Raw genomic sequence first — 104,033 nt, 5'->3', positions numbered from 1 at the left:
GGTGGGCAGTCGCTCCAGCGTCCGAGAGTGGCTTGAACAGTTCATGCATTACTACAACCGCCACAGACCCCACCAAGCTCTCGATGGAAAAACGCCGATCGAGAAACTCCAGAACTAGACAGTGCCTGGTGGAGAATTGAGTAAGGGAATTGAGGATTATCTGTGGGGGGAATTGGAATCTCTTGAGGATCTCCATGAGCTCTGGAGAGTTCTGCTTACATTATCTACTAGTTCAGAACATCCGCTGAATGCTGAATACCTTGATGACGTTCACAGAGACAAGGAAGTGTTCAGACGCGATTTTAACTGGTCCAACTTTCTGCATGAAGAGTGGAGAGAAGACACATCAGAAGTATATCGATTAGTCAACTGGGGATTCTCTTTGGAAAACAGGCCAGTGGAGTCGTATGAATTGAAGCGCTTAATGTCGATAACCCTCTCCTGGTTCCTTTGCTGTCCAAATAGACATGTTAGAGACCAATCGACAAAGGCTATAGTCAATATCATAGACTCTGATATTGAAATTTACAGTGAATTGATCGAGCGTTTCCAGGATGTTACTGATCCTTACATCTTGGAACGGGTCTATGCAGCAGCCTACGGGGGAGTTCTCCGACATAAACAAGATGAATCGGTTGCTGAAGTTGCCGACACCGTTTACGAAATTGAGTTTGAGGATAACGATCCTACGCCTCACCAGCTTACAAGAGATTATGCCAGAGGGATTATCGAGCTGATTCACAATGTCGACGACAGTTACGATGTCAATTTGGAGGAAGTGAGGCCTCCCTATGACAGTTCGTTCTCAATCGATGTTCCCTCTCCAGATACGCTTCGTGAGCAAGTTGAGAGCATCCTAAAAGACTCTGATACGGATTTGAATACCCGGTTCTGGTGGGGGCTAGTTGGATCTGATTTTGAAGGACGTGGACACAGTGATTTCGCACGGTACATTGTTGGGACCAACCACAGTCCTTCTAATATCCACGGTTACGACTTTTCTGGGGACAAGGCCCTTCGTTGGATAACTAAGCGGGTGTTCGACCTGGGATGGAGGCCCGATCTATTTGGTTCGTTTGACGACTTTGTGAGTCGAACCTACACAGGGAGAATGTCGAATAGGAAGCCAGAGAGGTTCAGCAAAAAATACCAGTGGATTGCATATCACGAATTAGTGTCCTGGATAACCGATAACTGCGAATTCTCTGATTCAACTGTAGAAAGGTCTTATAGCGGCCCTTGGACGCAGTTTGATCGTGATATCGATCCTTCAGTACTAGATCCTAAGGCCCGTTCTGAGGTTTCATTAGATGAGCCTGTTGAGTATGATTGTTGCATAGATGAGGTTGGCTTAGAGGAATGGATCACAGACCATGAGGAATTCCCTGACTTGGTTTCGTTGTTGGATATCTCTGTAAATGGTGAGAGATGGCTGCCTCTGCATAGTGTCTATAAGTGGAGAGCAGATGAAGGAGAGGATTCCAGGCTTGAGAGGGATGTGTTTGCCCGGATTGACACTGTCGTTGTGGATTCTGAGATGAAAAAGAGGTTAGTGTCTTGGCTTCAGGAAAACTGGGTTATTAGTGACGAGCTTGAGAGTACTCCGTTCCATTTGGGTACATTCACTCAGACGTTTTGGGCGGAGTATCCGTGGCATCCTTCGGTGGATGATGGCTGGGAGGGAGATAGGAATCCGATTCGAGGTGCACCGATTTCTATGACCGATACGACTGTCGATTTGCTTTGGGAGTCAGAATATGACTGTACTGTAGATGAGAAATATGGAACCTATGCCCCCTCCCCACCACTTGCGAAATTACTCGACCTCGAATGGGTTGTTGATACTAAGGAATTTGCCCAAAAAGGCTCTGACTCGGTACGTATAGCAGATGTTTCGACTTCGGAAGGGTTGATTGACAGAGTGAACTCGCTCTCGATGTTAGCAGCGGATGAGAGAGTGATAGAAGAATTAGAGGAAGAAGGCCTTTCCTTAGTCTGGATTATACAAGGAGAAAAGCGATTACTTACCGACGCTGCTACAGGAACCGGGATGGGTCAAAGTCAAATCAGGGCAGTATACACCCTTGAGGGAGGGGAATGGAGTGGAGAGATGGACAGCGGTTACTATAATTGAAATATATCTTGGTTGATTTTTCGAGGTTGGCGTGGTTATTATCTTGAACTCGTAGTTCGTAATCACACCCAGTCAAGAAGCTGAGATTCCTACTGGAGTGCTTTCTATTTGCCCCTCAATGGGCGAGGGGCTCGCTGTACTGGCGAGTTCCCGAAACACGGTGAGAACGATGGCAACCAGAGACATCTACGAGAGCGGATTCGACGAAGACGTCCGAACGGAATCGAGTGCGAACCAGTGTCCTGAGTGCGACGGTCGAGTCACGACGAACGCGGTCGAAACGGTCTGCGAGGACTGTGGCCTGGTCATCGACGAACAGCGCATCGATCACGGGCCGGAGTGGCGTACGTACGACGACGAGGAGCGTGAGCGAACGGGTGCTCCACTCACTGCGGCCCGCCACGATCGCGGCCTGTCGACGGAGATCGGTCGCGGCACCGACGCGAAGGGGAACGAGATCTCTGGGCAGAAGCGACGGCGACTCGAGCGGATGCGCCGTGAGCAGACCCGCGGTCGCTGGCGGTCGAAAGCGGAACGGAACCTCGCACACGGACTGGGCGAAGTGCGCCGGCTGGCCAGCGCGCTCGACCTTTCCGATTCGGTCCGCGACCAGGCGTGCCAGCTCTTCCGGAGCGCCCAGAACGAAGATCTGCTTCGAGGCAGGTCCATCGAGGCCATCGCAGCGGCCAGCATCTACGGGGCATGTCGGTGCAACGGCCTCTCGCGGTTGGTAGATGACGTCAGCGAGATGGCCCGCGTCGCTGAGTCGAGAGTCACGAACGCGTACAAGACGCTGAACGAAGAGTTGGGCCTTCCCGCTGAGCCCGTCTCCCCCAGCATGTTCGTGCCGCGCCTCGCCTCGGACCTCGAGTGTCCGGACGAAATTCGACAGCGGGCCCGAGCCCTCGCGGAGCAGGCCGAGGAGCGCGGCGTCACGACGGGCGTCCATCCGGCCGGGTTCGCCGCAGCCTGCCTCTACAAGGCCGGTCGCGAAGAGGGGCGATGGCTGACACAATCCGAGGCCGCGGACGTGGCGACCGCCTCGAAGGCGACTGTTCGAGCGCACCGGGATACGTTGGAGGAGCAGGTCGCCTAAGGCTGATCACGGTCTCTCCGTCTGTACTGCACATCGTTCTATCCACGCTACGATTTAAACACGAAGACGAGCCATGTTCTCTGTAGACTGCTCTATGAACGGTCGTTACTCCGACTTTGAGGAACTGCGGCCGACCGGCGAGGCGTCCCACATTCCGGACACGAGGCTGGACGACGGCTGTGAGGGTGCCCCCCGGCGGCAGCGCGTCGCGACGAGCGCTGGTGGCTACCCTGATGCGCCGACGGCCGCCGACGGCGAGTGCCGGTCCTGTGGGGCGTCAGTCCCAGATGGCCAGACGAAATGCCGGTTCTGTCTCAGCAACCATCTCGGTGGTGACGTGACTGGCACGGACGAGGCAGCGTCGACGACGTGCCTCGGCATCGTCCACCTGGTCGTCGAGTCGACCACGTTCTACGGCGCCGTCGCGAAGGGCGGCGCCGCGGCGAACCTCCTCTCCGCCAACGAGGCGGAGCCGGCCGTCGACGACTACACGCTCATCTACGATCTCGACGAGGCGCCGGCGCGCCAGCTAGCCGAGCAATGGCCTTCACTCCCCGACGCGGTACAGGTGTCGTCAGAGGAAGGTGAGCGGCTTCTCAGTGCTACCCGTGACCGGAGTGGGTGGATCGGGCAGGGAACGTCGGAGCGCCAGGAGCAGGGCCCGACGCGGCTCTACGACCAGCGTGGGGACGGCATCCGCGACGCGTCACGTCTCGACGCGGTCCTCGACGACTCCGACGATGCGGTGTGGCTGGTTCCAGCGATGGCGCTGACCGAATCTACTGGCGAAGCTGCGGCTGACCGGCAGGAGTCGTCGGTACCGACGACTCAGGAACTCGGCTGTCAAACCTGTGAACGGGCGACCGACCATCGGTTCAAGACCCACGAATCGGTCCCAGATGCGGCGTGGACGGGGCAACCGATCTGGGAGTGCCGGGTGTGTGGCTCGGCTCGCTACGGACCCAGTCTCGAGTAGCGCGAGTGCTGGCATCGATTAACCAACAGCCTGCGAGTAGCGTCGAGGTTCGTTGGTTAAGGCCTCGAATTCCTGCAAACCCGACGCCAGTCTCGATGGGGAGTCTTTCCGCGCCGGCGAGCGGTGAGGCGCTTCCGATGAAGCAAGAGTTCAAACAGGGCTACCGGATGCATCGTATACTCAGCAATCTCAACCGACTCGACGTCGACCGATTGGACGACGCGGATCGAGAGCGAGTCGAGACCGCGAAAGACCTCCTGGAAGAGGTGAGCCTTCTCACGCGGCCGGGCGACGGAGCCGGGGCGGACGCCCACGCAGATTCCTAACTGGAGTCGCCGGCCACGCCTCGGGAGGCACCTCTCGCGTCGGTTTATCGCCCCCGACAGGGGTGCGGGGGGCGACCCCGTGAAGTCCAGACATGGCGACACTGCAAGCTGCGACGACGTCGACTGGTGCGATCGTATCGGATCCGCAGGCAGTCCGCGAGCTCTGTGAGAGCTACTGCTTCGGGACGCTCGACTGGGAGGTGACCGAAGACGGAGAGCTCACCATCTGGGGGTACGACGACTTCGAGGTGTACGAGGCGCGGGAGAACGGCCTGCCGGACTACGAAGGCGGGATCGTGACCCACGAATTCCTGCGAGAACTCGCCAATCACCTCGAAGCCGACGAAGAGTTCGATATCCAGGCGGCGGGGTTCACCAAGTGCCGCTTCCCAGTCCTGGCCAAGCGATACGTCGTTCGCGACGGCGAAGTCCTCCACGCGGACCTCAGTTCCCCCGACCCGATCGACGAGTAGCGTTGTTCGTCCCCCGAGAGGGGTGCGGGGCGATCCAGTCGCGGTCGCCCCGTGAGGTGATTGCTCGATGGGACACCGCGCACTCGTTGCGTACGAACGCACGGACGGACAGTACACGCTCCACTACAGCCATTGGGGCGCAGCGAACCTGAAGCTCAAGCGCCGAATCTCGGCTGAGTCGCCGTTCGGTGGCGACGACACCGACTCCAAGTGGGCGAAACAGCTGCTGGCGGAACTGGCCGATGGCCTCGAGGCAGATGCGGTCGACGGCTACCTCGCTGACGAGGACCGACCGTCGACGGTCGTCGAGCCGAAACCCCGCGCCACCGGGCTCACCCTCGACGAGATCGTCGCGGACCATCTCGACTACCTCCACCACGAGGCGTTCTTCGTGGTGTCGACGACGTTCGAGGTGACCGCCTATCGGACGCTGTGGTTCGGCCTGCAGTACGATTCGGAGACAGTCGAACAGGGAGAGACGGTCGGGAACGGTGCGCTCGCGACGGTGCGTTGGTACGACGGCGAGCCGGTCGGCGACGGCCACCTGCAGGGACAGTTCGCGGCCCTCAAAGACGTCATCGGCGATATACTCGACAAGGGCGTCTTCACGCCGTCGACGGCGAGACAGTACCTGAAACAGAAGCTGGCCGAGCGAGTCGGAGACCGACAGGAGCTCCTCATTCCGACCGGAGAATCACCCTTCGAGACAGCGAGTCTCGGCAAGCCGTAACACCAATCCCTTAGTGGATATCGGGGGATGTCTAAGTATGTCAAATCAGTCTGAAGATGACGTTCGTGTTTGGCTTGTCGAACGGACGTACTCCGATGACGAGCAGAACCTGATCATCCTCACCTACGCAACACCCGATGGAGAACAGTACTATCGGAAGGAACGCGCACTCACGTCCTTCACCGACGTCCGAGATACGACAGCAGCAGTCGATGCTGAACCCGGCAATCTTGGCATGGTCGATGACCCCGACCTCCAGGAGCAATACGCGGCCGAAGCACAGCGAATGCAGGAAGTTCACGACCCTGACGACGTAATCTGAGATCTACTGGTCGACAACGCTGCAGGCCATGGGTTATGTCGTAGCAGGCCTTAGACGGGGTATGCGCGAACTCGTCTTCGCTCTCGAATACGAGCCCGGCTGCAACAGGGTGGCGGACGCCCTCGCCGACCACCCCGACGCTCGCGTTCGCTCGCTCTCGCTGCACGCCACTGCCGAGCGTCTCTGGCGGGTCGACCATGCCACCGGTACGCCTGAGGCGCTCAACGCCATCGAGGACGCCTTTCTCAACGGCGACTACTACGCTGACTGTCTCGCCACCGAGGACTGCAACGCCACACAGACCACCCGCGTCCTCGACCGCACGGACGACGCGCTCATCCTCTACTCAGATTGGGAGCGCACTCCGACCTGCGCCTCAGTCCCCCACATCGCTCGCGACCACCTCGGCGACGGCGTGCTGTTCGAGACTCGTCACGAGGGCCGCCACTACACGTGGCGACTCATCCACTCCGGCGATGGCGACGTGGCGGCGTTCTTCGACGCTCTCAAAGTCGCCGTCGGGGAGTGCGCCCAGATGGAGATGCTCCGCACAGCGGACACAACATCAGCTAGGGGAAGCGACGGAACACCAAGTGGATTGCCTCCAGCCCAAGAGGCTGCTCTCCAGGCCGCCGTCGAACACGGCTACTACGAATCACCCCGCGAGGTCGATGTTGGAGAACTCGCAGAGCATCTCGACGTGCCACGGTCAACACTCACCTACCGACTCCGTCGGGCGGAAGAACATTTGGCGAAGCAACATGTCGCCGGCGAGCGGGTAGCGGAAGAACGGCTGGCATCCCACTGAGGGCCGTAGTTGGAATATTCCAACAAAGACATATCGAACTCCCGCTCCTACCGTGACGTGATGACAGAGAATCCGGACGCAGCAGGAGGAACGAGCGGCGGCGGACAGCGACGTGAGCTGACCGCCCGCCTCGCCGTTCCCGAGATGGACTGTCCCTCTTGCGCCCAAAAGGTGAACAAGAGCCTCCAGCGTGTCGACGGCATTACTGACGTCACGCTCCAGCCGACCACCGGCACGGCCAACGTCACGTACGACCCTGATCGAACTAGCGAAGCCGACGTAGTCAAGGCGATTGAAGGCGCCGGCTACGAGGTCGTCGGGGGCTCGGACGCCGAGGGCGATGATGAGGACAACCAGGCGGCCGATGGCGTCGACATCGCGCCACCATCGGAGGTCTGGACGAGTCCTCGCGCGAAGAAGACGTGGCTCGGCGCGGCGTTCGTCACGCTCGGCCTCCTCTTTGAGTTCCTCCTCACCGGACAGAACGCCACGGTGGCGAGCGTCCTCGAGTACCCGCTCCACATCGCAGATGTCCTGTTCCTCGGCGCCGTCGCCGCCAGCGGCATCCCCGTCGTCCGTAGCGGGTACTACTCCGCGAAGAACCGAAGCCTCGACATCGACCTGCTGATGGGAACGGCGATCATCGCGGCGACCGGTATCGGCTACTTCGTCGAGGCGGCGACGCTGGCCGTCCTATTCAGCATCGCCGAGCTGCTCGAGGACTACGCGATGGACAGGGCACGGGACTCCCTGCGCGAGCTGATGGAACTCTCGCCCGACGAGGCGACCGTCCTTCGCGACGGTGAGGAAGTGACCGTTCCCGCCGAGGAGGTCGACGTTGGCGAGACCGTCGTCGTCCGCCCCGGCGACAAGATTCCGCTCGACGGAACGGTTATCGAAGGCGGGAGTGCAGTCGACCAGTCGCCGATCACGGGCGAGAGCGTCCCCGTCGACAAGCAGACGGGCGATGAGGTCTACGCCGGCGCGATCAACGAAGAGGGGTACCTCGAGGTAGAGGTCACCTCAACCGCTGGCGATTCGACGCTCTCGCGCATCATCGAGATGGTCCAGGGCGCACAGGCGAAGAAGACCGAGTCTGAGCAGTTCGTCGACCGCTTCTCCGGCTACTACACACCCCTCGTCGTCGTGCTGGCAATCCTGACCGCCGCAATCCCGCCGCTGGTCATCGCCGACCCCATCTCGGTCGACCTGGCCGGGTACGGGTTCACCTTCGCGAGCGACTGGCAGACGTGGTTCATCCGGGGGCTCACCCTGCTGGTGATCGCCTGTCCCTGTGCGTTCGTCATCTCGACGCCCGTCTCGGTGGTGTCGGGAATTACGAGCGCCGCGAAGAACGGCGTCCTGATCAAGGGCGGCAACTACCTCGAGGCGATGGGCGAAGTCGATGCCGTCGCGCTCGACAAGACGGGGACGCTCACGAAGGGCGAACTCGCCGTCACCGATGTCGTCCCGGTCGGTGACACCACGGAGGACGATCTGCTCCGTCGCGCCGCCGGACTGGAGCGTCGCAGTGAGCACCCCATCGCTGCGGCCATTCTCGCCCGTGCTGAGGAGACGGGCGTGGGTAATCTGCCCGATGCGACGAGTTTCGAGAGCCTCACGGGGAAGGGCATCCGGGGCGAGATCGACGGCAAGACGTACTATGCGGGCAAGCCCGCGCTCTTCGAGGAGCTGGGCTTCGACCTCGCTCGAGCACGCCGCGAGACGGACGGCGGCGTCGTAGCGGAAGAGTCGTCAGAGTCCGACGACGGGGCGTTTGCCGAGAATGCACTCTCCGCGCTGGAGCGGGAGGGCAAGACGGTCGTCATCGTCGGGACGGAGTCGGAACTGCTGGGTGCGATCGCCATCGCCGACGAGGTTCGCCCGGCCTCGAAGCGGGCTGTCGAACGCCTACACGAGCTGGGCGTCGAGCGCGTGGTGATGCTGACCGGCGACAACGAGGGCACCGCCCGCGCCATCGCCGAGCAGGTCGGTGTCGATGAGTATCGCGCCGAACTCCTGCCCGACGAGAAGGTCGACGCAGTCGAAGAGTTACAGGCGGAGTACGGGGAGGTTGCGATGGTCGGCGACGGCATCAATGACGCCCCCGCGCTCGCCACTGCGGAGGTCGGCATCGCGATGGGCGCGGCGGGCACCGACACCGCCCTCGAAACGGCTGATATTGCGTTGATGGGCGACGACATCGGGAAACTCCCGTACCTGTACGATCTGTCGCATACGGCCAACGGTGTGATCCGGCAAAACATCTGGGCCAGCCTCGGCGTGAAGCTCCTACTCGCGCTAGGCGTGCCGCTGGGCCTGGTCAGCGTTGCGCTGGCAGTCGTTGTCGGAGATATGGGGATGAGCCTCGGCGTCACCGGGAACGCGATGCGGTTGTCCCGGATTGAGCCCGATCGAATCATCGACGCCTGATTCTGCGGCGGGAAGTGCGGGCAGGACGCTCTTTTTTCGGGACTTACCTCCGCTACATCGAGACAAGTTGTGGTTTGTCTGGGGCAGAAAGGACTGAGCCCCACCGTGGGCTCGTGATTTGATGCCCGAGAATCCAGACGACGATCCATTCCACGATTGCGAGTTAGGTCCTGACGCAGTCCTCGGGACGCGCACCTTCCACGATGTCCTGTTCACCGACGACACGGAGACGCCGATGAACGTGGTAACCGGTGAGACGCCCGCCCATTCGCAGGCGACCGTCAAGGAGGCAAAGGAGTTCGCTGCGAGTGTTGACACCGACACGCCACAGATCGCACTTCCGGCGTCAGTCGAAACGCAAATCGAGACGCAGAGTAAGCCCTACACGTCGGCTGCGTTCTTCCACTTCAAGGCGACAGGCTCGCTCGAACGCCACCGCGCCTACCACGCCGCCTACGAGGCGGACGCGTTCGCGGTCGACTTCGAGGCCGACTACGCGTCGGGCGATCTAACCATCACAGTCGACCGAGCGAACGAGTCCTAAAAATCGACCGCTAGATCAGGTTTTTCGAGCGCCGGCGATGGGTGCCGGCGCAGCTGGAGCGAGCGAGCAATCACTCCCGGTGCGTCGGCGTTTCGAGGTGTTCGAGATGCACATGGTAATTTACGCTCTGGTAGAAGAATCGACCCACGACGGCGCACTGGCCACCGGAAATTCGGTGTTCGACCGCCTGGTCGGCGCGGACCCACACGCCAGCGCCGTCTTCGATTACTATGTGACCTTCGACGAGGAGGACACGTCCGTTGCGGGGAAGGCACGTTGGGGGGAGTTGCCGACGGCAGCCCCCGTCGACTCCGATGACGGCCAGGACCTGCTCGAGCGCGGCTGGGAGGCGACGAAGGAGGAATTCGAGCGTAATCTCGACCGGGTGAAGGAGGCCATCGACGAGCTCTCCGACGAGGAGATCATGCGCGACGAGGACCTCGCCCGACACGCCTTCCACCAGGTCGGTGCGTACGACGGCCCGACGATCTTCCTGTACACCGAACACGGAACCGGCATTCGTCACCGTGGACAGCTGGATCGACTCCTCGAGGAGAGTGAGGAGCTCTGGATCGTACCCGCTGACGTCCACTTCTGAATAATGCCCAGGATCACCAACTGGCGACGCGAGAGCCGCTCGCCGACGCTTGCGTATCGGAACGCCGAGACCGGTGCGCGAGCCGTCCTGCATCGAGCCCCGGATTCCTACCGGTACAAGTGGCGCGGGGTGATTCTCGTCGACGGCTACCCGGTGTGGTCGCGGGGATACGAGACGAAGGACGCGACGTCGTTCCGTGACGAACTCCGGGAGCGGCCGGCCCCGGACCTCAGCTGCCCGGAGTGTCCGAACAACGACGTTCGCGTCGGCGAGAAGGCAGCAGACGGGGCGAAAATCCAGCGATGGTACGACTGCCCCGACTGTGGGTACGAAGCCCCCTCACGCATCGTCTACGGCGCCGAACGGTGAGTGAGTGAGCGGTGGGCGCTGTTTTTCGGCCGGGCACGAGGTGGTGGCCCGGTACGACCGGGTGAGTCAACCAATGAGTCTCGAAGTACTTGACCGACACAGCGAGGCACTGTTCGAGTTCCTCTGGTGTCCCGTCTGCGGGCAGGAGGTCTTCACCCACATCCCGTTCGAGGGGGTGTTCTGCAAGAACTGCAACACCCAGGTCGAACTCCAGGAATCCCGAGAGACGCGCGGCTACGAGGAGGCCGTGCTCGCCTGCTTCGATTCAACCACGACCTGGAACCTCCACGTCGACGAGAAACTGCGGCGCGACCTGCCTGATGGGTCGGCCCGCGTGAAAATCTTCGGCGCACCGGGCGCCTACAAGGTCGACTGGTGGAGTCCAGAGCCGGGTGAGGACTGGGACCCTGTCAAGCGCGGCGAGTTCGATGACGTCGAGGAACCAAACGAGGTGGCGCATCTCGCATAGCGAAGTTCGAATATCGACAACTCGTGATGTCGTTTCTGCGCCGGTGAGGGGTGCCGGCGAGCCAGTGCGGGTCCTGAATATTCATATACCAAGATGGGTGAATCCGTCCGCGATTGGTGACGCCACCGGTGAGAACATGAGTCCGAGTCGTATTCCCGCTGAGAAACTCATAGAGGAACTCCAATCCATTGCGGATCAACTCGGTCGGCCGCCCTCACTCCGTGAAATAGACGAATTGAGCTCCTATTCGAGATCAACATATCAAGACCGGTTCGGGAGCTGGAACGACGCAGTAGAGGAAGCAGGGCTGGAACCGATGCACAGTAGCACAGCGAATATCGAAGACCGAGAGCTACTGGAGGAACTTGATCGACTAACTGAAAAACTAGATAGGACACCGCGCCAGCAGGATATGAAGCAGCAAGGGAGGTACAGCGTAACGACGTATCAGAATCGATTCGGCAGCTGGAACGATGCTCTGCGAAAAGCGGGTCATCAGCCTACAAAACAGTGGAAAGTGAACTGTGACGAACTCCTTGCCGAGTTACGGCGTCTCGGAAGCCGACTTGGTTCGTCGCCGACCGCTGCCGAAATGGATGAGGAAGGGACGTTCAGTAGCTGGGTGTACCTATCGGAGTTCGGTAGCTGGAACGAGGCGCTGGAGGCCGCGGGATATGGCTCAAACCAGCCGGATGCGCTGTCCCGAGCCGAACTTCAGACGGAACTCGAACGCCTGATTGATGAGTTGGATCGAACCCCTCGCAAGCGGGATATGATCGAGCATGGGGAATACAGCCCCGAACCCTACAGGCGGAGATTTGGGTCGTGGAATGCTGCGCTTCAATCGGTTGGAGCCTCGCTAAACCAACCGGATCCCTTCACCGAGGAGGAAGCCTGTAAGGAGCTACGGACCCTCTACAAGCGGTTGGGTCGCCCACCGACGACAACAGACGTTCGAAAATATGGGTCCTGTTCGCCTGTTCCAATCCGGCGAATCTTCTCATCGTGGGAAGCGGCACTCCGGGCAAGTGATCAACAAATACTGGAGGAGTACCTGCTGCGAAAGACCCTCCGACCCACGCAGCGGTTCGGCGAGAATTGGCACATCAAGCGCGAAGAGGTCATCCGCCGGGACAATGAACAGTGCGTTTGGTGTGGAATGGCTCGCGAACGGCATCAGGACGAATACGGGATGGATCTTCACGTCCATCATCGAATCCCGCGGTCAGAGTTTGTCGGAGCTTCCGATCAAGGACTCGAGGATGCCGACGTGCGGCAGAACTTACTGACAGTCTGTGCGGGCTGTCACAGACAACTCGAACAGCTCCCGATTCAACCTCTTCCACCGCCCGAATGAACGGAGCGAGTTGTTTTTGCGCCGGTGAGGGGTGCCGGCGCACACGTGCCGGCGATGATCGATGTCGACACGGAGTCAACTCAGATTCGTCGAACGAGTGGACCAGGACGGCGAACCAACCGATAACGACCGCGTCGCGCAAGTGTACCGACATTCGGATGGCTACCCGGAGAGCGTGCTTCGCGATCTTGCGCAGTTGAAGGAACTTCTCGACGCGACCCGTGCCGAGCGAGGACCGGGTTACACGGCAGCGTCGTTCGTGTTCCTCGACAAGCTCTCGACGATCGACCTGTATCTGGATGGTGACCCAGATCGAACAATCGACGCAACACAGCCAGCGGATCTCCTCGAGCCGGACAATATGGAGCACCTCGACCAGCCGATGTTCCTGCTCGGACACGGCGTCGAGAACCCAGCCGACGGCATTCACGGCGACGAGGAGTACCTCTACGTCGTCGAGCTCCCGACCCGGAACCCGTTCGAGGAGCCGTCCGAGTGGACCGTCAAGGTGAGTGGTCACTCCGCCTTCCCGCGCTGGGATGGTCCGACCGAGGGAGCCTTCGAGCGGGCCAGCTGGCAGTTCCACGGCCCGCTTGAGCACGCGCTCGAAGAGGTGGTCGCTGAGCCGGCGTGAACGCTTAGCCCGCTCAGATGATGCCGCCGATGACGAGTAGTCCGACGACGAGCAGCAGCGTCGCGACCACGCTCCCCCCAGCCAGCCACTTGTTCTCCATCGCCTTCTCGTGAAGCGGCATCGCGGCGTACTCCTCGCGGAACGCCTCGAGATTCTGTTCGTCGTAGAAGTACTTCGTCTTCAGCGCGAACCGTTCCGTCACCGCACACCCCGTACAGATCGGCTCGCCTTCCAGCCGCTCCGTTTTGGTGTGGCTGGAGCAGGCGATGGCCCCGCAGTTCGGACAGTAGGTGTACGTCTCGGTTACGCCACTCGTGTCACAGTGGACGCACTGATGGATGCCGTCCTCGGCGGTCACTCTCGACGGGCCTGCCGCGTAGTACTCGTAGGGGTAGGTGTACTCCTGGATGTCGGTAGTGTGCCGAACCTCGGGGAGGTACACTGGTTCGATCGACTGGACAGAGATGTCCGAGCGGTTCGGCTCGCAGGTCTTGTTGTACGTGACGTTGTTGTCGCCGGTGTAGGTCACCGTCGTCGTGTGGTGCTGCTGGAGCCGCTCGACGGCCCACTCCTTGTACTCGGTTTGGGTCTGCCCGAACCGGCGCTCCTCGACGTCATCGAACACCTCCGCGAACTGCTCGGTATCGAGGTCGACCGTCGCGTGAAGGTTCTCGGTGACCAGCGTCGCGACGTCCTCGTCGACGACCTGCGGCTGCCCCCGCTCGGCGTGGGCGACGAACCGCGTGCGGTCGTTGATCCGGTGGATGACGCCCACCGACGTCTCGAAGACAGCGTTCGTGTCCGCGGTGACAGCGACCACCGGGCGGAACGTCACCGATGAGTGTGGGTCTGGGAGGTCGGCGGCCTCGATGTTCTCGATGTCGCGGAACGCCTCCGTGACTGGCGCATCGACGTCGGCGGCCGGGTCGTACGGGCGGAGCGTCTCGTCGCAGAGAATCTCGATGCGACCGTTGTAGAGGTCGAGGCCGATCTCGTTGGCAATCTCCCGGAGGTCCTCGCCGTCGAGCAGCTCGATTGGGTGCGGGTCGTCGTTCTGCTGGAGGCGGTCAGCGTACTCCTGAGCAGGGTTCGTGAACCGGCCGGTCGTGACGACCATTCCGCGTTTGGGGCCGTCGAAGTCGAACGTCGCGATCGCCGAGTGGAGCTTCTGGACGACCGGCCGCCCGACCGTCCCCGTGTGCTTGCACTCGACGATGATCGCACGCCGCGTGCCGTCGACGACCTCCTCCATGATGACGTCGCGACCCTCGTCAGCCGTGCGGTCGGCCTGGCGGACGTTCTCGTAGCCGAGGGTCCGGAACACGTCCTCCATTACGTCCTCAAACTCGAACCCCGAGAGATCGTCCAGTACAGCCATCCTCAATTATGTGGATAGTGTGAGGGGAATAACCATCTCTTTTGCGATGGGATAAACCGACATAGCGAACGAGGATTCACCGCCGATAATAAGCCCAAAGAGCCCACTGTTGACAAACATTAATATTTACAATTCAGACGAGTATAACCTGTTATAGAGACGTTCCACGGATGTTGGAAATCCACCGCACCCACCGAGCGCGAATCCGCAACCACTCACAGGTGGCAGAGCCACTCGACCGGCACGGGTGGAGTGCCAGCAAACTCTGGAACGTCGCCAACTACTACTCCCGCCAACAATGGGAAGACACCGGGGAGATCCCTGGTCACGAGGAACTCAAAAGCGAGCTGAAGGATCACGACAAGTACCGGGGGCTGCACAGTCAGTCCAGTCAGCGGGTTCTGGAGGAACTCGCTGAAGCCTTCAACTCGTGGTACTCCTCAGACGATGACCGGGACAACCCGCCCGGATACCGCAAACGCAACTACTACGACGACCAAGGCCGCTGCGTCCACGAAGAACACCCGCGCAGCACGGTTACGTGGAAGCAGAAGGGCATCCGACACGACCCGAAACACAATCGCGTCCGCCTCAGCAAAGGCGCGAATCACAAAGACCACCCACGGGACCGCGATTACATCCTCGTCGAATACGAGACGCGACCCGGCATCTCGGTCGAGAACCTGCAACAGGTTCGTGCCGTCTACGACAACGCGAAGGAACGCTGGGAACTCCACCTCGTCTGCAAAGACGATATTGAGACGCCAGACGCACCCGGAGAGGAGACCGCTGGCATCGACCTCGGTATCTCGAATTTCGCCGCTGTCGCCTACAGTATGGAAGAGGCCGACCTATACCCGGGTAATCAGTTGAAACAGGATGGCTACTACTTCCCGAAGGAGATTGCCAAGTGTGACGACAGTGGTGGCGAGCGGGCGACACGGCTGCACCGGAAGTGGTCTGAGCGCCGCCGGCATTTCTTCCACGCCCTCGCCAAGCACATCGTCCAGCGGTGTGTGGAGAAGGGCGTTGGCCGAGTCAACGTCGGAGATTTGAGTAGCGTGCGTGAGGATGAGAACGGTCAGGCAAAGAACTGGGGACAGCACGGCAACCTTGACCTGCACGGGTGGGCGTTCGACCGCTTCACCTCGATTCTCGAATATAAGGCGAAGGCCGAGGGGATCGAGGTCGTGGAAGTGGACGAGGGTGGGACATCGAAGACGTGTTCTGTGTGCGGGAAAGAAGACGATGGGCAGCGTGTTGAGCGCGGCTTGTACGTCTGTGAGGAGTGTGACGCAGCGTTCAACGCAGACGTAAATGGGGCGGAGAACATCCGTCTCGACATCAACGACAGCGCAAGTAACTCCGAGTCCACCTCTGGGGATAGGAGTACCGGCTGGTTGGCCCAGCCCGGAGTCTACCTGTACGACCTCTCCTGCGGATTCGAACCGCAGGCCGAGGTGGTGGACTCTAAACCTTAATATCCCAACGCTCGGGAATCCCATCTCTTCAGGGGTGGGAGGAGGTCAAGTGGACAGTACGTTGCCGAACGCTACGCCGTCCTGTTTGTTGAACCCCTGAGAGGGGTGCGGGGGTCACCGAACCGCCCGCGAGCAACGATGAACGGGAATGTACCTATGGCCAGTTCGGAATCGGTTCCAGTCGCATCGCCTGTACAGTCTCACCGAGACGCAGTCGAGTACGTCGGCTTCCGCGTCGACGGCCAAGCCGTCGTGCTGAATCTCTCGGAGCATCGGCGACTCTCCCTCGAGCGCAGTCTGGACCTCGTCAACCACAGTCCAAGCGGGTTCGAATGGGGGTACAGTGGTAGCGGGCCCGCCCAGCTCGCGTGCGCGCTCCTCCTCGACTACTACGACGATGAGCAGTTCGCCCGTGAGCACTACATCGCGTTCCGGAATCAGGTGGTTTCGCAGCTGGAGTGCGACGGTGCCGCGGCGTGCTGGCACCTCCCCGGCGAGGAGATCGACACCGCGATGGCGACCCTTACCGACGACGTCGTCGCCCTCGCCGACGGCGGACGGCCGTCACCGACGCTCCCCGAGAACTGGCGAGCCGTCTCTCGCCCGGACCGGCGGGTCTTCCAGCGCGCTGATTGCGACCACTACATCGTACTCGGGGATGGGAGCGACGAGTGGCTGGTCGTGCTCTGCAGCCAGGGCGACCGTGCATATCCTGCCCCGCTCGCACATCGGACGGTTGCCGAAGAGGCTGACGTGGAACAGGTAATCCGGGAACTCGCCGAAGAGAGCAACGACCTCATCGAACCCCCGGAGAGGAAGCACTGATGGAGACGCTTCGACTGGCGCGAGCCACCCACCAGCTCCTCGAACGAGGTGTCGAGGCGCTCGAGAATATCGGGCGCGAACTGGAGCGATACAACGACCGACAGGAGCGCACCGACGACACCGACTCGTGACCGAAACTCACTCTCTAGACCAAATACGGAGTACCGGCTTCCAGTATACGCCTACCCCCGATGGGTGTTCGTGTCCCATCCATCGGGAAGGCCAGCCGGTCACGGCGCCGCTCGGTTTGGGGTTCGCAGAGCGCGTCCATATCGAATCGATCCCGCGCCACGTCGCCGGCGCGATCTACGAAGCGCATCACTCCTATATGGACGATATCCCCCGGACGAATCTCGTCCATCACGGACTCTGTTACCAGGACCAGCTACTAGGTGCGATTACGTGGCGCTATCCGCTGATTCGCTCGCTGGAGTACGACGGGACGCGATTCGAGGGTGACGAAATCGTCGAGGCAGCACGGATTTGCATCGGCGTCGATTTCCCCAATCTCGCCTCTGCCGCCCTCGCCCGGTCGATGGAACGATTCGTGCGTCGGCACGGTCGGCGACGAGGCGTTCGGCTCCTGCTGACGTTCGTGCGAGCCGACTTCGACGGCTCGATGATCAAAGCGCTCAGAGACAAGGGCTGGCACTGTGCCGGTAAAACGGACCCCGGCCAAGCGGGAAATCGCCCCGATAAGCAGATCCGAGAGCAGCCAAAGTGGCGGTTTCTCTGCGAAGTTCCAGCTGAGTCCGACCGGGAACAGGCCTCACTCGGGAGGTGGTCCCCGTGACCACGAATGCCAGTCTCGATGAATTCGTAGCGGAGGCTGATTCGGACAGCCAGACAGATGACGGCCCATCGGTCGTCGACCAGCTTTTGAAACCGGTATCGCCGTCGCTCGGACTACGGCTCGTACCGGGCAGGGGTGACCCAATATACCTCCAAAACAGGGGGACCGAACGCTACCTATTCCGAGATGACCACGAGCGATGGTTCATCCTCCAGCCCTCAGCCAAGAAATCGGTCGACGACTTCGTTCGCTGGGTGTATCTCCCCGAGGACAAGCCAACCGAGATCGCCCGAACGGCTGGTGCGGTCAGCTATTCGTCGACGGACGACGATCGGGTACAACTACGTTCGGCGGGCGACCGCCCCAGACCCGGTCAGAACGACGGTGACCGCGATGTTCGTCACCGAACGCTGGCCCGAAACCACCTACGTGTGTGGGTCATGCGAGGCGCTGTTCGAAACACCACGAGAGCACGCCCTCCACTGCTGGGATGCCCATCCGTGGGTGCCGAATCCAGAGCAGGTACGCCGGCACCGGCAGGCCGATGGTTAATCTCAAGGATTGGCAGGAGTCGTATGCCTCAGTAGCGACTGGAAAGGACTTCTCAAGCATCCAGACACCGAGAAGGTGGCCTCAACGAGTGATTCGCGGCCGTGATGAGCGTCCCAGGTGAGACTCAGCAGCGACCGGGTCACGTCGTCGTAGCTGTGATTGTGCTCTCAGGTGTCGACCCCGTTCGATAGCGAAGTTTTTGCTACAAACGCGCTGGCTCAGGTGCTCGCCACGCGACTGCGATCCCGCAGAGAGCGAGAAGTCCAGCGAGGAGGAACGCCGTATCGAAGCCGGCCAGATCGACAACAACCCCGCCTGCAATCGGGGCAAGGAACGCGCCTGCCAACCCAATACTCGTCTGGAACGCGACCGCTGTCGCGGCGACCCGCGAATCAACCACCTCCCGGACGTACGTAAAGGACAGGCCGAGCGTCAACTGGACCGCAAATCCAGTGAGGAGGAGGAGCGCGACGAGTAGGGGCAGCGACCGAAACCGCGTAAAGACGAGCACGAGCGGAGCCGCAACTGCGAAGGATCCGAGGACGATGGGTTGGCGACGGCCACCGAAGACACGATCAGACAGGAGACCACTACTGATCCGGGAGACCACCCCGATTGCGGGGAATACTGCCACCAAGAGGCCACTCACTGCGAGTGACAGGCCAAGTTCGGCGGTGAGATACGACGCACCCCAGCTATTCACGAATAGGTATAATGAATAGCCGAGAAAGCCGAGCAGCCCGACCGACCAGACACTCCGGTTCCGGAGGACCGCACCGAACTCTTGAATTGAGGGAGCGTCCCCCTGGCTCGTTCCGAGTCCGCGACTGGCCGGCCAGAACAGGACGAGGCCGACGACCGTGAGGCCGGTGAATGCGACAAAGATGGCGGGCCACCCGAACCGATGCGCAATCAGTGGCCCGGTCCCCTGACCGAGCGCGAATCCGATCGGGCCACTCGCAGTGAAGATGCCGACAGCAGTCGCTCGATTCTCGCTGGTCGCTGCCCGACTCACGATGTCGATGCCAGCGTTCCAGACGACGACGTAGGCGACCCCACCAAGCGCTCGTGACGCGATCACAGATCGATAGTCCCCTCGCCGCCCAGCGATCCATCCCCACGTCCCGGCGACAACGAGTGTCAGCACTGCGAGTGCCATCGCAGTCCTGGAATCCGTCCGGTCGAGCACCGCTCCAGCTGGGAGGCTTGCGATCACCGCGGTGCCGAACATGACCCCGACCAGGAACCCTGCGATCGTCGGCCCAATATTCAGTGCGTCGCGAATGAGCGGGGTAACACTCGCCGGGACGATCTCATAGGCAGCGAGCCCCGTCGAGATGAGACTCGCTCCAGCGACGAGTCTCCACGCCGACTGGCGCTGCTGTTGCGGTTCCTTGCTCGTGGCGTCTTCGGGCTGGGTGGTGGGAGGTCGGGTAGTCATTCCTCGAGAGTCTGGTTGGATAGCGGAACGCTGAAATCGGGAAGAGTCGGTCGACCGCGAAAAGTCCCGATAATCGCGTTTTCATATTCCGTAGCGCGCCCCCTATCGCAAGGGGTTAAACAACAAACGTCTTTGGCGCGGGGCGGTTAGATAGTTAACTAGCAATGGACGTACATTCCGATCCGGGCCAGTACCGGAGCTGGAGGCGAGTTCGCATCGGCACCGAGAGGACCATTCGCCGTCCCTCAATGGTCGAATAATGACCGCTACCCCACCCATTCTGGATGCGTCGACGGTGTTGCTCGTCGGGACAGACGACTGGCTCACACAATTCGCCACGACGCTCGAGAAACGGACTGATGCCAGCGTACACCACGTTCGAACCAAGACGGAGGCAATCGACATCATCCGGACGCACCCTACGGACTGCCTCATTACCGAGTACGCACTCGAAGAGACAACCGGACTCGACCTCCTCCGAGAAATCCGCGAGGAATCGCCTGCGCTCCCGGTCCTCCTCGGGACTACTGCCGGGAGCGAAGCCATCGCCAGCGAGGCCATCAAAGCCGGTGTCACCGATTACATCGCGCTCTCGGACCCGCCAGCACAGATGACCGACGGACTCATCGAACGAACCGAGCGTGCGATCCGGGCCGCACAGCGGTCGGCCACGCGACGGGACCGGGCCAGACAGTTCGACGCGATCTTCAACGATTCGCGAACTGCGACGTGGGTGCTCGACCCGGATGGTGCACTTGCCCGTGTGAATGAAACAGCACGAGAGATGGTCGATGAAGCCATCGACACGCTCGTCGGCGAACCGTTCTGGACGCTTCCGTGGTGGTCACAAGCTGGTACAACGAACACGGATGTCCAAAAACTCGTGGAGAAAGCACTCGACGGGACGTTCGGCAACGCGGTCGTCCCACAGCTGCCAGACGTCGATGATCCGCGCGTTATCGATCTCTCCGTGCGCCCGGTCGAAAACGAGCGCGGCGATCTCGTCTCTATCGTCGTCGAAGGCGTCGACATCACCGAGCGCGTCGATCTCGAACGGAATCTCAGAGAGTCCGAAGAACTGCACCGGGTCACGCTCAACAACATGACCGATACCGTCCTCATCACGGACGAAGCCGGCGAGTACACCTACGTTTGTCCCAACGTCCACTTCATCTTCGGCTACACCGTCGACGAGATCCGGAATCTCGGAACGATCAATGACCTCCTCGGCGACGACCTCTTCGACCGGGAGGAACTCGCGGAAGACGGCGTCCTCAAGAACATTGAGACGACGGCGACCGATAAAGCCGGGCGCGAGCACACGCTCCTCGTCAACGTGCGCGAAGTCTCGATCCAGGACGGGACTCTCCTCTTCAGCTGTCGGGACATCACGAAACGCAAGCAACGCGAAGAGGCACTCGCCACGCTCCACGAGACGGCCCGCGATTTCCTCTACGCCGAAACTCACCAAGAAATCGCCCAGCACGTCGTCGACGACACACCTGGTGTGCTCACTCTCGATGCGAGTGCGGTCTACCTCTTCGACGGTGAGGCCAACAATCTTCGACCCGCAGCCCACTCGGCGACGATGACCGAGCTGAACGGCCCACTCCCGAACGTGCACGCCGACGGGGAAACGCTCCCGAGCTACAGTTTCGTTGAAGACGAAGCGTTGTTCTTCGACGACGTTCACGACGCAGATCGGCTCGAAAATCGAGCAACTGACCTCCGAACTGCGGCCTACATCCCGCTCGGCAACCACGGGGTGTTCGTTGCGGGCTCGAACCAGGTCGGTGCATTCGATGAGGTGACGCGAGAGTTGGCCGATCTGCTCGCGGCTACTGCCGAAGCAGCCCTCGACCGCGTCACACGGGAATCACGACTCCGGGAACAGGACCGAACACTCCAGACGCAAAACGAGCAATTGACCGCCCTGAACCGCATCAACGAGACGATACGGGAAATCGATCAGGCTCTCGTACAGGCGGAGACGCGCGAGGAAATCGATCACACGGTCTGTGAACTGCTGACCGCCGACGACCGGTTCCGGTTCGCCTGGATCGGGACGATCGATCCGACGACCGACACCTTGGAGCCTCGTGCCTGGGCCGGGACCGAACAGGGGTACTTGGATAGTCAGTCGTTCGCCGTCCAGGCATCGGGTGCAGAACCGGCCGGACAAACCGCAGCCACTGGCGACGTGACGATGGTGACGAACGTCGCTGCTGGTCTCCGTGACGAGGCGTGGCGGAAAGACGCCATCTCCCGGGACTACCTGTCCGTATTGAGCATCCCGCTCGTGTACAACGACCTTACCCACGGTGTGTTGACGGTGTACGCACCGACCCAGGATGCGTTCGACGAGACGGCGAAGGCCGTCCTGGGAGAACTCGGCGAAACCATCGCGTCCGCTCTCAGTGCGATCGAACGGAAGAATGCGTTGCTCACGACGTCGATGACACGTGTCGAGTTCACCATCGAGGACCCGAAGTTTGTCCTCTCACGGCTCGCAGCGGAGGCGGAGTGCACCCTCTCGTATCAGGGTGGCGTCCAGCAGTCCACGGAAGGCAGCTACGTGTTCGTGACCGTCGAAGACCGGGCGGTAACTGACGTGGCAGACGCGGCCTCGCAACTGGTCGGTATCGACGACGTGCAGCAGATCAGCGCGGACGGCGAGGGGGGTGTTCTACGGCTCCGGCTCACACAACCGTTCCTCGCCTTGGAGCTGGCCGATCACGGTGCCGTCTTCCGCGAAGCGACCGCTGATCCAACCACGACGACGCTCGTCATCGATATCCCGGACAGCATCGACGTCCGAACGATCACGCAGCTCGTCCGTGAGACGTTCGCTGGCGCTGAACTCCGTGCCAAGCAGACGCTCGATCAGACCGCAGAACACAATCTCTACTCGAAGTTCCTCGATTCAGTGACGGAGCGGCAACTGGAGGTGATCCAGACGGCGTACTACAGTGGGTTCTTCGAGTCGCCCCGTGAGAGCACGGGCGAAGACGTAGCGGAGACACTCGGCATCTCCCCACCCGCGTTCTATCAACACGCGCGGACCGTCCAACGGAAACTGTTTGCTGCACTCTTCGAAGAGAACAATCTCCCGGTGGCGGCCCAAGCGGAGGCAGTTCAATAACAAATCCACTGGTTGGAGTGCTGTTTGGTAATCAACTGCCGAGTATTTCCTTATACACTTATTACACCTTATAGAGTGCGCCACTCCGCCTGGCGGCACTCGTGAACTCACAATGAAAGATGTCGACCCTGAATCAGACGAAGAAACCCCCTACGAGTGCTTCGAATGTGGCAAAATCATCATCGCGGAGGATAGCCCGGGCCAGTGTCCCGACTGTAGCGGCCCGATGCGAAACCGTCGAATGCCGCTCGAATGACCATGGCATCGAAATCTGATAGCACCCACGACGAGTCAGGCGACGAGGCGGCAGATTCGACCGAACCCGAATCGGCACTCGAAACCGCCCGCCGCCAGTTGTACCATGCTGCCAGCTATCTCGATATCGACCAGAACATCGTCGAACGGCTCAAATATCCCAAAAAGGTCCACGAGGTGACGATCCCCATCGAACGGGATGACGGCACGGTCGAGGTGTTCACGGGCTACCGCGCGCAGCACGACAGCGTCAGAGGGCCATACAAGGGCGGGTTGCGATACCACCCCGACGTGACCAGAGACGAGTGTGTTGGCCTCGGCATGTGGATGACCTGGAAATGCGCCGTCATGGACCTCCCGTTCGGCGGAGCCAAGGGTGGTGTCGCGGTCAACCCGAAGGAGCTGAGTCCGGAAGAGAAGGAGCGGCTCACCCGTCGGTTCACACAAGAAATTCGCGACGTTATCGGGCCCAACCAAGATATCCCCGCTCCGGATATGGGGACGGATCCGCAGACGATGGCGTGGTTGATGGACGCGTACTCGATGCAGGAAGGCGAGACAACACCGGGCGTCGTCACCGGAAAACCGCCAGTGGTCGGCGGCAGCGAAGGGCGTGAAGAAGCCCCCGGACGGAGCGTTGCGATCATCACACAGTTGGTCTGCGAGTACTACGACCAGCCGCTCGATGAGACCACTGTGGCAGTTCAGGGGTACGGGAGCGTCGGAGCGAATGCGGCCCGACTCCTCGACAAGTGGGGCGCGACCATCGTCGCGATCAGCGATGTGAATGGAGCGATGTACGAGCCGGACGGAATCGATACAGCTTCAGTTCCGTCCCACGACGAAGAGCCGGAAGCCGTCACCACGTACGCGGACACCGTGATTTCGAACGAGGAGCTTCTCACCCTCGACGTCGATGTCCTCATTCCGGCCGCCCTGGGGAACGTGATCACGAAAGAGAACGCGGAAGCAATCGCCGCCGATCTCGTCGTCGAGGGCGCGAACGGCCCGACGACGTCTACGGCTGATTCGATTCTCGCCGACCGGGATGTCGCCGTGATTCCCGATATTCTCGCCAACGCAGGCGGTGTCACGGTGAGTTATTTCGAGTGGCTCCAGGACATTAATCGGCGAGCGTGGTCGCTCGAACGAGTCAACGATGAACTCGAAGCGGAGATGCAGGCTGCCTGGCGAGCAGTCAAAGACGAATACGAGAACCGCGACGTCACGTGGCGCGATGCTGCCTATATTGTCGCACTCTCACGAATCGCTGAAGCCCACGAGGCGCGGGGGCTCTGGCCGTAGGGAGATGGATCATCGACCATTCAGACGGATTCGACAGCCAACCACCCCGCTTGAACGAGGACTATTTCGACTGTATCAACTTGCTAGCCCCGGGGCTTTCCTCGTTACTATCTGCTTTGTTGGATACGTCGTCATCGGCTTTAGCTTATCCGTCGTCGGGATCTATGATCCAGCGTACTCCGTGATGGATTTCACTGACCCATTTTTCACGGGTTTGTCATTTCTGGCAGGATTCTTCATCAGTACGATGGCGGGAACGCTTGCTGTACTCACGCTCCTGCTTAGCCCCAACGATTCGAAGGCCAATTTCGTTGTCATTATGAGTTTCATCGCTCTTGGATTTGGGGCCGCTACTATGCGAGTCACATTTGGGGCTGTCCAAGTATATCTCGCTGATATAGTAAGCAGTCTTCTATAGGAATGAAAAATAATTTCGCACAATGAGAAAACCAGTTACTGTGTTTGATCTCGGGAACTGCTCAAGAGATTCAGACGCTGTGTCAGCCACCGATGACTGGTCAGTTCACCGTACAGGATACTGATCCATCCACGGTCGAACTCGTTCGAGTGCTGCAGCGACGCTCAGAATATCAGCTTCGGCAAATCGCCTGCCAATTATCTGTAACCCAACAGGGAGACCGTTGTCGGTAACCCCAGCAAACGCTACAGGATGGCCAGTCATATTGAACACCCATGTCAACATCACGTCTGTCGGGACACCAATCACGGATTGACCGTTGATTTCCGTTGGATAGCCGTCGGTGAGATGCTTGCTGAACGGTGGGACGGTAAGAGTGGGTGTCACGAGAACGTCGTAGTCAGTCAGCGCGTCCTGAATGCCATCGTATGCATCAGTCCGTGGCGCGTTCTGTAATCGATTGTCGGCAGCGTCGGTCTCTGTTCCTAATGCGATCGTCGATCGAACCGTGTCTTCGACATCTGCCGTCTCGAAGTCGATGCCGTACCGGTCTTCGATTCGTTGAGCGAATGCACTGAAGAAGACGCCAACCTGCGTGACGTACGCCATCGAGAGCTCTTCATACGACGGGAGCGAGACGTCCACAGTATCGACTGTCGCACCGCCGGCCGCTAGGTCCGTGACGGCAGCATCAACTGTTTCACGCACCGTCGATGCAACTGGTTGTAAATCCAGATTCGGACTGTACGCAACCGATAGCTCAGTAGTCGGCCGGTTAGTGGCCTCGACGTATTCCGTCTCTGGACGGGGCACACTAAATGGGTCTCGGTCGTCGTAGCCTGCGAGGACATCGAGTAAGAGAGCTGTGTCCTCAACTGTTCGTGCCATCGGCCCACCCACAAAAAACGGAGAGTGGGTGCCGAATCCGTCGAATGGGATACGTTCGGGAACGAGCCCGAACGTCGGTTTCAGCCCGATGACGTTACAACAGGAGGCTGGGACCCGGAGCGAGCCACCGATATCCGACCCGATGGCAAGCGGTATGGCACCCGCCGCAAGCGCCGCTGCCGAGCCGCCAGATGAGCCGCCCGCAGAATGATCGGAGTCGAACGGGGTCGGAGTCGCACCAACGAACCGATTCTCTGTCTTAATAGTGTGACCGAGTGCCGGTGTGTTAGTCGTACCGACGATGACGGCACCGGCAGCTTCCAGCCGCTCGACTGTGATGGAATCCTCGTCGGCCACGTTATCGGCCAATGGAGCGAGTCCCATCGTATTCTTGACACCCTCTTTCCGGCTCCGAAGATCTTTGATTGCGACTGGCACACCGTGGAGTGGGCCGAGGTCTTCTCCACGGGCCGCTGCAGCGTCGGCCGCGTGAGCACGCTCCCGTGCCGATTTCTCAGTGATCGTGATGAACGCGTTCAAATCATCGATTGCTCCGATACGCTCTAGGGTTGACTCGAGGAGGGTTAGCGCAGACACACATCCAGTACGGGCTTCAGACGCAAGTTCCCGTGCCGATCGCTGTATGAATTCGGGCATATCTAATGAACATTCGGGCTGTGTGTTCCTATTTATTCTCATCAGTGACCTTCGAAGTCACGGCCCGAACCGAAACCAACTACACAGGACGGGTGGTATAGTCTAATCTATGCTGGCTTTGCCAGCCGTGAGTATGATCTCGGCAGTCCTAGTACAACTGAGTGAGATCGGCATCGCGAGTGGCTACGGACTGGTGGTGTTTTTTCTGATTGGCCTCCTCGGCGGTGCACACTGTATTGGAATGTGCGGCCCGCTCGTTGCAACCTACGCCGAGCGTATGGAAACCGACGACCGCTGGTCTGGCGCACTCACTCTCTATGAAGTGCGACAGCACACGCTGTTCAACCTCGGCCGGACGATGAGCTACGCCCTCATCGGGGCTGTCTTCGGGGCTGCTGGCGCGCTGCTCTATGGGACGATCGGGCTCGCCGGGATTCTCGGGCCAGTCCAGGGTGTCGTCGGCATCTGCATCGGCGTGGCAATCCTCGGGATGGGAATCACCCGATTGGCCGGCTACCAACAAGGAGCCGTCGAAGGTGTGATTGCCGATACTGGTATCGGATCAATATTCGCGCGAACTTACACAGTGATCTCGACACGGATCGACCGCTGGGTCAACGGCATCGGCATCGTCGGGCTTGGCGCGCTTCATGGATTGTTGCCGTGTATGCTGCTCTATCCCGCATTCCTGTATGCGTTCGCACAGGGCTCGCCTGTATATGGTCTCCTCTCGCTCGCCGCGCTTGGGCTCGGGACGATTCCTAGCGTGTTCCTCTACGGAACGGTGATCCAGTCAGTGAGCGCCCGCCAGCGACAGGTGGTCCACTATGGACTCGGTGTGTTGTTCATTGGGCTCGGATACGTCCTGTTAGCGATGGGGCTCATGCGGTTTGGCGTCGTGCTCCCGTTGCCCGACATCCCGTACTATCAACCGATCTCCGGCTCGGAGGCGGTTGCGTAACATGTCCACCTGCACACTCTGTGACCTCCCTATCGAAGACCCAATCATCGACAAGGCCATCGACGGCGAGTTCTGCTGTCGGGGCTGTCTAGAGGTCGCACGCCTGGTTGACAACGGTGAGGACGTTGACCTCTCCATTACGGCCGTCCGTGACCGTGTCGCGGCCGAGGATTCCCAACCCGATGTCCCCGAGGGCGCCGAAACGGCCTACCTCTCGATCGACGGTATGCACTGTCAGACCTGCGAAGGATTCATCGAACTCCTTGCCGAGGAAGAGGACGGTGTTCACGAGGCGCGTGCGAGCTACGCCACTGAAATGGCGCAGGTGGTGTACGATCCTGCCCAGATCGACCGTAACGCGATCTCCGCTGCACTCAGTCGACTGGGCTATCAGGCCCACGGTCCCGACGAGGAAAACGACTCGCTGCGTTCGCGTGTCGAGTTCGGAAAATACCGTGCAGTGCTCGCGGCGGTACTGATGATGCCCGTGTTGATTCTCTACATCCTGTTCATCTATCCGGTATACCTCGGCATCTATCCCGAGAACTTTCTCTACGGGAGTACCGTTGAGGCGATGGTGTTCGGGCCGCTAGCGGTCTGGAGCACACTCATCGTTATCGGGCTCGGATATCCGATCTTCCGTGGGGCCTATGTGAGCCTGAAAGTCGGTCGCCCGAACATGGACGTGTTGATCGCCATCGCGGTGCTCGCAGCGTACCTCTACTCGCTGGCCACCTACCTCACGGGCGGGCGCGACCCGTACTTCGATGTCGCAGTAATGGTGCTAGCAATCGTCACTATCGGCAACCATCTCGAGTCACGGGTCAAACACGCTGCGCTCGGCAATCGCGCTGACCTCACTGATTCACGCGTCGATGACGCCCGCCGGCTCGACGACGACAGCGAGGCCACCGAAACCATCGACATTGAAGCGTGTGAGCCTGGCGATCACCTGTTAGTCAAACCTGGCGAACGGGTCCCAGTCGACGGCCAGATTGTCGACGGGACTGCCGCGATCGACGAGGCACTCGTCACAGGTGAATCTCTCCCGCAACGGAAATCCGTCGGGGACACTGTACTCGGCGGGTCGATCCCCACAGACAATGCGGTTGTCGTCGAAGTTGGTCCAGAAAACACCAGCACGATGGATCGCCTCGTCGAACTCCTCTGGAACGTCAAGAGTTCTGCGACGGGTGTCCAGCATATTGTCAACCGCTTTGCAGTACTGTTCGTTCCGTTCGTACTCGGGCTTGCCGTGCTAACTGCCACTGGCTGGTTCGTCCTCGGCAACGACCCGAATACAGCTATAATGGTCGGTGTCTCTGTGTTAGTGGTCTCGTGTCCGTGCTCGCTCGGGATCGCGACCCCGCTTGCTCTCGCGGCGGCCACCCGCGATGCCACCGATAATCGCATACTCGTTCTCAACGAGACAGTGCTCGAGCGGATCGACGACTCCGCGGTCGTCGTGTTCGACAAGACTGGGACGCTCACCACGGGGAAGATGGAGCTTGTGGACGTCGCTGGCGACGATCCTGACGAAGTGCTTGCGATGGCGGCCGCCGTCGAACGCCGGTCGAGCCACCCCATCGCCGCTGCGATCGACGATGCCGCCCCGCCGACCACACGCTCTGTGTCGCGTTTCGAGAGCGCCGACCGTACCGTGTCAGCCCTCGTCGACGATACCCGCGTGGTTATCGGCCATCCAGACTCCTTTGACGCCGACGAGTGGACGATACCTACAGAAATCGAGACAGCCGTCACGGACGCCTACGAATCGGGCAATCATCCGACGGCGATTGCCTGGGAGGGTGTCGTCCAGGGGATCGTCTCGGTCCGAGATACGCCGCGTGAGAACTGGGAACACGTGGTTTCCGATCTCACGGATGCGGACCGGGAAATCGTCGTGCTGACAGGCGACGACGAACGGATGACCGAAACATTTGCAAACCATCCAGCGATCGATCACGTATTTGCAGGCGTGCGCCCCGAGTCCAAGGAAGCGATCGTCCAGGGTCTCCGGGAGCGCGGGACGACGACAATGATCGGCGATGGAACGAACGACGCGCCCGCCCTCGCGAGCGCAGACCTCGGGATCGCGGTCTCGAGCGGCACCGATCTGGCGATCGAGGCGGCCGACGCGGTAGTACTGGACGACCGTCTCGACGCCGTTCCCGAGGTCTTCGAGCTGGCGAGTGAAACACGAGGCCGAATCAAACAGAACCTGCTCTGGGCGGCTGGCTACAACGCGATCGCGCTTCCACTGGCAATGACTGGCGTGATCACGCCGTTGATCGCCGCCGTTATGATGGCGGTCAGTAGTCTCATCGTCGTCTTCAACTCGAAGCGCCGCCTGCTCTCGGCGAACGGAGATCAGGTGGCTGCGACCGACTCTAGCGAAGGCAACGATCAACTTGGATCTCCCGCACACTCGGACTGAACGGTCGACCGCCAAGCATCAACTGTAACCATCCTGCTACGCTTTCTAGCTACAGTCTGCTACAGCACCAGTTTAACCAGCAGATCACACTCACTCGCTGAAAGCACCCGCTACAAGCAGTGGGAAGACGAGCGTTGCTTCTGCTTCAATCTGCGTGTAATTCGTCCGCTCATCGTCTTTGATCTTCCCCCACGATACTGCCTCGTTCGGGGGCGCTCCAGAGAGTGAGCCATCCCCTTCCATACCAGTCGAGATGTAGACGACGTAATCCGCCCCGCCACGGAACAGATTTGTCATAATCGCGTGGTGTTTCGGGACGCCCCCTCCAACTGCGATCAGACCTGTCGTGTCAGCAAGCATCCCGTCCTCGATAAGCGAGTCATAATCGTCGAGGATTTCGATGCCGACCTCCGAGTCGTATCCCTGTCTGTAATAGTAGAGAAAGTTCCCAACTTCGGCGTCCGTCAGCGCCGGACAGTACACGGGAACGTCGTTGTCCGCCGCTTGCTTCAGGACCGAATCGGGATCGTCGAGTGTCTCCCCTAACTCGCGGGCAAACGCCGTCGGCGTCCGGACCTTTTCGTCGGCGAAGAACTCCTCGAAGAAGTCGTACAGGTACTCCTCCAACCAGACGTATCGGTCGGAAGGAACAAAGAGATTCCCAAGACGGTTGATTCCCTGTTCCCGGAGCGCGGCCTCGTCCGCATCCCACTCTCCCATTTTGAACGGCTTCGCCGTTTTGATAACATCCTCCGCCAGCGATCCCGCGGTCGTGATAAGCACGTCGACGTACCCTTCACGAACGAGGTAGGCGACGACTTCACGCAATCCCGACGAAATGATATTCGACGTGCATGTGAGATAGATCGTGGCATCGGCGTCTTGCATTTGCTCGGCGATGTCGATGGCCTCTGCGAGTTGCGTCGCCTGAAAGCCCGTCGTTGCATACGCTTCCAGCATCTCCTGAAAATCGAATTCGCCACGGAAGTCGTAGCCCTGCACGTCTGGCGTGGTCAACTCTTCATCACTTCCGGGAACAACGTGGTTATGAGACTCCTCGTCCATACCGGCAATTAGCAGGATGCCGGTTTGAATCGTTCGAGACTGGTCGCCGATTCTCGATACACACAAGTCCAGCATCGGCTAACTGTTCAATATGTCCCAGCCGACGGTGGCTGTTCTCCGACCCGACGACAGCCGTATCGTTGAGGCGGTCGAGTATCTCCAGTCACTCGATGTATCCCCGATTCCAGACCCGATGCTGGCAATCACACCGACCGGTCAGGTTCCCCAACATGCGGATTACTGTATCTTCACAAGCGAGACCGGTGTCGATCTAGCTGCGACAGCAGGATGGAAACAACGAGGAACCACTGTTTGTGCTGTCGGAGATCAGACTGCAACCGCATTATGCAATCGGGGCTATTCAGTCGATATCGTTCCATCGACGTTCACATCCACAGGACTCGTCGACGAGTTATCTACTGATGTCGAGGGCCAAACCGTTGAACTTGCTCGGAGTGCACACGGCAGCGAAGTACTTGTTGAAGGACTGGAAGCAGCTGGTGCAATTGTCAGCGAAACATCCTTATATCGCTTGGAACGACCGGAGACTGCGGGACAGTCGGTTTCACTTGCGGTAGACGGTAAGCTGGACGGTATACTGTTCACCTCGCCAAAGACGGTAGAGTACTTCGTTCAAATTGCGACTGAACGTGACGCTGTCGCTGCACTCCAACGCGAGCTAGAGGAGACGATTGTTGGAGCGATAGGAGCACCAACAAAACGTGCTGTCGACAAGCATGGGATCGCTGTCGATGTTATGCCGGATACAGTGGGTTTCACACAGCTTGCCGAGGTCACCGTACGTCGAATTCTGGATACCCACCAATGAACACATTCCGTCTCCAATCTGTTAGCTGACTTTGAGTGTTCACTGACGTCTCACCGTAAACCACGTTACTCCGATCAAGAAGGCAGCGGCACCAGACACTAACAGGGTTTGACGATAGCCGAACAGTGCTGCAGCCCCGACACTAAGCGGCGGACCGACCGTCGTGCCGAGTCTGAGAACACTCGTCCGAATACTCATAATGCTCCCGCGGAATTCGTCCGGTGCTCGTTCGTTGAGTGCCGTATCCGTAATCGGCTCTGCAAGTCCTTGACCAAGTCCGAATAGAAGGAGTGCACCAGCAACTACGTATATGGAGTCCGCGACGGCGACAATGACGAGTCCGATCCCGTAACTCACGAATCCGAGCGCGATCGATTGGAAGCTCGTGAGCGACCGAAGCACGCGATCACCTTGCATTGCTGTCGCTCCCATTGAAATTGCTGGTAATCCCACGAGAAGGCCGATACCGGCTGAAGAGAGCTGATATTCGTTGGCGAGTAGGAACGGAACGGCGGTGAGCTGCGCACCATAGAGGATGACAAAAATACCGAAGATTGCGAGATAGAGCACGACGAAGGGGGTCATCGATGTGGGCCCGGTGAGGAATGCACGGATACTCGAATTCGTATTGTTCTCGTCGCGCTGTGGCTCCTCGAGCAAGGTTATGCCGGGTACAGCGACGAGCAGCGCGAGGAGAAAACACGCGAAGGGCGCCGACCAAGCGACTGTCGCGAGCGCACCGCCGAGTAACGGATAGCCAGCAGCACCCACCGCGAGAATCGCCGCGTTGGTCCCAATTAGCACTCGTCGTTGTTCACCGGAATAGAGGTCGCCGAGGAGCGTGACCGTGAGCATCGCAATCGCACTACTCGCCGCCCCTTGGATGGCTCGCAGGACCAAGATCAGGGTGAAGTCGGAAATGAAGATGATACCGCCACCACTGAGTCCGAAGACAACGAGCGCCGGGATTAGAATCGGTTTTCGACCGATGCGGTCGGTTAGCAGTCCAATCGGGAGAGTGAGAAAGATTCCGGGGAGCGTGAACGCCGACAGCAAGAGGCTGGCCTGTGCCTCCGAAATGTTCCATGCCTCCTGGACCGCTGGGAGTACAGGGCTGATGAGTGAGACACCCATGACAGCGACGAGGGTACTCGCGAAAATCACGGCCGCTGCTGGCGAATTCCGGAGTTTCCGTATCCATTCCATCCGTTCTATTACTCTCTCGGTAAGTGCTCCCCGTAAGTCATCCGCTACAGGGCGGTGGCCACGCTAATCCGTGTTGGAGAAATAGTTCTAATTCTATTGTCACAAGAATTGGAGTGGGAGATCCACTCGATACTGACTGTGGATCTCAATTCAATGTACGACACGTCGAATCACGCTACGCTGAGAACGAGTTTCCCTTGTACGTGTTCTGTCTCACCTACTTCGTGTGCCTGAGCTGTATTTTCGAGTGGGAATTCGGCACTGATCGTGGGGCGCACTTCTCCGGCGTCAATCAGTTCGCTAATCGTTGTTAGGAGCGATGGGGAATTCGACCGCCCACTTACCACCTGTACATCAATGTCGTGGTTGGTGGTGAGCGCTCCGGATGGTTGTCCAACGACTGAAACGAGCACCCCCTTTTTCCTGAGCACGTCAACTGAGCGTGCTGGGGTTTCACCCCCGACTGTATCTACCACGATATCGACCTCATCAATCACTGACTCGAAGCGCTCCTCGCGGTAGTTCACGAACTCATCGACGCCTAACTCCCGGAGATAGTCTTCGCTGTATCCCGACGCTGTGGCGATTACGTCGGCCCCCTTCCATTTCGCCAGCTGGACGGCCATATGTCCGACACCACCTGCTGCACCGTGGATGAGAACTCGCTGGTCGGCCGTGCAATCAGCATACTCGAATAACGCTTGCCAAGCGGTCTGCGTGACGACCGGCACGCCAGCTGCCCCCTCGTGATCGAGCGATTTGGGCTTCGGGGCTAGTTGCTCGGCAGGTGTGGCCGAATACTCCGCATAGGAACCTAACTCCGGGAACCCATTGACACCGAACACTGCATCGCCCGTCTCAAATTCGGTAACTGACGCGCCGGTCTCCTCGACGACGCCTGAAACGTCCATCCCGAGAATGAGGGGAAACGGATTCTCGGGCAGCATCGACACCAGCTGCATTCCCTGACGAATCCGCCAGTCGACTGGGTTGACACCCGCTGCGTGAACCCGAACGAGCACGTCATCATCAAGCGGATCCGGACGGGGCGCATCCTCGTATCTGAGGACATCCGGCGAGCCGAACTCGTGCATGCGAACAGCCTTCATTCTATCCGTCACTTAGAATCATTCCTCGGTCGGTAGGTCCGCGTTGCAGACTCTTAACCACTCTACATCTAGAATACTGGAGGTCAGAGGGTAGGCTGGCAGCGGGGTGAAAAATCACCGTCATCACCTCCCGAAGGATAGACCAACCGACAGGGACCGTCACAGGCCAAACGAAGCCTGAGTCGCCGTTCCAACCAAGTACTTCACCCAGAGAGACTACCATACAGCTATGGCAGCTCCCAATTTCGACGAGTTCGACCACGACGCACATATGCGCGAGACCTTCGAGCTAGCGCGCGAGGCTACCGCTCGTGGCGACAAACCGTTCGGCACCGTACTCGTCCGCGACGATACTGTCATCATGAGCGATTCGAATCGCGAGAGTACGGAGGACGATATCCGCCGCCACCCCGAGCTCCATCTCGCGTATCGCGCGTGCCGAGAGTACGACGCCGATGAGCGCGCTGCGATGGTCATGTATACGAGCACCGAACCGTGTCCGATGTGTGCTGGCGGGATGGCGACAGCTGGGTTCGGGCGCGTCGCCTACAGTGTCGGGAGTGATGAAATCGCAGCGTTCACCGGGAGCGAGCCAACAGTTCGGTGCGCGGAAATTCTGGATGGCGTCAGCGATGTGGTCGGACCACTGTTGAACGAAGAAGGTCGTCAGGTCCACCAGGAGTACGGCTGGTAACCGCCGGACTCCGTTCGGTGAGTCGTCGTTAGTGGCCTCCAGAGACGAAGTGGAGGCCAACGATCCCGAAGACGATCACGGAGATGAAGAGGAGACGGGCACTCGTCGCCGGTTCGTCGAATAAGACGATGCCGAGCGTGGCAGTGCCAACGGCGCCGATCCCCGTCCAGACAGCATACGCGGTCCCGATCGGCAGGTTTTGTATCGCTTTCGCGAGTAATACCATACTGATGATGAGCGCGATGACTGTACCCGCTGTCGGGATTGGTTCTGAGAGGCCGTCAGAATACTCTAAGCCAATTGCCCAAGCGATCTCGAACAGGCCAGCTACAAAGAGCAAGATCCACGACATTCCCCTAGCTCTTGCTCACAAATCGGACTATAGCTTTCGATATCGACAGACAGCCGTTGATTCGATACCTGTTGGACGTGCCGTCTCTATTTGAACCGTACTCCGGCAGTAATGCGTCAATCCGCTGCCCGAATCGATGTCGGTCGTCCTACCCGCTGGACAGTCTCGACAGCATAACCCAGCCATATTCTCGCTCTGCGAACGATCACAAAACCCCCCAGCGGGCAGGGGCCATAGACATCCACCGGGAGGTTGACTACGCTGGGCGCCGAACGGCAAAGACAGAGATCGTGACCACCTCTGACCTCCTCGAGGACACGTACGTCGCAGCGCTACAGCATGATCTCGTAGACATCTCCCCGGAGGCTACGCTCGTGGGTGTGGTACGACGGCCCACTGGCTGGTTCAGAACGACGATCAACGAGAACTACCCGGCACTCGGTCCACCGCCAGACCTCCTGGACGAGTTCAAACAGCGCCACGAGGATTTCAAAATGCAGGGGATGTGTGACGAAGGCGCCCATAATGCTGCCTGGGACGAGGTCGGATTCGAAGACCGGTACCGAACACATCTCACCGAAGCAGCGGATGCTCAGGAGGCAGCCGGTGAACTCACGAACAGGCTTCGTGATGGTGAACACCTCGTCTTCGTCTGTTTCGAGAACACCGACCAGAAACGCTGTCACCGGACGCTGCTCAAGGAGCATATCACTGAACAGCTATAGTGGAAGTCTATCGTGTGCCTCTGTTCGATCTGTGCGATCCGCGTAATCCCAACCCACTCAGCTACACGGATCGATTGACGAGTTCCTCGCCGGCGTCGATGTGGGCGATGTTCTCCCGGACGAGATCCGCGACGTTCCGATAGTAGTCCTCAGTGAATCCTGCGCAGTGGGGAGTGATGAGAACCTCCTCGAACTCCCAAAGGGGGGACTCCTCGGGCAGCGGTTCCGCCTCGAAAACGTCGAGTGCAGCCCCACCGAGCGCCCCAGCTTCGAGAGCGTCGACGAGCGCCGCCTGGTCGACCACAGGGCCACGCGCGACGTTGATCAGAATCGCATCGTCACGCATCGCGGCGAATTCCTCGGTGGACATGAGATGGCGAGTCTCGTCGACGAGCGGAACCGCGAGCACGACAAACTTCGAATTCTGGTTTGGTGTAGTAGGTGTGATAGAGGCAGAGATCGTCTATAGATTCGAGCGACAATTGAATGTCTTGTGGCAACGCGCAACTCCCCTATCTGGATGATACGACCGCGTCAGTTAAACTACTACCCGACTTCTTCAACGAGAGTCTCTTCGCTGTACTGTTGGAGGGGGTAGTGACTATCGAGTTCCCGTTCGATGACAAACGTTGAGTTAGTACGAGCAACCTCGTCAAGCGCTTCAAAATCGGAAATCAATCGCTCCACGCTGTCACTGTTTGGCAACCGTGCTAACGCGATAAAGTCAGTACTCCCCATCGTGAAGAAGACTTTTGTTACCCCTTCAATACCCGCAATAGCTTGCCCACTCTCGGTATGGGATTGATCATCCTTCGTAAATATCTGTACAAGGATTGTTACTCCAAGTCCGAATTCGTCGAGATCGAGGTCTAATCGTTCGTTTGTGATGACCCCAGCATCACGGAGATTGTTGAGGCGGTAATGAATGGTCGATAACGGAATCCCCGTTGCGTCACTCACCGCTTCGGTACTCGTCGTCTCGAGTTCTTCTAACGATTTCAAAATCTGGATATCTTTCTCGTCCATACGCTGTGACTCATGCCATAGTTCGTAGCTACTTCAGCTTATTCACTAAATGCGGCCTCAGTTTCGAATAGATGACGAACTTACCGTAATACGCTCGGAGTAATGCCGCGTTCCTTCACTTATTCCCAATCTACCACATACCCTCGACCAACAGAATATGGGGGCCCCAAACACATTCCGATTTCACATTCCGGCAGGCTTAGCTATCATCGGGTTGGGTCTTCTCTGGGGAGCCGGGTTCCCCGCAATTGACATCGTCGTTTCACAGCTTCCCCCACTAGGTGCTGCTGGGATTCGATATGCTGTCTCTGGCTGTATCGTCCTCGGGTATGCACGATTGACTACGGACCGGTTGCGACCAGAAACGACACGCGAACTCCTGAGTATCAGCATCGTTGGCGGGTTCATGTTTGGTGGCTATCAAGCGGGTCTCTACTTGGGCACACAGCACATTACAGGCGCCGTCGCATCCGTCGTCACCACGATGTCGCCAGTCGTCGCAGCTCTTGTTGCAGTCCCCATCCTCGGGGAATCCCGTGGACTTCCCGACGTGATTGGGTTCTGTCTCGGCATAAGTGGCGTTGTAGTTCTCTCACAACCATCAGTGGGTACTACATCACTATCGTCGACGGCACTCGGTGTCGGCTTGGTCTTTCTCGGAACGAAACTGTTTGCAGTTGGATCTGTGACAATCCAGTTATTCGACGAAGGGCTCCCTATGGAAGCACTCCAAGGGTGGGCAATGCTAGTTGGGGCAACACTCCTGTTTTGTGGTAGCTTTCTTCGTGGTGAATCGGTGCCGGATGTACAGTCGCTTTCCCCAGTAGCAGTTGTCTCGTTGGTATACATCACTCTCGTCGCTGGAGCCGGAGGGTATCTATTGTACTTCCGGTTGGTAAGAGAGGTTGGCGCGACTGAAACGACACTTGTCGCGTATCTGGAACCAGTAGCTGCAACGGTCGTATCAGTCCTACTCCTTGGCCAAACAATTAGTATGACAACCGTTGTCGGGTTTGTGGCCGTGGCTGCAGGGTTCACACTTGTCAGTCGTTCCACAATGCGCCAAGCGATTGTCAGCCTCCGAGAAACAGATTCATCGGCACATACGGACCACGAAGTTCGTAGTGATTGATGTTGGAAAACGCATTGTTCTGGGTTGCAAATGCAGTCGGATTGGTCGCATTTGCACTCGTTGGTGCCAGTAAAGCCATTCGAGAGGGATTTGATCCGTTTGGCGTCAGTGTGGTTGGGCTCGTTACTGCATTTGGCGGCGGCACAACACGGGATCTCCTCGTCTTGCGAATCCCACTTTCGCTCCAGACACTTTCAAATATCGGGTTTGGAGTGCTTGGAGTGATTTTAGCCGCAGCACTCTCGGTGCTCCTCGATGAGCCGCATCGGCATCCGGTCTCACTGGTTGCCGATGCAATCGGCCTTGGCGCGTTCGCAACCACCGGAGCAATCGTGGCGACCCATGCCGGAGTGTCTCCCTTCGGCGTAGTTGCTGTCGCGACAATTAATGCCGTTGGCGGAGGAGCATTCGCTGATATTCTTCTTGATCGTCCCCCGTTTATTCTACTTCAGGACTTTTATGCGAGCTGTGCCGTGCTTGGTGGAGGTCTCTACTGGCTACTGTCGATTCATTTTGGAACCGGTGCGCTCGCAGCCGGTGGATGTGCGACCATGACAGTGGGATCACGACTTATTGCAGTCAGATATGGATGGGAGTTACCGAATGTTCGCAACTATACGACTGGAACCACTCGATAACACCGGCATCAAATAAAACCAATCAGTTTGGTCAGTGATATTATGGGCTTCGCGAGTGCTTCGAAGAGGCGATGGCCTGACGCCACGTGGTGACGTAGTCGTCTGTTCTGTCTTTCTCGCCCTCAAGGGGTGGAGGGCCTTAGAGATGGAACAGTCCACGATCAGCGACGGGAGTGACGACGAATTCCCACCTGGGAAACGTCTCGAAGCATCGAATTACCGATTGATCAAGGCCGGTATCGCGACGATTCCCGATATGGAGACCCTGCAAGAGTGTGTTGCCTACGAGAACGCCCACCAAAATCGAACGCAGATTCTGCGCCGGCTCAAGTGGAAGGCTGAAGAGCTGCGTGAGAACGAAGAGTAAGCTCTGTTCTTAACCAACACCTTCCGCGTCGGTTTCCTTATTGTTGGTTAATCGGCTGTACCAGTACTGTTGGAGCCTTATGAGTTGGACGCCAACTCTGGGAATCGACCGAGAGAAAGAATGCCTAGTGGCCGGAAGAAGCCCGGATATCCCCCTGTAAGAGGGCTGTTCCAAACCGTTATTTAATACCCCGAGAACAACCCTTTATCTGGATAATGAATCCCCTCCTTCTAGGTCACGTCATAATTTTCGCACTATCTGCGATTGCCTGCGTGGCGACTATTCCACAAGCACGGAAGATACAGCATCCGGAGACACGTGAAGGACTGATCGTCTTCCTCGGTTCTGTTGCTCTGTGGTCTGGAGGGTACATTGGCTATCTTCTCGCACCGACGCGTGCGGGGAAACTCGCTTTCTATATATTTGGCTTCATCTTTGCGTTCGTCGCCGTTGGGGCCTGGCTCTACTTTTGTGCTGCATATACCGGTCGGCCACCTCGACACGCCCCATTCCGAAACCTCATACTCGGGACGTTCCTCTTTTTCACCGCTCTCAAAGTCACGAATCCACTCCACAATCTCTACTTTACGACGGAATGGGTCACAGAACCATTCCCACACCTCGTGATCCATCACGAACTGCTCTACTGGATCGTCTTGGGGTTATCATATGCCGCCATCGCTGTCGGATTCTTCGTACTGATGGAGCGGTTCCATCATACTGGGAGTGACAGCCGTCCGCTCGTCGTGCTCGTTGGACTCTCAGGCCTCCCAGCTGTTGCAACGATTATTGGCGGCCAGGTCGACTGGCTGCTCCCATTAATGTATGAGCCGCCTGGCGTCGCCCTCTTCGCCGTTGGAACGCTCTTCTTCTACAGACAACGGTTTGAGGCAATCCGATTAACCGGGGAGTCAGAGAAACCCGCAATCTTCCTCGACCAAGAAACCCGGATTCAGGATTACAATCAAGCGGCTCGCAAACTGTTTCCAACCCTTGAGGATTCCTTTGGCGAACCGCTTGAGGCTGTGAATACCGCACTCGCAGATCATCTCACCAAACAAGATATCCTGACAATTACGCAGGAAGGTGAAACACGGTATTATGACGTGTCGAGCACGCCATTCTTAGCAGGTGAGGTAACGACCGGCCAATTAGTGACGGTTACCGACGTAACTGAACGCGAGTCATATCGACAGCGACTCGAAGAGAAAACCGAACAACTCGAGGCGTTAAATCGCGTGGTTCGACACGATATCCGGAACGATATGACCGTGATTCTCGGATGGGCCGAGATCCTCAAAGACCATATCGATGAAGATGGGGAAGACGCTCTGGACCGAGTGTTACAGAAGTCCCGGCACGTAATTCAGTTCACAGAGGTCGCACGTGAGTTCGTTGAATCACTCTCAGAAGAAGGAACAGCTGAATTAGAAGAAATCCAGCTTCAGCCACTTCTTGACGCTGAGCTCGCTGCAGTACGTGATTCGTTCCCGAACGCGCAGTTTCACGTATCGGGTGAACTCTGCGACGTGTCGGTACAGGCAAACGAGATGCTTTCTTCGGTTTTCCGGAATATCCTCGAGAATGCGGTCCGACACAACGACAAAGAGACCCCTGAGATCACCGTCTCCTGTGAAGAGAACTCAGAGACTGTCCGGTACCGGATTGCAGATAATGGACCTGGCATTCCTGACCAACAGAAAGAACAAATCTTCGGGAAAGGGGAGAAAGGATTGGACAGTCCAGGATCAGGGATTGGTCTATATCTCGTCCATCTCCTGACGGACCAATTCGGTGGTGACGTATGGGTCGAGGACAACGACCCAACTGGTTCAGTCTTCGTCGTCGAACTGCCTATCCATAAACCGTCGAATAAGACGTCTTAGTACTGAATTTCAGTATATCCTAGTCGGCGAGCCGTCGCTTCCAAAAAGTGGGGGTGGCTGCCATACGACTCGCGAGGATCGCCCCTTGAGTCGCCGTTCCGATCAATATCCGGAATGAGTGAGTGCGGACATTCAAATACCGAGTCGGGACCAAACTGAGTGACTCAATCCCCTCAGAAATCATGGGCAAGAAGCTGTACTCAGACGATGAACTCCTCAATCGGCTCCAGAAGTTCGCTGAGGAACTCGGTCGTCCCCCATCGCAGAGTGAGATGGACGATTCAGGACCTCATGCTTCGAAGACGTACGGGAATCGGTTCGAGTCGTGGAATAACGCACTCGAGGCTGCCGGACTTCAAACCGGAACGAATGATCCAGACGGACGACCATCGACGTCCGAAGAGGACCTCCTTACTGATCTCAAATCGGTTGCCGACATCGTGGGAGGAACCCCGTCAGAGCGTGAATACAGTGCTCACGGAAAGTATTCGGTGAAGACATACTGCAAGCGATTTGGAGGATGGAATGCAGCACTACGGGCGGCCGATTTTGAGCCGAACGTTGAAATGAATCTCTCCGAAGAGAGACTCATTACTGCCTTACAGGGGTTCGCTGAGAAACTGGGTCGACCGCCCACAACAGATGAAATGGACCGGAGTGGCCCCTACACCTCGGATTCGTACAAGCGAGCGTTTGGAACCTGGAATCGTGCTCTTCGACAGGCTGAGTTGGAAGTCCACTCCGTATGGGATGTGAGCGAGGAGGATCTGATATCCGAACTCAACCGTCTCGCCGAAGAGCTAGGCCATGTCCCTCGGAAGGATGAAATGCGAAACCAAGGGAAATGGAGTGCAGCAGTCTATCAGGAGCGATTCGGTTCGTGGAATGAAGCTCTCCGAGCTGCCGGCTTCGAGCCGAATGAGCGGTGGCGAATTCCACGGGAGGAGTTATTAGCCGAACTGCGGGCTGTTGCGAATGAGCTGGGCCACCCACCGACAACAACGGAAATGAACGAACACGGGAAGTTTACCATCGATCCGTATCAGCGTGAATTCGGAACGTGGCGAACGGCCCTTCAAGCGGCCGACCCGGACTATCTAGAAAACTACCGTCAGTCAGATACTGAGATAGTTCCGTTTGGCTCGAACTGGCCACAGATTCGTGAGGAGATCATCACCCGTGACAACGAGTCCTGCCTGCGCTGCGGTATGGGCCGTGAAGCTCACCGCGAGAAATTCGGTCGTGATCTCCCGGTTCACCACCGGATTCCTCGACGCCGGTTCTACAACGACCCAGACCAGTCGGTCGACGATGCAGATGTACCGAGTAACCTGCTGACTCTCTGTATCCCGTGCCATCGCCGACTCGAACGGCTGCCAGTCCAACCAGTAGTTGACTAACAAGCGAAGTCCCACGTTCAGCACAAAGGTATCTGCCGGCGAACAGAGCGTCTACCTCCCGCCGGCATGACGTCGCGACCTGTTTTTTGTGCCCCCAGAGAGGGCGAGGGCTCCTTCGAAAGCTCTCAGAGGTGATTTCCAGTGAGTCAACAACAGCGTCCTGACACCGTCTCGATCGACGAGATCCCGGTCGATATCGACAACACGCAATCAGCGGAGGTCGATTCCGCCGACGTCCCCGACGAAATCGAATCCATCACCCGTGGGCTTGCTGGCGAGCAGCCGCCGACGAATCCGCTGGTCGTGCTGAAAGCGGCCCGGTGGTGGTACATTCACGGCAAGGGCGGCACGGATCCCGCCTTCCAGTGGGCCATCGAGTGGGCGCGTCACCTTGCGACCGACACGCCCAGCGACGTTGAGCGGTTCGACGAGTTCCTCGAGTACCTCGTTACGGTCGGCTTTGCGGACGAACGTCACGAGCTCCGCTAACCGCCAGAGCGGTTTTTTGAACGCCCCTGAGGGGCGCGGCGCGGTCTGAACTGATGCAGTCGCCGTGAACTCGATTCCGTGCACACAATGGCTACGACCAGAGACTCGTCGGTCTCCTTCGACCAGACCGACACGCGATCAGACGAGATGAACAGTACGATCGAACAGTGGATCGACGACCTCGTCGCCGGCGTCGACGACGCGCAGGCCAGCGCGGAGTTCCAGGAGTGGCTGGACGTCCAGAGTCGCTTCCACGACTACTCGTATCGGAACACGCTCCTCATCAAGCGGCAGTGTCCCGAGGCAACCCGCGTGGCTGGCTACCGGACGTGGCAGGAGGAGTTCGACCGTCACGTCACGGAGGGTGAGTCGGCCATCTGGATCTGGGCGCCAATCATCACGAAGCAGTGCCCGGAGTGCGAGAACTCGCCGAGCTACCACGAGGACAGCGACTGTGACTACGACGAGACGCCGCCCGAGGAGTGGTCCGAGGGCCTGGTCGGGTTCAAGCCCGCGCCGGTGTTCGACGTCTCCCAGACCGAGGGCGAGCCGCTTCCCGACCTAGACACGGAAGCGACCGGCGACGCCGGTGACCTCGTCGAACAGCTAACTGCCGCCGCTGATGAGCTCGGCGTGACAGTGCGAATCGTTCCCGACGAAGACTGGACCCACGGCGAGGCGAAGGGCATCTGCGAGCAGCTGAGCCTCGTCGACGTCCAACCGCTCGTCGAGGTGCGCGATCGGGAGAACGAGGCCGACCTTGCGCGGACGCTGATTCACGAGTATGCCCACGCCCTGCTCCACTTCGACGTCGACGACGACACCGAACGGGCAAAACGCGAGGTCGAGGCTGAAGCCGTCGCGTACGTTGTCGGTCGCTACTGCGGGCTCGACACTAGCGGGTCAGCGTTCTACCTCGCTGCGTGGGAGTCGGACGATCCCGAGGTCGTTCGCGAGCGCCTCGGCCGGATTAGTCGAACGGCAGAAGAACTCATCGACGTTCTCGAGGAATAATTCTCTCTCCAATTTGATTAACCAACAGAGGGATGTGTAGTTTTGTATTGTTGGTTAATCCATACGTGATGTCGCCATTCTTTCAGTCAATTCTAATTTCTAATCAGGAGGTCAAATTCGGTGAGTGGCTCCTGTTATTGGTCAATGAGTTGTTGTTGCTCTTCGAGCGTTCCCTCGTGGTCTTCAACAGCATCTTCCCGAGCCTCTGCATCACCACTGAGCCGGTCTGACAATTCTTTGAGACGGTCTTGTTTCCCATAGAGGACAAGCGTGTCGTCCGGTTTTGTCTCCGTATCTGGTTGTGGGGCACCAATATATGAATCATCACGACGGATGCCGAGTATCAACACCCCTTCGCGTGGTAAATCCAGCTCCGAAATCGACCCCCCTGCCAGCCAATCCCCCTCGCTGATTTCCACCTCCGCCACACGATATTCACGTTGCAATCCGAGTAACTGGGCATAATCCGAGATCTCCAACTCTGTCGTCTCACTCAGCGGCCACTCAATAAGCGGCGTCACGAGGCGGTTGAACCACCGACTTCGTGCGAACAGAATGATCACACCGGCGCCACCGAGAATATACAGCAAGTTCAACAGGTCGTCGCCACCAGTTCGCGTGAACGAAAGGATAAGTGACGAAATTGCACCGAGGAGTCCAATACTGCCGAGCCGAATGAGCGCCTTCACGGTTTTGCGGCGGCCGACGGTGGTGATAGCCTGTTCTGCCTCTTCGGTCGTATATCCGGCTCCAGAGAACGCAGACGTGGCTTGGAAGGAGGCCACATCTGGTGAAAGGCCCGTCATCTCCAGCGCAATCGAGCCGGTACGAACAATCAACAACGACAGCGCGAAGATGATCAGTAGTGACAGTATTGAGTACGTGGCAACCATACCTAGTGGAGCGTTCGCATATCTGTAAATTGCACCGCCGACGCGAACGCTACACCCTTCGTGTCTATAAGCAGTCATTCTGAGTGAAAACCAGTCCATCAGCTACACGGAATTTTTTCTGCGCCCGCGGAGGGGCGGAGGCGCGTTCTGACCTCCGTCGAATAATGACTGAACCCTATCTCACGACGGTCCTCAAGGAAGCCGAGCACGTTGCCGAGCAGCACGACCAGGTCGCTCGAACGACAGACAACCAAGCCCACGAATACCTCCGCTACGCCGTCCTCCGGGTGCTCGAAGGCGAGGCGGACCACCTCCCAGCAGACTGGACGCCGATCGACGGCGTGACCGTCGGCTACGGGAGCGACGACGCGATGTACGACAGCTGGGGCTCCAGCGAAGACTGGTGGGAGACCGTCCCGCCGCAGGAGGCGTGTACCCGCTTCCGGGTGTTCTTCCCGGACGACCACCAGACGGTTCCCCGCGACATCGTCGACGTGATGGCCGCGCTCGGGGCCTGGCGCGTCTGGACCGGGAGCGCAGCGGCGTGCGGGTCCTACGATCATCGAGAGCGCCGCGAAGTGCACTACCTGTGGCCGGAAGGCCATCCGGTGGAGGGAGTGCTCCACGAGCGGCTCAGTGGCCCTGCGGAAGCCGTCGCTCCCGACGGCGGCCGAACGGGCGACGTTCGCGACCGACTGGTCGTCGACGAGAACGCAGAGTCACAGGACGATCTCGAGCCCCGCACGAAGCGTGCCGTCGCCGAAGCGATGGACGTCTCACTCCTCTCGAAGGGTGGCCGCTACGAGGTACAGTCCGCGTCCGGCAACAGGTACGAAGTCGACGTCATCGACGAATCGTGTACCTGTCCAGACTGGCAGCAACGTTCACCCGAAGGCGGCTGCAAGCACCTGCGCCGCGTCGATCACGAGATCAAACGGGGCCGCGTGCCCCGACCAGACGGCCGCCTTCCTTCCACGTAGGGCGACGATTGAGCTACTCCACAGGACGGATCGTGTCGCCATCCCGACGGACCCGGTCGAACGTTGAGAGATACGCGATCCGGTCGTGAACCTTGTCAGTATCCAACTCCAGTTCGGCGGCCAGTTCGTCGACGGTCATCGGCTCGTCGAGTGCCTGGAGGACTTCGAGCCCCCGGTAGTACCTGTTCGTGAGCTTCTGGACGCGGTCCTCGATCGGTGTGGTCACTCCGTACCGCTCCTCGAGTTCGACCAGGGCCTCGTTCGCGAACGTGGCGAACTGATCGTCCCCCAGGCGTTCGATCTGGGCTTCGAGTTCAGCCCGGACGACGTCGTAATCGAGGCCGGCCTGCACGAGCATATTCATGTCCTCGATGTCGTCGTCGCGGCCGGCGATCGCCTTGAACAGGAAGATATCCTCGTTGCTGACCAGCCGGACCGTCAGTCGATCTGTGTCGAGGAACGGCTCGCTGCGCTCTTGCATCCCGTCGGTGAGCACGAGCTTGTTCGCGACCTGCTGGTTGAAGACGTCGAGGCGACACCCGTCTTCGTTCTCGACGCAGCTCGTCGCGCCAAGCGCCCGGTAATCTGCATCCAGCGACTGGACCTCCGTATACCCGAGGTCCATCAGGACCGCCCACAGCTGACCGTACGCGTCGCCATCTGGGACGACCAGGTCGATATCTTTCGTCGCCCCCTTGAGGTCGCGCAGCGACATCGCGCCACCACCGATCAGGTAGACCGTGAGCGGTTCAGATAGCCCGTTCCCGATTCGCTGGAATTCGTTCTCGATGTACTCGCGTCCGAATGTTGGTCTCATTGTGGTAGTGGCACCTCGTAGTCAGCCGCCAGTTCCTGAAACTCGTCCCACTCCGGGAGCCGGTCGTCGTCAACCTCGCCGTGCGTCTCGAGGTAGCGGAGCAGGGCGTCGATTTCGTCTTCGAGACCATACTTCGCCGCCTGCTCTCGGAGGTCCGCCTCGTCGACGTCGACGTGGCTGAGCAGGAGGAGACAGTACGAGCGGTGGCGGCTGCCGTCGTCGATCAGTAGCGTGTGACAGCAAAGTTCCGCCGGCGAGACTGCGTCGGGATCCTCGGAGTAGACGTAGTAGCGATGGCCGGTGAGCAGGAATTGGAGGTCGAAGGCCGCGAACCGAGCGAGGCCGGTTTCGTGGAACCCCTCTGCCTCGATCTCCGTCTCAGCCTGGGCGAGGAATTCGTCGTAGTCCTCCCAGAGAATCGTGCCCTTCGGGGCGACGGCCTCGAGGCGTTGACGATGTAGATGGTGTGCGAGTTCACGGGCGAACTCGTGGAGACGGTCGAAGTCGGCGTTGAACTCGTAGCGGCCGTCGGCCGTCCCGACAAGCCCGCGGTCGCGAAACCGCTTGAGGACGCGGTTGACCGTGTTGCGGTAATTGTCGCTCCGGTCGGCGATCTCGGAGACGGTTCGCGGCTGGTCGAGGTAGTACAGCACCTCGAGTGCCTTCCCGGTTAGTAGCTCGGGGAAGTCGATGTGGGAGTGCTGGCGGACGAGGTCCTGGTAGAGCTCGACGGCACGAGCGTCCGACGGGACGACTCGTTTTCGCCGCCCGTCGCGTTCCGTGTAGACGAGCCCCTTCTCGACGAGGTCGGCGACAGCACGAGAGAGGTAACTCTCGCTGTGGTCGAGCTTCGTCGCGAGCTCAGAGATCGTGTCGCCGCGGTCGACCGTGGCGAGGACCTCGAGTTCGATACGCCGGAGCACGGTGTAACATAGTACGAAACTTGTATATAAAGAAGTTTCGAGTAGTGTTACAGTCAGCAGGCACGAGAGTCGTCTCCATCGTCTTAACCAACAAAACTATGGATTCGTGGCTCGTGTTGGTTAACACGAGAGTAGCCGATGTCCTACGAACCCCCGACCCCACCGGCGAACCTCCCGACGGAGATCGTCAACACGCTCAACGAGTCGGACCCGGAGCAGCTCCGAGACGTTGCGACGTACGCTGAAGCGCTCGCCGAGCACAAGGAACGAGAGGCCCGTCTCGAGGAGTCGGCAGATCAAGAAGAGGTCGAAGAGGGACCGGACGATCTCCCGGACGACGTCCCTGCCAAAGCGACGATCACGATCAAGGAAATCAACGACAATCGCTACTACTACTGGCAGTGGCGGGAGGGTGATTCAGTGAAGTCGAAGTACAAAGGTCCGGTCAACCCGGACGAGTAAAACTCGATGATGGAGGGCACCCACCCCACGTTTCCGTCGTAACTGGATGTTGGTGGAGGGGGTGGCGCTGATTTCGAAGGAACCACACCCCCCGAGTTTCCGTCGTTTCTCCACGACGGCGTAGGGAGAGGCTACCATAATGTTATACAGCCACTCATTCTGTTGACCTAGAACTAATCTAGAGATGAACTAACTTCCGCAACACATAGATTAAAGTGGCATAGCTGAGAAACGTTCATTAAGTGTACTTCGACCAAGGAGGGGGCGAAGTACTTCGCCCCCTCAGCTGAAACAATCCTTTCCAGCTGCGTCTGTAGACGGCCAGTATTGGACGGCTAGGCCGCTCTCGTCTTTGGTATCTCGTCGTGGACGTCTTCTTCGAGTCCCCTCCCCACCTGTTCGGTGATTACGACAGAAACGTGGGGTGTGTGGGTTCGGGATTCGACATCGAGGCGACGCTTCCGTCTACGGGTTTCCTCTCTCACGTCGGAAACGCGGCTATATTGTCAGCAATCCAATTCCACCGAATGACGGCATTTTCCGGCTGATATCGGACAAGGAACGTCGGAAACGTGGGGTGGCGTTCTCCACTAGATTTATACTCCCCCCGCTCACACCGTGTGATATTCAATGACGCCCGACTCTTCACCCAGTTCTGTCGACGATCCACTCTTTGAATCCGGGCATCGCATTTTCGCGAACAAGGATCTCCTGAAAATCGGCCACGTTCCGGAGGCTGACCGGATCGTCGGTCGCGACGAGGAAATCTCGAAGCTCGCGAAACGTCTCAACGGTGCTGTCCACGGGTACTCCCCGGAGAACGTGATGATCTACGGGAAAACAGGGACCGGAAAATCTCTCGTTTCAAAACACGTCTGCCAGCGAGCTCAAAATGCCGCTCAGGATGGCGTCGAGATTGGAACAGCGTATATCGACTGTGCTGAAGACAACACGGAGACTCAGGCGATTTCCTCACTTGCCGCGAAGCTGAACGATGAATCTTCGACTGGAATCTCCGTCCCACATACCGGCCTCAGTACGTCGAAATACTACAAACTCCTCTGGAAGACGCTCGACGCTCAATTCGATTCTGTGATCATCATCCTCGACGAGATCGATCTGATGAACGACGACAGCGTGCTGATGAAGCTCTCGCGCGCTGAGGAGGCGGGGAAAATCGACTGTAGCGTCGGCGTCATCGCGATCAGCAACAAGATCCAGTACGTCGACAACGTGAACGAGCGCGTGAAAAGCAGCTTCCAGCACAAGGAGCTGTTCTTCAAGCCATACGACGCCAACCAGCTCCGGGAGATCATGTTCAACCGTGAGGACGCCTTCCAGGACGGCGTCCTTTCCGAGGACGTGATTCCGCTCTCGGCGGCCTTCGCCGCGCAGGAACACGGCGACGCTCGGAAGGCGATCGACATTCTTCGTCACGCCGGGGAGGTCGCCTACGAGGCCGGAGCAGAGCAAGTGACGGAGGAACACGTCCGCCAGGCACAGCAGCACGCCGAAAAGGACCGGTTTAGAGAACTCGTGAACGGCGCACCCACGCAGGCGAAGGCGGCGTTGCTGGCGCTCACGGAGCTGAGTGTCAACAGCAATGACGATGCGTTCCTCACGAGCCGGGTGTACGACCAGTACGAACGCATCTGCAACCATCTCGATATGGATATCCTCTCCGTCCGTCGGTTTCGCGACATCCTGAAAGAGCAAGCCTTCCTCGGGGTTGTCGAAATCGAGAAGATCAACAAGGGGAGTGCGGGCGGCATCCATCTCCAGAACCGACTCATCGAAGATCCCCAGGTCGTCCGCGAAACGATCCTCGAGGACAGCCGGATGCAGGACTGGACTCGCGAGTAGTGCCCCCCTACTACTGAGTGGGTGCGGACGACGGAAATCTGGGGTGGGGCGTGAGGAAACGACGGAAACGAGGGGGGTCGAAAATTACGTCGGAAACGTGGGGTTGGATCGAAACGACGGAAACCAGGGGTGGGGTCCACTACGACAGTTCGTTGGTGGCTCCGAACGAGCTCAAAACGGCGTCCCTCTCACCGGAGAGCTCTCGGCGAATGTCGGATCGGTCCCACCCGAGCGGTGAAAGCACGCTTTCGACCGCTCTGACCAGCTGCGTCTCGTAGTACGAGGCGTCGTAGGTCTCGATCTCCTCGTGGGCGAGGGCGACCCGGTCTCGCGAGGATTTCTCGTCGTCGACGACCACGTACTCGATATCTTGGCCCGGGTGGACTGCCAGGTCCTGCTCGCGAGCCCGTTTCAAGGCGGCCACGTTCTGTGTATTCTGTGAGTAGCCTTCCAGGGGCTTGGAGACACGGTTCCGCTCGACGAGCCGCTCTACTGCTACGTTGCCCGCCTGTAGTTCGCCGATTGCTCGTTCGAGCCGTCCGAGCACCGCGTCCGGTGACCGCGTGGCATCGAGCTGGTCGAGACAGTCCCGCTGGATGTCCTCGATGAACGGCGGGGTCGAGCGCTGCCGGGCTTCGATGCCTCTGACCTTGAAGTCGTCGTCGCCGGCGACCTTTCCGAAGTACTTCGTCAGCGCGCCGGCATCGCTCTCGCGCTGCGGTACGAACGCGACCCAGTCGTACTGAGCTTCGTGTTCGAGCCAGATTTCGACCTCTTCCGTGATTGCCGTCGCGAGCGTCTCGAGGTCCTCACGGTCATCGTCGTCGACGTCGGGGGCCGGCGTCACCCAGATGGAGTCGACGATGCCGTGGACGACGCGCCAGCCGCCAGTTTCCAGCCGCTGTTTCGCCGTCAGCAGAATCTCGCGAGCGAATGCATTGATTGCCTCGTGGCACTCGATACGGCCGAATTTCGCGTTGCTGAACCCCTGATAGCCGAAGCAGGCGACGAGAATCCACTTTAGCGCTCCCGACCGTCCCTCGAGCTCCGCCAGCCGGTCCTCATCGGGGTCGTCTCGTTCCTTCTCGCGACGGATGGCCGCCTTGATCTCGTCGCGAGCGTCGATGATCGGCTGTAGCACGTCGACGAGGTAGCCCCGGTCGTCGCAGATCGAGTACCCGAGGCCGGGGACGTCGTCGCGGTCGCTGTGGCAGCTACACCGGATGACGTCCGGCGAGACGTTCCGGGTACAGATGATGTTCGGATACAACGAGGAGAAGTCGAGTTCGTGGACGTTCTCGTGGAGGCCGACCTCGGGCGCGAAGATGAAGCCGCCGCGGTCGGCGTCGTGGAGCGTCCCCATCGGCTTGTAGAACTCGTGGCGCCAGGAGTTCCATGGCACGAGGACGCCGCGGTCGTGGGCCTCGCAGATCTGGATCGCCGTCAGCACGTTCCCGATCGACGCCCACGCAAGTTCCTGGACGGGCTTCTTTGAGCGCGACACGAGGTCGAGGACGCCGTCGAGGTTCGTCTCTCCGTAGAAGAACGTGTTCGACTCGTCGATAATCGCCCGGCCGGGCACGTTGTACCGCGCCGGCGAGTGGCCGACGCGGCCGTAGCTCGAGTACGTCGACCGGCTCGCGAGCTGCTGGTAGTCGACGCCCGGCCACCGACTCAGCGAGAAGTCGTCGACGCCGGCGTCCGTCGCCATCTCGTACAGGGTCGGGATGATCTCGCTGGTTGAGCAGACCAGGACGTCCGGATCGTGCGCGTCGAGTGCCCCTTGGACGGCGGTCAGAATATCCGTCGGCGAGCCGGTGACGGTGTCGCCGGCGACGGACAGCTCCCCGTAGACGTCGTTGCTCGTTTCGGTCACCGGAACGCTGAGCCGGAGCGTCGACAGCTCGCTCGCCGGCGTCGGATCGGCGCCGGTCTCCAGACAGTACCGAAACTCTCGCGAGAAGTCGACGTTGAAGCAGGCGAGATCCCCGACTGGATAGTCCGACAGTTGACGCGCCTGCCGGGCGAGTGGGGTGACGCGGTCGATGTGGGCGACGTCGACAGCGAGAACGGTCTCCTCGTCTCGTCGAAAGCCCGGCCGTCGCGCAACCATCTCGGTCGCGACGACGTCCGGGTGCTGGTCGTACACCGACTGGAGCGTCGTGAGGTCGAGGTCGGACGCTGGGTCGCGAGCGGCGACGTAGAAGCGTGGGGTGTAGTCACCGCGCTCGGTTGCGACGGCGCCGTCGGCGGTTGCCTCCCACTCCAGGACGCGGCCGTCGTCCAGAAAGTCGATACTGAACGGCATCGTCACGGGTTCGAGTCCGGTGGGGCACTCTCTTGATCATCGCGTGCTGCGACCGCGGCTTCGAGTTCTTCGAGGCGTTCCTCGTGGTCGTCGAGGCGGGCCTCCTGTTCGAGATCGATGCTGAGCAGCGTCGGCAGCAGCGGGTTCTGGTGGTTCAACAGCCCACTCGCGTCGGCGTGCTTGCGGGCGTACTCGAACAGCCGGTCGAAGCGCGGCTGGTCGCGACGCCGCAGTGCCCGCCGGAACTCTGCCCAGCGCTCTTCGATGGCCCGCAACGCATCTCGGTAGGTTGGGTTCGTACGCCCCATCGCTATCGGCCTCCTGTACCGCTTGCCGTCCACGCATCGAGCAAGGGATCCGTGGTGGCCGCCACCGCCTCACCGTCAGCGGTGACACCCGTTCCGACGCCCTCCGGGGTCGGTGTCGACGGCGCCGGCGTCGTCGGTTCCACGCCGACCTGCGTGGCGCGTGCCGCGAGCAGCTGCCGCCAGTACGCGAATGTCGTCTGGTAGTACGCGCCGTCGTCGACGGGATAGACGAGCGTCTCGAAGTCTTCGCCGACGACCCGTGGCCCCATCCGAGTTTGCTCGCACTCCAGATGGTGGTCGGCGACCGTCGCGACTGATTCGGTGAATTCGTTTCGTTCGTTTCGCGTAACGAGCACCGGGATGTCGTACCCCTCGGCGTAGGTTGCCAACCGAGCGAGAGTTCGAGCCTGAAGGGTTCCCGCGTGGGTTTCGCCGAGGGTATCGTCGGCGCGGTACTGGGCGTCGACGGCCGGCGCGACGATGAGGGCGGGCGTGTGGGGCGACGTGTCCTCGTCGCGACCTGGCGCCCCTCGACCGGCTGCCCGGGCGTTGGCGGTGGACGTCTGGATTACTTTGTTCACCGCTGACGGGAGATCACAGACGGCGCCGTAGTGCTGGTAGGCGGTGAATCCGCGGGCGACGTGAATTCGGTTGAGCAACCGTTGACTGGGCGCGATCTGGGCGAGTGTCGTCGTCGTCGCGTGACCATTTGCGTCGACCCAGAAGGCGGGCCCGTCGTGCAGGAGGAGATGGTCGAGTACGAGCGACTGCAGGATCGGGACGCCGCGGCCTCCCTCGACGTCGAGCAGCGTGATGCCGTCGCCGAGTGACGGCAACAACATCTCGTCCGTAGTCGGATCGGCCTGGTCAGCAAGGGACCGATTGCGGTCAGCGCCCCGTGTCGGCTGGTCCACCGCCAATCGGTTCGACGTTGAGTGTTCTCCCATACTCGATTAGTTGTCTACGTTCCCGATAAGCCGCGGCGTGTCGCTTCCGCGTTTCAGGAAACTCGATGTGATCCCCTCCAATCCCGGTACAGTCCCGAGTAGTCTCCGTTTGGATCCTGTTTCCGAGAATAGTTCCTGAATCGATCGTACTTCGTGTTAACCAACACCCGGCCGTATTGACGGCGGTGTGTTGGTTAAACCTACCCAGCTGCAGTCTCGAGCCTGACTGCTCGGAATGTTAATGCTCAACGCCACGTTGGAAGAGGTGCTCTATGAGCTATCCACGAACCCAAGTCGACCACCGAAACCCCGACCACCACGAGTCAATGCACCCAACTCGAAATATCGTGAACGCCCACGTTGTTGCCGGGGAATTCCTCACTTCGCGGTACCACGAGGCGCTTCAAACTGTTCTCCATCCCCTCGGCGAGTCTTTGGACACCAAAGACCAACATGCGCTCAACGACCTTGGCATCGTCCATGCTACTGGTTCCTTGAACGAGCTATCCCCGATCGTTCGCACATACGTCAAACTCGATGAGTATTGGACACGCACCCATCGTACTGCGCTCAACGAACTATTCGCTGATCGACGTGCTCACGTCCTGAGTTGCTGTACGCGGTTCCTTTCTGAGTTCCCTCGACACACTCTTGAAGCCGAATCCGGCCGTTCCGGAACTGCGCTGGATACTACCCTTGCTCCGCTTCTTGAGTGTGGATTTCTCTCACACACAGATGATGAGAAAACCCCATACTCTGTTGATGAACACCACGCGCTATATCGACCGACTGAACGGCTCTTCGACGCACTTCTTGAACAAGCAGCTGTTCTCTGTGAGCTTCTGCCGCCGACCGAGCTCTAATCGACGATTCAGAGCCGTTCACATTTCCAGATACGTTGAAGACTCTCCCGGCCGGACCCGGATGTATGTGTGGCCGGAACTCGCTCTTCATCGACCAAGCAGACCTCGAGGCCCGCTTCGATGCCGAGGTCGTCGCGGACGGCGGGTACACACCCCGATACAACATCGCACCTGGTGACGACCTCCACATCATCACGAACGAGGCTTCCGATGAGATCGATGCCTACCACTGGGGGCTGATTACGTTCTGGGCGGACGAACCCGAGGAGGGCATGATCAACGCTCGCTCCGAGACTGCCGACGAGAAACGCGTCTTCGAGCGGGCGTGGGAATCACGTCCCTGCCTCGTCCCCTCGTCAGGGTTCTACGAATGGAAATCGCCGAACGGCGGGTCGAAACATCCCTATCGGATTTACCGGGAGGACGACCCCGTATTCGCGATGGCCGGGATCTGGGACGTCTGGGAAGGCGACGACGAGACGATCTCGTGCGTCACGATTCTCACGACGGAGCCGAACGACCTGATGAACTCAATCCACGACCGGATGCCGGTCGTCCTCCCAAAGGACGCTGAGTCCGACTGGCTCGCCGCAGACCCGGACACCCGCAAGGAACTGTGCCAGCCGTATCCGAAGGACGATCTGGACGCCTACGAGATTTCGACGCGAGTCAACAACCCCGGCAACGACGATCCTCAGGTCATCGAGCCACTGGACCACGAGCAATCGGGCCTCGGCGAGTTCAGTTCCTGATAGCTGACGGGGTCACCGTTACTGCATCGGCGACGCCGCCGCCGAATCGACGAGCGAGTACTCTCGGTCCCGACTCGTCCCTTCCGCCTCGAGGAGGTTGTACTGCTCCATTTTCGAGAGGTACGTGCGGATTGTCCGCTTCGTCCGCGGATCATCGACGTCCTCGGAATAGCGCTCGTGGATCTCGCTCGGCCCGACCGGGCCGTGCTCGCGAACGATGTCGTAGACGACGCGCTGGTGCGGCGTGAGCGAGTCGAGGCTCTTCTGCTTGATCTGGGCCCGAGCATCCTCGGCGGCGTCCAGGAGAATATCGTCGGTGATGCGCTCGTGGTTCTCGCGATCGGCCTTGCCGGCGGCCGTTCGGAGGATGCCGATTGCGAGGCGGGCGTCGCCGGCGGCCGCGTCGGCGATCCGGTAGAGCTGGTCGTCGGTGATGACGTCTTCATCGAGTCCCCACTTCGCCCGCGCACTCAGGATATCGTACAGCTGCTCATCGTGGTACTTGTCCATCCGGACGTGTTCGCTGGAGCGCAGCCGACTCACGAGGCGATCGTCGACGCGGCTGAACAGCTCCTCTTCCTTGTTCGCGATGCAGATGATCGCGAACTGCGGGAGGCTGTGGAGGTCGTAGATGACGCTGGGGTCCTCCAGTTGGTCGACCTCGTCGAGGATGACGACGGTTCGCGGGCCGTCATGCTGCTGGAGGCGGTCGACGAGTTCGTCGTGGGGCGTCGACTGGCGGTGGATGTCGATGGTGGCGCCGAGATCGTCGAGGATCTGGTAGAGCGTCCGAAATCGGGTGTAGTTGCGCCAGCAGTTGACGTAGGTGGCCTCGACGTCGAGCACCTCCTCACGTAGGCGTTCGGTGACGAATTGCGAGATGCACGTCTTGCCGACGCCGCTGGGTCCGGTGACGATGGCTGTGTCGGCTGGTTCTCCGTTCGTGATGGGCTCGAGGACGCTGGAGAGGTGGTTGACTTCAGCGTCGCGATGCTCTACTTCTCGAGGGACGAATCCGGCCCGGAGGACGCGAGCATCGCGGATCATTTGGTTCTACTGGAGTGATTCACAACCAGCTATAAAAAGAATAACTGGGTCGTTTCCGGGAAGTGTTTCGGACATCTCTGAGAACTGTATAAATTGGCTCATGTCGGGTGGTTCCGTGCTGTTTCTTTAGCTAACTCCTCATTTCCGGAAACGCCATTCATTCTCAAAGGTGGTCGATCTTGGTGTTCATAATTCAAGTCCGAATCCGGGAAAGACGGTATATACGCTTTTGAACCTCTGCCACATTATCTGTTTTAAGATGGAGCCCGAGAGCGATTTCACAGATTTGGAACTCCCTAGGGTCATCGATACCTCTTCTGATGACCTAATGCAGGATTTCTATATCCCCCTTCTCTCACGAGCTAAGGTCTATCGACGCGGTGTCGGATACTTCACTACAAATTGGGTCCGGTCTGCAGCACGAGGAATAGCGGAACTTGCTGAAAATGGCGGTACAGCGCAGTGGATAATGAGTCCTATTTTGGAAGAAGATGACTGGGAGGCTCTTAAGAAGGGGAACCGTGCTAAAACGGATGAGGTCCTCCGAGAATCGCTAGATAGCACGATTTCTGATCTGCGGTATGATCTGGAGTATGAAACTCGCAATGCGATCGCGTGGATGATCGCCGATGGTCTACTCGAAATCAAGCTAGCTGTTCCTTCGAAGAAGCTGTCGGGGGACTTCCACGATAAATTTGGGGTATTCTATGACTGGAATGGGAATCGTGTTGCTTTCCATGGCTCCCAGAACGATAGCGAACAGGCTCTCCGGAATTACGAAGCATATACTATCGACTGTGATTGGATAAGCGACCGCGATAATGAGGGGGTGAATATGCAAGAAAAGCGGTTTGAGAACCTTTGGGAAGGCCGAGATGAGAATGTCGGGGTCCATACAATCCCAGAGGGGGTTAAGGAGGGAATCGCTGAACTCCGGGATAATAACAATCGACCTTATGAACCACCAGAATCAGTTGCTACCACCGAATCTGAAATTGTTCTCCGAGATTATCAACGGGACGCTGTTGATTCCTGGTTCGAGAATGACAACAGGGGCCTATTCCAGATGGCAACTGGAACAGGCAAGACGTTCACAGCTCTAGCGGCACTTGATGAATACACAGATACCGTAGATGATCCACTTCTTTGTGTAATTGCTGTCCCTCAGAAACACCTCGCTCGGCAGTGGGCCCAGGAGATGGAAACGTTCGGGCTTGACCAACCAAAATTTGTCTATCACTCAGCTAATCCGGACTGGAAAAACGATCTCTCCCGGGCGGTTTCAAATTTAGAACTCGGAATCAAGAATTACGAATGCCTGATTACAACTCATCAAACATTCTCCGGAGAGCACTTTCGAGAGAAAGTGAGTCAGCTTTCTCGGGATACAATCCTCATCGGGGACGAAGTACACGGCCTGGGTTCCGAGGGTAGGCGAAAAGGCCTTCTTGATTCCTATGATGCGAGGATAGGGCTATCAGCGACTCCGGAGCGCTATTATGATGAAGAAGGTTCTAACCACCTGCTTGACTATTTTGACGGGGTCATATACGAATACCCGTTAGAAGACGCCATTCCGCAGTATCTGACCCCATATCGGTATCATCCCATTATTGTAGAAATGGATGAAGACGAGTTGGAGAACTATCGTCAAATGACTCAGTCTGTAGTCGCATCAAGATACTCTGAAGATGCGGATGAAGAGACAACAAATATTCTCCAATCACAACGCGCAGAAATCGTTAAAGAAGCGATCAACAAGTACGATGTCCTCCGGGATATCCTTCGAGGTTTAGATGATATCAAGCACCTTCTAGTCTATACTAACTCAGAACAGATAGACACAGTCGGGTCGATTCTGAATGAATTTGGGGTTATGCATCATCGGTTTACTCATGAGGAGGGTGATGACTTGCGCGAGGAGTTACTCACCCGGTTTGGGGAGGGTGAATACGAGGCCCTTGTGGCAATGCGGTGTCTAGACGAAGGTGTTGACGTTCCCGCTACTAGGACAGCAATCCTGATGGCTAATACCGGGAACCCGATGCAATTTATCCAGCGCCGAGGTAGGGTTCTTCGTCAAGCCCCCGGTAAGGATCGTGCGGATATCTATGACTTACTCGTTGTTCCAACTCTTGAACCAGATGATGATATTGCGATGTCTGAACAATACATTCTCGAGAAGGAACTACGTCGCTTCGAGGAATTCGCTGAAACAGCCGAAAATGAATATGAAGCCCGCAACAAGATCGAAGACGTTCGTATCGCATATGGTATCTGAGAAGATACATTGATATGCGTTTGTAGATATGGTTGCAGTATCGCATGAATGACTCCGAGGTACATTCGTTAATCCTTGACCGTGTTGACGAGGTTGAGGATGACGATCTTCGGGCCTTCTTACGCGGGGTTTTGGAGCATGAACGGGACATTCTGAAAGAGCCGCGAGCCGAGTACGCTGAGCAGTATAAAGAGCTCGTGGACAACTTTGTCGGGAACGAATCACTGCAGGAATTCGACAATGAATAACGTTCAGATATTCGAACTCGAAATAGAGGATTACCGGCAATATGAAGGAAATCAAACGATCCCCTTAGAGACCACGTCAGAGAAGCACATCAACGTGATTGAGGGGCAGAATGGATCTGGCAAGTCAAACATTCTGAACGCGATTACGCTGTGTTTCTACGGGGAAGAAACCCATACTGATTCGAACGATGACGAGGGCCTCGAGTCGGACCCGCTTGTTAACAAGAAGCGGCTGAAGGAATTGGAACCTGGTGAATCGATTCAAGGGCACATCGAGATCAAGCTGGGTAAAGGCGAACCCGAGTACGCCTTCCGACGAACTTTCTCGACAGCTCGTCAAGAAGATGCTGCAGAAGGAGACCGCGAGGAACGACAATTTAACAGCTCTATAGGTGACCTTCGGTTACGCCAGCGGTTTGGGGGGAATGACTGGCGACCGAACCCGAACCCTGAAAATATTCTTCGCGAGATTCTCCCAACTCACGTCCATGAATATTTCCTGTTCGATGGTGAACAGCTGGATGAGTTCTTCCAAACTGGATACACCGACCATGTACGGGCAGCTGTGCTCGATGTATCTCATATTGAACTTCTGAATAGTGCTGTTAGTCATTTAGGGAAGGTACAGCGGGACTTTGAGAGTGAATCCTCCGAGCTCGGCGGTGATATACAAGAACTCCAGGAACGGAAGGAAGAAGCCTCACAAGAGCTGGAACGCCTGAAACAAAAGCGGGATGACTTAGAGGACGAGATTGACACCGCTGAGGGCAAAATAGATGACATCTATGATGAGCTTGCGGGTAGTGCAGACGATGACGTTCGGGAGATGCAGCAGCGGCGTGTCTATCTGGAAGAACGCCTGGATGAACAGGAAGAGGAGCTTGTAGAGGCGAAAGAGGCTGTAGGGGCATCACTCGCCCGAGCGGGCGGGATTGCATACAACGCTGATGCCCTCCGATATGCTGTTTCTGAATTGGAAGAGTACGAATCGTCACAAAATGGTGTCCCTGGGCTAACAGAGGAATTACTTCGAGGGATTCTTTCTCGGGATACGTGTGTTTGTGGGACTGACTTGGCCGAATGTGACTCTTCACGAGAACACATTGAGGACCTGTTGGAAGAGCAAACTAGTGAAAGTCAAGATGCAATTGAGGGGCGGCTCCGGATGGAGCGAGCACTCCGTGATGGCGAATCGCTTATTGAAGATCTCCTGGCTGACCTCCGCGAGCTAGAGGATACACGGACAGCTATCGACGAGAACGAGACAGAACTGGCAAACATCTCTGCTCAGCTTGAAGATGAAGATATCATCGATAATGAACGCGCTCAGGAACTAGAGCAACGCCGTCGGGATATCCAAGGTAGAATCAGTAAGATGGAACGTGAAGTTGGGGAACTGAACGGGAAAATTGAACAACAGGAAGATGTCGTTGATGAGCGTCGGGAGGAGTGGAAACAGGCAATGCGCGAGCAGGACGAACATGACCTCCTTGTGAGACAGAGTGAGTTCATCGACAGTGCCACTGGCAAACTCACTGAGATTAAAGGAGAGATTCTGGAGCAGGTTCGAACGGAAACTGAACAACGGCTCGAACGGTACTATAACGATCTAATTTGGAAAGATGAAGATTATGAGGTCGTCCTCACTGAAGAGTATGAGGTCCGTCTCTACGGTCCGGACGGTCGAAAGAATCTAGGTTCACTATCTGCTGGCGAACGACAAGTGCTTGCTCTCTCGTTCATGGCTGCACTTTCCAAAATCAGCGGATTCTCCGCCCCTGTTGTCATCGATACACCCTTGGGACGGATATCTAGCGAGCCGAAACAGCTTATCGCGCAGAACGTACCTGACTACCTGAATGATACCCAGGTCACGTTCCTCATGACTGACGTCGAGTATAGTGAAGACGTCAGGGCGTACATTTCCAACGAGGTTGCGAATGAGTACCATCTTGAATTCCAAAACGGTGTAACACAGGTGACCGACCGATGAGTCAAGATACCGAAGACAGCTACGAGGAACGTGAACCCCGGCGTGACGTCCATATAGATAGCGAACGGCGAGAAATGTTTGAGGCGTTGCAGGAATCTGAAGATTCTCCCTTCTATCAGGCTGAGAATCACGACCTGTTCATGTTCGCCCTTGGATATGGGAGAGAGAACACAATGCCTGAAACGATAAAGAATGAAAAAGGCGCGTTTTTCGGGCGTGCGAGTCTCTCGGAACGCCAGCAGGCTGTTATCGAGGCTGTGGCAGTGAGTGAAGAGAGAGATGTTCGCGTTCTTCGTGACCAGCGGATGGTCTATGAGATTGCAGAAGAGTACGCTAATGCGGGAATCGAATTGCTACACGGTCGAGTATTTGGCCCGGCAGATGACGAACCACGGCGGGAACTGGCTCTCGAGGTCAAGGAACAGTATCAGCCAGAGGAGGACGATGAACCGTGAGTCGTCGTCGAATATTATTGCGAAGTCCACTAGTAGTACCCCGAGAAACAAGCGTAACAACGATGCAACCCCCACTCTGTCGGAGGGATCTGATTCATGGATGAGAATCTATCTGAGGTTGATGAGGAAGTTCGAGGTGTCATAGAAATTATAGCTCAGCACATCAGTCATCAAAACAATTCTACCTCTCTTACGGACTTCGTGGACGAAGTCGGGGAGGCTCGTAATATTGATGACCTATATGATTACCTCCTTGACAACCCGAAAGCTGCGGTCAATCTAGTCGGTGACCTAGAGGAGTACTTTGATCACCCTGCTCCTGACTTGGAGAAACTGAAAGAAGGACAAGGCGAATTCCCCGCTGATACTGAGCCTTGGTGGAATGTCGTTGAGGCCGACGCAGCGAAAATCCATCCCAAAGACGGTGGCAGTGAAAACCAAGAGAATGCGATCGATCTCAGTAAGAATTCAGTAGATCTCATCGTCACTTCTCCCCCTTATTGGCAAAAGAGGGACTATGGGACCGAAGACCAGCTGGGACAGGAGCCTGATCCGGATACCTATATCGAGAACCTGATCGATGCACTAGAGCACTGGAAAGTGTTTCTTCGGCCTACTGGGTCTGTGTTCCTTAACATCGGGGACACATACCATAATAAAAGCCTTCAGGGAATCCCTGGTCGGTTTGCAAGAGCTGCTCAAGAGGCGGGATGGACTATCCGGAACGAAATTCAGTGGGCTAAGGATAATGGAATCCCGTCTTCAGCCCAAGACCGGCTTGTTCCACGGCATGAGCCAATATTCCATCTAGTTCAAGACAAAGATAATTATTTCTACGACTTGCACGGCTACTCAGAGTTATACGGAAATGGATCGAACCCGGGAGACGTATGGCGCATCTCTCATGATCGGAATACTGGAGATCACCTTGCTCCTTTCCCACGCGACCTAGTGCGGAGGGCAATCACGCTTGCATGTCCCCCTTCAATCTGTTCCGAGTGTAATGAGCCTCGACGTCGGGATACGAAGCGAGGATTAACAGAGCTCAATACGGATCGTCCGCAGGCAGAGCGGGCATTGGAAATTTACCATAACCACGACGAATTGACAGAGGACCATATTCGAGCCATTCAGGCCGTCGGGATTTCTGACGTGGGGAAAGCAGAGGAATTCCAAGTTGGTGCAGGAGCAAACGATGAAGATGTTCAGCGTCGTGCTAAGAAGGCAAAAGAAATTCTAGGTGGTTATTTCCGTGAATTCACTTTCCCTGAGTGGACTACTGTCGGGTGGACGAGCTGTGAGTGTGAGGATCCTGATTGGACTAGGGGAACTGTCTTTGACCCGTTTGCTGGCTCTGGAACCACCATCCAAGTTGCGAACAGTCTTGGATATAATGGGTTTGGGACAGACTTAGATACTTCCAACTTCCAACAGGACCAAGCACTGTCCACATACAAATGACGAGATACGTCCTGAAACCTGAAGTCGTACGAGATTGTCTCCACCGGTTAATCGATGCCCCTATCCACCGGATGTTTCCTGGATATCTTTGTCTCCAGCAACAATCTGGGCTCGATAATCGGAACACTGGACTCTCCTTTCCCTATAACGAATTTTTCGACGATTACCTCCGTGTCGGGGAGGATGATTCAGACAAGCCCTATTTTGTCCCCTTTAATCAATCAACAAACCCGTCGCTGAGTTCTCTCTGGTATAATAAGAACGTCGCCGGTACATATGCTCCTTCCTCCCTTCGATCAACTGCCCCACTTATGCAAATCGCCGAAGTTGAGGAAGGAGGACATAATTCGAAATGGGGAATTGAAGATCGTCATTGGCAGCTTGCCCGACACCATCTTTGTGATGACAACCAAATCCCCGCAGAATCTTTGTCTGCGTATCTGTTCCGCGACTATGGATTTGAGGTGGACGATCCTTCTGCTTATACTCTTGTTGAGACATTCATTGAAGAATTTGGCTACGAATTTGGCGGAGAAGCTTTCTCCCACTTGTACAGAACTAGTGATTCAGAAATAACGGAGGAGTCATTTGTCACCTATGACTGAGCACACCCAAACACAGCTGGGAATCAGAAACACCCACCGTACACCGACTAAAATACGACGACTAACCCCTGATCAGCTCGGTATTCCTTCAAGTGGGGATGATCAAGATGAAGAAACACGCTGGGAGTCTCTGCGGGAAAAAGCGTTTGAGGCCAAAGATGAATCAGATGTTGGGGTAGCAGTCCGAACTGAGGATGGCTCTGTCTGGGCTGGAACTCGATTAACGAAAGGGATGTCTCATGATGTACATCCTCTCGAACTTGCAGTCTGGAAAGGGTTTGACAGCACTAAGCAACCAATTGTAGGTGTGGCAGTCGCGGATGAAGAGATGTCATCCCCTTGTGGACGCTGTCTTCAGGTTCTCAAAGATTATTCGTCTGAAGACGAAGTGATTATCCACATTACTGATGGTGAGCAGGTCGAGGAGACCGCTCTCACCGATTTACTTCCCTAATGTCTCCCAATCTCGACTAGGAGGCGGTGGTCATCACAGAAGCTAATTATTACCGTGGGAGCTCATCTAACTAGAAATGGTCGAGATCCCCAGCTCCCTTTGTTCCCTGTTTAGTGCTCCGATCGAAGAAGAGGATGGAAGGTACGTAGTAGAAGTCCCCTCGAGTGAAGTCGATCATGAGGCTTTGTCAGCAAACGAAACGTATCGAGTGGCCATTCTAGAGTCCCAAGTCTCGACAGCGTCGTCGATGGAACCGGAGTCACAACAGCCTCCTTCCCGGGAGATTATGAACCAATCCTCCTCGGAACCGCCCGTGGATGAGGGCGAAGTGCGCGACGTAACAATCGAAACTGTCGGCGATCAGGGAGACGGTATTGCGAAAGTCGAACGGGGGTACGTCGTGATCGTTCCCGGCGCTCAACCCGGCGACGAGCCAACAGTCGAAATCGAACAAGTTCAGGAGAACGTCGCGTTTGCGAGCATCGCCGATAGCGATCCGCGAGCACTCTAACCCATTGCCCCTTCTGTGAATCGGTCTTCTTCTCGGTAAACCATCGGTGTGAGAAGGCTCCGTTCGCGTTTGTCTGATGGAGGTGGTTCTGAAAGTCACGTCACGTTTTCTTCACGCGTTCGCGATGGCACAACCTTCCAAGGCCGATATTCAATCTATGACAAAGGAACCGATTGAGGTACTCGACGACCTGGCCAACCAGGTCGCCGATGAGTTCGAGGCGTATAGACAGCCGGACGAGTTCAAGGATGTCTCGCTCGTGATCGAGAACAGCGACGAGGAGCGTCCGACGCTGATCGTCCACGTCGATAGGGAAGATGCGGAATCCCTTGCCGACCGTATTGAGGAGTTCCTCCGCGAGCATGGTGCTCGTACTGAACGGGAACGACACTCAGCTACGGATGTCCGTGTGTTAGCGACGGTCGACTGATACCGCCCCTCCAATTTTTTGGCTGAGTGTAAGCACCGCTGAAGGCCCTATCTTCACTTCCGATCAAGGGGGCCCCGACCGCTTCAGCTCAGGTAGTCAATCTGTGCAGACAGATACTCTTGGAGAGCGGTGACCGTTTCTTCTGAGACAGCTGAGGCCCCGAAGTCACTCCGAAATCCGTGTTTGAGTTCGTCACTCTCCAAGATCTCCAGACCACGCTCAAGTTGCTCCCGGAGCCCATCGTCGCCTCCTCGCCGCAGGTGGGGTGTGACAGCGTCGAGGTCGATCTCTTCAGCCACTGCCAAGACGTCCCGAAGGTCCGTTTCTCGGCCGCTGTGGAGCTTTGCAGCCACGAGGACTGCCCCATCGATGACTCTAGCCGTCGTCGTCACTGTGCCCCCGCTCACCTCCTGTTGGTGGCTGTGGTCGTACAGGTAGTCGAACGACCACTGTGCCTCGGTCTGACGACACCCGAGTCCGTTCACCAAGAGGTCGAAGCCGATCGGCTGTTGCGGCGTGAGCCGCTTTTCGTACTCGATCACCTCTGTATCGTAGAACCACTCCTTGGCGTGGCTGTCCGTTTCCTCGAAGTTCCGACGTTCGAGGAATTCGACGAAGTCAGCTTTGGAGTCCGGCGCGACGACGATATCGAGATCCGTGGAGAAGCGAGCATTGAACGCTGAGACAGCGTACCCGCCGACGAGAACGTACTCGTGGCCCTCTTGGGTGAGCTCCTCGAGCAGTTCTATGAGCGCGTCACTTCGGTTGTTGAAGCTCATGGCTGTGCCCGTTCGGTCTCTCGATACGTGACGCCGAGGTCGAGGTCCTCGTACATCCGGTCGAGCATCGCGAGCGCCGACTGGAACTGGGCGTAGTTCTCACGCATATACTCGATTGTCTCTGCTCTCGGTATCACCGGGTAGCCCTCGACGTGCTCGATGTCGAGGGACGGCCCTGGCTCGATGACGATCTGTAGCGCTCCGTCCAGCTCGTGACGGGGCTGTCGTTCGAATGCGGTCGGGAGGTCGAACGACTCGAAAAACGCCTCCCAAGCGTCGACGTCCTCCTCACGGACGGCCAGAAACAGTGGATAGTCGTTGGGCTCGCGACCGACCTGATAGCCGCCCTGGGTCCACACGTAGACGGCGTCGATCCGTGTGAATGCGAACGGCCAGTCACCGAACTGCGGGATGACGTAGGCCTCCTCGATGGATGGTGGACTGACGCCGGCACTGGCAGCGACGAGCTCTCGTGCTGCGTCCCTCACGCGCTCGTCGACGACTGAGAGGCCGTCGTCATAGCGGACGTAACCTGCGTCTTCGAGTCGGTTGACGGCCTGTCTCACCGTCTCGTACGGTGTGTGGAGGTGTTGGGCGACACGGCGGATGGAGTCACCACTCTCGATAGCGAGGATGACCTGCGCCGCGGTGTCGTCGAGAACCTCGTACATCTGGTAGTTACCAATAATCCGGTAACAGTTAAAAGTCTTACTAGAGGACGGGGTAGAACGGTTCTGTCTGAGTTCTATTACTCAGGACTCTCCTATTGAATGACTGAAGAATGTAGATCTCATAGCCAATCTGCATAATGTGGATAATGTAGATAATGCAAATTGGGCTTCTTCAATTGGTTCGTGTGGGTGGCAAAGATTGCGATGAATACGTATGAAATGCTGATAATCTAAATTATGTAGATTGCGTAGAGTCGACGGTGACTTTGACAATTGAGATTGTGCCAACAATCTACGTAATGTACAAAATGTAGATTGTGTGGATGGCGTCCGCAATCTGTCTGACACAGAATTAAGATGGACGAGCTTCATTGACCGCGTATGACCAGTACGAAACTTACATTATCGACAAAACTCGCGCAACCTTCAACATCTACCCAATGTACATTACCTACAAAATGTACAAAATCCGCTGCTTACGGGGGTGCTGAGCTATGAGTGCTGACGAGTTTGAAGGGCTCCCCGGAGCAGCTGTCTCGTTGCTCAAGGGAGGGGTAGGGAAATCCACGATCGCGCTCAACATCGCTGATCGACTCGCTGCTCGTGGCCATGAGACGGTACTATTGGATCTGGATAAGGACGGGCATATGACGACCCAGTTGGGATACGACGATGCGTACGACCGAGATGCGAACCTCGGTGACGCCCTTATCGATGGTGAGGACCCTGAAGACCTGCTTATCGAGACGGACTTCGGCGTTCACTTACTCCCGTCGAGTAACGAGCTCGAGAACGTCGAGACGAGGCTGAAGGACGAACGGTTCGCAGACGTGAAGCTTCGACGGAACGTTGTCGATCCACTCATTCAAAACGGATACGACTACGTGATAATTGATGCCGCAGGCGGCCGTGGGAAACTCTCCGACAACGCCCTCATCGCCGTCCAGCGCGTCATAATCCCGCTAATCCCGCGTGCTGGCTCGATCAACGGCCTCAATAAGATGATTGAACGCCAGATCTCCCCAATCCGGCAGAATATCGGGTTGGATATCCTCGCAGTCACTCCGAATATGATTCGCGAAACAATGGGACAACGCAACGAGCATCGGACTCTCGTTGAAAATCTCAACCGGGAGTTCGGTTCATTCGTCCCCGAGTACGCTCGTGTGGACCCGGAGGTCTTCGATGCCCTCGATGATTCGGGACGCACCATCGATAGTATTCCAAAGCCAGGGATTCGCGAACGGACCGCGATTTCTCGCGCGTTCAAGCAAGGAATGCCGGTCTCGGAGTTCGACGAAGATTGCGACCAGATCCCGAATTTCGACCACTTAGCGGACCTCGTGGAGGAACACAGCCATGCCTAATGAGGACGACCGTTTCGGGGACGTCGCTGAACAGCTCAAACAAACGGAGGAAGGAGCCGAATCGGATGACGACGAACGTACTGACACCCAGGATGAACCGCAACCGGATGAAGAGATAATTCCTGAGGACACAGAGTCGGAGACTGAGTCTATTCCTGAGCAGGATGAGGAGGATGTGGACGAATCCACCGGTGGACCGGCCTTCTCCTTTGATAAGACCGATATGCACGGCTTCTATGTCCGGGAGGACACGTGGAATGGCGTCACCCGGATGCGATCATCGGTAACTGCTGCGTGCTCTATGTTTGATGTTCCCGAATTTGAAGGAAGAGAGTTTCAAGATGCGTGTCTCCGGGTAATTGCGGACCACGGTGATGAGGTCGCCCTCCAGATCCTCCGGGAGCGTGGTATCGAAGCCGATGAGGAACGTGTTCAGGAAGTTGTGGAGATGCTGAGCGAGCAAGCTACGAACGACTAATATTAGATTTGGGTGATTTTCCCCATCATTCAGATTTCGTGCGCATTGTACATAATGCAGATTGTGTAGCAAGCCATCTGCTTGCAGTCTCGCGATTATTCACGGAACCGGGTCCGAACGGCGGTCGCGGTTTTGATATAGCGGTATATGATTTATAACGTTGGCCAAAACCGAATTTCGGGGGATAGAACCCTTCTATCATAGGAAAAATGGTTATAAGACTTCTGTCACCGGTGGTCCTGATTACACTGGTAATCACGACCACTTTGAAGTACCCCGACGCCGTCGGTGAAGCACGAATGCTCCAAACGCCTCACAACGGCGCTTCCCCCAGGGTAGAGGCACCGAGACCGGGTCCGCAGGACGGTGGAGGGCCGGTGGATGCCTGATCGAGCGCTTTCGACGCCGCTCGACGACAGCTTCGAGCGCTACCTCCAGGACAAGGGGAAGGGCCGCGGTGGCAACGGCGGGAACTACCGACGTAATGCTGCACGGGAGCTCAAGCGATTCGCTGAGTGGGCCGCCGGCGACCGCGGCGCCGACGACTGGACCGGGATCGTCCCCGACGACGTCGACCGCAAGCCGACCTTCGACGATCTCGACGAACGCGTGTTCCGGGAGTACGCCCGGCATCTCAGTGGAGATCGGGGACTCAAGCAGAACACGGTACAAACCTATTACCGCTATATCTCTGCGTGGTGCGGGTGGTGTGTCAACGAAGGGTATCTCGAGGCCCACTACGCGCAGAGGGCGAGTGCGATGGCGCCACTGCCCGAGGACGACGGCCGCAAGCCGGGCGACCAGCAGGCTTGGACATCCGACCAGCGCCACGCCCTCACCCGCCACGTCGACGAACGGACTCGCGATGCCGTCGAGACATACACGACACTCCCGCAGGATACTGACCCCATGGACAACCAACGAGCGCACTACGCGGCGCTGAAAACGGCTCGTGACCGGGCTCTCGTGTACGTCCTCGCCTACACCGCTGTTCGCGTCGGGGAACTACTCCGAGACCCAAACGATCCGCGCCGCCGCGGTGTTCGCTGGGAGGACCTCTCCCTCGACGACGGGAGTATGGACGTCTACCGGAAGAAACAGCAGTGGGACGCCGCCAGTCTTCCCGACCCGGTGATCTCGCCGCTCCGGAGCTACCGCCAGCTGATGGACCCACCCACGGATCGATGGCCGGTGTTTCCGACGTTCGATCAACGGACGCTCGCGGAGCTCGTCCGGGAAGAGTTAGCCGACCGAGGGGAACGCCCAGAGGCAATTGTTGAGGGGCGTGATGAGTACGCTCGCGACCTCCTGCTGGCGCTCGATGAGGACATTCGGCCGCCGTCGATCACGACGGACGGCGCACGGTCGATTCTCCAACGCCTCTCCGAGACCGCAGAGATCGACATAGACCACCCAAAACACGATTACCTCGCTCCGCACGGCGGTCGCCGAGGGATGGGAGAGGTGCTTGTCCGGGCGTTCGGGTACACGGTGGCGGCCCGGTATCTCGATAACTCAGAGGAGATGGTTCGGGAGCGATATTCGCACATCGAGGCCGGAGAACTCGGTGACGTTGCAACAGAGGCGCTCTCAGAAATTGATGGGTAATTAACGGTACTCCCAGGTGCCGAGTTTTCGGCACTACACTCTTCTCAACATCTCTCGAACTCTATCGTATGCCTGACAACGTTCTCGTCGCCTTGGACGGCTCCCCGCTTGCCGAGCGTGCACTCATGTACGCACTCGAGACCTTTCCGAACGCCACGATTACCACCATTTACGTCATCAACCCGATCGATTCGGTAATCGATGTAGAGGCCGGTGGCTTGCCAGTCGCAGAGGACTGGTACGATACCGCCCAAGAGCGGGCGACCGCGATTCACACGACTGCGACGGATCTCGCGGCGGACCACGATATTGTGCTCGATACTGTCACTGAAGTCGGGAAACCAGCGCGTGAGATTCTCGACTACGCTGCCGACAACGGCATCGACCAGATCGTTATGGGGAGCCACGGTCGGTCAGGCCTAGACCGGACGTTCCTCGGAAGTGTTGCCGAGACAGTCACTCGCCGAGCACAGATCCCGGTAACCATCATTGGATGAAACCCTCGACTCGTGTGCCGGGATTAAGACCGGATGAATGCTCGTGGGCCCACCTCAAACGTGAAATCAAACCAACTCATAGGTACCGAGAACGTGGCTGTTACTGAATCTCCATCTCTCTCGACGTGTACGATCCATATTGAACGACGAGGTGGTCGTGGCGACGCGGGAGCACGGGCACTTGAACGACATCTCAGGCGTCTCTCCGGCGTCCACGATGTTGACGTCTCGTTTCGAACAGGGGACGCCCGGATCACCTACGACGGGGGCGTCATCTCAGAAGAAACGATTCGAGACGCTGTCCGCGACCGCCACGTGTCGATTCAGGACGAATCTGAGACAGCAACGGATGACGTAAGTACCCGCTCGGAACTCAGGCAGGAGGTCGTGTTCGTCGGCTTGACCCTCCTCGGGATGGCCGTCGGCTTGGTGACGGGGTGGCTCGAAGGACCACCGCTTCTCGTGTGGGCAGGGTACGGCGTCGCATACGTCTTCGGTGGCTGGTACGGACTCAAAGGCGCGGTCGAGACGCTCCGCCACCGTGCGGTCGACATCGACCTGTTGATGATCGTCGCTGCCCTCGGTGCTCTCTCGATTGGCGCCCCGTTCGAGGGCGCGATGCTCCTCTTCCTGTTTTCGCTCTCGAATACGCTCCAGCACTACGCGATCGGCCGCTCACGCCGAGCGATCAAATCCCTCGTCGAGATGCGACCGGACGAAGCGCAGGTGCTACGCGACGGGGAGGAGGTCACCGTCCCAATCGACGAGGTCGCCGTGGGTGACGTGTTCGTCGTCCGTCCCGGCGACAGGATTCCGCTCGACGGCGTCGTCGCATCTGGTGAGGGAACGGTCGATCAGGCGTCGCTCACTGGCGAATCAGTGCCCGTGCCGAAAGAGCCCGGCGACGAAGTTTTCGGCGGGACAATCAACGAGAGTGGCAGCCTGGAGATTGAGGTCACACGGCAGGCTCACGAGTCGGCGATCAGCCGGCTCATCCACATGGTCGAGCGTGCTCAGAGCGAGAAGGCGCCGACACAGCGGCTCATCGACCGCCTTGAGCAGCCGTACGTCCTCGGTGTGTTCGGGCTCACAATTGCGGCGATCGCGATCCCGCTCGCGCTCGGAAGCGAGTTCACTAGCACGTTCTACCGCGCGATGACCCTGATGGTCGCCGCCTCGCCGTGTGCGGTCATCATTTCCACGCCGGCGGCGGTGCTGTCGGCGATCGCCTCCGGTGGGAGGCAGGGCGTTCTGTTCAAGGGTGGCGAACACGTTGAGGCGGCGGCGAACATCGACGCGGTCGCGTTCGACAAGACGGGCACACTCACGCGGGGCGAGACACAGCTGACGGACGTGTTCGTCCGGGACGGCCTCGCGAACGAGTCGCTGACTGCCGACGAGCTGCTCTCGCTCGTAGCCTCCGTCCAGGCCCGCTCGGAGCATCACTTGGCTCGTGCGACCGTCTCGGAAGCCGAAGCCCGCGCCCTCGACGTCCCCGACGCGCGACGGTTTCAGTCGGCGGCCGGGAAAGGCGTGCGCGCCGACGTCGACGACGGAACCATCCACATCGGGAATCGGAGTTACGTCGAGACGGTTCTCGAAGACGCTGCGATCGAGGGACTCGAACCCGGTCTCGACAGGCTTCGGACCCTGGAGGCGGAGGGGAAGACCAGCGTCCTCGTCGTCCGCGAGCACGCCGGCAACGCCACGGTACTGGGATGGCTTGCGTTCACCGACACGGTCCGGCCGGGGGCTGCAGAGATGATCGATGAGCTCCGGTCGCTCGGCGTGGAGCACATCGTCATGCTGACCGGCGACAACGAACGCGTCGCCCAGCAGATCGCCGACGAAGTCGGTATCGACGAGGTACAGGCGGAACTGCTGCCGGAAGAGAAGGTGGCAACTATCGAAGACCTGGTTGAGCGATACGAGAACGTCGCGATGGTGGGTGACGGCGTGAACGACGCACCGGCACTGGCGACGGCGACGCTCGGGATCGCGATGGGTGGCGCCGGGACCGACGTTGCCCTCGAAACGGCTGACGTCGTCTTGATGGGCGACGACATCGGGAAGATCCCCTACGTGCTCGGACTCGGTCGCAGGACGCGCCGGACGTTGACGGTCAATCTCGCAATCGCCTTCGGTGCGATCGCCGTGATGGTTGGGACGATTCTGTTGCGAGGCATCCCCCTGCCGCTGGCCGTGGTCGGCCACGAGGGGTCCACCGTCCTCGTTTCACTGAACGGGCTTCGGTTACTCGGATTCCGTGAATAACGGTCGCTGAAGGCTTCGAACGGACCGATCAGCAACAGCTGGTGTCGTCGGGAGTCCACTCACACGCATTGCCGGTAGTAAGGTTGTTTTCGTCGATATATGCGGAGAGGCAGGCGTAGTTACAGAAGTACTTGGGCGAGCCACAGTCATCATCGCAGTCGCGGACGCAGATGGGGTCGTGGTCGAAGATTCGAGATTCACAGTACGCACACGTCTCGTCTGGTTCGGGTGTTGAGACGGTCGTCGACATACTCGTGTTGAGGAGGCTCTCACGGATAACGTTTCCTCGGGCTGTACTGAGTGATGCCAATCACCAGTCCGCATTATCACCCACAGATGTCCCCCGCAGAGCTGTAAAGCCGCCCGTCACAGTCCCTCAGCTCCTGGTTCGCGTCACCCGTCGATATCCTTCGTACAGGGCTGGTAATCCGAGCGGAAGTGCGAGGAACCCGAACCCGAGAAGGGCATATCGGTCTCTATCCTGGTGTCGCACGACGAGGAGCGTCGTGACGATGCCGAATAGCGCAATTGTGTATGCCGTGTTGCTCCAGAGCACGTCGTAGGTCGAACAGTACAGCCAGCAAACGAACGTGTAGGCTGGGGCGTTCCAAGTCGGAGGATGAAGTTTCGGCCAGAAGAACCGGCAGTACGTGGTCCAGCCCAGCATCGCCAGGGTCGGCAACCCGACGAGCCATACTGCTGCCCCACGGCTCCTGTCGCCGTATCGCCGGTATCCGGCGAGGAAGAGTGCGGGGAAGCAGAAAACCCACAGCCAGATGCCGATAGTGTAGGTCACTGGCCAGTGCTCGATGCGGGGCTGTACAACCGGCAGCCGTACTGCCTCGGGCAGCGTCGCCCACGGGAACGAGGGGTCAGGAACGGGGTTCGTGAGGAACGCGACCAGACAGAGCCCCGTCCCGACGAGTAGTCCGTACAGCCCCAGCCTCGTGTATCGGTCGAGCCACGGTGGAAGCTGCAGATGCCTTGGCTCTTGACGGCGGTCGGAGAATCCGGTCATCATTCAAGTTTCCCGGGTGGAAATCAGGTATCTCGTTCGAGTGCCTCGCGTCGCTGTTCGTATTCCTCGTCGGTCAGCTCTCCGCGGGCGTAGGCGACCCGGAGCTCCTCGAGGGCTTGGTCTGAGCTACTCTCACTTCCCGTAATCGCACGGTAGATGAGGTAGCCACCGCCGAGGAGGGCAGCGAGGAACAGTAACTGCATCACGATGCCGACGATGAACATCCAGCCAGGCATCGTCCCGTCACCCCACATGTGACCGCCCCACATCCCGCCCATCATTGGGCCGAACCCCATCATCCCGAAGCCCATGAAGAACAGTGGGACGATGAATACGGCGCCGATGATAACGAGGAGGAGCGTAACAAGTCGCGTGTCGTCTGAATTTGTCGGCATATTGTAATCCCTCCGTGAGTTTGGGTCTCAAGTAATACTACGTCCTAACTATTCAATGCGGTTGTGCCTTCGACCTGCGTGTTCTACCCACCGCTAATCTTTTGAATTCATACTTACCGCGGCTCTAACCCGAACTATCTGAAGGAAAACTGCAAAAGATGATCCGCACGATGATACATCTATGCAGGTGACGATGGTCGAGGGCATCTTCGAAGCCCTCCGAATCGGTGTCGGCTTCCTCTGGACGGCGGCGTGGGCGATCATTATGGGTCTCACGATCACGAGTCTCGTCCAGGTCTACGTCTCCAAGGAGCGAATGGCACAGGTGCTGGGCGACGGTGATCTGAGTGGGCTCACCAAGGCGACCGCGTTCGGCGCGGCGAGCAGCGGCTGCAGTTTCGGCGCTGTCGCTATCGGGAAGGGCCTGTTCAAGAAGGGAGCGCACGCGGTCAACTTTCTCGCGTTCATGTTCGCGTCGACGAATCTCATCGTCGAACTCGGGCTGATGATTCTGATTCTGCTCGGCTGGGAGTTCCTCCTGGCGGAACTGCTGGGCGGCCTCATCCTCATCGCCGTGATGGCGGTGATCGTCCACCTCACGCTCCCCGAGAATCTCTTCGACCAGGTCCGGGAGACGCTCAACGAGCGCGACCGTGAGGCGGGCGTCACCGAAGACCCCACCTGCGGGATGGAAGGCAAAGACGAGTACACGCTCACGACCGACGGTGGGGAGACGCTCAAATTCTGCTCGGAGGGCTGTATGGAGACCTACCGCCAGGAGACGTCGAGTCGCGGCGGGTGGCGTGACGAGTTGCTGTCGTGGGGTGGCTGGTACAAAATCGGGAATCAGTACCGCAAGGAGTGGTCGATGATCTGGAAGGACATCGTCGCTGGCTTCCTCATCTCGGGGTTCGTCATCGTCTTCGTCCCCCAGTGGGTGTGGAACACGCTGTTCATTCAGGGCGACGGCCTGCTCGTGACCGCCGAGAACGCAATTATGGGTGTCACCATAGCCGTCCTCAGTTTCGTTGGCAGTATGGGCAACGTCCCGTTCGCCGTCGCGCTGTGGGGCGGTGGCGTCAGCTTCGCCGGGATCATCGCGTTCGTCTACGCCGACCTCATCACGATCCCCGTGCTGAACGTCTACCGGAAGTACTACGGCTGGAAGATCATGCTGTACATCCTCGGCGTCTTTTTCGTGACGATGGCGTTCACCGGCTTCCTCATGGAGCTGCTGTTCGACGCGCTGGGAATCGTTCCGGATCTGGCGGGCGGCGAGACGGCGACCGAGCAGACGTACTTCAAACTCAACTACACGTTCTATCTCAACCTCATCGCGTTCGCGCTCTCCGGGTTCCTGCTGTATGTTTATCGTCGCGGTCTCGGTGCTCCCGGCCAGTACCGCGATCCCGTCTGTGGGATGCGGACTGACGACAGCGAGCCATCGGCGACGCACGACGGCGAGACGTACTACTTCTGCTCGCAGACCTGCAAGGAGACCTTCGGAGAAAACCCGGACGAATACGCCACCGGGCATCCGATGGTGATGGAGGGGCACGACCACTGACGGACAGCTCGTTGATGGTTCACAGTCTCGATTGAGTACGTCAGTCGTGCTTGGACACATCCGCTGACGCGGCCATACTGAACACGCTACCGTGACTCTTGAGCGCAGAGAATTGGAAGCCGAATTTATGATACCCGCCTTTGAATTCTGACTGAATGTACGACCGAATTCTCCTGTCGACCGATGGAACTGTTGCGTCTGAAGATGCTGAAACGCATGCACTCGAGCTCGCAGCCGCTCACAACGCAGTCCTCTATGTGCTCTACGTCGTTGACGAGGATGTCGTAACTGCGTACAGCGGGGACGAGTACGTCGACGAAGCCGAAGGTCCCGAACACGGTCTCGAAGAACACGGCGAGGAGACGCTTTCCGAACTCCGACGTCGAGCCGCAGAAACCGATGTCGATGTCGAGACGGCAATGCAACATGGCCGCCCCGCTGAGACCATCGTGGACCACGCAGACGACTGTGACGCCGATCTCCTCGTGCTCGGTACCAAACGCCGGCCGGACGAATATCGTGCGTTGCTCGGAAGTGTCACCGACCGCGTCCTTCGGCTGACGACGCGTCCGGCAACCGTCGTGAAAACCGAAGTCAGCGAGTAGGGAACGACCGTCCGTTACCGTCCATCATCTGATGTGAGACGGGCGCGACGGCGGTCAAACTCCTCGTCGTCGATCTCGCCACGGGCGTACCGCTCTTGGAGGACGGCGAGTGCGCTATCCTCAGTGGGGCCGTTCGATTGCGACCGCGTTCCCAGCCAGTAGATGAAACCGAGGGGGACGGCGACGAGGAGTGCCATCCACAGGAGACCGAACAGCATCATCCCCCAGCCCCAGCTACCCCATCCGGCCATGTGGCCGTCGTTCCACATCCCGTCGTGCCAGCCCCACATCATTGCATCTGGGACAGTCGCGTGTGTTAGCGCCATTCCGGCGACGACGGCCAGAGCCAGCGCTCCGACGACGATGAGTCCCAGAGAACGAATCCCGCGTGCTTGAATTGGATTTTGCATTGTTGTACTCCCAAAGGTCTCGGCGTGGTTAGCCGAGGATGTATTCGAGGGCGGGGTAGCGCTCGACGAGCGTCTCGCCGCCGACGTCGTAGTTCTCGATGTACTGGTCGAGGCCCAGGATGCGGCCCGCGGCGAACGCGGCGACCGCGAGGAACACGAGCATGTACGCGAAGTCCCCGTTGATGAACCCGTGACCCATGTCCCAGTTCCCGAAGTAGAACATGAGCATCATGAGCGCGCCGAAGAACGCCGCGAGGCGGACGAACGCGCCGACGAGCAGGCCGAGGCCGATGAACAGCTCGCCCCACGGCACGGCGACGTTCGCGAACTCGACGAACCACGGCGTGCTACCCATCCACGCGAACATGCCCGCGAGCGGGTTGCCGTTCGTCGCCGCGACGTTCGACAGGTAGCCGCCGGCGGCGAACTCGCCGGTGATCTTCGTGAACCCGGAGTACGCGAACGCGTAGCCCATCATGAGGCGGAGCGCGAGTACGAACCACGCGCTGAGGCTGTGGACTTTCCCGCCGACGGTCAGGCCGCCGACTCTGCTCTCGAGCTGGTTCATGCCGGAGTCGAGTGTGGACATAATTATTGCACCTTCAACTATCAGTAGGCGGAGTAAGACGATATAATAGCGAGCCGGCGTTCTGAGTCAGAAAACCGGGGGGCTATATTACGCTCCTGTCGCGAGTACGGACGTGTGACTGAGGAGGCCGACCCGTCGGACATCTTCGCCACGCTTGACGACGAGTACGCCCGCGACATCCTCGTGGCTACGAAGACCGACCGACTGTCCGCGAAAGAACTCAGCGAGGAATGCGACATGTCACGGCCGACCGTCTCACGCCGTGTCACGCGCCTCGTCGAGCAGGGCCTCCTCGAGGAGTACACGCACGTTGATCCCGGCGGACGACATTACAGCGAGTACGAGGCACGACTCGAACGCATCGAAGTACTCCTCCGAGCGGAGGGGTTCGACGTCCAGATCGATGTCCGGCCGGACCCCGCCGACCGGATCACGTCCATCTTCGAGGAGATGCGGGGAGACTGACTCATGGAACACACGTTATTCGTCATCGGCAAGCTGTTCACGACCGCGCTGGCGCTGGTCATCGCGTACCAAGCCTATCGTGGGTACCAACGGCATCACACGCAGTTGCTCCTGTACGTCGCCGCTGGCTTCGCACTGGTCGGGCTCGGCGGACTTCTGGAAGGAGTTCTCTTCGAGATACTCCAGGTGTCGATCTTCCAAGCAGGATTCGTCGCAGCAGTTGTCACCGCAGCCGGGATGCTGTCAATTCTCTACGCCCTGTATGCCCCGAACCCCTGAGTATTCGGGACGTTCATTCGAGAAGCGTCCTCTGGGCGTCGTTCCTTATTCGAAGTCGCTATTGTTCGGATTCCCTTATTCTCGCTAGTGTAGGGTCGCAGCGGGAATTATGTCCGCACCAGTCGTACAATATCGTATGATTCGAACACTCGTGGGTGTCCTCGGCGCTATCTCAGCACTGTTCCCGGACAAGATCGTCGGGCTCTTCGAGAAACTCGCGATTGCGAACCCAAGTGAGGGAACTGTGAGAGGGTGGGTCCGTCCAGCTATCCGGTCGGAGGGCGTTCTGATAGCTGCGATTTCCCTCCGTAACGGGCGAGCATACGCGTGGCTGATGAATCTTACCGGCCTGTTCGGCGCGATCGTCCTCCTGTTTCCCGATCTGTATCGGAGATTTGCCACCGCGTTCCTGTACGAGCGTCCGGAGTCGATAGAATGGAATGAGCGATTCCGCTCGGGTATTCGGGCTATCGGCGCACTATATGTCTTTTTAGCAGCGAAGACGTACAGGGAGCGCCACAACGAGACCTGAATCTTCCCGCCATCGACAGCTGGTGAATCTGTGATTTGGTTCGTTGCGCCCGCTGGTGTTACTTGGATTCTAAAGTTTGACCCCCAAGAGACCAGTATGATCGAAGGGGAAATCCGCTAAAGAGAGGGAGACGTATGTACCTCTGTATGACGACGACCATCACCGTGGAAGGAATGTCGTGCGGTCACTGTGAGCAGACGGTCGAAGAGGCCCTTGAAGAGGTCTCTGGCGTGACTTCCGTGACCGTCGACAGGGAAAGCGAACAGGCAAGTGTCGAGGGTGAGGCAGAGGTCACGGCCCTTGTGGAGGCCGTCGAAGGCGCAGGGTACACCGCTCACGCCTGAGTATAGGAATTAACGGATAGCACGGACCGCTTCGAGACGACGGTCTACAGTTGCCTTTGGAGTTTGCCTACGATGGTCCTGCTGTACGGTTTCAGGGGGCGAAGATTCAGGAAGCCAGCGAATCCACCTCTACAGAGAACATGATCTATGGATGACCACAAAGATACAACTGAGAATTCCCAGGGAGGAGAGGATCAGCAGGACACCAGCAGTCACCAGCACGAACACGGCGACCACGATGAAGCGGTCGGTGAATCTGACGAAGAAGGGGTAGAACAGGAGCTACTGGAGGACGAGGCTCACCCTGCTGCGGCGAATGAAATGGCATCTCACGAGCAGCACGAGCACGCCGGACACGAGGGCGAAGGGCACGACCACGGTTCCCACGAGGGCCACGGTGAGGGCCATGGCGGGATGCACGAAGGCCACGAGCAGATGTTCCGCCGGCGCTTCTTCGTCTCGACGCTCCTGTCGATTCCCGTCCTCCTGTACAGCGAAATGCTCCAGGAGTGGCTCGGGTTCTCCGTCCCAACGTTCCCGGGGAGCGAGTGGATCAACCCGGTGTTCGCCGTCATCGTCTTCGCGTACGGTGGGGTGCCGTTCCTCCAGATGGCGGCGCCGGAGCTGAAAGACCGGGCACCGGGGATGATGACGCTCATCTCGATGGCGATCACCGTCGCGTTCGTCTACAGCCTCGCGAGCGTGGTGTTCCCGACGCAGTCGGCGTTCTTCTGGGAGCTCGTCACACTGATCGACATCATGCTCCTCGGCCACTGGATCGAGATGCGGTCGGTACGCCGGGCCTCGAGCGCCGTCGACGAACTGGCGAAGCTGATGCCGGACACAGCGGAACGACTCACCGAGGACGGCGAGACCGAAGAGGTCCCTGTTAGTGAGCTCTCCGAGGGAGACCTCGTGCTCGTCCGGCCGGGCGCGAGCGTGCCCGCCGACGGCGTCGTCGAGGAGGGAGATTCAGACGTCAACGAGTCGATGATCACGGGTGAGTCCAAGCCCGTCTCGAAGGAACCCGGCGACGAGGTCATCGGTGGGACGATCAACGGTGACGGCAGTCTCCGTGTCCGTGTCGGTGCGACGGGCGAGGAGACGACGCTTGCTGGCATCATGCGTCTCGTCGAGGAAGCTCAGCAGAGCAAGTCCAAGACGCAGGTGCTGGCCGACCGCGCGGCCGGCTGGCTGTTCTACGTCGCGCTCGGGGCGGCAGTCGTGACCGCAATCGCGTGGACGGTAGCGGTGTCGTTCGATGCGACCGTCATCGAGCGCGTCGTCACGGTGCTCGTCATCGCCTGTCCGCACGCTCTCGGTCTCGCCATCCCCCTCGTCGTCGCAATCAACACCTCCCTGGCTGCGCGCAACGGGATGCTCGTCCGCGACCGCATCGCGATGGAGGACGCACGGAAGCTGGACGCGATCATCTTCGACAAGACGGGGACGCTCACCGAAGGCGAGCACGGCGTCGTCGATATGGCGACCGTCGACGGCGTCGACGAGGACGACGCGCTCGCACTGGCTGCGGCCGTTGAGAGCGACTCCGAGCACATGATCGCGCGAGCCATCCGCGAGGCAGCTGACGAGCGTGATCTCAGTGCCCCTGATGCGTCCGGCTTCGAGGCAATCAAAGGGCGAGGGGTCCGGGCGAACATCGATGGAAGCGAGGTGTATGTCGGCGGTCCGAATCTGCTCTCACAACTCGATAGCGAGATCCCCAACCATCTCCAGCACTTCGCTGACAAGGCCGGACAGAACGCCCAGACGGTGGTGTATCTCGTTCGCGACGGAGAGTTGATCGCCGCGTTCGCGATGGCCGACGTGATCCGCGAGGAGAGTTTCCGCGTCGTCGACGCGCTCCACGATCTAGGCATCGAGGTGGCAATGCTGACCGGCGATTCGCAGGACGTCGCCAACGCTGTCGCCGACGAACTGGGCATCGATACGGTGTTCGCGGAAGTCCTCCCCGAAGACAAGGACAAGAAAGTCCAGGAGCTCCAGGACCAGGGGAAGCTCGTGGGGATGGTCGGCGACGGGGTGAACGATGCGCCGGCGCTGACGCGGGCCGACGTCGGTATCGCGATTGGGAGCGGTACCGACGTCGCCGTCCAGTCGGCGGACGTCATCCTCGTTCAGAACAACCCGATGGACGTCGTTCGGCTGGTAAAACTGAGCAAGGCGAGTTACCGGAAGATGCAGGAGAACATCGTCTGGGCGGCCGGCTACAACATCTTCGCGATTCCGCTTGCAGCAGGCGTGTTGGCACCGATTGGGATTCTGCTCTCCCCCGCTGTGGGTGCGCTTCTGATGTCGTTGAGTACAGTGATTGTCGCAATCAACGCACAGCTCCTCCGCCGCGTGGACCTGTCCATCCCTGAGCTTCCAAGCGGGACACCAGCTACGGAGGCACAGCCCGCTGAGTGAGCCCTATTCTGGCTACTTCAAGAAGAATTCCGCCGTGTTGACCGTCACTTCGGACAGTCCTATGGGTGCTACGTAGGAATCGCTTCTTTGTTTTCGAGATACTGGGTTTCCCACTCACGACGTGCCTCTATTTCACGCTGACCGCGCTGAGTGACTGTGTATACGTTCGTCCGCTTGTCGAGTTCACCCTTCTCGAGCAGTCCTTTGTCGACGAGGTCGTCGAGATTCGGATAGAGGCGGCCGTGGTTGATCTCCTGTTCGTAGTAGTCGTCGAGTTCGTCTTTGATTGCGAGCCCGTGTGGTTCCTCGAGCCCGGCGGTTACATACAAGATGTCCCGCTGGAACCCAGTTAGATCGTGCATCCGTCTGTTCTCTATTTTGAGGGGTGGCATATGTTCTCTCTGGTACCCCGAGGCGATGTTGGCTTGACTGGGCCTGAATCTCGCGTGAAAACTTCGAACCTTTATATAGTGGACAGGTGAATTCCGCGATGGAATGTCTGACCTGATCGTCAAAGCAGCCGTGAAGGACGCACTCTCGGACAACAACGTCTCGGCAGATTTCTACGACACTCTGAACGAGGAGGTCGCCGAACTGCTCGACGATGCGGCAGAGCGTGCCGAGGCAAACGACCGGAAGACTGTCCAGCCCCGCGACCTGTAGGCCTACTTAGCGTAGCCACCTCCGTCACTCGAACGTAGCTTTTTGAGGTTCCTGCTCGGAAGTTAGGAAACGGAGATGGCGGACGCACCGGATACCGAACGGCAGGCGGTCGAACCCGATGGGAGAGAGGTCCTTAGCGTGTCCCAGCTGAACGACCGGATCGCGTCGGTCGTCCAAGACACGCCTGCCCTCAACGGAGTCCGCTGTATCGGGGAGGTCACTGACCTCCACAAGAACAGTACGGCGCTCTACTTCACGCTGACCGACGGCGACGCCGAACTCCCTTGTATGATCTGGGCGAACCGTTACCGGGAGATGGACGCCGACCTCGAGGACGGGACCGAAGTCATCCTCGAGGGCGATATCGACTACTGGGTCGAAGGTGGGAAAATCGACCTCAAACCGTGGGAGGTGATCGTCGTCGGCGACGGCGACCAGGCGGCTGCCGTCGAGCGACTGCGAAGCGAACTCGAAGAGCGTGGCTGGTTCGACGACGAGCAGAAACAGCAACCGCCGGCGTTCCCGGAGCGGGTCGGCGTCGTCACGTCCCTTCGAGGAGACGCCCGGTACGACATCCAGAACGCGATCCACGGACAGGACCCCACCGTCGACATCCTGGTGAAGGACGCAACCGTCCAGGGGTCGAACGCGCCGACGTCCATCGCGAACGGCATTCACCATCTCGACCGCTCGGAGGACGTCGACGCCATCATCGTCGGTCGGGGCGGTGGGAGCGATTCGAACCTCCAGGCCTTCAACACCGAGCGGGTTGCGGAGGCGATTTTCACCGCGAATACCCCGGTGGTCACCGCGATTGGACACACCGATGACCGGCTTATCGCGGATCAGGTGGCGGACGTCGCGACGATCACGCCGACCGCCGCTGGCGAGTATATCGTGAACTCCCGCCAAGAGTTCCTGGCGAGTGAGATCGAGCCGCTGGAGCAACAGCTCGACGCCGCGTACGAGACCTTCCAGCAGGACCACGAACACGAACAGGAGCTCGCCGAAGCAGTCGATGAAGCGACCGCACCCGAGGGCCTCCCACCGATTTACTACAAGGTCGCCATCGTAGTGCTGCTGTTGCTGTTGTTGGTCATCACCGGACTTTGGCTGGGGGTGATCTAACCGTGGCAAACGACTCCGAAATCCACGATCGACTGAGTCGCGTCGAGGAGATTATTGAGCAGCTCGATGCGGATGAGTGCGACCTTGATGAAGGTACTGCACTCCACGAGGAAGGTGAGGAACTCTTGGCCGAAGTGCGAGAGATCCTCGACGAGGGGAGCGGCGAAGTTGTGGAGCTCGAGTAAGCGAGCTGATTCTCAGCTTTAACCAACAGACTCCCCACCGCACTCGGCATGTGTTGGTTAAGTCTTTTCTACGAGGGCAACAAGTAATTTGGTTATAATTTACCCAACAAATTTGCAGTCATTGCTGGCCAGAAAGCATTTAGGTATCATCCAGCTACCGCGTCAATATGTACCGGGACTGAGCCGGTGCATACCCATACCGGCATGTATGATTACGAGGTCAGTCACCATCGAGGACATCGATGACCTGTACCTGATGTGGAACGACCACATCAACGCCTCCGCCCTCTATCGCCGCGCCCTCCGCGAGGAAATGGAAGTCCGCGGTGTTGACCCCGATGAACTCCGCGACCTCCTCGAACGGGCCCGCGAGCAGGGCTACACGGTCGACGAGATCGCAGAGGACACCAACCGCTTCGACGACCTCCAGTCGCTCGTCGAAGAGCAGCAGAACCAGCCACCAGCTGGAGACGCCACAGATGATTGACTCGCTATGTCACACGATCAGACTCCCTCCGACCCTGAGCGTAGCGTCGAAAACCAATCACCGCTGACCGGGAAGATACCCCGGCAGGCAGCGCTCACCGTCGTCCTCCTGAGCCTGTTCGCTGTCCAGCCGGTCGCCGCCCAGAGTAACGCGGTCTGTAGCGCAGACAACCTCCCGAGCATGATTGAGGGGTTCTTCCAGCTGACCACCGCGCTGGGAATCGTCGGCCTCGCCATCGTCTGGCAGGCTGACTCCCTCATCGAGATGTTCACCCTCAATCCCGAGCAGAAGAAGGGCCTCAAGCGCCACAAACGGTCGGCGATGAAGTCCGCGGTCGTCCTCGTCGTGCTCGGCCCGCTGTACACCGTCGCCGGGTCGATGATGGGCCTCCCGCTGGCGCAGTGCGTCGACCTCGTCCCCTGGTAAGCACTACGCAACCCCCGTGCGAGCCCTATGAACCACCGAGAGCTCTCCGTGCTCATGGCCGGCTTGCTCGCGACGAGCCTAGTCACGGGTATCGTCGCCGCTGACCCGCCGCGACCAGGTACGGAGGGGAACGGGCTCACGGAAAACGAGTCGGCAACGCTGTGGTCACGTGATGCGGACAACTACATCAGCCAAGAAGAGTACCGCCAGCGCTACGGCGAGAACCGCTCCGCCGTCCATCAGGTCGCCAACGGGACGGACGTTACGTTCAAACGACCGCCGGCGACTGCGGCGACGTGGACGCGGAACGACTTCGAAGACCTCGACGCCGGCGGCCCAGATACGTCCGTACATCCACCGCACGCAGACCTCGAAGACGGCGTCTTCATCGAGGATGCTCACGCGACGATCTTCGCGGTCCAGCCCTCTACTCGTGGACACCTCGAGTCCGGTGAAACCCCACTCTACATCGCACCGAATGGTACGATGCGCGGGTTGGTTGATTACCGCGTTCGTGTGCCCAACGGGAGTTCCTCCGGCAACACGACTATCTCGTGGTCGCTCACGGAGCACGAGATCGAAGAAGTCCGGTTGAAGAAGGACGGCGAGACCATCGCCGAGCGTGACGGGGCCCATACGCCTGCCCTCGACTACCAGATCGAGGACGACTGGAGTGCGAATCTCACGCTGGAAGCGGAGATTAGCGTCCGGCTGAAGAAAACCGTCAGAACCGACCTGGGTGACCGGACGGACGTCGACGTCACCTATCGGACGGAAACACGGAACGTCTCCGATTCGATCGCCGTCGAGATCTACGACCTCTCGGCGTACCCCTACTATGCCGAGTATCCGAACGGCGACGCCGGCGTGGCCATCTTCCAGTCGCGGCCATGGCAGGGGTACACGCTCACGGATGACGGTGAGGCACGGGTCCGTGGCATCTGGCGGTTCTACACCGCTCGGAACACCAACTGGGACACGCTCGTCCGGTCGAATCGCACGGATAGCGCCACCGTCGAGTCAGACGCGATTCCGGTGTACGTCCATGCCTATCCTTCGCGGATCGGGCCGCGTGCCGAGCCGGTTCGAGACGGGCCGGAACTCATCGAGACCTGGGGGACTGACCGCCCGTCACCAGTCGGCACCATCGGTGAGAACATCAATATCGACATCGTCAACCAGTCCTACACGACGACGTACGGCGTCGCCGTTCGAGCTGAGAACGTCGATCGAGAGGCGCTGCACGTTGGGGGAATCGTCCGGGGAGTGAATGCGTCAATCGTCGAGCCGGACGCCGGCTCCGAGCGACAGCTCCGCCGCAGTAATCTCACTGTCGAGGTCATCCAACAGAATCAGTCGCAAGCCACGCTCAGGGTCGAACTGCGGGACAATCAAACTGGTGCGCCGATTGCGCTCGACGATAGCCGTCAGTATCCAATCGGCGGCACCACCCGGAACGGGTACATCACGGTCGCGGATCAGCGCGTCGAGACCAACGCCTCGGGGGTGGCGATCGTGACCATCGACGAACCGGGCATCTACACGGCTCGGTACCATCCGGGCTCGTGGCTCGGTCACGACCCGGCGTACGTGAGCGATACCGCGACGGCCCGCTGGCACCCACTCGGGACGATCGACGGCTGGTTTGCGCTGGTGTTCGAGGTCGGCTGGCAGCTCCTGCCGTTCTTCGTGATGTTCTACGCTGGCAAGCGCCTCTTGCGGATGCTCGGCCCAGAAGACATCTTCGGACAGAAACCATGACTCAGGACAATCCCCACCTCAGTAGACGGACCGCCCTCCGAACAGTCGCCGGCGCCTCTCTCGTGAGCATGGCCGGATGCCTCAACAACGGCGATTCCCCGGGTAACGGGAACTCAACACCGTCTGATGAAGGAGGAGTCATCCAGCAAGTCACTGTAGAGGGGACAGAACTCGTCGTTGAATACTCCTCAGAGGAGGAAGTCGACCAGATCAACCTCGTCCAGCCGAATGGGGAACTGTTCGGTCAGCGAGAAACCGCTGCTGGGTCACAGCAGGTCTCTTTCGAGATCGGAACTTCTTACGAGCCTGGAGAGTATACTGTTGTGGCTCTCAGCGGTGAAGAAACGCTAGCTGAGAGTTCCTCACTGATTCAGCCGGAAATTGGAATTCAAGAGGTCGGTCTTTACCGGAATAACCCTGAGAAGCCGTGGGACGAAGTCTACGGAGATACCGAGACGGATCGGCTAAAGAACGGGGAAGCGTACGTCACCGTCGAAAACACCGGAAGCGGACCAGAAGCGGTTGTTGAGTTAATTTTCTCCGGTGATGTTCCAAACCCGGTTGAAGATCCCCGAGGTAGCGGGATGTATGAAACCGAGCAGGTGGTGATCTCGCCGGGAGAAACTACCGACTTGTTCAGTGGTTCGTTCCCGTTTGGGTCCGAATCTGAGGAGGGAATGGGGTGCTCCCCGGACGGGAACAGCGGCCAGTTCACTGTCACAGTCCGAACCCAGGTTGGCGGCGACCAGGTGTCGGAATCCTTCGATGTACAGTACTTCGGATCCACGGAGATGAGTGACTGCGAGGTTTCAATCACGGAGGCCTAACGATGGTGGACCTGATAGACGTCGTTCTCGAGGGCTTCAAAGACGTCGTCGATTGGTTCATCGGTCTGTTCATGGACGGGCTTCGGTCGGGGTATCAGACGCTGACCGAAGAGATGTTTGGCACTCCGACTCCCCAGACTGACGGGACGTTCATTTTCGGAGAACCAAGTAACGCCCCTTGGCCAGCAATCCAAGAAGGGCTCATCGGCGGCGAGATCATGTTGATTTCTCTGCTGCTACTTGTGATGAGCGTTCAGGGACGACACACTATCCGCATCTTCAATATCGGGAGTGCGTACGAGGCTCGGAAGACCAAGAAGACTGCCTGGGTCGGAGCCTTTCTGATTATTACCTGGTACTGGATTGGAGCGCTCGCGCTCTACCTTGTTGATGGGTTCACGATTGCCCTGATGCCGGAGCTGTCCTCGCTGGGCTCTGCTATGTTGCAGTTCATAACGGGGTCGATTACCAACCCCGGTCTTGGTCTCCTCTTTGCTCTTATGGGAGGAATTTCGATGTGGGCACTGGAGGCGCTGTTCTACATCCGGCAGATTCTCCTCTACGTCTACCTGTACGGGATGCCCATCGCGTTCGCCGTCGCCTATGGCAACATTCCTGTCCTCTCTGATGTCGCGATGGGGTTCAGCAAACGGTTCGTCCCATTGGCCATCCTACCCCTGCCTGCGGCGATAGTCCTCAAAGGATACGACCTACTCTACTCTGGAGGGACGTTGACGCCGGGAACAGCGTTCCTCAAGTACCTCGTCGCGTCTTCACTTCCTCTCGTCGCGCTCTATGTCACGTGGAAGACGTTCAAATACGCGACCCCACTCACGGCGAAGGTTCTCGGTGGTGCGACGAAAGGAGCGGCCCTCATCGGCGGTGTCGCCGCTGGAGCCTACATCGGCGGCGCCGGCGTCGCGACGACCGCGGCCCGATGGGGACCGAAGGCCGCAGCGGGACACGCTGTGGCGCAGAAAGCTGCAGCCCGTGGCGCGAACAGCGACGAAGACGGCGGGACGCCGTCCTACCGGCGGACCGAGAACGACCCTGGAGGTTACTAACAATCCATGTCCATCGACGAAGACGCAGCCGCACGGCGCATCATGGACCAGTTCGGTGAGGAGAGTCGCATCCCCTACCTCAACATCGAGGAAGGCGACGTCGGCGTCCTGATCGCCTTCCCGATCGTCGGCCTGTTCATCGCCGGTCTCACCGGCATCGAATCACTCGCCCTGCCGTTCGTCGCAGGTGGCTTCGGGTTCGGCGTCGCGATCGTCTACGTCTCGCCCGACCACCTCAACGCGTGGACGTGGACGAAAGACGTCTATCGCTACGTCAAGCGCCCCCAGATCACGTTCAGCGCCCCGGAGGAGGCCGACAGTAGTACCAACGAGACAGAGCGCAACGAGGGCGGGCTCGCGAACTACACGCCGTTCAAGCCCGACGAGCGGACGCAGGACCTCACGAACATCGAACGGGCGTGGCCGGGCGCTGGCGCGATCCAGCGCGCGGACGGCACGATGGAGGCGTTCATCGAGATCAACCCCGGCAACATGGATTTCGCGATGTCCGACGACTGGGCACAGCTCCAAGACGCCGGCGAGGAGTTCGCCAACAAGGAACTGGACTCGAAGCTCAAACTCCACGCCACGACCCGCTCGTTCCCGGTCGAACAGATCACCGAGAACATCGAAGACCGCCTGAACGACGAGGACGTCAAAGAAAACCCCATCTTCCGGGAACTCCTCGAGGAGTATCGGGAGACGCGGCCGAAGGAGATGCGCGAACGGGGCATCCAGCAGGTACGGTACTACATCGGCGTCGAGGTCACCCCGCTGGAGGTCTACGACCGCTTCCGCGACGAGGGCACGCCCGCCGAGAAGCTGACGCAGTTCCCCGTCATCGGGTTCCTGTTCAACCCGTTCGTGACCCGCCGGGAGGACCTCACCGACGTCGAGCGCCGCGCCCAGATGTTCGAGAAGCTGGACAGCCGAGTCAACGACGTGCGGTCGGAGTTCATCCAGCAGGCGTCGGGCTGGTCCGCACGCCGGCTCAGCACGGTCGAGCTCTTCGTGTTGAATATGGACTTCTGGAACGGCCGCGAACACGAGTACGACGACGCAGAGAGCGTCGTTCGCGAACAACCCATCATCGGCCACTCGCGCCGGGAGGATGACCACGATGCGTAACCTCGTCCTCCAGACGGGCAGCGGAGCCGTCGGCCAGCTCACGGAGTGGCTCACGAACCCAACCTCAGCTGAAGGGGCGGCCCTCTACATCCTGCTCGCGGTACTGGTCGGTATCGGCGGGAAACTCCTCTGGGACTGGTACACCGAAGACGACGAGGAAGAGGTCGAGTTCTCGGATCTGCTCGACGAGGAGACCATCGAACAGGGCGCGGCCGAACGCCGACTCCTCGACGACATCGCTGAGTCACACAAGACGGTGACGGCGCCGGCGGCGATCGAGTGGGAGACGCGCGCGGCACGGGTCGGCGAGCAGTGGACGACGACGCTGTACATCGCTGACTACCCGGACTACCCCAACGACGGCTACCTCTCCGAGCTCTTCGAGATGACGGACGTGCAGTTCGATCTGACAGCCCACATCACGCCGAAGAATCAGGAGCGGGCCCGGAACGAACTGCAGGACATCGCTGACGACCTCCAAGTGGACGCCGACCTCGAACAGAGTGTCCGGAGTGCCTACCTGCAGGAACGCGCCAACGAGGCCGCAGCGACGTACAAGGCCGTCGAGAACGGCGCGAACGTCTTCGACCAGGGGATGTTCATCACGGTCCGGGCCGACGAGAAGGAGGAACTCCGCGACGCCGTCCAGAAGGTCAAGAGCGCGCTCCGCGACGATCCGGCGAACCTCACGCCGAAGACGGCGATCTGTCGGCAGGATCTCGCCCTTCAGTCCGCCGCACCTATCGGCGACAACGAGTTCGGGCGGACGTCGATTGCGCTCGGCGGTGCCGTCGGCGCGTTGCTCTCCTCGCCGCACAACGCGACGATCCTCGAGGAGGGCGGCGTCGAGTTCGGGATCCACAAGGACAACCAGAGCCCGGTGGTCATCGACCCGTTCGCCAGGGACAACGGGTACGCGATGTTCACCGTCGGCGACACCGGCTCGGGGAAGTCGTTCAGTTCGAAGCAGAACTTCATCCGCTCCATCGAGCAGAGCAAGGACCGTATCGGCATCATCCTCGAGCCGCTGAATAACTGGGCCGGCGTCGCCGAAGCACTCGACGCCAAACGCATCACGGTCGGCGGGACGCTCGGGCTGAACCCCTTGGAGATTCGGGAGACGCCCGAGCACGTCCAGCGGGCGATGGGCGAGGACGCCAGCCCGTTCAACGAGAAGCTCGACGACGCGATGAGCTTCCTGACGAACTTCTTCGCCCTCCGCGGCATCTCGCTGGGCGACCGCCGGACGACACTCGAACTCGGGCTCAAGCGGGCGTACAAGCGAAACGGGATTACCGACGACATCTCGACGCACGGCAACCCGAGCCCGACGATTCAGGATATGATGGACGTCTTCGAGGACATGGTTGACGACCCCGAGGAGTTCGTCGTCCGGTCCGACGAGGAGGCGGGGAAGATCAAGGAAGACGCGACGTGGCTACTCGACCAGCTCCGCCCCTTCGAGGACGACGGTCGGCACGCCAACCTCGGCCAAGAGTCCGACTTCGACATTCGGGACGAGAAGGTTATCTACCTCGATCTCGCCCAGCAGGAGGGCAGCGTCGACAGCAGCACGGCGCTGACGATGCAGTTGCTCATCTCGCTCGTCTACGAGCGGGCGAAAGTCTCGGAGAAGGAGGTCGTGTTCTACATCGACGAGGCGCGGTACATCATGCAGGACGCCGCGAGCCTGGCGTTCCTCGAAACGGTGTTCCGGCACCACCGCCACCACGACCTCTCAATCCGCTTGGTCACGCAGACCGTCGACGAGTTCTTCGAGCACGCCGAGAGCGAGGCCATTCTGGACCAGTGTGCGGTCAAGCAGTTCCACCGTCTCGACGGGATGGACGAGGAGTGGGCTGATGAGTTCGGCCTGAACTACGCACAGATGCGGTTCGTCCAGGACGCCGTGCCCGGCAACGAGGACGCCGGCTTCTCCGAAGCACTCGTGGGCGTCGACGGCGAGTGGCGCGGCATCCAGGTCAAAGCGATGCCCAAGGAGAAGCAGGTCATCGACTTCGATCCGACCTCACAGATCCGGTCTTCATTGCCCGGCGCCGGCGACGACGCCGTCGATACCGAGATGGAGGAGTTCCAAGAAGAGCTCGAGCATCGAGCAACGAACGGAACGAACGAAACGAGCGAACCGAACGAGGAATCAGACGCCGTCGAAGCTGAGCCAGACGGCGGGTCGACGGAGGGGACCAACGATGGCTGAGTACCTGCGCGTCACGCCGACATCCGAGCGACTCGATCCGGAGAGCATCCCCCGAGTCCTCGACAGCCTCCACAAGCTGACCACGCCCGGCTCGTCGGGTCTCGGGGCGAAGCTGAACCCGCTCCACAGCGAGACACCACCCCGATTCGAGTTCCTCGCAATCAGTGATGGCCCGGACGACCCGGTGGAGTTCTTCTACGGGGCCGATGCGCACCTCGATACGCTCGAGAAGCGCCTCCGCTCCATCTATCCAAGCACGTTCGACATCGAGCGCGTCGACGTCGACGTCGCCGCTCGGCTCATTCAGCCAGTCAAGTTCACACCGCAGGAATTCGTCGACCACTACGAGGCCGGGCGGCTGCAGTACGAGTTTGGCCCGGCAGAACAGTACGACATCGTCGACGAGGAATCAGAGGACTCCGAGCCAGCCGAAGCGGACCCCGTTGTCGACGGCGGTACGGCAGCCACGAGCGTCCCCGATCATCACGTGACTGTCGGGGACTCAGCCCTCGAACTAGCGCCGCCCGATGCACTTCCAGACGACGAGGAAGAGCGACGGGCCATCGAGAAGCCGACGATGACACCGGCGGGAACGATTCTGGCTCGCCCGGCACAGGATGCTGTCTCGCCGCTCGGTGTCCGGTGGTGTGGCTCCGCGTCGCGGAAGCAGGACTGGATGACCTCGCTGACGCCGTTCACGGCAGAGGAAACGAACGGCGATCTCTCGTCCGTCGACGAGCCCGGCGCGGCGCTGGCGTCGCTGATCGACCACTTGATGGAGGCGACAGCGCCGACCGCGTTCCAAGTCGTCTTCCAACGGCGTGCTAGCTGGCAGTCCGACTCGGAGGTACGGAAAGAGGACCTCGTCGACGGCCGGGATACGTTCTTCCAGGAAGTCGTCGGGTCGTTGCTCGAGGTCGAGGAGCAACGGAGCGACCAGGACGACCGGCAGCTCAGCGAGGCCGTCGAGAAGCGGATCGAGTACATCGACGCGAAGAACGCCAAACGGTCGTTCACGGTCAACATCCGGGCCGTCGGCGTCCCCACCGACACCATCCGCGACGACCTCGATGGTCGGATGGACTCGCTCCTCCCGGTGTTCGACCCGCTTGATGGTCCGTTCTACGAGGTCGAGGGGCAACGCCTCCGGGACAGCGGCTTCCGTGAGAAGACGAAGGAGAAGAAGGCACGGGCCGCTCTCCAGCGCCTCCTCAATCGCGAGTTAATGACGGGGCGGGGGAAGACCCGCCCCGAGCTGGTCCTCTGTGGAACGGAGCTCGCGAACTTCGTCCTCGTTCCCTCCTCCGAACAGTTGACCGTCGAAGGGACGCGAGGAACCAGGGCCGAACAGCAGAGTCGGAACCCGCTCCCGTGGCCGAATCCGGATCTAATCCAGCAGTTCCAAGACGGGATGGCAATCGGCTACGCGCTCGACGAGAACGGTGAGCCACGGCCGGAGCCCATTCGGATTCCGCCAGACCTGTTGCCGACGCATTACGGGCGGTTCGCGTCGACTGGTGGCGGGAAGTCGAAGGCCATCATCAACGACGCGCTCTCGCTCCGTGATACGACTGGTGGCCCCGTCGTCCTCGTCGACCCGAAGGGGGACGGGATGTGTGAGAACTACCTGCGCTGCCACTACGAGCGGTTCAGTGGCCTCGACGACGTCTACCACTTCCGCGTCCCGGAGACAATCCCCGCGTTCTCCTTCTTCGACATCCGGCCTGCGCTCGAGGCCGGTCGCAACCGAGAGGACGCGATTCAGGACAAGGTCGATCACTTCCACGACATCCTCCGGATGATTATGGGCCGCGAGCAGTACGGGCAGGCGTTCGTCGCGAACGAGATCCTCAGCTACCTGATTAAGGCGCTGTTCGACGAGGAGTACGGGAGCGACGTGTTCGGCTTGGACGACCTCTTCGCCGCCGCGCTCCGGATGCAGCGCGACCAGACGATTCCCCCGGTCTCAGCGGATAACCAGAACATCGAGGAATCGCTGACGCGCCACTTCGCGAAGGACAACCACCAGTTCCAGGTGTCGATGGACGCCGTCGGGAACCGCCTCGACAAGCTCAAAGAGGACGCGCATCTCCGGCGAATCTTCAGCCACGTCCCCGAGCAGAATGACGCCGGCGAGTACGTCGACAACCGGTTCGACTTCCGCGAGTTCCTCGATAAAGACGCCACCATCATCTTCGACCTCGGCGACCTGCGGCCGGAGGCCCAGCGAGCGATCACCCTACTACTGTTGAGCAATCTCTGGGACGCCGTCCAGGTGCGCCGGCGCGACGGCCAGACCGACTACGAGAAGCTCACGAACCTCATCATCGAGGAGGCGGCGCCGGTCGCGTCGACGAAGCTCGTCTCCGAACAACTCCTGCCGCAGGGCCGGTCGTTCGGCCTGAGTATGGGCCTCGTGATGCAGTTCCCCGAGCAGGTGCGGAACCGGAACGAGCGGGCCTACGACGAGGTGCTGAACAACATCAAGACCAAGCTCATCGGCAACATCTCGATCGAGCGCGACCTCGCGGAGTCGCTTGCCCACGAGGACCTCAGCCCGACCGAACTCCGCAACCGAATCAACACGTTGCCGAGCGGCGAGTGGATCGCCCAACTCCCCAGTCCGTCGTTCGGCGAGACTGGGCCGCCGCCGTTTTCGCTGAAGCCGCTCCCGATTGCGCCAGGCCATCCAGAAAGCGACCAGCCGCTCACAGAGCCCCAGGAAGACCATTTCGAGTCCGTGTCCCGGCCACGGATGGTCGAGCGGACACAGGCCCAGTACGGGCTGAGAGAGCCGACTGAGTCGACCACTTCCCCAGAGGAGACTGGCTGGGGGAGTTCGGGGGGTGAGACGACGGGCTCGGCTGCCGACGGCGATGCAGCGACCGACCCGACGCAATCCGCGTTCATCAGCGAATCGACGGCCGAGGACGCATCGACGTCGACCACCCAGGTCGAGACGGACAGCGACCCAGATGCAGACGAGGCAGCGATGAGCCCCCTGTTCGGGCAGGCCACCGAAACGGACGAGGACCCAGCTGGTGACCAAGCAGCGCAGACGGAGAACGGGGCAACGCCCGTCCAGGAAAGCAGCGTACCCGTCCCCGATGACGAACTCCAACAACGCGGGCTCAGCCGTGACGACGTCCGATTCCTGAATCGGGTCCTCGACGTGATGAACCGAGAGGACGACGAGTACACGCTACTGGACAGGATGAGCCAGCTCCGGGACGAATACGACGACCTCCATATGGAACGGCTCACAGAACAGGACCTCCTGGAAGCGGACTCCGCGGCGGGGCGCAAGTACTACACCGTCCTCCCGGACGGTCGAGACCTCCTCGGGAGAGAATTGAAGGCGGGGCCAGGAGCGGGCGATCTCGGCGAGAAAACGCCACACAAGGTTGGCGTCCGGCTCCTCGAGCTGTGGCTCCACCAGCGGGACGACGTCGGTCGGGTGGAACCGTACTACGAAACCGACGACGGCACGGTATTGGACGTGGCCGGCTTCGACGAGGGCGGCGATCTCGTCTGGGCCGGCGAAGCAGAGCTCGCGAGTAACAACCGGCACGCCCCGGTCGAGGATTACGACAAACTCAGCGCGGTGGACGCCGACGCGATCTGGGCCTTCAACAATCGCGAGACGGCGCTCAATGTCCTGGAGAGCCTTGCCGACGCAGATCGAATCGACGAGCGGGTCAGCGGGCGGGCGGCACGGTCGTTCGCGACCATCAGAGACGCCGTCAACGAGTTCGATGCTGCGGGCCTGACCACCGTTCGGGGCTTCAAAAATCTCGATCAGGAACTCAACCAATGACCTGGCGACAGGCGACCCGCGAGGAGATTTACGCCTACTATGCCGAGGAGTTCCCCCGCTATCTGGACGACCTGCCGGAATTCATCACGGCGACCGGCCCGAAACAGTACGCCGTCGCCTTTCGCGAGTCCCACCCGGTGCGCAAAGACGAGGTGCCGGACAAGGACTTCATCCGGCGGGATACCTGGCAAACAGATGCGTCGGGCGACCGAACGACGCCCGAGTTCGACGACCTCGAGGACGTCGTCGAGTTCATACGCCACCCCGCTCGCAACGACCCGCTGGGGCGGAGCAAGTTCGCGCTTGCTGATCCGGAGGTGCTGGAGCAACCGGACCCACGGCCCGACGCCGTCTACTACGCGCTGGATCACTGGGAACGACCCTGGGTCCTCCTCGTCGACATCGACGCGAAAGAGATCGCCCGAGACCGAGCGGACGAGATGGTGTCGACGGACCTCGACGATCGGGGCGACGACGCGCTCCTCGACGCTGCGGGTATCCTCGATGCCGCTCCCGAGGGGTATCCGTACGCCTTCGAAGACATCGACCGCGCCATCGAATACGGGTTCGAGGTGCGTGACATCTTCGAGGACGATTTCGACGCCGAGGAGACGATGGTCGTGTACAGCGGGCAGGGGGTCCACGTCTACCTGCTGGATACCGACCCGGCGCACCGATACGACGAGCAGAGTCGCGAAGTGTTGAACGACCTCCTCCTCGAGACGTACGACATCCCGATCGATCCCGTCGTGACGGCCGACCGCCGGCGTGTCGCTCGCCTGCCCTACTCGCTGCACGCCGACGTCTGTAGCATCGTTCAACCAATCGAGAGTCCGGCGTTCGACGTTCGGTCGGCGACACCCGAGGTGATCGACGAATGAGTCCGAGTACCCCCACCGACGACGAGGACATGGCGTATCGGGTTGCGGCACTCCCGCTGGAGTACGGTGAGACCCGCATCAACCAGCTGTTTACGCGTGGCTACAACCGATACGTCGTCGACGGCGAGGACCAACCAGAGGACCTCGTGAACGACGTCGAGCGGTTCGGGACGGCGGCGTTCAAAGAGCAGGTCCGTGTCGACGCCGCCGAAGAGCCGTTCGTCGACGAACCGGGGACGCTCGCCGTGCTCGCGACGCTGAGTGCGATCTGTGTGAAAGAAAACCCGAAGTTCGAGCACGCGTCACCACGGAACATTCAGGTGCTCTACGACATCCGGGAGCTGTACGTCAACAATCTCGCCTCCCTCATGCACGCCCACGGCGATGGATCACTCCAGCAGGACATCGCCGACGTGCTGTACAGCAAGGAGCCCGGTGAGGATGGCCCACATCCGGGTCGGGTCTGTACGGGCATCACGGAGATGCCGGAGTTCGGGGATGGCCTGTACCTCGAAATCCCGATGGCGGCGGCGTCACGCAAATGTCTCGTTCGGGAGGACGAGTCGTCGACAGGGAATGACGATGGCGGGGAGATACTGACGCGAGTGAAGGACAACAATCTGTACGTCCCGGTCGGTGATTTCGACAGCAAGTATCGGGACTACGCTGAGCGGGCGTTCAAGAAGCTCCTGCGGGTGCAAGAAGACGGGCTCTCCGACGACCAGCTATCGTGGCTGACCACGAACGAGTCGGCAATTACGGAGCGGATCGACCGCTTCCTCGAGACCGGCCATCACGAGCGCATCTGGCGGAACTGGGACCGTGGGGAACGGACGATTCGCGTCCTCCGGCGGGCTCTTAGTGATGCGCCCGATGACGTGGCGCAAAAGGGTGAGTTCCACACGGCGAAGGAGCTCTATCGAGCGGTTACGGCGTACGACGCCGAGGACGAGTGGGAATCCTCTGTAACGGACTGGATATCGAGTCCGAGCAGTCTCGCGAAGACGCTGGCCGACCACGAGTCCCACTCGGCCGTCACGATCGACCGCGACGGGCGCGTCAATACGTACCGAATCGGGCGAGCCGGAACCGGCGCCGAACAGATCGAAGTGCGAGAGATCGAGGACCTCTTCGAACTCCCCTGTATGGCGAATATGGAGGAGCGGCTACACGAGAAGAAGCCCGTCCGGAAGGATCTCTATAACTTCGCGCGGATGGTGATGTGGCTGCCGCAGTACCAGGACAGCAGCCTCGACGAGATCGTCGCGGACCTCAAGGACGTCTTCTCCCGGTGGCCGTGGTACGACGAGCAGGAGACCGAGTACCAGGTTCGCTACGAATTCTCGAACACGATCGACGGCGACACGCCGTTGCCGATGAACTGCGATAACGACGATCTACAGCGCTACTGTATCGGCCAGGACCAGTGTCCCTACTCGATCTGGGGCAGCCTCCCGTTCCCGGATGAGATGTACGAGCAGGTCGAAGAGGAATCCGCGGGTCCCGCTGAGCAATTCTGAACTACAGATTTACTTTCTTTTCGAGAAGATCGTTATTGCTTCTTGCGCGCTGCGGGGGATCTCCGGTAGGCGGATCGCAGGGTTATCACGCTGTTGGTCGTTGGTATTTGATTGTCTCGGTTCGTTCGTTAAACTTGACGACCCCGTTCTCTTCGAGTTTCGGGAGACACACGTGGACTACTTCGTAGCTGACGGTAACTCTGTCAGCTGCGACTGGGTTCGTCTCTTGGTCGATGATGTGCTCGATGAGAGCATCGAGCGATGCAGTTCCGTCGTCTGAGTCCGCTAGATAGTCGATAATCGTCTGCGACCATTCATTTCCGTGGAACTCGTCGTCGGCCTCAGGCATTAGTGGGTAGTGGCTGTTGCGGAACGCGTGTGGTGTGTGATGCGTCCCACGTGCCGGCCACGCGAGGAGAACGAGGAGACTGCCTGTTCGTCCGGTAACCCGGCTCAAACGACCCCTTCATAATCGGGGCACGAACGCATAGTGTGCAGATGGGCTCCGTACCTCGTCATCGCGCCATAGACCCATAAACCCGTGTTACTTTACACAGTGTGTTGAATTGGCTCACCCTGGCCAACCAACTCTGCCGTGTCCTCATACTCCTTGGTGACATCACTAGTCGAGAACGTCGGAGATGACGATTCATTCGAGCGGTTAGTATTCACTTCGCTCGCGGATGCTCGCGTGTTCAGCACGACAGCTACAACCTATCATAATCTGAGAATTACAACAATTCCACTCAAAAGTAGAAACAGATCTCATTGAATCCCCGTCGAGCAATTTTCAGCGGCTATGACGACCAGAATCGGGAGAATCGGGGCGTTTCACGACCTGAAGTCCTGTCTGGGGGAACCTCGATAGACTAAGATGAGGTGGAGTAGTAGCGCCAAGAAATTCAGATACGCCCGTGATCACCTTCGTTACCCCGCCGTCGAGCAATTTTTGAATTCACAGCATCATCTCGGAACTCGTCGAGGCACTTTCTACGCCCTCAAATCAGCCCGACGAGGTTCTTCTGCAATTTGAGTCCGTTATTTCGCCTTGCATATCGCGGATTTCGTCCAAAGAAAGAGGCGATATGCAATGTGCGAAGGCCGCCGGCTCTCTCAGGCCGAGGGGCCGTCACGGAGGTAGCGAAACTACACAAGTATCAGATTTTGCGCATAGGTTGAGCGGGTGCGTTTCGGTGGGGTCTGTTGCCCCCACGAGGGGGTGGCGGGGCGCATCACGTGCCCCGATAGACGATGGCTTCGGACCAACGCAGCAAGACACGAGCAGCGGATCACGCAGGAACTACCCCCGACGATGAGGCGCCGTGGGCGGACCTCGAGATGGCGGTTCCGACCGACCGGGATCACGCGTCGGTCGTCGCCCTCGTGGAGTGTGCTCTCGTCGAACTCACGCACGAGGCCGTGGGCGCCGTCTTCGTCTCCCGGCAGGTCGGACGGTCGTCGCGGACGCAGTACGTCGCCGCCGACGACGTCGGCGAGCAGTTCCAGAAACGGCACTTCGACGACCGGCTGGGCTGGCACGAGACCACCGTCCCTCGACGAACCGTTCGCGACGAGCTCATCACCCAGCTCACGGGGTCGTCTTCGACGTCAACGGAGCGGTCAGGTGAGAAAGCAACCAGCGAGCCAGACACCTTCGTCGTGAAGCCAGTTCGAGAGCTCCGAACGCCGTAGCAGCTAGACTTAACCAACATTCTCGGTCGATACCGACACGGTGTTGGTTAACGCTGGGGGTGGATCCACTCCCTCGCCCCCACCCACCGCCCTGTCCCTCGAGTGAGTGTATCCTGGCGGCTGGCCCGCACGAACGGCCGTCGCGACGGGTTTTATCGGCGCACTGTTCGTCGAGTGCGAGTATGGTCGTCGTCGAGGAGGTCACCAAACTGAGCGAGCGCCGCACCCAAACCTCGTCCGAGGTATTTCCGGACGATGCGCTGGCGTCGATTCGGTCGGCCGTCGAGGCCGTCCCAGCAAGCGTCTTCGACGGCTCGACGAAGCACACAGAGGTCGGCGGCTTCGATGCCGCGATCGCCGACAAGCTCTCGCAGTACGGGTACGAAGGGGACGCCGCCGGCGGTTACAACCCGAACTGCAAGCTCTGGTCGCATCAGGGGTTTAATTACAGCGTCGACCTCTACGACGCCGACACCCGCATCGCCATCGAGGTCGAGAAGAGCGAGCGGAAGAACGTCAGCGACGACCTTCTCAAGTTCCAGAAGGGGTACCGCACCCAGAAGGACGGCCGGCCAAAGATCGAGTTCGGCTGTCTGGTAGTGCCGGTGAACTATCTCGGCCGCCATAACCTCTACCAGCACAGCCTGACCAAGCTCGACTTCATGAAGGGCGTCCTGTTCATCGACGACGTCGCCGTCATCGGCTATCGAGACCCGCGACCGGACTGATACTGTCGGCCCTGACTGTTTATCGGCGCCAGGAGGCGTGCAGCGCGCAATAGCGTGCGCTGCGTGACTCACCATGCCTGGTCCCGATCCGCACGACGCCACGAGTCGCGACTACGAACGGTTCGAGAAGGAACAGCTCGCCCAGGACCGCGATGCCGCCAGCGTCGACACGGCGGACGTCGACGACAGGACAGCCCAGAACCTGATCAACGACCTCGTCGACGCGGACATCGTCACTCCGGTTCCTGAAGACCAAGTTCTGGTTCACGAGCCGAGCGGCACCACGTTCGACTCATCGACGCAGCTGGCCGTCTTCCATCGCGGCTGGACGGCCGGCCGCGACGCCGACGCGGAGGGCGAGTGATGCAGCAGACCCTTGTCGGCTGTGCGTTTTGCGACGCGCTGCCCGGTACCGAGACTGGCGAGGCCCACACCTGGGGGCAGGACGAGCGGGTCACCCACCCAATCTGTGTCGACTGCGCGATTCAGACGGAGCCGGATCCCGACGAGCGCGATCACGTCGCCTGTGACGGCTGTGGGCTGGTCGTCGACACGCTCGCAGCGCTCACGCGATTCCGGGTCGAACTGGGGCATCTGGAAGGCCCGTTGCAGTTTTGCGCCCGCTGTAACCCCGGTGGCCTAGCCACCTACTGGACGCGTGACCTCGAGGAGCATCTCGTCGCGGCGCCGGCGGAGTGACCCCAACACTCTTTACTGATTCGCTGTAAACTGTAATCAAGAACGACCCGTGTCACGCACTTCAAATCGCGCCGACGGCGACATCGTCCAGGACTTCCTCTCGGTCGCCGATCTCCTCGAGGAGCCACAGCTGGCTCAGCTGTACGCGTACCTCGCCCGGGAGGGGGAGGCGACCGTCCAGGACGTGATGGACGACCTCGAGCTCGCACAGGGAACCGCCTACAGCTACGTCAACCGGCTCGTCGACGCCGGCGTCGTCGACGTCACCGACGACGAGCAGCCGCGCCGGTACGCTGCTCGGGAGATCGACCTGACCGTGACGACGGCCGCCAGTGACCGCGAGTACACGATCACGCCGGCGCTGATCGACGCCGTCGGCCGCCGCGAGACGGACGCCGACATCGACACCTACATCGACCGCCACGGCGTCGCCGGCCTCGCGACGGCGCTCACCTACGCCGTCGCTCGGGAGCGTGGGGAAGTGACCCACCGGCTGATGGCCGAAGACCTCGACATTTCGCCGCTGGCTGCAGAGATGATCCTCCAGGCGCTCCGGCCCGTCGTCCACGAGCACTACGACATCGAGGAAGCTGGGGCGGGACTCGACGAGTTGGATATCGACGGCGACGGCGCAAACGACGCGTGAGCCGGCTCCACATTGCTGACACCGGCCTGTTCGTCGCGATGGGACAGCCGTCGAACAGCCGGTACAAGGCTGTTCGGCGATTCGCTCGCCGGAACGACGTCACCTTCGTCCTCCCGGAACGGGTGTACGAGGAGCTGACTGTCGACGAGTCCGACGTCGAGGCGCCACCCGTCGACACCGCGATCGACGAGGGATGGGCGACGGTTGCGGCGCCGCTCGAGTTCTCCGAGCCGGTCGTCTCGCGAGTGATGGATGGCGTCCAGCGGTACATCGCGAACGCCGATAATCGCCCTGCCGACGAAGTCGAGCGTGCCGACGCCGCCCTCGCCGCCCTGGCTGCCCAGCATCTCAGCGCGGGGACGGCGACCGAGGTGTACATCTACACGACCGACATCGCGGCCGGCGAAGGCGCCGAAACCGTACTCGCAAGTGAGGGGTACGGTGACTCGGTGACGTTTGTGAACGGCTTCCGGTTCATCGAGGACCTAGTCGCCGGCGACAGCTGACGCTATTCGGGGTCGAGGTCACGAGCGTCGAGGTCGCCGGCGAGATACTGCTCGCCCTCTCGTGTGATGTCGTAGACACCGTTGCCGAGGTGGACGAGGAGTCGATATTCGACGAGTGTCTTGCAGCGGGCGTTGATGTGTTGCCGGAAGAACCGGACGCGGTCGCTATCAGCCATTTCCTTGGGGGTATCAGGGCCGTCCTCAGAGAGATGCTCCAGAATGCGGTCATCGGCGCGAGACATCCAGTCGGCGTCAAAGCGCATAATCGCTTCTGGTTGCGCCGACACTATCCCGAACGCGCTAAGTCAAATAGAGAAGCGTATCGCTTCTGTGGTTGACTCCTAACGTTTTAAACGTCTGTCACCCAAAGCCCCGAGTGTTCAGATGCATTCCCCTCCAGCGGACAGTTCGGGCGGACCGAATGACCTCGTCGTCGAGATCATCGAGACACTGGAGACATGCGGGCTCGAAGACGACGGCTATCAACTCCACGATTACGTGGACATCGATGCGCTCGAACAGTTGCTTGCCTCATCCGATGGGGACATCGCCGTCCAGTTTACTGTCGAAGGGATTCCACTCGAGGTCTCACCGGACGGTGTCGACGTCATCGTCGAGGATGAGTCCGGGTGCGTCAACGAATAACGACGTTCGTTGCGGAGACAGGGAGTGTTCTCGAAAGCCCTCGGCCGCTCGACGTCCCGCGACCGCCGCTGCGCGCCTCGTACCTGTGGTGCTTGCGGGGTCGGGGGACGGCCGAGGCGGCCTCGCCCTTTCTGAGTCCACCAGGACGGTGAATGGCTCACCGAGCGACGTGGCCGGCTGGACAGGTGAGTACGTGACGGCCCGCCCCGCTCGCCGCTGCCGCCCTCTGCGTCGCTCGCGACCGACCATTCCGGGCGTGCGGGCGCTCTCCGCACCGCCCGCGCCCGTTCCGGGCTAAAATGAATCTGGTCTCGACGCCAGCGGGTAAGCGCGGGGGGTTGCGCGGCGTGGCTGCTCACCCCCCACGCTTACTCCGCTGGCCGCTCGCTCCGGGCGGGTCGGCGCGCGGTGCTGGTTGGGGCCACCTCATGCAGGCGCGCTCTCGCTCGCGCCCGGTAGGGCGCTCGCGAAGGCGCGAGCGAGAGCGCGCAGATGGTTCTGTCGGTCGTTGTCGTCGGAAAACCGCGATGTAGTAGCATCGCGGTGTCGGCGCGTGAGCGCCTTCAGTGGTACCTTGGAGAGATACCAATGTCCAGTAACAACGCTAGCGGAAAGGTCGTTTCGGTCGATGAACAGGCATTCGAGAAAGCGGGCGGTCAGGCGGTCGATGAAGACGGCTTCCCGGTCGTCGACGAGACGCCGGAGTTCGAGGCGGCGGTCGAGCAGGAGACGCAGGCGAAGGTGGATGCGAACCACCCGGACGGGATCGCGGACACGAGCGAGGACCGGATTCACGGGGTCACCCTCGAACAGGAAGAGCGCATTCGGGCGCGGGAAGCCGAACTGGAGCGCATCAGTGCCCAGGCCGAGCTCGGAACGCAGGAGGGTCGCGAGCAGCGCACGCGAGAGGTCGTCAGCGAGCAGTGTGGTCGTGACGAGCCGGCGCCGGCGGAGCGCACGGATCCCCGAGAGATGCTGACGCAAGACGAACTCGCGGCGGTCAACGAGCAGGCGATGCGGATCAGCGACGAAGTGCAGGGCGGCTGGTCGAGAGCGGTCGTCGCGAAGCAGCTGGCCGAGAAGGTGCAGCGCGGTCGGGACGTCACGAAGGCGGTGCTGGAGACCCTCGAGGAGTTGAAGGCGGCGCCGGGGGCGATCGTGCCCATCGCGGACGTGCCGGACGTCCCGGTCGGTGAGGTGACGGTCGAAGGTGAAATCACGCAGCTCTGGGATCCGAGTGATACCTCGATTTCTCAGGTCGGGTTGATCGAGGACGATAGCGGGAAGATCAAGTTCACCATCTGGGAGGCCTCTCGGAAGACGGTCGTGAGTGAAGGTGAGACGGTCCGGTTCCGGGCCGTCAAGAAGAACTGGTACCAGGGGCGGTGCAGCATCGCCATCACGGGCTGGAGCAGGATCGAATTCCCAGAGCGCGGTCGGTGGTGGGAAGAGTAGGCGAGCGCGTCGCCCTTCTTTTTTGGTGTGTGCCGGACCGACCCTGACCCCGCCGCCCCACCCTCCGCTCCGTGCTCGCTTCGCTGCGCGCGCAGCCACAACCTCACCCACCGGGCCAACCGACTCGACGATCTCATTACGGTGTGTGTCAAGCACCACCATCTCTGGAAACGACTCTCACCGCTTCGATTGAACAGCGGTTGAGAGGGAGTAACACCATAGATTAGAAATGGCTCCCTGATGAGAGGATTATCAATGAGTGTATCTGTGGATTTTGGAAACATTAGGCCCATTGAGGACTCTCGGAGAAAAGGGTTCGAGGAGTTATGCAGCCAAGTCGCTCATAAGTACGAAGAAATCCCGGCATCCTGGAAATATACGCGTATTGGCGACCCTGACGCAGGAATTGAGTGTAAGTGGGAATCCCCAGAAGGGGAAATATGGGGTTGGCAAGCGAAATATGTTGATAGGATAAACAACGAGAGCCTGTCTCAGATCGACAGCTCTGTGAAACAAGCCCTAGAGAACTACCCTAGTCTAAGTCGCTACTTTGTCTGCGTTCCCTGTGATAGACCTCATAGTCCGAGGGAGGGCATCAAAACTGCCCTAGAGAAATGGAATGATCGGAAGGAAAAGTGGGAGAAATGGGCTGAGGAAGAGGGTATGGATGTGGAGTTTGTTTTCTGGGGACATTCAGAACTTCTAACATTTCTCAGTCAAAATAAACACAAAGGTAGGATATATTTCTGGTTTAGTTCAGACTATCTCACTGACACAAAACTCCAGGAGGCACTGTCTAGTTCTGGAGTTTCTCGATCGGCGTTTTTCCATCGAGAGCTTGGTGGGGTCTGTGGCGGTTGTAGTAATGCATGAACTGTTCAAGCCACTCTCGGACGCTGGAGCGACTGCCCACC

At 59.3% G+C, this 104,033-nt stretch carries 108 protein-coding genes and 1 pseudogene; 82 read left to right on the top strand and 27 right to left on the bottom strand.

Annotated features, from left to right (window positions below; translation table 11 throughout):
• From EYW40_RS17780 to EYW40_RS17705, 16 genes are all read left to right on the top strand, one after another.
• On the top strand, positions 1-118 hold a 118-nt coding region (locus tag EYW40_RS17780), incomplete at its 5' end, for an integrase core domain-containing protein (RefSeq protein WP_135822899.1).
• A gap of 3 nt (positions 119-121) precedes the next feature.
• Positions 122-2,134 carry a hypothetical protein gene (locus tag EYW40_RS17775; RefSeq protein WP_202614597.1) on the top strand — a complete coding sequence of 671 codons (2,013 nt, stop codon included), beginning with the start codon at positions 122-124 and terminating at the stop codon, positions 2,132-2,134.
• A gap of 169 nt (positions 2,135-2,303) precedes the next feature.
• Complete coding sequence (locus EYW40_RS17770; protein WP_135822970.1) at positions 2,304-3,230, top strand: transcription initiation factor IIB; 927 nt, start codon at positions 2,304-2,306, stop codon at positions 3,228-3,230.
• Between the two features lie 94 nt (positions 3,231-3,324).
• Positions 3,325-4,206, top strand: coding sequence for a biosurfactant protein 1 (locus EYW40_RS17765; RefSeq protein ID WP_135822964.1), 882 nt, complete (start codon positions 3,325-3,327; stop codon positions 4,204-4,206).
• A 137-nt stretch (positions 4,207-4,343) separates the two neighbouring features.
• Positions 4,344-4,532 carry a DUF8012 family protein gene (locus EYW40_RS17760; protein ID WP_135822963.1) on the top strand — a complete coding sequence of 63 codons (189 nt, stop codon included), beginning with the start codon at positions 4,344-4,346 and terminating at the stop codon, positions 4,530-4,532.
• Positions 4,533-4,624: 92 nt separating this feature from the next.
• Positions 4,625-5,005, top strand: a complete 381-nt coding sequence (locus EYW40_RS17755; RefSeq protein WP_121598775.1) for a hypothetical protein — start codon at positions 4,625-4,627, stop codon at positions 5,003-5,005.
• Between the two features lie 67 nt (positions 5,006-5,072).
• Positions 5,073-5,735, top strand: a complete 663-nt coding sequence (locus tag EYW40_RS17750) for a DUF6735 family protein (protein WP_135822962.1) — start codon at positions 5,073-5,075, stop codon at positions 5,733-5,735.
• A 37-nt stretch (positions 5,736-5,772) separates the two neighbouring features.
• Entirely contained in the window at positions 5,773-6,057 is a 285-nt protein-coding gene (locus tag EYW40_RS17745; protein WP_006183450.1) for a DUF7967 family protein, read from the top strand.
• 61 nt (positions 6,058-6,118) lie between these two features.
• Entirely contained in the window at positions 6,119-6,865 is a 747-nt protein-coding gene (locus tag EYW40_RS17740) for a helix-turn-helix domain-containing protein (protein WP_050051691.1), read from the top strand.
• A 60-nt stretch (positions 6,866-6,925) separates the two neighbouring features.
• Positions 6,926-9,298 (top strand): heavy metal translocating P-type ATPase, encoded by a 2,373-nt coding sequence (locus tag EYW40_RS17735; RefSeq protein ID WP_197075896.1) that lies wholly within the window; start codon positions 6,926-6,928, stop codon positions 9,296-9,298.
• Between the two features lie 121 nt (positions 9,299-9,419).
• Positions 9,420-9,842, top strand: a complete 423-nt coding sequence (locus EYW40_RS17730; RefSeq protein ID WP_020221063.1) for a DUF8025 family protein — start codon at positions 9,420-9,422, stop codon at positions 9,840-9,842.
• 106 nt (positions 9,843-9,948) lie between these two features.
• A complete protein-coding gene (locus EYW40_RS17725; protein WP_135822969.1) occupies positions 9,949-10,440 on the top strand; it encodes a DUF7995 family protein in 492 nt (163 codons plus the stop codon).
• 3 nt (positions 10,441-10,443) lie between these two features.
• Entirely contained in the window at positions 10,444-10,809 is a 366-nt protein-coding gene (locus EYW40_RS17720; RefSeq protein ID WP_135822961.1) for a DUF7568 family protein, read from the top strand.
• Between the two features lie 73 nt (positions 10,810-10,882).
• Positions 10,883-11,278, top strand: a complete 396-nt coding sequence (locus tag EYW40_RS17715) for a DUF7567 family protein (protein ID WP_021780411.1) — start codon at positions 10,883-10,885, stop codon at positions 11,276-11,278.
• A gap of 136 nt (positions 11,279-11,414) precedes the next feature.
• The gene (locus tag EYW40_RS17710) at positions 11,415-12,635 is read left to right on the top strand and encodes a homing endonuclease associated repeat-containing protein (RefSeq protein ID WP_158599093.1); all 1,221 of its coding nucleotides are present in this window, start codon (positions 11,415-11,417) and stop codon (positions 12,633-12,635) included.
• A 61-nt stretch (positions 12,636-12,696) separates the two neighbouring features.
• Positions 12,697-13,269, top strand: a complete 573-nt coding sequence (locus EYW40_RS17705) for a hypothetical protein (RefSeq protein WP_044957538.1) — start codon at positions 12,697-12,699, stop codon at positions 13,267-13,269.
• A gap of 13 nt (positions 13,270-13,282) precedes the next feature.
• Here the strand turns inward: EYW40_RS17705 and EYW40_RS17700 are convergent, their stop codons facing one another.
• Positions 13,283-14,647: a restriction endonuclease gene (locus EYW40_RS17700; RefSeq protein WP_021780413.1), complete on the bottom strand. Its 1,365-nt coding sequence runs from the start codon at positions 14,645-14,647 to the stop codon at positions 13,283-13,285.
• A 170-nt stretch (positions 14,648-14,817) separates the two neighbouring features.
• On the opposite strand from EYW40_RS17700, the gene EYW40_RS17695 reads away from it, so the two are divergent.
• From EYW40_RS17695 to EYW40_RS17685, 4 genes are all read left to right on the top strand, one after another.
• Positions 14,818-16,128, top strand: coding sequence for an RNA-guided endonuclease InsQ/TnpB family protein (locus tag EYW40_RS17695; protein ID WP_135822960.1), 1,311 nt, complete (start codon positions 14,818-14,820; stop codon positions 16,126-16,128).
• Positions 16,129-16,284: 156 nt separating this feature from the next.
• Positions 16,285-16,953, top strand: a complete 669-nt coding sequence (locus tag EYW40_RS17690; protein WP_202614595.1) for a DUF6166 domain-containing protein — start codon at positions 16,285-16,287, stop codon at positions 16,951-16,953.
• The gene (locus tag EYW40_RS20355) at positions 16,953-17,084 is read left to right on the top strand and encodes a hypothetical protein (RefSeq protein WP_259370036.1); all 132 of its coding nucleotides are present in this window, start codon (positions 16,953-16,955) and stop codon (positions 17,082-17,084) included. Before EYW40_RS17690 ends, EYW40_RS20355 begins: the two co-directional genes overlap by 1 nt.
• 116 nt (positions 17,085-17,200) lie before the next feature.
• The gene (locus tag EYW40_RS17685; protein WP_229774172.1) at positions 17,201-17,746 is read left to right on the top strand and encodes a hypothetical protein; all 546 of its coding nucleotides are present in this window, start codon (positions 17,201-17,203) and stop codon (positions 17,744-17,746) included.
• A 754-nt stretch (positions 17,747-18,500) separates the two neighbouring features.
• Here the strand turns inward: EYW40_RS17685 and EYW40_RS17675 are convergent.
• Entirely contained in the window at positions 18,501-19,739 is a 1,239-nt protein-coding gene (locus EYW40_RS17675) for an MFS transporter (RefSeq protein WP_135806869.1), read from the bottom strand.
• 259 nt (positions 19,740-19,998) lie between these two features.
• On the opposite strand from EYW40_RS17675, the gene EYW40_RS17670 reads away from it, so the two are divergent.
• The 3 genes from EYW40_RS17670 to gdhB all read left to right on the top strand — a co-directional run bounded on the left by EYW40_RS17670 (position 19,999) and on the right by gdhB (position 24,441).
• Positions 19,999-22,881 (top strand): bacterio-opsin activator domain-containing protein, encoded by a 2,883-nt coding sequence (locus EYW40_RS17670; RefSeq protein ID WP_135822958.1) that lies wholly within the window; start codon positions 19,999-20,001, stop codon positions 22,879-22,881.
• Between the two features lie 112 nt (positions 22,882-22,993).
• Entirely contained in the window at positions 22,994-23,137 is a 144-nt protein-coding gene (locus EYW40_RS17665) for a rubrerythrin-like domain-containing protein (RefSeq protein WP_135806867.1), read from the top strand.
• A 2-nt stretch (positions 23,138-23,139) separates the two neighbouring features.
• On the top strand, positions 23,140-24,441 hold the full coding sequence (gene gdhB / locus EYW40_RS17660) for a glutamate dehydrogenase GdhB (protein ID WP_202614594.1): 1,302 nt from the start codon (positions 23,140-23,142) through the stop codon (positions 24,439-24,441).
• Positions 24,442-24,964: 523 nt separating this feature from the next.
• On the opposite strand, the gene EYW40_RS17650 is transcribed toward gdhB, so the two are convergent.
• Complete coding sequence (locus EYW40_RS17650; protein ID WP_135822957.1) at positions 24,965-26,404, bottom strand: amidase; 1,440 nt, start codon at positions 26,402-26,404, stop codon at positions 24,965-24,967.
• A gap of 109 nt (positions 26,405-26,513) precedes the next feature.
• Between EYW40_RS17650 and EYW40_RS17645 the strand changes: the two genes are divergently transcribed.
• Together EYW40_RS17645 and EYW40_RS17640 are read left to right on the top strand one after the other, a co-directional pair.
• Positions 26,514-27,365 (top strand): sulfite exporter TauE/SafE family protein, encoded by an 852-nt coding sequence (locus EYW40_RS17645; protein ID WP_135822956.1) that lies wholly within the window; start codon positions 26,514-26,516, stop codon positions 27,363-27,365.
• Position 27,366: 1 nt separating this feature from the next.
• Complete coding sequence (locus EYW40_RS17640) at positions 27,367-29,802, top strand: heavy metal translocating P-type ATPase (protein WP_135822955.1); 2,436 nt, start codon at positions 27,367-27,369, stop codon at positions 29,800-29,802.
• Positions 29,803-29,892: 90 nt separating this feature from the next.
• Here EYW40_RS17640 and EYW40_RS17635 read toward each other — a convergent pair whose 3' ends face one another.
• Positions 29,893-30,867 carry a deoxyhypusine synthase gene (locus EYW40_RS17635; RefSeq protein ID WP_135822954.1) on the bottom strand — a complete coding sequence of 325 codons (975 nt, stop codon included), beginning with the start codon at positions 30,865-30,867 and terminating at the stop codon, positions 29,893-29,895.
• A gap of 91 nt (positions 30,868-30,958) precedes the next feature.
• Between EYW40_RS17635 and EYW40_RS17630 the strand changes: the two genes are divergently transcribed.
• Complete coding sequence (locus tag EYW40_RS17630; RefSeq protein ID WP_135806860.1) at positions 30,959-31,696, top strand: uroporphyrinogen-III synthase; 738 nt, start codon at positions 30,959-30,961, stop codon at positions 31,694-31,696.
• Positions 31,697-31,735: 39 nt separating this feature from the next.
• Here the strand turns inward: EYW40_RS17630 and EYW40_RS17625 are convergent, their stop codons facing one another.
• Both EYW40_RS17625 and EYW40_RS17620 read right to left on the bottom strand, forming a co-directional pair.
• Positions 31,736-32,902 (bottom strand): MFS transporter, encoded by a 1,167-nt coding sequence (locus tag EYW40_RS17625; RefSeq protein WP_135806859.1) that lies wholly within the window; start codon positions 32,900-32,902, stop codon positions 31,736-31,738.
• Between the two features lie 170 nt (positions 32,903-33,072).
• Positions 33,073-33,996 carry an NADP-dependent oxidoreductase gene (locus EYW40_RS17620; protein ID WP_237560641.1) on the bottom strand — a complete coding sequence of 308 codons (924 nt, stop codon included), beginning with the start codon at positions 33,994-33,996 and terminating at the stop codon, positions 33,073-33,075.
• Positions 33,997-34,240: 244 nt separating this feature from the next.
• On the opposite strand from EYW40_RS17620, the gene EYW40_RS17615 reads away from it, so the two are divergent.
• Positions 34,241-34,705, top strand: a complete 465-nt coding sequence (locus EYW40_RS17615; protein WP_135822952.1) for a nucleoside deaminase — start codon at positions 34,241-34,243, stop codon at positions 34,703-34,705.
• Between the two features lie 28 nt (positions 34,706-34,733).
• Here the strand turns inward: EYW40_RS17615 and EYW40_RS17610 are convergent, their stop codons facing one another.
• Positions 34,734-35,057 carry a DMT family transporter gene (locus EYW40_RS17610; RefSeq protein WP_114579067.1) on the bottom strand — a complete coding sequence of 108 codons (324 nt, stop codon included), beginning with the start codon at positions 35,055-35,057 and terminating at the stop codon, positions 34,734-34,736.
• Positions 35,058-35,347: 290 nt separating this feature from the next.
• On the opposite strand from EYW40_RS17610, the gene EYW40_RS17605 reads away from it, so the two are divergent.
• Entirely contained in the window at positions 35,348-35,782 is a 435-nt protein-coding gene (locus tag EYW40_RS17605) for a DUF488 domain-containing protein (protein ID WP_135822951.1), read from the top strand.
• A 61-nt stretch (positions 35,783-35,843) separates the two neighbouring features.
• On the opposite strand, the pseudogene EYW40_RS17600 reads toward EYW40_RS17605, so the two are convergent.
• Both EYW40_RS17600 and EYW40_RS17595 read right to left on the bottom strand, forming a co-directional pair.
• Positions 35,844-36,218, bottom strand: a pseudogene (locus tag EYW40_RS17600) (NAD(P)-dependent oxidoreductase); the annotation flags it as partial.
• A 110-nt stretch (positions 36,219-36,328) separates the two neighbouring features.
• Entirely contained in the window at positions 36,329-36,808 is a 480-nt protein-coding gene (locus EYW40_RS17595) for an Lrp/AsnC family transcriptional regulator (RefSeq protein ID WP_135806854.1), read from the bottom strand.
• 157 nt (positions 36,809-36,965) lie between these two features.
• On the opposite strand from EYW40_RS17595, the gene EYW40_RS20470 reads away from it, so the two are divergent.
• The 7 genes from EYW40_RS20470 (at position 36,966) to EYW40_RS17560 (ending at position 43,734) form a co-directional block, all read left to right on the top strand.
• Complete coding sequence (locus EYW40_RS20470) at positions 36,966-37,940, top strand: DMT family transporter (RefSeq protein ID WP_135822950.1); 975 nt, start codon at positions 36,966-36,968, stop codon at positions 37,938-37,940.
• On the top strand, positions 37,940-38,578 hold the full coding sequence (locus tag EYW40_RS17585; protein ID WP_135806852.1) for a trimeric intracellular cation channel family protein: 639 nt from the start codon (positions 37,940-37,942) through the stop codon (positions 38,576-38,578). Before EYW40_RS20470 ends, EYW40_RS17585 begins: the two co-directional genes overlap by 1 nt.
• A 145-nt stretch (positions 38,579-38,723) precedes the next feature.
• A complete protein-coding gene (locus tag EYW40_RS17580; RefSeq protein ID WP_135806851.1) occupies positions 38,724-38,945 on the top strand; it encodes a DUF8129 domain-containing protein in 222 nt (73 codons plus the stop codon).
• Positions 38,946-39,160: 215 nt separating this feature from the next.
• A complete protein-coding gene (locus tag EYW40_RS17575) occupies positions 39,161-40,831 on the top strand; it encodes a sensor histidine kinase (RefSeq protein WP_237560639.1) in 1,671 nt (556 codons plus the stop codon).
• 182 nt (positions 40,832-41,013) lie between these two features.
• Positions 41,014-42,231, top strand: coding sequence for a homing endonuclease associated repeat-containing protein (locus tag EYW40_RS17570; RefSeq protein WP_135806849.1), 1,218 nt, complete (start codon positions 41,014-41,016; stop codon positions 42,229-42,231).
• 141 nt (positions 42,232-42,372) lie between these two features.
• Positions 42,373-42,720: a DUF8013 domain-containing protein gene (locus EYW40_RS17565; RefSeq protein ID WP_135822948.1), complete on the top strand. Its 348-nt coding sequence runs from the start codon at positions 42,373-42,375 to the stop codon at positions 42,718-42,720.
• Between the two features lie 87 nt (positions 42,721-42,807).
• On the top strand, positions 42,808-43,734 hold the full coding sequence (locus EYW40_RS17560; protein WP_135822947.1) for an ArdC-like ssDNA-binding domain-containing protein: 927 nt from the start codon (positions 42,808-42,810) through the stop codon (positions 43,732-43,734).
• A 134-nt stretch (positions 43,735-43,868) separates the two neighbouring features.
• On the opposite strand, the gene EYW40_RS17555 is transcribed toward EYW40_RS17560, so the two are convergent.
• Positions 43,869-44,627, bottom strand: coding sequence for a potassium channel family protein (locus EYW40_RS17555; RefSeq protein ID WP_135822946.1), 759 nt, complete (start codon positions 44,625-44,627; stop codon positions 43,869-43,871).
• A 164-nt stretch (positions 44,628-44,791) separates the two neighbouring features.
• On the opposite strand from EYW40_RS17555, the gene EYW40_RS17550 reads away from it, so the two are divergent.
• Positions 44,792-45,607 (top strand): hypothetical protein, encoded by an 816-nt coding sequence (locus tag EYW40_RS17550; protein ID WP_135822945.1) that lies wholly within the window; start codon positions 44,792-44,794, stop codon positions 45,605-45,607.
• A gap of 13 nt (positions 45,608-45,620) precedes the next feature.
• On the opposite strand, the gene EYW40_RS17545 is transcribed toward EYW40_RS17550, so the two are convergent.
• Together EYW40_RS17545 and EYW40_RS17540 are read right to left on the bottom strand one after the other, a co-directional pair.
• Positions 45,621-46,424 carry a DUF6036 family nucleotidyltransferase gene (locus EYW40_RS17545; protein WP_135822944.1) on the bottom strand — a complete coding sequence of 268 codons (804 nt, stop codon included), beginning with the start codon at positions 46,422-46,424 and terminating at the stop codon, positions 45,621-45,623.
• Entirely contained in the window at positions 46,421-47,347 is a 927-nt protein-coding gene (locus EYW40_RS17540; RefSeq protein WP_135822943.1) for a helix-turn-helix transcriptional regulator, read from the bottom strand. The genes EYW40_RS17545 and EYW40_RS17540 overlap by 4 nt, the downstream gene beginning before the upstream one ends.
• A 138-nt stretch (positions 47,348-47,485) precedes the next feature.
• Here EYW40_RS17540 and EYW40_RS17535 point away from each other — a divergent pair, with 138 nt between their 5' ends.
• Both EYW40_RS17535 and orc4 read left to right on the top strand, forming a co-directional pair.
• The gene (locus EYW40_RS17535; RefSeq protein ID WP_135822942.1) at positions 47,486-47,809 is read left to right on the top strand and encodes a DUF6788 family protein; all 324 of its coding nucleotides are present in this window, start codon (positions 47,486-47,488) and stop codon (positions 47,807-47,809) included.
• 630 nt (positions 47,810-48,439) lie between these two features.
• Complete coding sequence (orc4, locus tag EYW40_RS17530; protein WP_049908454.1) at positions 48,440-49,672, top strand: DNA replication protein Orc4; 1,233 nt, start codon at positions 48,440-48,442, stop codon at positions 49,670-49,672.
• A gap of 139 nt (positions 49,673-49,811) precedes the next feature.
• On the opposite strand, the gene EYW40_RS17525 is transcribed toward orc4, so the two are convergent.
• The 3 genes from EYW40_RS17525 to EYW40_RS17515 are packed head-to-tail and all read right to left on the bottom strand — an operon-like array spanning position 49,812 to position 53,235.
• Entirely contained in the window at positions 49,812-51,980 is a 2,169-nt protein-coding gene (locus EYW40_RS17525; protein ID WP_202614593.1) for a type B DNA-directed DNA polymerase, read from the bottom strand.
• 2 nt (positions 51,981-51,982) lie between these two features.
• Complete coding sequence (locus tag EYW40_RS17520; protein WP_135822940.1) at positions 51,983-52,288, bottom strand: DUF8156 family protein; 306 nt, start codon at positions 52,286-52,288, stop codon at positions 51,983-51,985.
• A gap of 2 nt (positions 52,289-52,290) precedes the next feature.
• Positions 52,291-53,235: a hypothetical protein gene (locus EYW40_RS17515; RefSeq protein ID WP_375137163.1), complete on the bottom strand. Its 945-nt coding sequence runs from the start codon at positions 53,233-53,235 to the stop codon at positions 52,291-52,293.
• Between the two features lie 272 nt (positions 53,236-53,507).
• On the opposite strand from EYW40_RS17515, the gene EYW40_RS20095 reads away from it, so the two are divergent.
• Together EYW40_RS20095 and EYW40_RS17505 are read left to right on the top strand one after the other, a co-directional pair.
• Entirely contained in the window at positions 53,508-54,098 is a 591-nt protein-coding gene (locus EYW40_RS20095; protein ID WP_202614592.1) for a hypothetical protein, read from the top strand.
• A gap of 65 nt (positions 54,099-54,163) precedes the next feature.
• Positions 54,164-54,850: an SOS response-associated peptidase gene (locus tag EYW40_RS17505; RefSeq protein WP_135822939.1), complete on the top strand. Its 687-nt coding sequence runs from the start codon at positions 54,164-54,166 to the stop codon at positions 54,848-54,850.
• Between the two features lie 18 nt (positions 54,851-54,868).
• Here the strand turns inward: EYW40_RS17505 and EYW40_RS17500 are convergent, their stop codons facing one another.
• Positions 54,869-55,897, bottom strand: a complete 1,029-nt coding sequence (locus tag EYW40_RS17500) for a Cdc6/Cdc18 family protein (RefSeq protein WP_135822938.1) — start codon at positions 55,895-55,897, stop codon at positions 54,869-54,871.
• 259 nt (positions 55,898-56,156) lie between these two features.
• On the opposite strand from EYW40_RS17500, the gene EYW40_RS17495 reads away from it, so the two are divergent.
• From EYW40_RS17495 to EYW40_RS17455, 9 genes are all read left to right on the top strand, one after another.
• Positions 56,157-58,178 (top strand): DEAD/DEAH box helicase family protein, encoded by a 2,022-nt coding sequence (locus EYW40_RS17495; RefSeq protein WP_135306294.1) that lies wholly within the window; start codon positions 56,157-56,159, stop codon positions 58,176-58,178.
• A gap of 44 nt (positions 58,179-58,222) precedes the next feature.
• Positions 58,223-58,426 (top strand): hypothetical protein, encoded by a 204-nt coding sequence (locus tag EYW40_RS17490; RefSeq protein ID WP_121513345.1) that lies wholly within the window; start codon positions 58,223-58,225, stop codon positions 58,424-58,426.
• Positions 58,419-60,419: an AAA family ATPase gene (locus tag EYW40_RS17485; RefSeq protein WP_135822937.1), complete on the top strand. Its 2,001-nt coding sequence runs from the start codon at positions 58,419-58,421 to the stop codon at positions 60,417-60,419. The genes EYW40_RS17490 and EYW40_RS17485 overlap by 8 nt, the downstream gene beginning before the upstream one ends.
• Positions 60,416-60,874 (top strand): hypothetical protein, encoded by a 459-nt coding sequence (locus tag EYW40_RS17480; protein WP_121513343.1) that lies wholly within the window; start codon positions 60,416-60,418, stop codon positions 60,872-60,874. Before EYW40_RS17485 ends, EYW40_RS17480 begins: the two co-directional genes overlap by 4 nt.
• A gap of 96 nt (positions 60,875-60,970) precedes the next feature.
• A complete protein-coding gene (locus tag EYW40_RS17475; RefSeq protein ID WP_135822936.1) occupies positions 60,971-62,335 on the top strand; it encodes a DNA-methyltransferase in 1,365 nt (454 codons plus the stop codon).
• A gap of 311 nt (positions 62,336-62,646) precedes the next feature.
• The gene (locus tag EYW40_RS20090) at positions 62,647-62,940 is read left to right on the top strand and encodes a hypothetical protein (RefSeq protein ID WP_202614591.1); all 294 of its coding nucleotides are present in this window, start codon (positions 62,647-62,649) and stop codon (positions 62,938-62,940) included.
• Positions 62,933-63,394, top strand: a complete 462-nt coding sequence (locus tag EYW40_RS17465; protein WP_135822934.1) for a hypothetical protein — start codon at positions 62,933-62,935, stop codon at positions 63,392-63,394. The genes EYW40_RS20090 and EYW40_RS17465 overlap by 8 nt, the downstream gene beginning before the upstream one ends.
• A gap of 76 nt (positions 63,395-63,470) precedes the next feature.
• On the top strand, positions 63,471-63,905 hold the full coding sequence (locus EYW40_RS17460) for a TRAM domain-containing protein (RefSeq protein ID WP_135822933.1): 435 nt from the start codon (positions 63,471-63,473) through the stop codon (positions 63,903-63,905).
• 76 nt (positions 63,906-63,981) lie between these two features.
• Positions 63,982-64,335 carry a hypothetical protein gene (locus EYW40_RS17455; protein ID WP_237560638.1) on the top strand — a complete coding sequence of 118 codons (354 nt, stop codon included), beginning with the start codon at positions 63,982-63,984 and terminating at the stop codon, positions 64,333-64,335.
• 83 nt (positions 64,336-64,418) lie between these two features.
• Here EYW40_RS17455 and EYW40_RS17450 read toward each other — a convergent pair whose 3' ends face one another.
• Both EYW40_RS17450 and EYW40_RS17445 read right to left on the bottom strand, forming a co-directional pair.
• Entirely contained in the window at positions 64,419-65,114 is a 696-nt protein-coding gene (locus EYW40_RS17450) for a hypothetical protein (RefSeq protein WP_121564746.1), read from the bottom strand.
• A complete protein-coding gene (locus tag EYW40_RS17445; protein WP_121564744.1) occupies positions 65,111-65,785 on the bottom strand; it encodes a helix-turn-helix domain-containing protein in 675 nt (224 codons plus the stop codon). The genes EYW40_RS17450 and EYW40_RS17445 overlap by 4 nt, the downstream gene beginning before the upstream one ends.
• 494 nt (positions 65,786-66,279) lie before the next feature.
• On the opposite strand from EYW40_RS17445, the gene EYW40_RS17440 reads away from it, so the two are divergent.
• From EYW40_RS17440 to EYW40_RS17415, 5 genes are all read left to right on the top strand, one after another.
• Positions 66,280-67,152 carry a ParA family protein gene (locus EYW40_RS17440; RefSeq protein ID WP_119712862.1) on the top strand — a complete coding sequence of 291 codons (873 nt, stop codon included), beginning with the start codon at positions 66,280-66,282 and terminating at the stop codon, positions 67,150-67,152.
• On the top strand, positions 67,145-67,630 hold the full coding sequence (locus EYW40_RS17435) for a DUF7970 domain-containing protein (RefSeq protein ID WP_121564742.1): 486 nt from the start codon (positions 67,145-67,147) through the stop codon (positions 67,628-67,630). Before EYW40_RS17440 ends, EYW40_RS17435 begins: the two co-directional genes overlap by 8 nt.
• 381 nt (positions 67,631-68,011) lie before the next feature.
• Complete coding sequence (locus tag EYW40_RS17425) at positions 68,012-69,238, top strand: phage integrase SAM-like domain-containing protein (RefSeq protein ID WP_135822931.1); 1,227 nt, start codon at positions 68,012-68,014, stop codon at positions 69,236-69,238.
• Positions 69,239-69,306: 68 nt separating this feature from the next.
• On the top strand, positions 69,307-69,735 hold the full coding sequence (locus tag EYW40_RS17420; protein WP_135822930.1) for a universal stress protein: 429 nt from the start codon (positions 69,307-69,309) through the stop codon (positions 69,733-69,735).
• 93 nt (positions 69,736-69,828) lie between these two features.
• The gene (locus EYW40_RS17415; RefSeq protein WP_135822929.1) at positions 69,829-72,009 is read left to right on the top strand and encodes a heavy metal translocating P-type ATPase; all 2,181 of its coding nucleotides are present in this window, start codon (positions 69,829-69,831) and stop codon (positions 72,007-72,009) included.
• A 28-nt stretch (positions 72,010-72,037) separates the two neighbouring features.
• On the opposite strand, the gene EYW40_RS17410 is transcribed toward EYW40_RS17415, so the two are convergent.
• From EYW40_RS17410 to EYW40_RS17400, 3 genes are all read right to left on the bottom strand, one after another.
• Positions 72,038-72,259 carry a hypothetical protein gene (locus tag EYW40_RS17410; protein ID WP_135822928.1) on the bottom strand — a complete coding sequence of 74 codons (222 nt, stop codon included), beginning with the start codon at positions 72,257-72,259 and terminating at the stop codon, positions 72,038-72,040.
• Positions 72,260-72,385: 126 nt separating this feature from the next.
• Positions 72,386-73,027: a hypothetical protein gene (locus tag EYW40_RS17405; protein WP_135822967.1), complete on the bottom strand. Its 642-nt coding sequence runs from the start codon at positions 73,025-73,027 to the stop codon at positions 72,386-72,388.
• 23 nt (positions 73,028-73,050) lie between these two features.
• Positions 73,051-73,422 carry an SHOCT domain-containing protein gene (locus tag EYW40_RS17400; RefSeq protein ID WP_059058844.1) on the bottom strand — a complete coding sequence of 124 codons (372 nt, stop codon included), beginning with the start codon at positions 73,420-73,422 and terminating at the stop codon, positions 73,051-73,053.
• Positions 73,423-73,603: 181 nt separating this feature from the next.
• On the opposite strand from EYW40_RS17400, the gene EYW40_RS17395 reads away from it, so the two are divergent.
• Positions 73,604-74,989, top strand: a complete 1,386-nt coding sequence (locus EYW40_RS17395) for a permease (RefSeq protein ID WP_135822927.1) — start codon at positions 73,604-73,606, stop codon at positions 74,987-74,989.
• 155 nt (positions 74,990-75,144) lie between these two features.
• On the top strand, positions 75,145-75,594 hold the full coding sequence (locus tag EYW40_RS17390) for a universal stress protein (RefSeq protein ID WP_089650075.1): 450 nt from the start codon (positions 75,145-75,147) through the stop codon (positions 75,592-75,594).
• A gap of 14 nt (positions 75,595-75,608) precedes the next feature.
• Here the strand turns inward: EYW40_RS17390 and EYW40_RS17385 are convergent, their stop codons facing one another.
• Positions 75,609-76,004 carry an SHOCT domain-containing protein gene (locus EYW40_RS17385; RefSeq protein WP_135822926.1) on the bottom strand — a complete coding sequence of 132 codons (396 nt, stop codon included), beginning with the start codon at positions 76,002-76,004 and terminating at the stop codon, positions 75,609-75,611.
• A gap of 28 nt (positions 76,005-76,032) precedes the next feature.
• Positions 76,033-76,593: a DoxX family protein gene (locus EYW40_RS17380; RefSeq protein WP_058365957.1), complete on the bottom strand. Its 561-nt coding sequence runs from the start codon at positions 76,591-76,593 to the stop codon at positions 76,033-76,035.
• Between the two features lie 114 nt (positions 76,594-76,707).
• On the opposite strand from EYW40_RS17380, the gene EYW40_RS17375 reads away from it, so the two are divergent.
• The 5 genes from EYW40_RS17375 (at position 76,708) to EYW40_RS17355 (ending at position 80,643) form a co-directional block, all read left to right on the top strand.
• Positions 76,708-77,058 carry an ArsR/SmtB family transcription factor gene (locus tag EYW40_RS17375; protein WP_135822925.1) on the top strand — a complete coding sequence of 117 codons (351 nt, stop codon included), beginning with the start codon at positions 76,708-76,710 and terminating at the stop codon, positions 77,056-77,058.
• A gap of 3 nt (positions 77,059-77,061) precedes the next feature.
• The gene (locus tag EYW40_RS17370; RefSeq protein ID WP_135822924.1) at positions 77,062-77,337 is read left to right on the top strand and encodes a DUF7521 family protein; all 276 of its coding nucleotides are present in this window, start codon (positions 77,062-77,064) and stop codon (positions 77,335-77,337) included.
• A gap of 136 nt (positions 77,338-77,473) precedes the next feature.
• A complete protein-coding gene (locus tag EYW40_RS17365; protein WP_135822923.1) occupies positions 77,474-77,869 on the top strand; it encodes a hypothetical protein in 396 nt (131 codons plus the stop codon).
• A gap of 146 nt (positions 77,870-78,015) precedes the next feature.
• On the top strand, positions 78,016-78,213 hold the full coding sequence (locus tag EYW40_RS17360; protein WP_049987864.1) for a heavy-metal-associated domain-containing protein: 198 nt from the start codon (positions 78,016-78,018) through the stop codon (positions 78,211-78,213).
• Positions 78,214-78,360: 147 nt separating this feature from the next.
• Positions 78,361-80,643 carry a heavy metal translocating P-type ATPase gene (locus EYW40_RS17355; RefSeq protein WP_135822922.1) on the top strand — a complete coding sequence of 761 codons (2,283 nt, stop codon included), beginning with the start codon at positions 78,361-78,363 and terminating at the stop codon, positions 80,641-80,643.
• Positions 80,644-80,711: 68 nt separating this feature from the next.
• Here EYW40_RS17355 and EYW40_RS17350 read toward each other — a convergent pair whose 3' ends face one another.
• Positions 80,712-81,005, bottom strand: coding sequence for a PadR family transcriptional regulator (locus EYW40_RS17350; protein WP_135822966.1), 294 nt, complete (start codon positions 81,003-81,005; stop codon positions 80,712-80,714).
• Between the two features lie 133 nt (positions 81,006-81,138).
• Between EYW40_RS17350 and EYW40_RS17345 the strand changes: the two genes are divergently transcribed.
• From EYW40_RS17345 to EYW40_RS17285, 13 genes are all read left to right on the top strand, one after another.
• Entirely contained in the window at positions 81,139-81,306 is a 168-nt protein-coding gene (locus EYW40_RS17345; RefSeq protein WP_135822921.1) for a DUF1931 domain-containing protein, read from the top strand.
• 75 nt (positions 81,307-81,381) lie between these two features.
• The gene (gene xseA, locus EYW40_RS17340) at positions 81,382-82,434 is read left to right on the top strand and encodes an exodeoxyribonuclease VII large subunit (protein ID WP_135822920.1); all 1,053 of its coding nucleotides are present in this window, start codon (positions 81,382-81,384) and stop codon (positions 82,432-82,434) included.
• Positions 82,435-82,436: 2 nt separating this feature from the next.
• On the top strand, positions 82,437-82,619 hold the full coding sequence (gene xseB, locus EYW40_RS17335) for an exodeoxyribonuclease VII small subunit (protein ID WP_135822919.1): 183 nt from the start codon (positions 82,437-82,439) through the stop codon (positions 82,617-82,619).
• 208 nt (positions 82,620-82,827) lie between these two features.
• On the top strand, positions 82,828-83,106 hold the full coding sequence (locus EYW40_RS17330) for a hypothetical protein (RefSeq protein ID WP_135822918.1): 279 nt from the start codon (positions 82,828-82,830) through the stop codon (positions 83,104-83,106).
• Between the two features lie 6 nt (positions 83,107-83,112).
• Complete coding sequence (locus tag EYW40_RS17325; protein WP_135822917.1) at positions 83,113-83,532, top strand: DUF7985 family protein; 420 nt, start codon at positions 83,113-83,115, stop codon at positions 83,530-83,532.
• Between the two features lie 27 nt (positions 83,533-83,559).
• Positions 83,560-85,293, top strand: coding sequence for a DUF8186 domain-containing protein (locus EYW40_RS17320; protein ID WP_202614590.1), 1,734 nt, complete (start codon positions 83,560-83,562; stop codon positions 85,291-85,293).
• Entirely contained in the window at positions 85,290-86,120 is an 831-nt protein-coding gene (locus EYW40_RS17315; RefSeq protein WP_135822916.1) for a hypothetical protein, read from the top strand. Before EYW40_RS17320 ends, EYW40_RS17315 begins: the two co-directional genes overlap by 4 nt.
• A 2-nt stretch (positions 86,121-86,122) precedes the next feature.
• A complete protein-coding gene (locus EYW40_RS17310) occupies positions 86,123-87,184 on the top strand; it encodes a TrbL/VirB6 family protein (protein WP_135822915.1) in 1,062 nt (353 codons plus the stop codon).
• Positions 87,185-87,190: 6 nt separating this feature from the next.
• Complete coding sequence (locus EYW40_RS17305) at positions 87,191-88,312, top strand: TraC-like domain-containing protein (RefSeq protein ID WP_135822914.1); 1,122 nt, start codon at positions 87,191-87,193, stop codon at positions 88,310-88,312.
• Complete coding sequence (locus EYW40_RS17300) at positions 88,296-90,530, top strand: VirB4 family type IV secretion system protein (RefSeq protein WP_202614589.1); 2,235 nt, start codon at positions 88,296-88,298, stop codon at positions 90,528-90,530. Before EYW40_RS17305 ends, EYW40_RS17300 begins: the two co-directional genes overlap by 17 nt.
• On the top strand, positions 90,523-94,347 hold the full coding sequence (locus EYW40_RS17295; RefSeq protein ID WP_135822912.1) for an ATP-binding protein: 3,825 nt from the start codon (positions 90,523-90,525) through the stop codon (positions 94,345-94,347). The genes EYW40_RS17300 and EYW40_RS17295 overlap by 8 nt, the downstream gene beginning before the upstream one ends.
• On the top strand, positions 94,344-95,228 hold the full coding sequence (locus EYW40_RS17290; protein ID WP_135822911.1) for a bifunctional DNA primase/polymerase: 885 nt from the start codon (positions 94,344-94,346) through the stop codon (positions 95,226-95,228). The genes EYW40_RS17295 and EYW40_RS17290 overlap by 4 nt, the downstream gene beginning before the upstream one ends.
• Positions 95,225-96,748, top strand: coding sequence for a primase-associated protein (locus EYW40_RS17285; RefSeq protein ID WP_135822910.1), 1,524 nt, complete (start codon positions 95,225-95,227; stop codon positions 96,746-96,748). Before EYW40_RS17290 ends, EYW40_RS17285 begins: the two co-directional genes overlap by 4 nt.
• Positions 96,749-96,833: 85 nt before the next feature.
• Here EYW40_RS17285 and EYW40_RS17280 read toward each other — a convergent pair whose 3' ends face one another.
• On the bottom strand, positions 96,834-97,097 hold the full coding sequence (locus EYW40_RS17280) for a DUF7344 domain-containing protein (RefSeq protein ID WP_135822909.1): 264 nt from the start codon (positions 97,095-97,097) through the stop codon (positions 96,834-96,836).
• 902 nt (positions 97,098-97,999) lie between these two features.
• Here EYW40_RS17280 and EYW40_RS17275 point away from each other — a divergent pair.
• The 6 genes from EYW40_RS17275 to EYW40_RS17250 all read left to right on the top strand — a co-directional run bounded on the left by EYW40_RS17275 (position 98,000) and on the right by EYW40_RS17250 (position 101,019).
• A complete protein-coding gene (locus EYW40_RS17275) occupies positions 98,000-98,440 on the top strand; it encodes a DUF8030 family protein (RefSeq protein ID WP_135822908.1) in 441 nt (146 codons plus the stop codon).
• A 182-nt stretch (positions 98,441-98,622) separates the two neighbouring features.
• Positions 98,623-99,168, top strand: coding sequence for a hypothetical protein (locus EYW40_RS17270; protein ID WP_135822907.1), 546 nt, complete (start codon positions 98,623-98,625; stop codon positions 99,166-99,168).
• 73 nt (positions 99,169-99,241) lie between these two features.
• Complete coding sequence (locus tag EYW40_RS17265) at positions 99,242-99,532, top strand: DUF8069 family protein (RefSeq protein WP_135822906.1); 291 nt, start codon at positions 99,242-99,244, stop codon at positions 99,530-99,532.
• On the top strand, positions 99,532-99,867 hold the full coding sequence (locus tag EYW40_RS17260; RefSeq protein ID WP_135822905.1) for a DUF7558 family protein: 336 nt from the start codon (positions 99,532-99,534) through the stop codon (positions 99,865-99,867). The genes EYW40_RS17265 and EYW40_RS17260 overlap by 1 nt, the downstream gene beginning before the upstream one ends.
• Before the next feature lie 49 nt (positions 99,868-99,916).
• Complete coding sequence (locus tag EYW40_RS17255; RefSeq protein WP_135822904.1) at positions 99,917-100,513, top strand: DUF7437 domain-containing protein; 597 nt, start codon at positions 99,917-99,919, stop codon at positions 100,511-100,513.
• Complete coding sequence (locus EYW40_RS17250) at positions 100,510-101,019, top strand: PIN domain-containing protein (protein ID WP_135822903.1); 510 nt, start codon at positions 100,510-100,512, stop codon at positions 101,017-101,019. Before EYW40_RS17255 ends, EYW40_RS17250 begins: the two co-directional genes overlap by 4 nt.
• Before the next feature lie 2 nt (positions 101,020-101,021).
• On the opposite strand, the gene EYW40_RS17245 is transcribed toward EYW40_RS17250, so the two are convergent.
• Entirely contained in the window at positions 101,022-101,282 is a 261-nt protein-coding gene (locus tag EYW40_RS17245; protein WP_135822902.1) for a MarR family transcriptional regulator, read from the bottom strand.
• 121 nt (positions 101,283-101,403) lie between these two features.
• Between EYW40_RS17245 and EYW40_RS17240 the strand changes: the two genes are divergently transcribed.
• Both EYW40_RS17240 and EYW40_RS17225 read left to right on the top strand, forming a co-directional pair.
• The gene (locus EYW40_RS17240) at positions 101,404-101,664 is read left to right on the top strand and encodes a HalOD1 output domain-containing protein (protein ID WP_058984760.1); all 261 of its coding nucleotides are present in this window, start codon (positions 101,404-101,406) and stop codon (positions 101,662-101,664) included.
• Positions 101,665-102,252: 588 nt separating this feature from the next.
• Positions 102,253-103,119: a DNA-binding protein gene (locus EYW40_RS17225; RefSeq protein ID WP_135822900.1), complete on the top strand. Its 867-nt coding sequence runs from the start codon at positions 102,253-102,255 to the stop codon at positions 103,117-103,119.
• Positions 103,120-103,915: 796 nt separating this feature from the next.
• Here EYW40_RS17225 and EYW40_RS17210 read toward each other — a convergent pair.
• The coding region (locus tag EYW40_RS17210; protein WP_135822899.1) for an integrase core domain-containing protein at positions 103,916-104,033 on the bottom strand (118 nt) is incomplete at its 5' end.

This window comes from Halostella litorea (genome assembly GCF_004785955.1).
Classification (GTDB): Archaea; Halobacteriota; Halobacteria; order Halobacteriales; family Natronoarchaeaceae; genus Halostella; species Halostella litorea.
The sequence above is the reverse complement of the archived record's forward strand: the minus strand, read 5'-3'. Positions and strand labels throughout refer to the sequence as shown.

Excerpts from the sequence above, each read along its gene's own strand:
- EYW40_RS17770 (WP_135822970.1), top strand. The coding sequence starts at position 2,304 with ATGGCAACCAGAGACATCTACGAGAGCGGATTCGACGAAGACGTCCGA.
- EYW40_RS17765 (WP_135822964.1), top strand. The coding sequence starts at position 3,325 with ATGAACGGTCGTTACTCCGACTTTGAGGAACTGCGGCCGACCGGCGAG.
- EYW40_RS17760 (WP_135822963.1), top strand. The coding sequence starts at position 4,344 with ATGAAGCAAGAGTTCAAACAGGGCTACCGGATGCATCGTATACTCAGC.
- EYW40_RS17755 (WP_121598775.1), top strand. The coding sequence starts at position 4,625 with ATGGCGACACTGCAAGCTGCGACGACGTCGACTGGTGCGATCGTATCG.
- EYW40_RS17750 (WP_135822962.1), top strand. The coding sequence starts at position 5,073 with ATGGGACACCGCGCACTCGTTGCGTACGAACGCACGGACGGACAGTAC.
- EYW40_RS17745 (WP_006183450.1), top strand. The coding sequence starts at position 5,773 with ATGTCAAATCAGTCTGAAGATGACGTTCGTGTTTGGCTTGTCGAACGG.
- EYW40_RS17740 (WP_050051691.1), top strand. The coding sequence starts at position 6,119 with ATGCGCGAACTCGTCTTCGCTCTCGAATACGAGCCCGGCTGCAACAGG.
- EYW40_RS17735 (WP_197075896.1), top strand. The coding sequence starts at position 6,926 with ATGACAGAGAATCCGGACGCAGCAGGAGGAACGAGCGGCGGCGGACAG.
- EYW40_RS17730 (WP_020221063.1), top strand. The coding sequence starts at position 9,420 with ATGCCCGAGAATCCAGACGACGATCCATTCCACGATTGCGAGTTAGGT.
- EYW40_RS17725 (WP_135822969.1), top strand. The coding sequence starts at position 9,949 with ATGCACATGGTAATTTACGCTCTGGTAGAAGAATCGACCCACGACGGC.
- EYW40_RS17720 (WP_135822961.1), top strand. The coding sequence starts at position 10,444 with ATGCCCAGGATCACCAACTGGCGACGCGAGAGCCGCTCGCCGACGCTT.
- EYW40_RS17715 (WP_021780411.1), top strand. The coding sequence starts at position 10,883 with ATGAGTCTCGAAGTACTTGACCGACACAGCGAGGCACTGTTCGAGTTC.
- EYW40_RS17710 (WP_158599093.1), top strand. The coding sequence starts at position 11,415 with ATGAGTCCGAGTCGTATTCCCGCTGAGAAACTCATAGAGGAACTCCAA.
- EYW40_RS17705 (WP_044957538.1), top strand. The coding sequence starts at position 12,697 with ATGTCGACACGGAGTCAACTCAGATTCGTCGAACGAGTGGACCAGGAC.
- EYW40_RS17700 (WP_021780413.1), bottom strand. The coding sequence starts at position 14,647 with ATGGCTGTACTGGACGATCTCTCGGGGTTCGAGTTTGAGGACGTAATG.
- EYW40_RS17695 (WP_135822960.1), top strand. The coding sequence starts at position 14,818 with ATGTTGGAAATCCACCGCACCCACCGAGCGCGAATCCGCAACCACTCA.
- EYW40_RS17690 (WP_202614595.1), top strand. The coding sequence starts at position 16,285 with ATGGCCAGTTCGGAATCGGTTCCAGTCGCATCGCCTGTACAGTCTCAC.
- EYW40_RS20355 (WP_259370036.1), top strand. The coding sequence starts at position 16,953 with ATGGAGACGCTTCGACTGGCGCGAGCCACCCACCAGCTCCTCGAACGA.
- EYW40_RS17675 (WP_135806869.1), bottom strand. The coding sequence starts at position 19,739 with ATGACTACCCGACCTCCCACCACCCAGCCCGAAGACGCCACGAGCAAG.
- EYW40_RS17670 (WP_135822958.1), top strand. The coding sequence starts at position 19,999 with ATGACCGCTACCCCACCCATTCTGGATGCGTCGACGGTGTTGCTCGTC.
- EYW40_RS17665 (WP_135806867.1), top strand. The coding sequence starts at position 22,994 with ATGAAAGATGTCGACCCTGAATCAGACGAAGAAACCCCCTACGAGTGC.
- gdhB (WP_202614594.1), top strand. The coding sequence starts at position 23,140 with ATGGCATCGAAATCTGATAGCACCCACGACGAGTCAGGCGACGAGGCG.
- EYW40_RS17650 (WP_135822957.1), bottom strand. The coding sequence starts at position 26,404 with ATGCCCGAATTCATACAGCGATCGGCACGGGAACTTGCGTCTGAAGCC.
- EYW40_RS17645 (WP_135822956.1), top strand. The coding sequence starts at position 26,514 with ATGCTGGCTTTGCCAGCCGTGAGTATGATCTCGGCAGTCCTAGTACAA.
- EYW40_RS17640 (WP_135822955.1), top strand. The coding sequence starts at position 27,367 with ATGTCCACCTGCACACTCTGTGACCTCCCTATCGAAGACCCAATCATC.
- EYW40_RS17635 (WP_135822954.1), bottom strand. The coding sequence starts at position 30,867 with ATGGACGAGGAGTCTCATAACCACGTTGTTCCCGGAAGTGATGAAGAG.
- EYW40_RS17630 (WP_135806860.1), top strand. The coding sequence starts at position 30,959 with ATGTCCCAGCCGACGGTGGCTGTTCTCCGACCCGACGACAGCCGTATC.
- EYW40_RS17625 (WP_135806859.1), bottom strand. The coding sequence starts at position 32,902 with ATGGAATGGATACGGAAACTCCGGAATTCGCCAGCAGCGGCCGTGATT.
- EYW40_RS17620 (WP_237560641.1), bottom strand. The coding sequence starts at position 33,996 with ATGCACGAGTTCGGCTCGCCGGATGTCCTCAGATACGAGGATGCGCCC.
- EYW40_RS17615 (WP_135822952.1), top strand. The coding sequence starts at position 34,241 with ATGGCAGCTCCCAATTTCGACGAGTTCGACCACGACGCACATATGCGC.
- EYW40_RS17610 (WP_114579067.1), bottom strand. The coding sequence starts at position 35,057 with ATGTCGTGGATCTTGCTCTTTGTAGCTGGCCTGTTCGAGATCGCTTGG.
- EYW40_RS17595 (WP_135806854.1), bottom strand. The coding sequence starts at position 36,808 with ATGGACGAGAAAGATATCCAGATTTTGAAATCGTTAGAAGAACTCGAG.
- EYW40_RS20470 (WP_135822950.1), top strand. The coding sequence starts at position 36,966 with ATGGGGGCCCCAAACACATTCCGATTTCACATTCCGGCAGGCTTAGCT.
- EYW40_RS17585 (WP_135806852.1), top strand. The coding sequence starts at position 37,940 with ATGTTGGAAAACGCATTGTTCTGGGTTGCAAATGCAGTCGGATTGGTC.
- EYW40_RS17580 (WP_135806851.1), top strand. The coding sequence starts at position 38,724 with ATGGAACAGTCCACGATCAGCGACGGGAGTGACGACGAATTCCCACCT.
- EYW40_RS17575 (WP_237560639.1), top strand. The coding sequence starts at position 39,161 with ATGAATCCCCTCCTTCTAGGTCACGTCATAATTTTCGCACTATCTGCG.
- EYW40_RS17570 (WP_135806849.1), top strand. The coding sequence starts at position 41,014 with ATGGGCAAGAAGCTGTACTCAGACGATGAACTCCTCAATCGGCTCCAG.
- EYW40_RS17560 (WP_135822947.1), top strand. The coding sequence starts at position 42,808 with ATGGCTACGACCAGAGACTCGTCGGTCTCCTTCGACCAGACCGACACG.
- EYW40_RS17555 (WP_135822946.1), bottom strand. The coding sequence starts at position 44,627 with ATGGTTGCCACGTACTCAATACTGTCACTACTGATCATCTTCGCGCTG.
- EYW40_RS17550 (WP_135822945.1), top strand. The coding sequence starts at position 44,792 with ATGACTGAACCCTATCTCACGACGGTCCTCAAGGAAGCCGAGCACGTT.
- EYW40_RS17545 (WP_135822944.1), bottom strand. The coding sequence starts at position 46,424 with ATGAGACCAACATTCGGACGCGAGTACATCGAGAACGAATTCCAGCGA.
- EYW40_RS17535 (WP_135822942.1), top strand. The coding sequence starts at position 47,486 with ATGTCCTACGAACCCCCGACCCCACCGGCGAACCTCCCGACGGAGATC.
- orc4 (WP_049908454.1), top strand. The coding sequence starts at position 48,440 with ATGACGCCCGACTCTTCACCCAGTTCTGTCGACGATCCACTCTTTGAA.
- EYW40_RS17525 (WP_202614593.1), bottom strand. The coding sequence starts at position 51,980 with ATGCCGTTCAGTATCGACTTTCTGGACGACGGCCGCGTCCTGGAGTGG.
- EYW40_RS17520 (WP_135822940.1), bottom strand. The coding sequence starts at position 52,288 with ATGGGGCGTACGAACCCAACCTACCGAGATGCGTTGCGGGCCATCGAA.
- EYW40_RS17515 (WP_375137163.1), bottom strand. The coding sequence starts at position 53,235 with ATGGGAGAACACTCAACGTCGAACCGATTGGCGGTGGACCAGCCGACA.
- EYW40_RS20095 (WP_202614592.1), top strand. The coding sequence starts at position 53,508 with ATGAGCTATCCACGAACCCAAGTCGACCACCGAAACCCCGACCACCAC.
- EYW40_RS17505 (WP_135822939.1), top strand. The coding sequence starts at position 54,164 with ATGTGTGGCCGGAACTCGCTCTTCATCGACCAAGCAGACCTCGAGGCC.
- EYW40_RS17500 (WP_135822938.1), bottom strand. The coding sequence starts at position 55,897 with ATGATCCGCGATGCTCGCGTCCTCCGGGCCGGATTCGTCCCTCGAGAA.
- EYW40_RS17495 (WP_135306294.1), top strand. The coding sequence starts at position 56,157 with ATGGAGCCCGAGAGCGATTTCACAGATTTGGAACTCCCTAGGGTCATC.
- EYW40_RS17490 (WP_121513345.1), top strand. The coding sequence starts at position 58,223 with ATGAATGACTCCGAGGTACATTCGTTAATCCTTGACCGTGTTGACGAG.
- EYW40_RS17485 (WP_135822937.1), top strand. The coding sequence starts at position 58,419 with ATGAATAACGTTCAGATATTCGAACTCGAAATAGAGGATTACCGGCAA.
- EYW40_RS17480 (WP_121513343.1), top strand. The coding sequence starts at position 60,416 with ATGAGTCAAGATACCGAAGACAGCTACGAGGAACGTGAACCCCGGCGT.
- EYW40_RS17475 (WP_135822936.1), top strand. The coding sequence starts at position 60,971 with ATGGATGAGAATCTATCTGAGGTTGATGAGGAAGTTCGAGGTGTCATA.
- EYW40_RS20090 (WP_202614591.1), top strand. The coding sequence starts at position 62,647 with ATGCAAATCGCCGAAGTTGAGGAAGGAGGACATAATTCGAAATGGGGA.
- EYW40_RS17465 (WP_135822934.1), top strand. The coding sequence starts at position 62,933 with ATGACTGAGCACACCCAAACACAGCTGGGAATCAGAAACACCCACCGT.
- EYW40_RS17460 (WP_135822933.1), top strand. The coding sequence starts at position 63,471 with ATGGTCGAGATCCCCAGCTCCCTTTGTTCCCTGTTTAGTGCTCCGATC.
- EYW40_RS17455 (WP_237560638.1), top strand. The coding sequence starts at position 63,982 with ATGGAGGTGGTTCTGAAAGTCACGTCACGTTTTCTTCACGCGTTCGCG.
- EYW40_RS17450 (WP_121564746.1), bottom strand. The coding sequence starts at position 65,114 with ATGAGCTTCAACAACCGAAGTGACGCGCTCATAGAACTGCTCGAGGAG.
- EYW40_RS17445 (WP_121564744.1), bottom strand. The coding sequence starts at position 65,785 with ATGTACGAGGTTCTCGACGACACCGCGGCGCAGGTCATCCTCGCTATC.
- EYW40_RS17440 (WP_119712862.1), top strand. The coding sequence starts at position 66,280 with ATGAGTGCTGACGAGTTTGAAGGGCTCCCCGGAGCAGCTGTCTCGTTG.
- EYW40_RS17435 (WP_121564742.1), top strand. The coding sequence starts at position 67,145 with ATGCCTAATGAGGACGACCGTTTCGGGGACGTCGCTGAACAGCTCAAA.
- EYW40_RS17425 (WP_135822931.1), top strand. The coding sequence starts at position 68,012 with ATGCCTGATCGAGCGCTTTCGACGCCGCTCGACGACAGCTTCGAGCGC.
- EYW40_RS17420 (WP_135822930.1), top strand. The coding sequence starts at position 69,307 with ATGCCTGACAACGTTCTCGTCGCCTTGGACGGCTCCCCGCTTGCCGAG.
- EYW40_RS17410 (WP_135822928.1), bottom strand. The coding sequence starts at position 72,259 with ATGTCGACGACCGTCTCAACACCCGAACCAGACGAGACGTGTGCGTAC.
- EYW40_RS17405 (WP_135822967.1), bottom strand. The coding sequence starts at position 73,027 with ATGACCGGATTCTCCGACCGCCGTCAAGAGCCAAGGCATCTGCAGCTT.
- EYW40_RS17400 (WP_059058844.1), bottom strand. The coding sequence starts at position 73,422 with ATGCCGACAAATTCAGACGACACGCGACTTGTTACGCTCCTCCTCGTT.
- EYW40_RS17395 (WP_135822927.1), top strand. The coding sequence starts at position 73,604 with ATGCAGGTGACGATGGTCGAGGGCATCTTCGAAGCCCTCCGAATCGGT.
- EYW40_RS17390 (WP_089650075.1), top strand. The coding sequence starts at position 75,145 with ATGTACGACCGAATTCTCCTGTCGACCGATGGAACTGTTGCGTCTGAA.
- EYW40_RS17385 (WP_135822926.1), bottom strand. The coding sequence starts at position 76,004 with ATGCAAAATCCAATTCAAGCACGCGGGATTCGTTCTCTGGGACTCATC.
- EYW40_RS17380 (WP_058365957.1), bottom strand. The coding sequence starts at position 76,593 with ATGTCCACACTCGACTCCGGCATGAACCAGCTCGAGAGCAGAGTCGGC.
- EYW40_RS17370 (WP_135822924.1), top strand. The coding sequence starts at position 77,062 with ATGGAACACACGTTATTCGTCATCGGCAAGCTGTTCACGACCGCGCTG.
- EYW40_RS17365 (WP_135822923.1), top strand. The coding sequence starts at position 77,474 with ATGATTCGAACACTCGTGGGTGTCCTCGGCGCTATCTCAGCACTGTTC.
- EYW40_RS17360 (WP_049987864.1), top strand. The coding sequence starts at position 78,016 with ATGACGACGACCATCACCGTGGAAGGAATGTCGTGCGGTCACTGTGAG.
- EYW40_RS17355 (WP_135822922.1), top strand. The coding sequence starts at position 78,361 with ATGGATGACCACAAAGATACAACTGAGAATTCCCAGGGAGGAGAGGAT.
- EYW40_RS17350 (WP_135822966.1), bottom strand. The coding sequence starts at position 81,005 with ATGCACGATCTAACTGGGTTCCAGCGGGACATCTTGTATGTAACCGCC.
- EYW40_RS17345 (WP_135822921.1), top strand. The coding sequence starts at position 81,139 with ATGTCTGACCTGATCGTCAAAGCAGCCGTGAAGGACGCACTCTCGGAC.
- xseA (WP_135822920.1), top strand. The coding sequence starts at position 81,382 with ATGGCGGACGCACCGGATACCGAACGGCAGGCGGTCGAACCCGATGGG.
- EYW40_RS17330 (WP_135822918.1), top strand. The coding sequence starts at position 82,828 with ATGATTACGAGGTCAGTCACCATCGAGGACATCGATGACCTGTACCTG.
- EYW40_RS17325 (WP_135822917.1), top strand. The coding sequence starts at position 83,113 with ATGTCACACGATCAGACTCCCTCCGACCCTGAGCGTAGCGTCGAAAAC.
- EYW40_RS17320 (WP_202614590.1), top strand. The coding sequence starts at position 83,560 with ATGAACCACCGAGAGCTCTCCGTGCTCATGGCCGGCTTGCTCGCGACG.
- EYW40_RS17315 (WP_135822916.1), top strand. The coding sequence starts at position 85,290 with ATGACTCAGGACAATCCCCACCTCAGTAGACGGACCGCCCTCCGAACA.
- EYW40_RS17310 (WP_135822915.1), top strand. The coding sequence starts at position 86,123 with ATGGTGGACCTGATAGACGTCGTTCTCGAGGGCTTCAAAGACGTCGTC.
- EYW40_RS17305 (WP_135822914.1), top strand. The coding sequence starts at position 87,191 with ATGTCCATCGACGAAGACGCAGCCGCACGGCGCATCATGGACCAGTTC.
- EYW40_RS17300 (WP_202614589.1), top strand. The coding sequence starts at position 88,296 with ATGACCACGATGCGTAACCTCGTCCTCCAGACGGGCAGCGGAGCCGTC.
- EYW40_RS17295 (WP_135822912.1), top strand. The coding sequence starts at position 90,523 with ATGGCTGAGTACCTGCGCGTCACGCCGACATCCGAGCGACTCGATCCG.
- EYW40_RS17290 (WP_135822911.1), top strand. The coding sequence starts at position 94,344 with ATGACCTGGCGACAGGCGACCCGCGAGGAGATTTACGCCTACTATGCC.
- EYW40_RS17285 (WP_135822910.1), top strand. The coding sequence starts at position 95,225 with ATGAGTCCGAGTACCCCCACCGACGACGAGGACATGGCGTATCGGGTT.
- EYW40_RS17280 (WP_135822909.1), bottom strand. The coding sequence starts at position 97,097 with ATGCCTGAGGCCGACGACGAGTTCCACGGAAATGAATGGTCGCAGACG.
- EYW40_RS17275 (WP_135822908.1), top strand. The coding sequence starts at position 98,000 with ATGGCTTCGGACCAACGCAGCAAGACACGAGCAGCGGATCACGCAGGA.
- EYW40_RS17270 (WP_135822907.1), top strand. The coding sequence starts at position 98,623 with ATGGTCGTCGTCGAGGAGGTCACCAAACTGAGCGAGCGCCGCACCCAA.
- EYW40_RS17265 (WP_135822906.1), top strand. The coding sequence starts at position 99,242 with ATGCCTGGTCCCGATCCGCACGACGCCACGAGTCGCGACTACGAACGG.
- EYW40_RS17260 (WP_135822905.1), top strand. The coding sequence starts at position 99,532 with ATGCAGCAGACCCTTGTCGGCTGTGCGTTTTGCGACGCGCTGCCCGGT.
- EYW40_RS17245 (WP_135822902.1), bottom strand. The coding sequence starts at position 101,282 with ATGCGCTTTGACGCCGACTGGATGTCTCGCGCCGATGACCGCATTCTG.
- EYW40_RS17240 (WP_058984760.1), top strand. The coding sequence starts at position 101,404 with ATGCATTCCCCTCCAGCGGACAGTTCGGGCGGACCGAATGACCTCGTC.
- EYW40_RS17225 (WP_135822900.1), top strand. The coding sequence starts at position 102,253 with ATGTCCAGTAACAACGCTAGCGGAAAGGTCGTTTCGGTCGATGAACAG.